We start from the raw sequence: 110865 nt of genomic DNA on the forward strand, positions 1-110865 counted from the left end.
CCCAAATCGACCGACGCGATGAACCGCTTCGACGGCCAGCTTGCTGCCATCCTCGACATCGTCCGCAGCGAACACGACGTTGCGATCCACCGCCATGGCGGCGTGACCCGCCCGCCCAAGCCCGTCGACGAAAAGGCGCAGAGGCTGTTCGATCTCGTCAAGGCCTGTGGCGCCGAGCTGGGCCAGCAGATCGGCTGGAAAAGCACCGGCGGCGTGTGCGACGGCAACAACATTGCCGCCACCGGCGTGCCCGTGGTCGATACGATGGGCGTGCGCGGCGGCGCCATCCATTCGCCGGACGAGTTCATGATCGTCCCGAGCCTCCGCGAGCGCGCGGCGCTGTCAGCGCTGGTACTCGCCAAGCTTTCCACCGGAGACCACTTGTGACCTTCCGCCTGCGCGCGGCGCATATCGCCGATCTCGAACAGCTCTACGAAATGGCCAAGCTCACAGGGGGAGGCTTCACCAACCTTCCCGCGGATCGCGCTGCGCTGACCCGCAAGCTCGAACGCGCCGAGGAGGCCTTCGGCCGCACATACGACGAGTTGGGCGACGACCAGTTCACGCTGGTGCTGGAGAATACCGAAACCGGCCAGGTGCGCGGCACCTGCCAGCTGTTCAGCCAGGTCGGCCAGCAATGGCCCTTCTACAGTTACCGTCTCAACACGCTCACGCAGCACAGCCAGGAACTCGATCGCACGGTGCGTGCCGAACTGCTCAGCCTGGTAACCGATCTCGAAGGCTGTTCGGAAGTCGGCGGGCTGTTCCTCCACCCCGCCGAGCGCGCGGGCGGTTTCGGCCTGCTGCTGGCGCGCAGCCGCTATCTCTTCATCGCAATGCACCGCGCGCGCTTCGCCGACCGGATCCTCGCCGAATTGCGCGGGGTAATCGACGATCGCGGGGGATCGCCCTTCTGGGATGGTGTCGCCGGACGGTTTTTCGGCATGACCTTCCAGGAAGCCGACTATTTCAACGCGATCAATGGCAACCAGTTCATTGCCGATCTGATGCCCAAGCACCCGGTCTATGTCGCCATGCTCAACGAGGAGGCGAAAAAGGTGATCGGCGTGCCGCACCCGACCGGGCGCGCGGCGATGCGCATGCTCGAGAACGAAGGTTTCGCGGCCGAGGGCTATGTCGATATCTTCGACGGTGGTCCCACGATGACCGCCCGCACCGACCAAGTTCGCAGCGTGCGCAAGTCGGTGCCGGCAAAGATTGCATCGACCGAACTCGACATCGGCGAGCGGGCGCTCATCGCGACCGGCACGCTCGACAGTTTCCGCAGCGCCTATGGCATGCGCGAGATCGGTCCCGACGGTTCGATCGCTATCGATGCATTGTGCGCGCGGACGCTCGAAGTCGGCGAGGGCGATGAAGTGTGGAGCGTGGCGCGCTGAGCGCGGCACCGGCGGACGGACAGGATATGCTTCAGGAAATCAATTTCGACGGGATCGTCGGCCCCAGCCACAATTACGCCGGGCTGAGCCTAGGCAATATTGCCAGTGCCAGCCACCGCGGCGATGCGTCCTTCCCGCGTGCCGCCGCGCTGCAAGGCATCGCCAAGATGCGCGGCAATATGGAACGCGGGCTGGCGCAGGGCTTCCTGCTGCCGCTGCCCCGCCCCAACCGCGGCCTGTTGCACGATCTCGCCGCTGGCCCCGACAGCGACCGTGCGCTGATCGCCGCGGCATGGTCGGCCAGTTCGATGTGGACCGCCAATGCGGCCACTGTCAGCCCTGCACCCGACACCGCCGATGGTCGCTGTCACCTAACCCCCGCCAATCTCGTCACCATGCTCCACCGCGGGCAGGAATGGCGTGATACACAGGCGCAACTGCGTATCGCATTCGGCGATACGCGCCATTTCGCGATCCATGATGCGGTCCCGCCGAGCTTCGGCGATGAAGGTGCGGCCAATCACATGCGGTTTTGCGAAGGCCACGATGCGCCGGGCGTAGAAGTATTCGTCTATGGCCGCCCGGGCGGGCGTTTCCCTGCGCGCCAGCATGAACAGGCCAGCCGCGCCGTCGCGCGCCTGCACGGCCTCGACCCCGCGCGCTGCGTCTTCATCGAACAGAACCCGGTCGCGATCGAATCGGGCGCCTTCCACAACGACGTGGTGGCAGTGGCGAACGAGACCGTGCTGTTCACGCATGAACAGGCCTTCGCCGAGCGCAAGAATGCCTATGAAGCGATCCGCGCGGTGTTCCCGCAGCTGCATGTCGTCGAAGTGCCGGCCAGTGCGGTCAGCCTCGAAGAGGCGATACGCACCTATCTGTTCAACGCGCAATTGGTGACGCTGCCGACCGGCGAGATGGCGCTGATCGTTCCCGGCGAATGCCAGGAAAGCGCCAGCGTCTGGGCGTGGTGCGAACACATGCTCGCCTCCAACGGTCCGATCCGCAAGGTCATTCCCGTCGACGTGCGCCAGTCGATGGCGAATGGCGGCGGCCCAGCCTGCCTGCGCCTGCGCGTGGTTGCCGATCCGGCGACCGTCGATGCACGCTTCCTGCTCGACGAGGCGAAAGCCCAGCGTATCGAGTCGGTCATTGCCGAAATGTGGCCAGAACGGATCGAGCCGCAAGAGATCGGCACCGATCGCCTGGCCGTCCAGGTCATCGAGGCGCGCGAGGCCTTGCTCTCGGCGCTGTCGCTCGACGAGCTCGCCTGAATTCGCCACCCGGTTAACGCGCTGGACCGCCCTGTCGGGCCGCTTTACATCCCGGCAGGAATTAACCATCGTGATCCGCAGGAACCCTGTGCTGGCACGGGAATTGCTATCCTATTGGTTAAGGGCGGAGACCAGAAGAAGCGTGCTCGCAAAATTGAAACGACTGTTCGTGATCAAGACGCGGTTCGAAGCGTATCTGATCATTTTCGCGCTCGCTCTGGGCGCGATGACGCGCGGCGCGCAATACACGCTGCAATACCCCGGTGTCGGTGGCTATTTGCTGTTCGCCGCGACCGCGGGCGCGGTGTTCCTCGGCGGAGCGAAGATCCTCGATGCGCTGCGCTACGAACGCGAGGCGCGCGAAGCCGGCGAGAAAACTGCGGACAGTCCCGCGGTATCGCCTGCCGAACCGAAGTAGATGAAAGAGAAGGTGGGGGTTTCTGTTGCTAGCTACCCCCGGAGCCCCGGAATCCGCTTCTGTTGCCCGGTGGGTCCAACCGCGCTTTAGCTTTGTAAATTCAGGCCGTTAGGCCATAAAATTACGCTGCGAGAGCGAGTGCTTCGTTATCGTTGGCACTTGTGTGTTGTGAACATTTTTACGGGATACTCAGCCCGGACGAAAACACTGTCTTTCAGCACACGTCGATCCTAGTTCGGCCCCGTCAGAACCCGCGCAACGGCGCGGATTGTGGTGGAGCCGCCGGGTACTGCCCCCGGGTCCGTTGTACCTATTGCACAGCGCAGTTTATCGCCATAGCCCGCAAAAAACGGGCAGGTCCCATATAGGCCCTGCCCGCTTAATGTGAAGTGTATGCGGGCACCGGCCCGCGCAATTTACTTCTTCAGCGCGTCGCGAATCTCGGTCAGCAGCTCGATCTCGGTCGGGCCGGAAGGCGCCGCCGCTTCTTCCTTTTCCTCGAATTCGGCCATCACCTTCTTGGCGTAGCGGACCAGCAGGAAGATGATGAAGGCGAGGATCACGAAATTGATGATCGCGGTGATGAATGCGCCGTAACCGATCATCGCGGCACCTGCCTCCTTCAGTTCGGCGTAGTCCGTAAGCGAACCTTCATAGCCTTCGGGCGTGCTCAAGAGAATGAAATAGCTGGAGAAGTCGGCTCCACCGAATAGTGCCCCGACAACCGGCATGATGATTTCATCGGTCAGCGAGGCGACGATCGCCCCGAATGCGCCCGCGATGATGACCGCAACCGCCAGATCGATGACATTGCCCTTGGCGATAAAATCCTTGAAATCTTTGAGCACGCGATACCCCCTTAACTGTGAAAACCGGTGTCACCCCTGCCATTGCGCGACACAGCCGACAAGTACGGTAAATCTTGTATAGCCGCGCAGGTGTGCTATCTAGGCAAGACACATTTTACCGAAGAGGGAATTCGCATGAACCGCCTGGTTGCTTTCCGGACCTCCATAGTCGCTGCCGCCGCGCTGATGCTGTCGGCATGCGGGATCAATTCGGTCCCTGCGGCCGAAGAAACCGCCAAGGCCAAATGGGCCGATGTGGAGGCCGCGTTCCAGGAACGCGCCAATCTCGTGCCCAATCTCGAGCAGATCGTCATGAGTTCGGCAGAGCAGGAACGCGCCACGCTTGAAGCCGTGGTGCAGGCGCGCGCGTCGGCAACGCGCCCCGAAATCCAGCTCGACGGTGACGATCTCGGCGATCCCGACAAGATGGCGCAGTATCAGGAAGCCCAGAACACTTTCGGCGGTGCGCTGTCGCGCCTGATGGCGAATGTCGAAGCCTATCCCGAACTGCGCAGCCAGGACAATTTCGGCCGCTTCATGACGCAGATCGAAGGTCAGGAGAACCGCATTCGCGTCGCCATTCGCGACTACAACGAAGCGGTGCGCCAGTATAACACCACGATCCGCACCTTCCCCGACACGATCGGCGCGAACATCATTCACGGTGCCGAACCGATGGTGCCGTATGAAGCGGTGACCCAGGGCGCCGAAGTCGCGCCCGAGCTGAACATGCGCTCGGATAGCGACGCCGCCAACTGAGCTGCGCTGCAATGCGCTTCATCACTCGCATGATCCTGCCGCTGGCGGCGGTACTGGGCCTCGCCCTGCCCGCCGCCGCGCAGGAGTTTCCCGAACGCGGAACGGCGCCGGTCGTCGATGCCGCCAACATCATCGACGACGCCACCGAAGCCGCGCTGACGCAGAAGCTCGACCAGTTCGAGGAAGCCAACCAGCGCCAGTTCGTGATCGCCACGATACCCGATCTGCAGGGCTACGATATCGCCGATTACGGCTATCGGCTCGGGCGCGAATGGGCGCTGGGCGATGCCGAACGCAATGACGGCATCCTGCTGATCGTCGCCCCCAACGAACGCAAGATGCGCGTCGAAGTGGGGTACGGTCTCGAAGGCGTGATCCCCGACGGGCTGGCCTTCGAATATGTCGAGGGCATGAAGCCCTTCTTTCGCCAAGGCGACTATTCGGGCGGTATCGCCTGGGGCGCGGACCAGATCATCACCCAGCTCGAGCTGCCGCCAGAAGAAGCGGCGCGTGTCGCGCAGGAACGCACCGCCGCGCGTGAAAGCGACGGCGGCTTCCCGATCGGCGCGCTGATCTGGCTGGGCTTCATCTTCTTCTTTTTCATCATGCCGATGTTCGGTCGCGGTCGGCGTTATCGCCGCGGCGGCGTGGGCGGTGTCGTCGGCGACATCATCCTGTGGGAAGCCGGCAAGGCCGTCGCGCGTGGTCTGACCGATGACGACTGGGGTGGCGGCGGCGGCTTCGGCGGGGGTGGCTTCGGCGGCGGAGGCGGCTTCGGCGGCTTCTCCGGCGGCGGCGGCAGTTTCGGGGGCGGCGGCGCCTCCGGGGGGTGGTAATGGGCTATCTTTCGCAAGACGATCACACGCTCGTTTCGGATGCCGTCGCGCGTGCCGAAATGACCACGAGCGGCGAGATCGTGACCGTGCTCGCCGACCGCAGCGACAGCTATGCCGATGTTGCCTTGGTCTGGGCGGCGGGCCTGTCCTTCACCGCGATGAGCCTGTTCGCGATGCTGCCGCAGCCCTTCCTCGATCTGTGGGACGGGCTTATCGGCGGCTGGTCGCACGAATGGACGACGGGCGAGCTGGCCAGCATGACGATTGGTCTGGGGCTGATCGCTTTCGTGCTCGGCTGGCTTGCGGCAAGCTGGGATCCGCTGCGCTTCGCGCTCACGCCGGGCCCGGTAAAGACCGCACGCACGCATGCCCGCGCGATCAAGCATTTCAAGGTCGGCGCAGAACGCCGCACGCATGGTCGCACCGGCGTGCTGCTGTACCTGTCGATGCGCGAACACCGCGCCGAGATTGTTGCCGACGAACCGATCGCCGCGATCGTCCCTGCGGAAGTATGGGGCGAGGCGATGGCCGACATGCTGGGAGAGATCAGGCAGGGTCGGGTTGCCGAGGGTCTCGCGGTCGGCGTGCGCGATGTCGGCAAGGTGTTGTCCCAGCATTTCCCGCGTGCGGACGATGACGAAAACGAACTGCCCGATCGCCTGATCGAGGTCTGATCGTGCCCGTCCCCGATCACGATGCGGACGAGCGGATCGTCTGGCAGGGCGACTATATCACCGCCAAGACCCGCGGCCGCTGGGAATATGTCGGCCGGCCGCGCAATATCCGCGCTGCGGTGATCCTCGCCGTGGATGCGCAGGACCACGTGCTGCTGGTCGAACAATATCGCGTTCCTTTGGGCAAATACTGTATCGAGCTGCCCGCGGGCCTGATCGGCGACGAAGCCGAATTCGATGGTGAAGATCCGCTGGCCGCCGCCGGGCGCGAACTGGAAGAGGAAACCGGCTACCGGGCAGCGGTGCTCGAAGACCTCGGCTGTTTCTGGTCGTCGCCCGGCATGGTCAGCGAAAGCTTCACTCTCGTCCGCGCGCGCGAACTGACCCGTGTCGGCGATGGCGGCGGGATCGGTGACGAGAACATCATCGTCCACCGCGTGCCGCTGTCCGACATCCGCAGCTTTATCGACGGCAAGCGCGCCGACGGTTGCGGGATCGATGTGCGCATGCTCTTGCTGCTGGGACAGAACATACTGGCAGGAGAGTGAGAGATGGCAGGACGGTGTGCGGGCAAACTGGCACTGGTAACGGGCGCGGCGCAGGGACTGGGACGCGCGCATGCGACACGTCTCGCCGAAGAAGGCGCGCGGGTACTGTGTACCGACATCAATGGCGACGGCGCGGCCGAAACGGCGAAACTGATCGACGACGCGCTCAGCGCCGGCACGGCTTTCTCGATCGCGCATGACGTGACCGACCCGCAGGCGTGGGAAGCCGCGGTTGATGCCGCGCGCGACAAGCTGGGCGGGCTCAACGTGCTGGTCAACAATGCCGGGATCGGCGTTGGTGGCAATATCGAGACCTGCGACTTCGACGACTGGAAGCGCTGCTTCGCGATCAATGTCGATTCGATCTTTCACGGCTGCCAGAAGGCGCTGCCGCTGATGCGCGAACATGCGCCGGGATCGATCGTCAACATCTCGAGCATCGCCGGGCTGATCGCCAGCGACACCATGCCCGCCTACAACGCCAGCAAGGCGTCGGTGTGGATGCTGTCCAAGTCGATCGCGCTGCATTGTGCGAAGAACAACATGCAGATCCGCTGCAATTCGGTTCATCCGACTTTCGTCGATACGCCGATCCTCGATGGCACGGCGAAGAACCACAATATCGAAAAGGGCGTGCTGATGGATAAGCTGGCACGCCAGATCCCGCTCAAATTCGTCGGCGAGCCGAACGATATCGCCAATGCGGTGGTCTATCTGGCCAGCGACGAAAGCCGCTTCATGACCGGTGCGGAGCTCAAGCTCGACGGCGGCATATCGGCGATGTAGCGGCAAACGGAGGCCGGAATCGAAAGAGGGGCCCAGCGGCCCCTCCCGGTTTTCCTGAAATGTGAGCCACGGCCGGCACAAAACCGGGACGGTTGGTGTGGGCCGTGGTCAGTCTGCGATCAGAGCGATCGCGAGGTAGATCAGGATGAAGCTGCCGAAACCGAGCAGCGTTCCTGCGACGAACCCGAGGCGGACCCAGGTGGCGTCGATGCCGAAGTAGCGGGCGACACCGGAGCATACGCCCATCAGCTTGCCGTTGCTGCGGTCGAGCGCGAAGCTCTTGGCGGGGCGGACGGCGTGGTCGTCTTCGCGAAACTTCAGATCGTTCATGCGATCAGTCCGTTGGGCGAAGCGGGGATGATGGCCGTGGCGAAGAAGGCCGCCGAAATGGCCAGCGAGAAGGCAGCTGCGAAGAGCTTCGTGCCGTTTTCGTGAGAGAACATAAATCCTTTCCTTTGCGTATTCGAGTGTGGGTTGGCGGCGATCAGGCGATCAGGCCGGCGGGGCTTGCGGGGACGATGGCGGCAGCCATGAACAGGGCCGAGACACCGAAAGCGAAGACAGCGGCGAGAGCGCGATTGCTGGCGTTTTCATAAGCAGACATTGGGTAACTCCTTGATCCTTGGTTTGTTTTTCCCGGTCATCCGGGATGCCCAATACATTGCAATGGGCGTGCCAAACTCGACAAACCGCAGGATTCCGCCATTTCTTCACATAGGTAGATCGAAGCCTCTGTTCATCATTCCGAAAGGTTGGGAAATTTTCCCAAATGTTGGAATTGGTGTTTCGAGTGGCGGTGCTGCAAGGCGCACGCTATCGCGCTGACGACCCATGGCGCTCGACCGCATCTCGCTCACCGACTTCCGCAATCATGCCGCGACAGAGCTTGGCGCGACCGCGCGCTTCAACCTGCTGGTGGGAGACAATGGCGCGGGCAAGACGAACGTCCTCGAGGCACTTTCGCTGCTCGCGCCGGGGCGCGGCCTGCGCCGCGCCGCCTTGTCCGACATCGCCCGCGCAGGCAGTGAACGCGGCTTTGGCGTCGGCGCCAGCCTCGCCCAGAACGACGATGAGCCGGTACGCCTGGCGACCTATTCGGAAAGCGCACATCCCAATCGCCGCCGGGTGCGCATCAACGGCGCCGATTCGAGCGCGGCCCGATTGGGCGAATGGATCGCGGTTACCTGGTTGACCCCCGCCATGGATGGCCTCTTCACCGGCCCCGCAGGTGACCGGCGACGCTATATGGACCGGCTGGCGCTCGCCCTCGATCCCGCGCATGCGAGCCATGCCGCACGCTATGAAGCCGCCTTGCGCGAACGCAATCGGCTGCTGTCAGACCTGCGTGAACCCGAAAGCGGCTGGCTCGACGCAATCGAAGCGCAAATGGTGCAACATGGCACCGCGCTGATGCAGGGCCGCGCCCGGCTGGTCGAAACGCTCGCGGTGCGGCTGGCCGAAATGCCCGCCGAGCCGTTTGCCCGCCCCGCCCTGAGCTATGTGCCCGCGGCCCCCGACCATGCCGATGGCCTGTCGCAGGCACTGTTCGATAATCGCCGGCGCGACCGCGCGGCGCAGCGCACGTTGGAGGGTCCCCATCGCGACGAGCTCGACGTGGTCCATGCTGCCAAGCGCGTACCCGCCGCGCACAGCTCGACCGGCGAACAGAAAGCGATGCTGGTCGCAATGACCCTGGCGCATGCCGGTCTTGCCGCGCAAGGCCGCGCGAGCCTGCTGCTTCTCGATGAAGTCGCCGCGCATCTTGATCCCGTGCGCCGCGCCGCGCTGTTCGAACAATTGCGGGGCAGCGGCGCGCAGGTCTGGATGACCGGTACGGAACTTGCGCCCTTCAGTGCCATCGCGGGCGAGGCGGCGGTGTGGCGGGTCAGCGCCGGCGCGGTCGAACGGGACTAGCCTTCCGCCGGCAGCGCCTGCTGCACATCGTCCAGCGTATCACCCACCAGAATGCCCACCCCCTCGGCGGTCGGATGGATGCGATCCTCGAGGAAGAGGCTCGGGTCTTCGAAAATGCTTTCGAGCCAGAACGGCACCAGCCTGGCGCCATATTCGCGCGCGAGCTCGCCATAGAGCGCATCGAAACGCTGCTGGTATTCGGCCCCGTAATTGGGCGGCGCGCGCATGCCCATCAGCAGGACAGGTATGTCGCGCTCTTGCAGCTCGTCGAGCATGGCGGCGAAATTGGCGCGGGTCTGCTCGGGCTGGATGCCGCGCAGCATGTCATTGCCGCCCAGTTCGAGCAGCACGAGATCGGGCTTGGTATCCTGCGCGTCGAGCGTGAAGGCCAACCGTTGTCGCCCCGCGGCGCTGGTGTCGCCCGAGACACCGGCATCGATCACCCGGGCATTGATCCCGCCCTGGCGCAGCGCATCTTCGAGCTGTTCGGGATAGCCCTCTTCCTCTTCCAGCCCGTAGCCCGCGAACAGGCTGTCGCCAAAGGCGAGGATGCGCCTTTCGGGCCCTGCGACCGCGATATCTGCGACCGGCGCGGCTTCGCTCGGCGCGCTTTCGGGAGGCACGGTGTCGTCCTGCGCACCGCCGCAGGCGGCCAGTACGAGAACCGCTGCAGTGATCGACAAATGGCGCAAACGCATCGGCGAGATTCCTTGTGCAAGCTGAGGCTGCATGCCATCGCAGCCATGTGACCAACTCTCAAGCCGCGATTTCCGCCCGCAATCTCACCCTCACTCTCGGCACCAGCGAAGCGCCGGTCGATATCCTGCGCGGGATCGATCTCGATATCGCTCGCGGATCGACCGTGGCGCTGCTTGGCCCCTCGGGCTCGGGCAAGAGTTCGCTCATGGCAGTGCTTTCGGGGCTCGAACGCGCCACGGGCGGCAGCCTGCAGGTTGCCGGTGCCGACTTCGCGACCATGGACGAGGATGCGCTGGCGCATGCGCGGCGCGGCCGGATCGGGATCGTGCTGCAGGCCTTTCACTTGCTGCCGACGATGACTGCGCTCGAAAACGTTGCCACGCCGATGGAACTGGCTGGCGCAAGCGATGCGCAGGCACGCGCGAAGGCCGAACTCGAAGCGGTCGGGCTCGGGCACCGGCTCGATCACTATCCGCAGCAATTGTCGGGGGGCGAACAGCAGCGCGTGGCCATCGCACGCGCGATCGCACCGCGCCCCGACCTGATCTTTGCCGACGAACCGACGGGCAATCTCGACGCCGCAACCGGGCACGAGATCGTCGAACTGCTGTTTACGCGGCGCGCCGAAACGGGCGCGACACTGCTCGTCATCACGCATGACCCCGAGTTGGCCGAGCATTGCGAGCGCGTGCTGACGCTGGGCGACGGCCGTATCGCCACCGATACCGCGGCATGAGCTGGGCCACTGCCTGGCGCATCGCACGGCGCGATCTCAACGCCCGTTTCAAGGGCCTGCGACTGCTGTTGGTGTGCCTGTTCCTCGGCACTGGCGCGCTGGCGGCGATCGGTTCACTAACCGCTGCAATCGAAAGCGAGATCGAGGCCAATGGTCGCGAATACCTCGGCGGCGACCTGCAGATCGAACTCTGGCAGCGCGGGCTGGACACGGAAGAACGTGCGGCGCTGGAGGAACTGGGCGATGTCTCGGTGGGCACGCGGCTGCAGGCGATGGCGCGGCGCGGGGATCAAGCCGCTCCGATCGAACTCAAGGCGATCGACGCCTCCTATCCGCTCTACGGCGAACTCACGCTGGAAGACGGCCGCTCGGTCGGCGCCCCGGCCCCGGACGCAGCATGGCTTTCACAAGGCGCTGCCGACCGGCTCGGAGTGAACCCGGGCGACGCCATCCAGATCGGCACCGAGACACTGGACGTGGGCGGCATCATCGCGGTCGAGCCCGACCGGCTCGGCGAAGGCTTCCAGCTCGGCCCGACGGTAATCGTTGCCGAAGACCTGCCCATGCGCGCGGGACTGATCGCCCCGGGGTCGATGTACCAGTCGAAGACCCGCGTCCGGTTCGATCAGGAACGCGACCTCGAAGCGGTCGAGGAACAGCTCGAGGACCGCTTCCCCGAGGCCGGCTTCGACATCGACACAGCCGACCGCGCCGCTCCCGGTACCGACCGTTTCGTCGACCGGATGAGCGAGTTTCTGACGCTGGTCGGCCTCGCCGCACTGGTGATCGCGGGGATTGGCATCGGCGGCGGGGTGACGTCCTATCTCGATGCGCGGCGGCAGGGTATCGCGACGCTCAAGATTCTCGGCGCGAGCAGCAGCGATATCGCGCGCATCTATGCATTGCAGATCGTTGCCGCCTCGCTGGCGGGAAGCCTCGCGGGGATCGCCGTCGGCGTCGCGCTGGTACCTTTGCTGGGCATGGCGCTGCAGGGCTTGCTCCCCGTATCGAGCGGCGTGATCGTCGATCCGGGCGCGATCCTGCTGGCGCTGTCCTATGGCATGCTCGTCGCGCTGGTCTTCGCCGCGCCGCCTTTGTTGCGCGCAAGGCACTTTCCCGCAATGGCACTGATGCGCTCACGCGTGGCACCGTTGGCGCGTGACCCGAAGGCCCTGCTGCTGGTCGGCGGCGGTCTGGCTGCCATCGTCGCACTGGCGCTGCTGACATCGGCCAATCCGCTGCTGTCGGCGGGCTTCCTTGCGGGTGCAGCGGGCGTGCTCGCCCTGCTGGCGCTGATCGGCCTCGGCATTCGCAAGCTCGCCGGGGCCCTGCCCCGTCCCGCCAGCCCGGTCGCGCGAAACGCGCTGGCCAACCTCCATCGTCCCGGCTCGTCCACCGGCGCGCTGGTCACCGCACTGGGCTTCGGCCTGGCCGCCTTCGTCCTCCTTGCCTCCGTGCAGAGCGCAATCGACGGGAACATCGCCAAGCGCGTGCCCGATCGCGCCCCAGACTATTTCGTGCTCGACATTCCGCGCGAACAGGTGACCGAATTCGAGGATCTCGTGCGCACGGCCGATCCGCAGGCGAATTGGCGGACCGTGCCAGCCCTCCGCGGTGCGGTACTGGCGTTCGGAACCGACGAGGCGATGACCCGCACCGCCGAGCTCGAAGAAATACCCGACGGCGCCTGGGCGCTGCGCGGCGAGCGCGGGTTGACCTATGCGGACGATCTGCCAGTCGGCAACGAACTGACCGAAGGCGAATGGTGGGGCCCGTTCTACGACGGTGAACCGCTGGTCTCGCTCGACGAGGATTTCGCCGAAGCAGCCGGGCTCGAAATCGGCGACCGAATGACCTTTGGTTTGCTCGGTGTCGAACGGACCGTCCGCGTCGCCAACTTCCGCCGGATCGACTGGGAAAGCCTCGGTTTCAACTACGTCTTCGTGTTCAGTCCCAATGCGTTGCGCGATGCGCCGCACAATCTTGCGGCCACCATCGAGCTGAGCCCCGGCACCCCCACCGGACCGCTGCTGCAGGCACTGGTAGCGGCGTTGCCCTCGACCTCTGTCATCGAGGTCGGCGGCGTGCTCGAACAGGCGCGCACGATCCTCGAACAGGTCGGAATTGCCACGCTGGCCGCGGCCAGTGTCGCGGTGCTGGCCGGTCTCGCAGTGTTGCTCGGCGCCATTGCCGCCGCACGCGCTGCGCGCACATACGACACGGTGGTGCTGCGCGTCCTCGGGGCCGACCGGCGCCAGATCCTGATCATGCAACTGATCGAATATGTTGCCTTGGCCGGGGCGCTGGCGTTCGTCGCGCTGGGTATAGGCAGCCTTGCCGCCTGGCTGGTCGTCACGCAGCTGTTCGAATTCGACTGGCTGCCCGACTGGGGCGAAGTTCTCGCCGTGCTCGGTCTTGGCATCGGCGTTGTGCTGGCCTTCGCGCTGGGCGCCTCGCTCCCGCTGCTGCGCGCCAAGCCCGCCCAGGCGCTGCGCGCGCTTTAGCAGCTTCCTTCAAGAGGCCATGTATCGCAGCACAATGCTGCGCGCCGAGCCGCTGCATGAAGCGGGCCGCCCCTGTTCGATAATAGGGCATCCCAATCTCGCACACCGAGGCTCCATTCGCTTGCAGACGGGCCGATAATGTCGGCGCGCCGCTGCCGATGCCCATGTGCCATGAGCACCTGCCGACACGGTACTATATCCGGCAGAGTGCCCAACGCCGCGATCAGGCAAAGAAAAAGGGGAGCCGAAGCCCCCCTTCCCCTTTTCGCTATGTCGCTGCCGATCAGAAGCGGAAGCGCGCGGCCACGCCGTAGGTGCGCGGCTGGTTCGGGTAACCCGAGATCGCCTGGCCCTGCGCCACGGCCGGGAAGACCGTGGTGAGGTAACGGTCGTCGAGCAGGTTGCGTGCCCAGACGCTGAGTTCCAGACCCATGTCGAAGGCATAGGTGAACGACGCGTTGAGGTTGTTCACTTCACGCTTGTAGGCAGCCGCCGCAGCGCGCGCCGGGCCGAAGTCGCGAGCGCCGGTTGCCGGATCGACCACGATGAAGTTGGTCAGGCCGTTCACCATCTGCACGGGCGACGAATAGGCGAAATCGCCGCGCAGGATGATGCGATCGCCCCGCGAATTGATTTCCTTGTTGTACTGCGCGCCGAGCACCGCCGACAGTTCGGGGACGCCGGCAACCGGTTCGCCCGAAAGGTCGCCGACCGGCGATGCGACGAAGCTGTCGTACTGGGCATCGAGATAGGTCATCGCGACGCTCAGCGTCAGCGAATCGCTGGCGTAGAACTGGCCGTCGAACTCGACCCCGAAGGTTTCCTGCTTGCCGGCATTCGACAGGATGAACGAGGTACCGGTGAAGGTGTTCGCCTGGAAATCCTCGATCGACTGCTGGAAGAAGGTCAGATTGGCAGCCGCACGGCTCCAATTGCCCTTGATCCCGACTTCGTAGACTTCCGAGTTCTCTGCATTGGCGAAGCGGGTACCGGGGCGCAGGTTGGTGACTGCAAGTCCCTGCGCCTGCAGCGCGGCGAAGTCGGCCGGAAGCGGACGGCTGTCGCGCGACAGGTTGAAGCTCGGGGCCTTGTAGCCGGTCGCCCAGCTCGCATAGACGTTGAGCGTCGGCGTGACTTCATAGGCCAGACGGACGTTCCAGCTCCAGTCGTCGTCGTCGGTCGAGCAGTCTTCCACCGCGTTCGGGCAGTTCTGCAGCGGCGGCAGGAACTGGAACGGGGTGAGCGCGAGCAGCGAGTTGACCGCCGGATCGGTGTCGTTGGCGTCGGCGAAGGCCTGAACGCCTGCCGAAACCTGTGCGAAGGCTGCCGGGTTGGCACCGGCGAAGGCGCCGATTTCAGCCTGCGTGGCGGGACGACCAAGGCTGAGCAGCGAACCGACCTGCGTGGCGAGGCCCTGCGCGAAGATCGCGGTGTTGCCCGAAGCGACCAGATCGATGTTCGAGAACACGTCGGTGCTCGTCGAGTTGGTCACGATCTGCTTCTTGTCCTTGGTGTAGTTGGCACCAAGCGTGAGGACGAGGCGATCGGTGATCTCGAAATCGACGTTACCGAAGATCGAGAAGGCTTCGTTGTCCTGCACGATGTTGTTGAAGAAGCCCTGGCCGGCAGCGAAGAACTGACCGGTGTAGTCGGTGCCGTTGAGCGCCGAGAGCGTGGCTTCGAGCGTGTCGACGGTCTGCGTGCCGCCGGTCGCGCCCTGCAGCAGCAGGTTGGCGAAGGGGCGGAAGCCGTTGCCGTAGACGATCTGGTCCGACGTATCGACTTGCTCGTCGAAGTAGTAGCCGCCGACGAGGAAGTTGAGCGGGCCGTCGAAGTCCGAAGCGATCCGCAGTTCCTGCGTGAAGGTGTCGATGTCGGCATCGCCGATGTTCGCACCGCTCACCGCGTCGAGGCTGGTGAAGTCGACGTCCTGGTCGGCCGCCAGCTTGGTCTTGCGATAGGCAGTGATCGAGGTCAGCGTCAGCGCGCCGAATTCGTAGTCGATCTGGCCCGAGATGCCGTAGTTCTCGACTTCGTTGATCGGGTCGACATCGGTGAAGACCACGTCGCCGTCAGGGTTGTTGCGGAAGTCGTTGACCTGGCCGCCGAGCAGCTGGATTGCACCGATTTCGGCCGAGGGCGCCACGTTGAGAACGCCGCAGCAACGCTCTTCGATCTTGTCGTAATCGCCGATCACGCGGACGCGCAGCGGGCCGCCATTGTCGAACAGCAGCTGGCCACGGGTGAACCAGCGATCGCGGTCGTTGATATCTTCGCCATTGGCGCCGTTGGTCAGGAAGCCGTCACGCTTGTTGATGCCGCCGCCGGCGCTGAAAGCGACCGAATCGCTGATCGGGCCGGTGACGAAGCCCTTGACGACCATCGCGTCGTAATTGCCGTAGCTGGCTTCGACCATGCCGCCGAAGTCGAACTGCGGTTCCTTGGTCACGATCGAGATCACGCCCGCACTGGCGTTCTTGCCGAACAGAGTCGACTGCGGACCGCGCAGGACTTCGACGCGCTGGATGTCGGGCAGATCGGAGATCTGCGATACCGCACGGCTGCGGTAGACGCCATCGACGAACATCGCGACCGACGGTTCGAGACCGATGTTGTTGCCGTCGGTGCCGAAGCCGCGGACCGAATAGCTGGTCGCGAACGAGCTCTGGTTCTGGCTCACCTGCAGCGAGGGAACGACGGTGGCGAGGTCGGAGACGTCGCGGATCTGCGCCTGTTCGATCGTTTCCGCGCTGGTCACGCTGACTGCCACAGGGGTTTCCTGCAGCGTCTGTTCGCGCTTGGTCGCGGTCACGACGATGACATTGCTGTTGACCGGTGCCTCGACGCCGGCGCCTTCGTCGTCGAAGTCGGCATCGGTGTCCTGCGCCTGCGCGGCGGCAGGCAGGGCCAGTGCAGCAGCACCGGCAAGCAGGCTCGTACGAACGGTCGCAGCGCGGCCGAAAGTATTGAATTTCATGAAAGGTCCTCTTCTCTCAAGACGGTTTTTGGTCTGGTCTGCTGCGCAGTCCCCAAAAACACGCAAGCTGCGGCCCGATACCAGAGTTGCCGCACCTCTCAAGGGTTTAGCTCAGTAGTTTCCCGCTCTCGCGGCGACTGTGCCTTTCGCGTTACACCGCAACATCTTGCCGCAATGCACCATCTGAGCTAGGGGCGCGCCCGAAACGCGTCGGGCCCCCATGCGTTGACGCTACGGCCCCCTAATCGAAAGCACATTCCATGTCCCGCGACCTGCGCAACGTGGCGATCATCGCCCACGTCGACCACGGCAAGACCACTCTCGTCGACCAGCTATTCCGCCAATCGGGCACCTTCCGCGAAAACCAGCGCGTCGAAGAGCGCGCGATGGATTCGAACGACCTGGAAAAGGAGCGCGGAATCACGATTCTCGCCAAGTGCACCAGCGTCGAATGGAACGGCACGCGCATCAACATCGTCGACACGCCGGGCCACGCCGACTTCGGCGCCGAGGTCGAGCGGATCCTCAGCATGGTCGACGGCGTCATCCTGCTGGTCGACAGCGCCGAAGGCCCGATGCCGCAGACCAAGTTCGTCACCGGCAAGGCGCTGGCGCTGGGCCTGCGCCCGATCGTGGTGGTCAACAAGATCGACCGCGGCGATGCCCGCCCGCAGGCAGTGCTCGACGAAGTGTTCGACCTGTTCGCCAGCCTCGATGCGAATGACGACCAGCTCGATTTCCCGAGCCTGTGGGCGTCCGGCCGCGACGGTTATGCCAGCGACGACGAGCACGCGCGCGAGGGCAACCTCGAACCGCTGTTCAAGCTGATCGTGGATCACGTCCCCGCCCCCGGGCTCGACACCGAGGCGCCGTTCAGCTTCCTCGCCACGCTGCTCGATCGCGACAATTTCATGGGCCGCGTGCTCACCGGACGCGTCCAGTCGGGCAAGCTCAACGTCAACGACCCGATCCATGCACTCGACGCGGACGGCAATGTCATCGAAGTCGGTCGTGCGACCAAGCTGCTGTCGTTCGACGGGCTCGACCGCGTACCGGTCGATAACGCCGAAGCGGGCGACATCATCGCGCTAGCGGGCCTCGAGAAGGCGACCGTGTCCAACACCATCGCCGATCCGGCGGTAAAGACGCCGATCGAAGCGCAGCCGATCGATCCGCCGACGCTGGCCATGCAGTTCTCGGTCAACGACAGCCCGCTTGCCGGGCGCGAAGGTTCCAAGGTCACCAGCCGCATGATCCGCGATCGCCTGTATCGCGAAGCTGAAACCAATGTCGCGATCCGCATCACCGAAAGCGCCGACAAGGACAGCTTCGAAGTCGCCGGTCGCGGCGAGTTGCAGCTCGGCGTGCTCATCGAGACGATGCGCCGCGAAGGCTTCGAACTGGGCATCAGCCGCCCGCGCGTGCTGTTCCGCACCGAAGACGGCCAGAAGATGGAGCCGTTCGAGACCGTCGTCATCGACGTCGACGACGAACATTCGGGTACGGTCGTCGAGAAGATGCAGCGCCGCAAGGCCGAGCTGACCGAAATGCGCCCCTCGGGCCAGGGCAAGACCCGCATCACCTTCTCCGCACCCTCGCGCGGGCTGATCGGTTATCACGGCGAATTCCTGTCGGATACGCGCGGCACCGGGATTATGAACCGCCTGTTCGAGAAATACGACACCTATCGCGGGCCGATCGAAGGGCGCCAGAACGGCGTGCTGATCTCGATGGTCCCGGGTGAAGCGGTACCCTATGCGCTCAATGCGCTGGAGGAACGCGGAGAGCTGTTCATCCGTGGTGGTGCCAAGATCTACGAAGGTATGATCATCGGCGAGAACGCCAAGCCCGACGACCTCGAAGTCAATCCGATGAAGTCGAAGCAGCTGACCAACTTCCGCTCGACCGGCAAGGATGACGCCATCCGCTTAACCCCGCCGCGGGTCATGACGCTGGAACAGGCGATCGCCTATATCGACGATGACGAAATGGTCGAGGTGACGCCCGAGAACATTCGCCTGCGCAAGGCGATCCTCGATCCGCACGAGCGCAAGCGCGCCAAGCGTGCGTCACAGGGCTGATCGGCACCTGACCCTGATACAAGAAGGGCCACCCGCGAGGGTGGCCCTTTTCGTTTGGCTAGCGCCGCCGCTCAAAAGCGGAAGTTGAGCGTCGTGCGGACCGAGTGGATGTCGAGGTTCGGATCCGAGGGACGCAGGCGCGTTTCACCCGAGTCGAGCAGGAACGGATTGGTCGCCGGGGCGGTGCCGGCACCGACCAGCACATAGGCATCGTCGTCGTCGTAGCGCGAGTAGAGATATTCGAGGCCGAGCGAGATGTTGTCGGTCAGGTAGAGTTCGCCGCCCGCACCGATCTGGCCGCCAAGCTGCCAGTCGTCATCGTCAGTCATGGTGAAGGAATTGGCGGTGTTGGTGGTGACGAAATCATGGTCGATATCGGCATAGGCGACGCCGCCCGTCACGTAGAGCAGCCCGCGTCCGCTACCCGGCGAGACACCGAGACGGCCACGCAGCGCGACCGATTTGTCGATGCCGCGAACGAAGGTGTAGCTGGCCGGGGTGGTGCTGAAGCCGGTCGAATATTCTTCCGATTCCGACAGCGCGCCCTCGACCAGCAGGCCGGCGACGATCGGGCCATCGCCGATGCGCTGGTCGAAACCGATGCGCGCGCCATAACCGAAGCGCGACTTGTCGTCGCTGCAGCCGGCATTCGCCTGTGCGCCATTCGCAATACCGTTACAATATCCCGGGCCGAATGCATCTGCGCCTGTGGTGGTGGCGACCACGTCGCCATATTCGCCATCGCCATCGGTGTCGAAGACGATGCCTTCGCCCGCGCTGTCGTCGATTCCGTCGAGCCCGAAGTGCCCGCCGACATAGAAGCCGTCAAAGAACTCGGGTTCGGCATCCTGCGCAAAAGCAGGCTGAGCGAGAGCGCCCGCGAGAATCGCGGTTGCCAGATATGTCGATTTTTTCATTGGAAATCCTGTGACTTGCGTTGACCCTGTTGCGGGGTATGACGCTTGGCGAAGCAAGCCGTTCCACCGGGGCCACACGAAACGCCAAAACTGTCGCAAGTTTGTCACAGGCGGGGCGGTGGCAGGTTTGCAGACCAGGGTGCGGCGGTGCGTTCGGGGGCCGCGGTGGCCAGAGCAACATGCATCTGTTAGGGGCACGGCCATGCAGACGGGAACACTGATTTCACTCGCCTTGTACTTCATTCTGATGATCGGGATCGGCTTGTGGGCGTGGAAGCGCTCGACCGATACCAGCGAAGGCTATCTCCTTGCCGGGCGTAACCTGCCTCCATCGGTTGCCGCGCTGAGCGCGGGCGCTTCGGACATGAGCGGCTGGCTGCTGCTCGGCTTGCCGGGCGCGCTTTATGCCAGCGGGCTGGTCGAGGCCTGGATCGGTATCGGCCTGTTCCTCGGTGCGCTGGCCAACTGGTTCATCGTCGCGCCGCGTCTGCGCGCGCAGACCGAAAGCTACGGGAATGCGCTGACGATCCCCGAATTCCTTGCCAACCGCTTCCCCGACAAGGCCGTCGCGCTGCGCGTCGTGTCGGCGCTGATCGTGGTGGTGTTCTTCGCGGTCTACACCGCCGCGGGCCTCGTGGGCGGCGGCAAACTGTTCGAAACGAGCTTCGCCAGCCTGTTCGGCGACGTCGGGATGAGCGACTATATGCTCGGCATCTGGATCACCGCGCTGGTGGTGCTCGCCTATACGATGGTGGGCGGCTTCCTCGCGGTCAGCCTGACCGATTTCGTCCAGGGCCTGATCATGGCCGTCGCGCTGGTCGTCATGCCGCTGGTGGTGATGTTCGGCGAAGGCGGGAGCGCGGGCGGTTCGCTGACCGATGTTCCCGTCGACGGTTTTCTCAGCCTGACCAACGGACTCACGCTTCTTGGCTTCATCAGCGCCGTCACCTGGGGGCTTGGCTATTTCGGCCAGCCGCACATCATCGTGCGCTTCATGGCGATCGACACGGTCGAGAAGGTGCGCCCGGCGCGCAATATCGGCATGACCTGGATGGGCGTCGCCCTGCTCGGTTCGATCGGCATCGGCATCGCCGGGCGCGCTTATGCGCAGCGCAACGGCATCGTGGTGGAAGATCCCGAGACGATCTTCATCGTGCTTGCCAACCTGCTGTTCCACCCGCTGATCACGGGCTTCCTGCTGGCCGCGCTGCTCGCCGCGATCATGTCGACCATCAGTTCGCAATTGCTGGTGGCATCGAGCTCGCTCACCGAGGATTTCTACAAGCTGTTCTTCCGCCGCAACGCTTCCGAGCGCGAGAGCGTCAATGTCGGCCGGATTTGCGTGGCACTCGTGGCCTTTGCTGCCATCGTCATCGCCAGCGATCCCGAAAGCCAGGTGCTGGGCCTCGTCTCCAACGCCTGGGCGGGCTTCGGCGCCGCCTTCGGTCCGCTCATCATCCTCTCGCTGACTTGGGACCGCATGACCGGCGCCGGCGCGGTGGCGGGTCTTGTCACGGGTGCCGCCGTGGTGATGGCGTGGATCGCGCTGGGCTGGAATTCGGCGCTGCCGGGCATGGAGCAGGGCCTGTATGAAATCGTCCCCGGTTTCATCGCTGCCTGGCTGGCTATCGTGTTGGTCAGCAAGGCAACTGCCGGAACCAGCGAGCGCCCCTTGCCAGCCTGACGCGCATTCGTCACACCGTCTCACACATTCAGGAGACGGACATGCGAGCATTCATGGCGGGCGTTGCAGCCCTCGCCCTCACTGCCACCCCGGCCAGCGCGCAGGAGGCGGCGGAGCAGCCCTCGGTCGAGGCGCAGATCGGGGGCGGCGGCCGGCCGGTCGGCGCGAACTGGGCGCGCAGCCCGGTAATCGCGCAGCATGGCATGGCCGCGACCGCGCATCCCCTCGCGACGCAGATCGCGCTCGACGTGCTCAAGGATGGCGGCAATGCGGTGGACGCGGCGATTGCCGCCAATGCCGCGCTGGGCCTGATGGAGCCGACCGGCAACGGCATCGGCGGCGACCTGTTCGCCATCATCTACGATCCCGCGACGGGCGAATTGCACGGCATCAACGGATCGGGGCGCTCGCCCGCGAACCAGACGCTCGATCAATTACTCGAGAAACTCGACGGCGCCGAGGCGTTGCCACCCTATGGTGCGCTGCCGATCACGGTGCCCGGAACGGTCGATGCGTGGTTCGCCATGCACGAACGCTTCGGCAAGCGCAGCATGGCCGACAACCTCGCCCCGACCGTGCGCTATGCCCGCGAAGGCCATCCGATCGCACCGGTCATCGGCATGTATCTGGCGCGCGCGCTCAGGGCCTATTCGGCGCGCGAGGACGAATTCGACTTCAGCAATGCCCGCAAGGTCTGGTTCGCCGATGGAGCGGCGCCCGAAGTTGGGGAGATATTCACCAATCCGGACCTCGCCGATACGCTCGAGACGATCGGGCGCGACGGCCGCGACGCCTTCTACGACGGCGCGATGACCGATAGCATGGTCGATTACCTGCAGGCAAAGGGCAGCGCCTTCACGCGCGCAGATTTTGCCGCTCACCGCAGCGAATGGGTCGAGCCCGCCTGTGTGGGCTACAAGGATGGCTATGAACTGTGCGAGCTGCCGCCAAATTCGCAGGGTTTTGCAGCGCTGCAAATGGTCAACATCCTCAAGAATGTCGACCTGTCGCAATGGCAGCGCGGTAGCGCGGAAGCCCTGCACTACATGGTCGAAGCGAAACGCCTCGCCTATGCCGACGTCGCGCGATTCTATGCCGATCCCGCTTTCGCCGCTCTGCCCGAGGAACTTCTGACCGACGCCTATGGCGCGGACCGTTTCGAACTGATCGATCCCGCCAAGGCCACGCCCGAGTTCGCACCGGGCCAAATCGAGATTGCGCCTGAGCTGGAGGGTGAAGGCGACACCACCTATCTTACCGTGGTCGATGGCGACGGCATGATGGTTAGCCTGATCCAGTCGAACTATCGTGGCATGGGTGGCGGGCTGGTCGCGCCGGGAACGGGCTTCATGTTCCAGGACCGCGGCGAACTGTTCAGCCTCGATCCGGCGCATCCCAATGCTTACGAACCCGCCAAGCGGCCCTTCCACACCATCATTCCGGCCTTCGTGAAGAAGGACGGCAAGCCGTTCATGACGCTGGGCCTGATGGGCGGCGGCATGCAGCCGCAGGGCCATGTGCAGGTGCTGGTCAACATCGTCGATTACGGCATGAACCTGCAGGAAGCTGGCGATGCCGCGCGCTTCAACCACGATGGCGGACGCCAACCCACCGAGGCACTCGAAGGACCTGCGGCAGATCCGCTCGGCACGCTCTACGTCGAACCGGGCATCTCAGAAGCAACGATCGAGCAATTGCGCACGATGGGGCACAAGGTCGAAGTGGTCGACAACGGCATCATGTTCGGCGGCTACCAGGCGATTACGCGCGATCCGGATACGGGCGTCCTCACCGGCGCGACCGAGATGCGCAAGGATGGACAGGCAGCAGGTTATTGAGGGTCGCCTGACAAGGAGAGCGACATGGCGAAGGTAACCGGACTAGGAGGGGTCTTCTACGTGGTGAAGGACCCCGCCGCGACACGCGCGTGGTATCGCGATGTGCTGGGATTGGACGGCGAGTACGGACCGCAATTGAACTGGTCGGAAGAGACCGGCGACAAGCCCTATTCGCTTATCAGCCACTTCGCCGATGACGAATATGTCAAACCGGGACGCGGGGGTTTCATGATCAATTTGCGCGTCGACGATTGCGACGCGATGGTCGCGGCGTTGAAGGCCAAGGGGGTCGAGGTGCTCGGCCATGTCGATGAAGGCTACGGCAAGTTCGCCTGGATCCTCGATCCCGACGGGGTGAAGATCGAGCTGTGGGAACAGCGCGAATCGCCCGACTGACCGTCGGCGCGCATCGTTAGCGCCCTGTTAACCACACCGCTGCATAGTGGCGGTCATGCGACCGCATCCCGCCACCACTCTCCTCCTCCTGATGCTGGCGGGATGCGGCGTAGTACCCGGCTCGCAACCGGCAGAGCGCGGTGTGAGGCAAGCGGGTTCCCCCGCCGTCAGCGCGACGAGGCCCGAAGCGCGGCAATGCCATGCGCAATTGGGCCAATCGGGCTCCCGCTTCGCTCCCCTGCCCGACAAATTCTATGGCGCCGGCTGTTCGACTGTGAACAGCGTGCGGATCGAGGGCCTCGGCGGAGACCGCGGCGAATTCGCCGTTTCCAATCTGGGCGCAGTCGCGTGCCCGCTGGCCACCAGCTTCGCCGATTGGGCGCGTTATGGCGTCGACCGCGCCGCACGCCAGATCCTCGGCAGCCCGCTGCAGAAGATCGAGACGATGGGCAGTTATTCCTGCCGCAATGTCGCGGGCACGGCGCGGCGCAGCGCGCATTCGCGCGGCGAGGCGATCGATGTCGCAGCCTTCGTGCTGTCTGACGGGCGGCGAATTTCGGTGCTGTCGGACTGGAACGCATCACCCAGGGAACGCGAATTCCTGCGTGTCATCCATAAGAGCGCGTGCAAGCGTTTCGGGACGGTCCTCGGCCCCGATTACAACCGCGCGCATCACGATCATTTCCATCTCGAATACGGCAAGGGCAGCTACTGCCGCTAGCCTGGCGCTGGTGCCGCTCGTTCAGCGATCCAATTCGGACAACACCGCGGCGACCGCTTCATTGGTCAGCACAAAACCCATGTGCGAACAGCGCAGCGGCACTGCCCGGTCGCGTTCGTCGGGCCGACCACAGGCGGCGCGCGGGTGCACCACGCCATCGCGCGGGCTCCAGAAGGCCACGGTCTCCACCGGCGGCTTCTCGTGCAGCACGGTGTCGATCTCGGGCTCGTCGACGCGGTGGCCCGCGATCGCCTGATAGGCTCGCCAGCCATTGTTGGCACGCGGGCTGTAGGAAAAGGGCGAACCCATGGTGATCACCTTGGCGACCTTGTCGGGATGCTTCTTCGCCAGTTCGCGAGCCATGACCCCGCCCAGGCTCCACCCAACCAGATGGATCGGCTCGCCCGAGCGGCGGTAAAGATCGACCAACCGTTCTTCCACCCGACGGAAGCGCGCCTCGGTTGCTCCGAGATTGTAGCCAAGGCCCCATTTCTTGGTGACGTGACCGGCCTTCTCGAGCTTGCGCGCCATCCAGCGCATGCGGATCGGGTGCGCGCCGAACCCCGGCAACAGCATCACCGTCTTGGGGCGCGCGGCCTGCGCGATCTCGAGCGGCTTGCCCAGCGCCCGGCGAACCGGTTCGAGCGGCCACAGAAATTCACGCAGCAGCAATTGCCAGCGAGGGCCGCGGGCATCGTCGGAGCACGGCTCGGCCGCCAGCGCCCAGCGCCGGGCCAGTTCCTCGCGATCGATGAGTGCGGTGTCTTTAAAAGGTAACGTTGCCATCACGGTGTAATAATGCACCGCGGACGATTTAGCTCCCCTCAAAGCGCCTCGGTCTTCTAAGCGTCACAGTCGCCGATGCGTTCCTGCGAGCTGTTCATCGTCATCGTCATGGTCTGCCCGCCGGGGGCCTCGGCATCCATCGTCATGGTCATTTCCGACGACGTTTCGCCGCCCCGGCCCTTCATGGTCATCCGTGCGGCGCCCTGCCCTTCGACTTCGCAATTCATGATCGCATCGATCTGCCCGCCCGCAGCGTCGAACTTCTCGAAGCTGCAATCGTCGCCGTCTTCCTGCGCCTGCCGCGCCATTTCCTCGAAGCCCTTCTCGGCCTCTTCGGCGGTGAGGCAGTATTCATGCGTCTGCGGGCCCTGGTCGAGCATCCCGCGCATCATGTCCTGCACCTGCTGCGGCGCGCCCGGCAGTTCGACATCGACGAATTCGACCGTGGCGCGATACTGGCCGGGAAGCGGGCGAACCATGTCTGCGGTCTGCGCAGCGGCTTCTTCCATGCTGATCTCGCCATCGCCGTCGGCATCGGCGGTCCCGCCTCCGCAAGCGGCGAGTGTGAAGCTGGCGGCAGCGGCGAACACGATATGGCGCATGGAAAATCCCTCCTACTGGTCGGCCGCGAAGCTAGCAGCCGGACCGCGCGAGGCAAGCACCGTTGCACCCGTCACCCGCGTTCCCCATATGTGCGCGCATGAGCGAACTCGTTATCCGCCGCGGCCTCGAAGAACCCGATACCACTGGCGAGTTCGTCCCGCACAAGCCCGCCCGGCCCGAAAAATCGATGCCGGGAAAGAAGTTCAAGCTGGTCAGCGAATACACGCCATCGGGCGACCAGCCGACCGCCATCGCCGAACTCACCGCAGGTGCGCGCGACGACGAACAGACGCAGGTACTGCTGGGCGTGACCGGCTCGGGCAAGACCTTCACCATGGCCAAGGTGATCGAGGAACTGCAGCGCCCGGCGCTGATCCTCGCCCCCAACAAGATCCTCGCCGCGCAGCTCTATGGCGAATTCAAGAGCTTCTTCCCCGAGAACGCCGTCGAATATTTCGTCAGCTACTACGACTATTACCAGCCCGAGGCCTACGTCCCGCGGTCCGACACCTATATCGAGAAGGAAAGCTCGGTGAACGAGGCGATCGACCGGATGCGCCACTCGGCCACGCGCGCGCTGCTCGAACGCGACGACGTGATCATCGTCGCTTCGGTATCCTGCCTCTACGGTATCGGCTCGGTCGAAACCTATTCGGCGATGATCTTCGACATCAAGAAGGATACCGCCGTCGACCAGCGCGAGCTGATCCGCAAGCTCGTGGCATTGCAATACAAGCGCAACGATGCCGCCTTCGCGCGAGGCAACTTCCGCGTCCGCGGCGACAATCTGGAGATCTTCCCCAGCCACTATGAAGACATGGCGTGGCGAGTCAGCTTCTTTGGTGACGAGATCGAGGAAATCAGCGAATTCGACCCGCTGACTGGCAAGAAGGGCGCCAGCCTCGACAAGGTGCGCGTCTACGCCAATTCGCACTACGTCACGCCCGGCCCGACGATGAAACAGGCGAGCGAGGCGATCAAGTTCGAGTTGCAGGAGCGGCTCAAGGAACTGCACGAGGAAGGCCGCCTGCTCGAAGCGCAGCGGCTTGAGCAGCGGACCAATTTCGATCTCGAGATGATCGCCGCGACCGGATCCTGCGCGGGAATCGAGAATTACAGCCGCTTCCTCACCGGTCGGCTGCCGGGCGAGCCACCGCCGACGCTGTTCGAATATCTGCCCGAGAACGCGCTGCTGTTCGTCGACGAGAGCCACCAGACAGTGCCGCAGATCGGCGCGATGGCGCGCGGCGACCACCGTCGCAAGATCACGCTGGCCGAATACGGTTTCCGCCTGCCCAGCTGCATCGACAACCGCCCGTTGCGCTTCAACGAATGGGACGCGATGCGTCCGCAGACCTTCGCGGTCTCGGCCACGCCGGGCACGTGGGAAATGGAACAGACCGGCGGCGTCTTTGCCGAACAGGTCATCCGCCCCACCGGGCTGATCGACCCGCCGGTGGAGATCAAGCCGGTCGAGGACCAGGTCCAGGACTGCATCGAGGAATGCAAGGCCACCGCCGCCAAGGGTTATCGCACGCTGGTTACCACGCTGACCAAGCGGATGGCCGAAGACCTCACCGAATTCATGCACGAAGCTGGCGTGAAGGTCCGCTACATGCACTCCGACGTGGAGACGCTGGAGCGTATCGAGCTTATCCGCGACCTGCGGCTGGGCGTGTATGACGTGCTGATCGGGATCAACCTGCTGCGCGAGGGGCTCGATATTCCCGAGTGCGGACTGGTGTGCATCCTCGATGCCGACAAGGAAGGCTTCCTGCGCAGCGAAACCAGCCTGATCCAGACGATCGGGCGCGCGGCGCGCAACGTCGATGGCCGCGTGATACTCTATGCCGACCGCATGACGGGTTCGATGGAGCGCGCGATCGCCGAAACCGATCGCCGCCGCGAGAAGCAGCAGGCCTATAACGAGGAACACGGCATCACGCCGCAGACGATCCGCCGCCAGATCGCCGACATCGTCGCCGACACCGCGAGCCAGGATGGCGTCACCGTCGATACGGGCGACGACGAGCGCAACAATCTCGTCGGCCACAATCTGCGCGCCTATATCGAGGATCTCGAGAAACGCATGCGCGCCGCCGCTGCCGATCTCGAATTCGAGGAAGCCGGCCGCCTGCGTGACGAGATCCGTCGGCTCGAGAATGACGAACTCGGCCTGGGCGAGGAAGAGAAGAAGGCACCCAGGGTCGGTCGCAGCGATGCGGGGCGGCCGGGCACGCGCAAGACCCGCTATGGCAAGACGCGGTACAAGCGGATGGGCGGCAAACCCTGATCGACGGACGTATTTGACGCCCCGCGTACGGCACGGTCATACAGGGCGCCAAAGGGGACCGAAGATCATGAAAACCAGCCGAATTCTCACCGGCCTTCTGGCTACGGGCGCGATGCTGATGCTGCCGCAGCCAGCCGCTGCACAGGACGATACAGATGCGAAGGCTCAGCCAGCCGCCGTGGAGATCGAATCGCAGGTACGCAGTCGCGACATGGTGGGCACCTTCGGTGGACAGCGCGTTTCCTATCGCGCGACGATCGCGGAAACCGTGCTGGAATCGGACGACGGCAAGCCCGAAGCGGTCGTGGTCACCACCAGTTACGTCAAGCAGCCGCGCGATGCCACGCGTCCGGTTTTCTTCCTGTTCAATGGCGGGCCGGGTTCGGGTTCGGTCTGGCTGCAGATGGGTGCGTTCGGGCCCAAGCGTGTCGCGATCCCCTCCGACGCGCGCGACGACGGCGCCCCGCCCTATCCGCTGCTCGATAATCCCGACAGCCTGCTCGATGTCGCCGACCTCGTCTTCATCGACCCGCCGGGCACCGGCTTCAGCTATCTGACCAAGGGCACCGATCCCAAGAAATACTACGGGCTGGAGCAGGATGCCGAAGCCGTGGCCAAGGTCATTCGCCTGTGGCTTAACGACAACGGCCGCTGGAACAGCCCCAAGTACCTTGGGGGCGAAAGCTATGGCACGACGCGCACCGCCATGGTCGCGCGCGAGCTCGAAGGCGGGACCTATAACGACGTGGGCCTCAACGGGCTGATCCTGATCTCGACGATCCTCGACTTCGCCGGACGCGAACCCACGCCCGGCAACGAGATGGCCTATGTCGTCACGCTGCCCAACATGGCGGCGGCGGCCTATTATCACGGCAAGGTGCAGGCTCCGTCGGTCGCGGCGATCGTCGAGGAAGCGCGGCAGTTTGCCATCGGCCCCTTCATCACCGCCTTGCTCAAGGGGCAGGATCTGCCCGACGCCGAACGCGCCGCGGTGCGCGCCGAAATGGCACGGCTGACCGGCCTCTCCGAACGCTATCTCGACCAAGCCGACCTGCGCGTAACATCGCAGCGTTTCTACAAGGAACTGTTGCGCGATCGCGGGCTGACCATCGGGCGGCTCGACGCGCGCTACACCGGGCGCGATTTCGACAATGCGGGCGAATATCCCGACAACGATCCCAGCTTCTACGGTATCGACGCGGGCTACACGGCGGCGATCAACAGCTGGGCGCGCGAAACGCTGGGCTTCGAGACGCCGCGCGAATACCAGTCGATCGGGCGCGAGCCGGGTCGCCACTGGCAATGGTCCACCGGTCAGGGCCGCGGCGCCTATCTCAACGTAGCGCCTTATATCGGACAGGCGATGCGGCAAAACTCGCAGTTGCGCGTGTTCAACGCGCAGGGGTATTACGATTTTGCCACGCCCTTCTTCGGCGCGGAATATTCGCTCAATCGCATGGGCATCCCGCAGGACCGTGTGGAGCTGCATTATTACGATGCGGGCCACATGATGTATGTCCGCGACGAAGACCGCGCCAAGCTTTCGCGCGATATCCGAGCCTTTATCCGCAACCGTTGAGGATTGTCGCATCGCGCGCGCTTGAATGGCGTCACACCTGTGTCATAGCGCGCGCATGCGTCGCGTCCTCGCTCTCCTCCCATTGCTTGCCATCGCGGCCTGCAAGCCGCCGGCATCGGACGACTATATCGAGCGGACGCGGATCGAAGCGCCTGCCGAAGGACCTTCCGAACCGATCGATTCACCCGATACGCAGGACGCGATCTGGGCGCCGGCAAGCGAGAACACCCGCCTGCTCTACGGCGTGCCGGGCGAACGCCCATTGTTCGCGGTCGAGTGCCTGAGTGAGGGCGGCGAACCTATGCTTGGCTATACGCGGTTCGCGCGTGCGGATGCGCATGCCAAGGCGGTTCTGGCGCTGATCGGCAACGGCCATGTCGCGCGGCTCAAGATCGATGCGGCACAGGTCGGCGACGTGTGGCGCTGGGAAGGCGCGATCGAAGCCGCAGACGAGCGGCTCGACGTGCTGACCGGCAATCGCGAGGTCGAAGCGACCGTGCCCGGTGCGGGCAGCGTCATTCTCAATCCCAGTGCATTGCCCGGAGAACTGGTCGAACGCTGCCGCGCGCTTGGTGAGCCGCTCGGCGGAGAACCCGCTATGGCTCCGACGCCCGCGCCTTCCGCACCAGCAGATCCGGCGTAAGCACCTGCGGCAACTGCTCGGCCTCGCCGCCGGGCGCGTACCACAGATAGAGCGGTACGCCCGCCGCCCCCTGCCGCGTCAGCATGCGGCTGATTTCCTCGTTGGGCTGCGTCCAGTCGCCGCGCAAGGCGACGACACCCGCTTCGGCGAAGGCGGCGCGGGTCGTCTCGCGTTCGATCGCCACGCTTTCATTGACCTTGCAGGTGACGCACCAGTCCGCGGTAAACCAGACGAACACGGGGCGTCCCGTGGCGCGTGCTTCCGCCAGCGCTGTCTCGCTGTATTCGCCCGGGTCGAGCAGGCTCGCCTGCCCGCTCATGGCTTGCGCCTGCGGCTGCGGCAGCAAGGCCATGCCCAGCCCCACCACGGCGATCAGCGCGCCGAAGATGACAAGTGCCCCGCCTCTCCCGCGGCGCTGGAACAGGCCGAGCAGCGCCAGCCCGAACAGCGCCAGTCCGCCGAGCGCGAGGACGAGCACAAGGAATTGCCCGCCGCCGATCCGCCAGACGAGCCAGCCCAGCGCCAGCGCGGTCAACCCCATCGGCAGCGCCATCCAGCGGCGGAAGCGTTCCATCCATGCGCCCGGCCTCGGCAGCAGCCGCCGGATTGCGGGGACGAAGCCGACCAACAGGAAGGGCAGCGCCAGCCCCGCCCCGAGCGCAACGAAGACCAATAGTCCATGCAGCGGTTCGATGACCAGCGCCGCGCCCAGCGCCAGCGCCATGAATGGTCCGGTACAGGGCGTTGCCACGAATGCGGCGAGCAAGCCGGTGCCGAAGGACCCGCCACGCGAGGGCGATCCACCCGAGATCGCGAAGCCCGGTATCTCGAACAGGCCGAGGAAATTGGCAGTGATCGCCAGCGCCAGCACGAACAGGCCGACCACCACCAGCGGCTCCTGCAACTGAAAGGCCCATCCCACCTGCTCACCCGCCGCGCGCAGCAGCAGGATCGCCCCGCCCAGCGCCGCGCAGGCAAGCACAACGCCCGCAGTATAGGCGAGCGCATCGATGCGCGCTGCACGTGCATCACCGCCCGCCTTGGCAAGCGAGAGCGCCTTGAGGCTTAGGATGGGAAAGACGCAGGGCATGATGTTGAGCACCAGCCCCCCGGCCAGCGCGGCGAGGAGCAATTGCCACAAGACCGGTTCACCGCCGCCCGATAGCGGCGCCGCTCCTTCGAGCGGAACGTCACCGGGTTGCGCGACGAAGCGCAGCCCGCGCCCTTCGCCGAGGTCGAGTATACCCTCGACGGTCTCTGGACGGGGCGGGACATCGCTTTGCACGCCGGGTGGCAGCGCGATCCGTTCGAGCGGAATTTCGGCGACCAGCAAATCGCCATCACGGCGGAAGGTCTGCGTCGCGGTGTAAAGCGGCTTGTCACTGCCCCCCAATTCCGCCGTGCCGAGAAACAGATGCGGCGAGCCGAGGCGGACTGCAGCGGGCAGCGGGATGCCGATCCGCAGCCGATCGCCGGCGAATTCGAACTGCGCTTCGCTGTCGAGCGGCGGCACCACCGCGGCGCGCCAGCCATCGAAGCGAGGGTCTGCCTGCGCATCTCCGAGCTCGAGTACCAGCCGCGCCTGCTGCGGGACGCAGATCGCATCGGTGCAAGCGAGGTAGTTCGCCACTACCCCGATCCGCTGGGCGTCCTCGGCATCGACGCCCGCAGGCACGCTGACCGGCACGAGCACTGCATAGGCGCCTTCGTAGACATGGTTCATCAGCCCGCCGATGACCAGCCGCTGCGGCAACGGATAAAGCGGGTCTCCCGCGCTCCAGCCCGCGGGCAGGTCCCACACGAGCTGCATGCCAAGCCCCGCATCGCCCGGGTTCGACCAATAGCCGTGCCATTCGGGGGTGGAGGGCCGGAAATGCAGCGCGAGCATCCAGCGCTCTCCGGATTGCGGCGCGCCCTCGGCGACCAGTTCGACCGGCATCCGCTCGCTGCCCGGCCCCTGCGCGGAAAGCGGCGCAGCCACAGGTCCGGCAAAGGCCAGTACCAGCAGCGCCAGCAAAGCGGCGAAGCGTTCCATTATCCTTGCCTCGGTCACGCCGCAGGCTCTAGGGATTGGCCCCATGACAGACAAGCGAGACCTGCTGATCCTGGGCGGCGGCCTGGTGGGCATGACCTTGGCGCTGGCAGCGGCGAAGAAGGGGCTTTCGAGCCATCTCGTCGACCGTGCCGATCCCGCCAGCCTGACCGCGGACGGCTTCGACGGCCGCGCATCGGCGATCTCGACCGCGAGCTGGCGCCTGTTCCGCCATGTCGGGCTCGAAGAAACGCTCGAACCGCATGGGTGCGACATCGCTGCGATCGCCGTGCTCGACCAGATGAAGCGCGGGCGGCTCGATTTCCGGCCCGAACCGCATGAGGGCACGCTGGGGCGGATGTTCGCCAATCGCCAGCTACGGCTTGCGCTGCACGAAGCGGCAAAGAAGGAACCGCTGATCAGCTGGCACGCGCCGGTAGAGGTATTGTCGCGCGACCGCAGCGAGTTCGGCGTTTCGGCAACGCTGGGCGATGGCACTGTGCTCGAGGCCGCGCTGATGATCGGCGCGGAAGGGCGCGGTTCGCCCAGCCGCGAGGAAGCCGGGTTCAAGATGGCCAGCTGGGATTACAGCCACCGCGCAATGATCACGGGGCTCGACCACAGCAAGTCGCACGAAAACATCGCCTGGGAAATCTTCTATCCCGACGGCCCCTTCGCGCTGCTGCCGATGCTCGATGGTCCCGATGGCCAGCATCGCAGCGCGCTGGTGTGGACGGTCGACGAAAAGGACGCGGCGGGTGTGCTCAAGCTTTCCGATCGCGCCTTCCTTGCCGAAGTGCACAAGCGCATGGGCGACCTGCTCGGCGAATTGACGCTCAACAGCAGCCGTTCGTCCTACCCGCTCAGCTTCCAGCATACCGCAAAGATCGTCGAACACCGGCTTGCGCTGGTCGGCGACAGCGCGCACGGCATGCACCCGATCGCGGGTCAGGGCCTCAACCTCGGGCTACGCGACGTCGGCGCGCTGGTCGAAGTCCTCGACGAGGCGCTGCGGCTCGGGCTGGATCTGGGCGACGCGCAGGTGCTCGCCAAATACGAGAAATGGCGTGCGCTCGATTCGCTGATGGTGATGGGCGCGACCGACAGCCTGACGCGCATCTTCGGCATTCCGGGCAAGACCGCCAGCGCCGTGCGCCGGCTGGGCATGGCGGGCATCCAGCGCACAAGCTGGCTCAAGGCATTCTTCATGAACGAGGCCCGCGGCGTCTCGGGCGACCTGCCCGAACTGCTCAAGGCCTGAGGATCAGCTTTCCTCGGCCGGGCTCGGCTGTTCGATGCGATTGCCCGCGCCATCGCGCAGGCGACGCGGTTCGAGCACCGCCGCGGTTTCGATGAGGTCCAGCGCACGCTGCGCGGCGGCGTAGCGTTCGGCATCGCGCAGCCATCCCTCCGCCCGGTCGGCGCCGGGCAGGTTGCGCACTTCGGCGATTGCCGAATCCGTGCGTCCGCTCTCGAGGAACAGCCGCGCCCGGTCGAGCCGGCGCTGCGGCTGCGGCGAGGGTGCGCTTTCGCGGCGGACCACGAACAATTGCGACAGTTCTTCGGTGAAGCGGGCGAAACCGTCCTGTTCGCTGGCCTTCGCCAGCCGCGGCGAAAGCCCTTCGAGCCGCGCGATCAGCTGGTCGAGCGTGATCGGATCGCGGCTGGTGCGGATGATCGTATCGACCGCATTGGGCATGGCGTCGCCGAACCGCAACCGCAACTGGTCCGCAAGATAGCCGAGTTCGGCCCCCTTTTCGAGCGCGCGGCGCGTGGCGAAAGCGATCAGCAGGCCCTCGGCCCGCGCGGTGTTGCCCGCTGCCGCCTGCGCCTGAAGGTCGAGCCGCGCGAGCCGCTGCTCCGCCGCCGCCAGCCGCGTGTCGAGCCCGCCCTGCTGTTCGGCGACCCGCTCGACCGCATCGCGCGCCGCCTGGCTGGCGGTCGCACTGGGTGTCGGCGAAGGATCTGCCGTGGGGCTCGCCAGCGAGACCGGATCCTCGTCCGCCGGGGCTGCAACCGGTTCGGCCCCCTCCGACAGCGTGTAGACCGCATAGCCGGCGACCGCGCCGCCGAGCAGGAAACTCGCCAGCACCGCGATCAACATTGGTCTTGCCGAAGGCGTCTTGCGCCTTGTGCTGGAATAAGTGTTCATCGATTTCTTTCCGCGACCCAATGACCCGTCATGCGGGTCCCGCCTATCCCTCGGGATCGGTTTTACACAAAGCCTGCGCCAATGCCAGTAGCTCGCTGTCGCCCGGGGCGTCGGCAGTGTGGACCGCCCCCCAGCCCTCGCCCGCCATCTCAGCCACCCGCGGGCCGATCACGGCCAGGTCGACACGCGCGCGATCCAGCCCGTGCCGGTCGAACTCGACCTTGACCCGCTCGGCAGCGGCTCCGGAATGCAGCGCCACGACCCCGCCCCGTGCGAGCAGCGCGCAATCCTCCTTACGCAGCCCGTCGGGTACCGCCCGGTAAAGGATGCGCGTGTCGACGCGGATACCGTCGGGCAGCCGCAGAGTAACGCGATCCTCGCCCGCCAGCCGCAGGAGGTGCAATTCGCGCCCGTCGAGATCGTCGAGCAGGTTCTGCAAACCGCCGCGGCCCGTCCGCCCGACCAGGAACCCCGCTCGGCGCGCTGCGTCGGCGGTTGCCTCGCCCACCGCGTGGATGGGCAGCTTGGTCAGCTTATCCAGCTTCTTGCCGCCGTGGCGGAAGACATTGGCGCTGCCCACGAGAATGCCGTCGTAATCCGTTGGCGAAGGCGCATCCCATGGCACCGGCTCGATCGTGAACAGCGGCGAGCCATGGACGTCTAGCCCCATCGCGCGCGCGGTTTGCGCGCTGACCGACCAGCCCGGTTCGGGGCGGAACAGGAACAGAGGTTTCAACTCGTGTATCCGAAGTGCTCGGTCACCGCCGCGGGCGCGCGGGCGAGCAGATCACGGGCCAGTTCGAGCGGCGCGATACGGTCGCCCGCGGTAAATTCGCTTTCGCCGCCGATGCGGACCTTTCCATCGGGGCTGAAGATCGCGGCGGTCAGTCTGATCCGGTCGCCCTGCGTAAGTGTAAGCGCGGCGATTGGACTGCTGCACGATCCGCCCAGCCCTTCGAGCAGGCGGCGTTCGGCGGCTACTTCGGCGTGGCTGGGCGCATCGTCGATCGCGGCGAGGATGTCGCGCACGCGTGTGTCGGCGCTGCGGCACTCGATCCCGATCGCGGCCTGCGCCGGTGCGGGCAGCCATTCCGCCGGATCCAACCGGATCCCGATGTCGTCTTCGCCCAGCCGGTCGAGCCCGGCCGCGGCGAGGAAGGTGGCATCGGCCTCGCCCGCGGCGAGCTTTCCCATCCGCGTGGCGACATTCCCGCGAATGCCGACAACTTCGAGATCGGAACGGGCATGCAGCAGTTGCGCGGCACGCCGCGGGGCGCTGGTGCCGACGCGCGCGCCTGCAGGAATAGCCGCGATCGTGTCTGCACCAAGCAGCCGGTCCGCCTTGTCCGCACGCGGCAGGATCGCCGCAATCGCAATTTCCTCGGGCCGCAGCGTTTCGACATCCTTCATCGAATGCACCGCGGCATCGATACGATCTTCCAGGAGCCACTGATCGAGCTCGCGGGTCCACAATGCCTTGCCGCCGATCTCCGCCAGCGGGCGGTCCTGGATGCGGTCGCCGCTGGCGACCACGGGAACCAGTTCGACCGCCGATTCGTCCCAGCCATGCGCTGCGCACAACCGCGCGCGCGCCTCGTGCGCCTGCGCCATGGCAAGCGGGGAGCGACGGGTTCCGAGGCGAATGAGGGGCGTGTCGGGCATAGGGTCGGCTTGCCCTAGCGAGCCATGGCGCTAAGGGAAAGCCGGATGGCACTGGTTCTCGGAATTGAAAGCTCCTGCGATGAAACCGCGGTCGCGCTGGTCGACAGCGAACGGCGCATCATGGCGCAACGCATCGCGTCGCAGGATGCCGAACACGCGCCCTTCGGCGGGGTGGTACCCGAGATCGCCGCCCGCGCGCATGCCGAGCGGCTCGCCCCCATGATCGAGGGCGTGCTGGCCGATGCGAATATCGGCCTTGCCGATTGCGACGCGATCGCCGTGACAGCCGGGCCGGGTCTTATCGGCGGGGTCATGGTCGGCTTGGTGAGCGCCAAGGCGCTGGCCATGGCGACCGATACACCCCTGATCGCGATCAACCACCTCGAGGGCCACGCGCTGAGCCCGCGCCTGGCCGACGAGACCATAAAGTTTCCCTATGCTCTCCTGCTGGTATCGGGCGGACATTGCCAGATCCTGCGGGTCGATGGCGTCGGCGACTACCGCCGCCTCGCGACCACTATCGACGATGCGCTGGGCGAGGCTTTCGACAAGACTGCCAAGATCCTCGGGCTCGGCTTTCCCGGCGGGCCCGCCGTGGAACGCACGGCAAAGGATGGCGATGCCGCCGCCGTCCCGCTGCCGCGCCCCATGGTCGGCAGCGGCGAACCGCATTTCTCCTTCGCGGGTCTCAAGAGCGCGGTGCTGCGCGCATATGACAGCGGCAAATACGAAACCGCCGATATCGCCGCCAGCTTCCAGCAGGCGGCAGTCGACTGCGTAACCGACCGGCTGCGTATCGCGCTCGCGAACATGACCGATGTCGATACGCTGGTGGTGGCGGGCGGTGTCGCGGCCAACGCCACGGTGCGCGGCGCGCTCGAGGCGCTTGCCGCCGATCACGCCATGCGTTTTGCCGCGCCGCCCCCGCGCCTGTGCACCGACAATGCCGCGATGATCGCGTGGGCGGGGATCGAACGGCTTGGCCAGGATGATCCGCTCGACATTTCCGCCCGGCCACGCTGGCCGCTCGATCCGCAGGCGGAACCCGTTCGTGGTGCAGGAGTGAAGGCATGAGCGTCGGTGTAATCGGAGCGGGAGCATGGGGTACGGCGCTAGCGCAGATGCTCGCCAGCGACGGGCGTGACGTGCTGATCTGGGCGCGCGAGGCGGAACTGGTCGCAGAGATCAATTCGGCACGGACAAACTCGCTTTTCCTGCCTTCGGCGACGCTTTCCGATACAATCCGTGCAACCGGCGACCTCGGCGAAATGGCGGGGCTCGACGCGCTGCTCGTCGTCACCCCGGCGCAGCACATGGGTAGCGTACTGGCCGCCATACCCGAACACCCGCGCGATCTCGTGCTGTGCTCCAAGGGCATCGAAGCCGGCACCGGCCGCCTGATGAACCACGTCGCCAAGGACGCCGCGCCGGGCAGCGCAATTGCGGTCCTGTCGGGTCCCACCTTCGCACATGAAGTCGCCGCCGGCCTGCCCACTGCCGTCACGCTTGCCTGTGCCGAAGGCGAAGAGCAGTGGGACCGCATCGCTCCGCTCGTCGCACGACAGGCGTTCCGGCCATACTTCTCGGACGACGTCACCGGTGCCGAGATCGGAGGTTCGGTCAAGAACGTGCTCGCCATTGCCTGCGGTGTGGTCGACGGGCTCGGGCTCGGCCAGAATGCCCGCGCCGCGCTGATCGCGCGCGGCTATGCCGAAATGCTACGCTTCGGTGAGGCTCTGGGCGCGCGTGCCGAGACGCTCGCCGGTCTGTGCGGCCTCGGCGATCTGGTGCTGACCTGCTCTTCCACCTCGAGCCGCAATTTCTCGCTCGGCAAGGCGCTGGGCGAAGGCCGGAAGGCCGATGAACTGATGGCCGATCGCAAGACCGTGGCCGAAGGCGCGCATACCGCGCCGGTGCTCGTCGAACTGGCCGCGCGCCACGCGATCGTCATGCCGATCGTCACGGCGGTCTACGATCTGCTCAAGGGCGACGAGCCGCGCGCCGTGGTGTCCGCGCTGCTGTCGCGGCCGCTGCGCGCCGAACAGGGCAGCGCCGAGTGACCGACGAAAAACCCGACGAGGACCTGTCCGCGCTGGCCAAGGGCGGACGGCAGAATTTCTTCGGCTTCATTCTGCGGCTGGTTGCGCGGCTACCCTTCCTCTTCATTGCCGGCCGCCTCTACGGCCCTGACGCTCTGGGCCGCTTCGCCTCGGCACTGGTGGTGGTCGAACTGGTAGCGCTGGTGTGCGCCATGGGCGAGAAGCGCGGGCTGGCGCAGCGACTGTCCGAAGGCGAGGACACGCATCCCGCCAACCTCGTCTATGACGGCATGTTGCTGGCCCTGCTGTTCTCGGCGCTCGCCGCAGCCTTCTTCTGGTTCGTCCCCGCACCGCTGTTCCCCAGCGGCGAATACACCGAGCTCGACCGTTTCATCGTGCTGGCCATTCCCGGCTATGCGCTGACCGAGATCGTGCTCGCCGCGCAAGCCTACAAATACGATATCGCCACCACCGTACGCGCGCGCGCAGTGGTCGAGCCGTGGACGATCTCGATCATGGCGGGCGTGTTCTATTTCCTGCCTTCGGTCAGCGAATCCGGGCTGGCAATGGCCTATCTCGCCTCGATCTACGCGGGGCTTGCGACCGGGTTGTGGAGCTTTCTGCGCAGCTATGGCCGCCCGCTTAGCTGGCGGCCGCACCCGGTCTACATGGGCCGGATGACGATGCGCGCACTGCCGCTGGCCACTGCCGACGCGATCGAATGGGGCACGCGTCGCGTCGACATCTTCATCCTCGGTCTGTTCGCCGCTCCGGCCGCGGTGGGCGTCTATTACATCGCGCAGCAGGTTGCGAGCCTGCCACAGAAACTGAAGACCAGTTTCGAACCGATCCTCGGTCCGGTCATCACCAAGAACCTGAAGACCAGGAACTACGAGGCGATCGCGAAACAGATCTGCCAGGTGGGGTTCTGGATCGTGGCGACGCAGGCGGGCATCGCGCTGGCGCTGGGCGTGCCGGGCGAGGCGGTGATGGGGCTGGTGGGCCCCGAATTCGTGGGCGGCACCGGCGCGCTTGCCTTCCTGCTCGTGGCCGAAGTGGTCGCCGCGACCGCGGTCGTTTCCGAAGCGGTGCTGGTCTATGTCGCGCGCGTGCGCAATCTGTGGATCTCGATCGGCACGATCGCGCTGCAGGCGGTGCTGACCGTGGTGCTGATAAAGGCCATGGTCGCGGGCGGTTATGGCGAACCCTACAAGGCGGCCGCGGCGGCGATCGCGCTGATGCTTGCGCTGGGCACCGCCAGCTTCGTCAAGGCGGTGTTGCTCTCGCGCATTCTCGGCCAGTCCATCAACACTTTCCGCTGGCCGCTGATCTGGGCGGTCGCCCCCGCCGTTCTGGTCGGTTGGGCGGCGACGCAACTGCCCGAATGGGCCGAGCTGATCGTCGGCATTCCGGCGATCCTCGGCGTTTATGGCCTGATTATCTGGAAGCGCGGCTTCGGTCCCGAGGACCGCGTGCTGTTCCGCCGCAATCTCGACAAAGAAGAGCCGGAGCGCATCTGAGCGGTTCGTCGCGCACATGCCACGTTCAGTAGGTATTCACCCCGGGAGCGGGTAGCTTGGAGCACTCGCAAGGAAGGGGAGGACTGCCCATGCGTTTCGCAAGATTTACCGTCACTTGTGCAGCGGCCGCACTGATCGCGGGCTGCGCCGCGCAGCAGGATGGCGACACCATAATCGCCACCGCGTCGAAGGCCGATCAAACCCGCGAAGCAGGTGCTGTACCGCCACCGCCGCCCCCGCCTCCTCCCCCTCCCCCGCCGCCACCGTCCTTGCATATGGCGAGCCCGGTCATGGTCACCGGAGCACGCGTCAGCGCGGATGCAGCGGTCACCGATCCGGTCGATTCCGCCGTAATCGAGCGCGACTATCGCTATTTTCCGCCCGTCTTCGTGCCCTCACCGCCGAGCCGCGACCAGTATGACGGCGAAGAGGTTTCGCCGGTCAAGCTGGTGGGCAGCGAACCGGTTTCCACCTTCTCGGTCGATGTCGATACCGGCGCCTATACCAATGCCCGCCGGTTCATTTCCGAAGGCCAGCTGCCGCCCCGCGGCGCGGTGCGGACCGAGGAATTCATCAATTACTTCCGCTACGATTACGACCGCCCCGACAGCGCGGCGCAGCCCTTTACCGTCAACACCGATGTCGCGGTCAGCCCGTGGAATGCCGATGCGCGCCTCGTGCGTATCGGCCTCGCCGGATACGAGATGCCCGAACAGGAGCGGCCTGCGGCGAACCTCGTCTTCCTGCTCGATGTCTCGGGTTCGATGCACAGCCGCGACAAGCTGCCGCTGGTCAAGACCGCGATGCGCCAGCTCGCCGGAATGCTGACCGAACGCGACCGCGTATCTATCGTGGTCTATGCGGGCGCGGCGGGGCTGGTGCTCGAGCCCACCAATGACGAACGCCGGATCAGGGACGCGCTCGACCAGCTCGAAGCCGGCGGTTCGACCGCGGGTGGCGCAGGCATCGAGCTCGCCTATCGCGTGGCCGAAGGCAGTCGCATCGAGGGCGGCGTAAACCGCGTGATCCTGGCCACCGATGGCGATTTCAACGTCGGCACCGCGGATCGCGAGGCGCTGGTGGAACTGATCGAGCAGAAGCGCGAAACCGGCGTTACGCTGTCGGTGCTGGGCTTTGGCCGCGGCAATCTCAACGATGCGATGATGGAACAGGTCGCCAACAACGGGAACGGCAATTATTCCTACATCGACAGCGCGCTGGAGGCGCGCAAGGTGCTCGGCGACGAGGTCGGCGCGACGCTGTTCACAATCGCCAAGGATGTGAAGATCCAGGTCGAGTTCAATCCCGCGGTGGTCAGCCAGTACCGCCTGCTCGGCTATGAGAACCGCGCGCTGCGTGAAGAGGATTTCGACAATGACGCGGTCGATGCGGGCGACATCGGCGCGGGCCACCAGGTCACCGCGATCTACGAGGTGATCCCCGCCGGTGCGAAGGGCTGGATCCCCGCGCGGCGCTATGAAGATGCAGTCGACGCGCGCGCGCGCGAACTGGCCACCGAAGCCGCCTTCGTGAAACTGCGCTACAAGCAACCCGGTGGCGATACCTCGCAATTGCTCACTTACACGCTGCCTGCCGCCGCGCTTGCCACGCAGCGCGTGCCGCAGGGCGATTTCGCCTTCGCCAGCGCGGTCGCCGCGTTCGGGCAGAAATTGCGCGGCGATGCGCTGCTCGACGGGTTTACCTATCCGCAGCTCGTGTCCCTGGCGGGGCCGCAGACCGATTTCTGGCGCCAGGAATTCCTCCAGCTGGTGAAGACCGCGGTCGGGTTGGAATAAGCCGCCTCGCAGCGCTTGGCAGGCGGGGCGGCAGGCGGCTAAGAGCCGTGACATGCCGATCCGCCCGTCTTTCGCGATCCTCGCCGGTGCCGTCGTGTGCGTCGCCAGCGCCTATGCGCTGGCCGAACGCGCCGCGCCGGGCTTCGTCGAGCGGCTCGAGACGCAGTCCGACGCAGCGATTGCCGATGCCGGAGGCGAAGGCGTGTCCGCGCGCTTCGTCAATATCAACGGTTCGCCCACGCGCCATCCGGTGCTCGAAGGCGGGGGAGTGTTGAACGAGGCTACCCGTGCCCGCGTGGCCCGCGCGGTCTACGACGTTCCCGGCGTGGGCGGCGTGGTGTGGAGCGACGGCACGCTGCGCGCCGAAAGCGACGAGCCCACTTACCAGCCGCTGCACTGCCAGGAGGATGTCGAGGGGCTGCTGCGCACGCGTTCGATCCGCTTCGAGGAAGCGAGCAGCGCGCTGTTGCCCGCGAGCCGCATCCTGCTCGACGAGGTCGCCGAGGCGCTGCGCCCCTGCCTCGGTTCGATCATCGCGATAACGGGCCACACCGACAAGGCGGGCACCGAACCGGGCAATCTGGCGCTCAGCATGGAACGTGCGCGCGTTGTCCGCGAAGCGCTGGTCCGCCGCGGGATCCCGCGCGATGGCCTGCGCGCCAGCGGCGTCGGCTCGAGCCGGCCGGTCGAAGGCCTCGCGCCCAGCGATCCGGCCAACCGCCGGATCGAATTCTCGGTCATCCGTACCGAACCGCTGCGCCCCACCCCTGTCGACACGCCCGGAGCCCGCTGATGCCGCTGTGGTTCGAACTGGCTTCGCTGATGCTCGCTGCCTATGGTGCCGGGATCGGCATCGGCTGGGCGCTGTGGGGCCGCCAAGACCAACATGAGGAATAGACCATGAGCGAATTGCTTCAGACCTATTGGCCGCTGATCGTCGCCGCGCTGCTGCTCGGCCTGGTGATCGCCTGGTATCTGTTCAGCGCCTCGCGCAAGACGCGCGTTAGTGGCACGAGTGGCGACGTGCTCGACGAAGGCGCCGCTCCCGCTCAGCGCAACAAGGCGCTGATCGACAGCGCGCCCGCCGCCACGCCGATGCAACCCGCTGCAGGCATTCCGGCCGAACCCGCCGCCCCTGCCGCAGCCACCGCCCCGGCCGCCGTCACCCCCGCCCCGGAAAAGCCGGCAGCCCCGCCCGCTGCCAGCGGCGCGGACGACCTTACCCGCATCAAGGGCGTCGGCCCCAAGCTCAGCAGTACGCTGAACGCGATGGGGGTCACCTCCTTCGCGCAGATCGCAGCTTGGGACGAGGCCGAGATCGACCGGATCGATGCGCAGCTCGGCCGCTTCCAGGGCCGTATCCGCCGCGACGACTGGGTCGGCCAGGCAAGCCTGCTGGCCGCGGGTGACGACAGCGGCTTCGCCCAGCGCTACGGCAAGCTGTCCTGACTTCCAGACTGAATTCCGGAACGATTCCTCTCCTGCGGTATTTTCCTACTTGGGTCGCATACGAGGAGAGCCAGGATGGGACAGCAATTGCGAGTACTCGTTGCCGAGGATGAACCGATCGTCGGTTTCGACCTGTGCGACACGGTGGCCGAAGCCGGTTACATGGTCGAAGGTCCGTTCGACGAAATTTCGTCCGCCATGCTGTCCTTCCAGAAATGCAAGCCTGACATCGCCATCCTCGACGTCCAGCTGGGTGATGGCATCGTCTATCCGCTGGCCGAACAGATGATGGCGGAGAACGTCCCCGTCATTTTCCATTCGGGCCGGCTGTCCCCCGATGAGGTTGCGCTCCGGTTCCCGCGTGCGCAGGCGCTGTCCAAGCCCTGCCCGCCAGCCGAAATGATCGACTCGATCCAGCGCGCCGCCGCAAAGGCCTGACCCCGAAGACCAGCCGGAACCACTGCGGCTTGCGATCCATTGCTTGGGCATACAACCGCCCAACAAAGGAATTCGCCAATGTCGCTTCCCACTATGATCGCCGCCCACCCGCAGGTGGAAAACGAGACCGAGGAACTGGTCACCGCTGCACGGCACGCCATGCTGTGTTCGCTGTTCTGCACCAGCTGCGCCGATGCCTGCGTGGCCGAGGACATGGACATGGCGCAGTGCGTCCGCAACTGCCTCGACTGCGCCGATGTCTGCGCCGCGACCGCGCGACTGGCCGTCCGCCGGACCGCGCAGAATATCGATGTCCTGCGCGCGCAGCTCGAAGCCTGCATAACCGCCTGCGAAACCTGCGCCGCCGAGTGCGAGAGCCATGACAATCCGCACTGCTCGCTCTGCGCCAAGATGTGCCGCGAATGCGCGGAAGATTGCCGCAAGGCGCTGCCGCTGGTGAAGTGAGCCTTCGCGGCCCGCGCGGGTCTTGCCCCGCGCGGGCAACCCTGCCAGTGGCTGGGTTGGAAAAGAGGAGACCACATGGCCGGAATGGTGCCTTTCGCCTGGGACGATCCGTTCAATCTCGACGCGGAACTGACCGAGGAAGAGCGGATGATCCGCGACGCTGCCCACGCCTTTGCGCAGGGTGAATTGCAACCGCGGGTGATCGAGAACTTCAGCAAGGAAGTCGACGATCCCGAGCTGTTCCCGATGATGGGCGAAGCCGGCCTTCTCGGCGCCACCGTGCCCGAGGAATATGGCGGCGCGGGTGCCAGCTATGTGGCCTACGGACTTATCGCGCGCGAGATCGAGCGGGTCGACAGCGGCTATCGTTCGATGGCGTCGGTCCAGTCGAGCCTCGTGATGTATCCGATCCATGCCTACGGCTCGGAAGAACAGCGAAAGAAATACCTGCCCGGCCTCGCCAGCGGGAAGCTGATCGGCTGCTTCGGCCTGACCGAGCCCGACGCGGGCAGCGATCCGGGCGGGATGAAGACCACGGCCAAGAAGGTCGATGGCGGCTATGTCATTTCCGGATCCAAGACCTGGATTTCGAACGCTCCCTTCGCCGATGTCTTCGTCGTCTGGGCGAAGAGCGAAGCGCATGGCGGCGGTATTCGCGGCTTCGTGCTCGAAAAAGGCATGAAGGGCCTCTCCGCCCCCAAAATCGAAGGCAAGCTGAGCCTGCGCGCGTCGACCACCGGTATGATCGTGATGGACGAAGTCGAGGTCGGCGAAGATGCGCTGCTGCCCGAAGTGCAAGGTCTGAAAGGTCCGTTCGGCTGTCTCAACCGCGCACGCTACGGCATCAGCTGGGGCGCGATGGGTGCGGCCGAGTTCTGTCTCCACGCCGCGCGCCAGTACGGGCTCGACCGGCACCAATTCGGCGTCCCGCTGGCAAGCAAGCAGCTCTACCAGCTCAAACTCGCCGACATGGTCACCGAGATTTCGCTGGGCTTGCAATCCTCGTTGCGCGTCGGACGGCTGATGGACGAAGGCAAGTTCGCGCCCGAGATGATCAGCATCGTCAAGCGGAACAATGTCGGCAAGGCGCTCGATATCGCGCGCAAATCGCGCGACATGCACGGCGGCAACGGCATTTCGGAAGAATACCAGGTGATCCGCCACATGGTGAACCTCGAGACGGTCAACACCTATGAGGGCACGCATGATGTCCATGCGCTGATCCTCGGCCGGGCAATCACGGGGATCGCCGCGTTTTGACCCAACCGGCTCGGGCTGACCTGTCCTACAATGCGGCCTTGTGCCACAAGCTGGTCATGCCCCGTTCCCGCACTCGTACCGCTTGCGCCCGCAATCTGCCGCGCGTGCGGGCGGCGGGTTTTTTCCGCTTGTACCGTGTAACACCCGGTCCATGTCGTAGAAGCACCCAGAGCCATTCCAACACTCGCGCAAGATCGGGAGTCGCAGCATGATCCGTCTTCACGGCTACTATCGCAGCTCGACCAGCTATCGCCTGCGCATCGCGCTTGAGCTGAAGGGGCTAGCTTACGAATACGTCCCGGTAAACTTGCTCGAAAGCGAACAGAAAGGTGACGCTTTCACCAGCCGCAACCCGTTCGGTTCGGTCCCGCTGCTCGAGGTCGATGGCAAGGATTACGTCCAGTCGATGGCGCAGCTCGAATGGCTCGACGAGGCCTATCGCGACAAGCCCTTGCTGCCTGCGGATCTCGAGCATCGCTACGTTGCGCGCGAACTGGCTTATGCCATCGCGACCGAACTGCACGCGCCGCTCAACCTGCCCGTTCTCAAGTATCTCGCCAATGAATACGGCAAGTCGCAGGACGAAATCGGCGTGTGGTACCGGCACTGGCTGGCGCGCACGCTCGATCCGCTCGAGGCGCGGCTCGCGCAGCTGGGTACGGGCGACTTCCTGTTCGCCGAACCGGGCTTCTTCGAAGTGTGCCTGCTGCCGCAGGTCTACAATGCCCGCCGCTTCGGCTTCGACTTCTCCGACAAACCCCACACCACCCGGATCGAACAGGCCTGCCTGGAGCTGCCCCCCTTCCAGCGCGCGCATCCGGACAACCAACCAGACAATCCCGAGAGGAAACAAGAGCTATGAAACTCGCCACGCTCAAGGACGGCACTCGCGACGGCAAGCTCGTGGTCGTGTCCAAGGACCTCACGCGCTACTGCGCGGCGGACAACATCGCGCCGACGCTGCAGCATGCGCTCGACAATTGGGCGGAGATCGCCCCGCGGCTCGAGGCGCTCTATACCGATGTGCAGCACGAAGCCGTGCCGTGCGAACGCTTCCACGAGCGCGAGGCGCATTCGCCGCTGCCGCGCGCCTATCAATGGGCCGACGGCTCGGCCTACATCAACCACGTCGAACTGGTCCGCAAGGCGCGCGGCGCCGAAGTGCCCGAGAGCTTCTACCACGACCCGTTGATGTACCAGGGCGGCAGCGACAGCTTCCTTGCCCCGCGCGACGACATTCCGCTGGGCGACACCAAGTGGGGCTGCGACATGGAAGGCGAGATCGCGGTCATCACCGACGACGTGCCCATGGGCGTGTCCAAGGACGACGCGGCCGATCACATCAAGCTGGTGATGCTGGTCAACGACGTCAGCCTGCGCGGCCTGATCCCGGGCGAACTGGCGAAAGGCTTCGGCTTCTTCCAGTCCAAGCCGGCCAGTGCGTTCTCACCCGTGGCGGTGACGCCCGACGAACTGGGCGATGCATGGTCGGGCAGCGTCATCCATCTGCCGCTGATGGTCGATTACAACGGCCAGCCCTTCGGCCGCGCCAATGCCGGCGTCGATGCCACCTTCAGTCTCGCCGATCTCGTTGCGCATGCCGCGAAGACGCGCACGCTGTCCGCAGGCACGATCATCGGCTCGGGCACGGTCTCGAACCAAGGTCCCGATGGCGATCCGGGCAAGCCGGTGGCCGAGGGCGGGCTGGGTTATAGCTGCATCGCCGAAATCCGCATGATCGAAACCATCGCCAAGGGCGAGGCGAGCACGCGCTTCATGGTGCCGGGCGACACGGTCCGCGTCGAGATGAAGGACAAGGAAGGCCATTCGATCTTCGGCGCGATCGAGCAGACGGTGGTCGAAGCCTGACGCCACCGCTTCTTTCGGAAGTTTCACCATGTCCCGGACACCGCAACGCGTGCGTCGCTGGAAGCTGGCGCTCGGCCTGATCGCCGCTGCAACGCTGGCGCTCGTGCTGCTGGTCACGAGCAGCCAGCCATGGGTGGCGGAATCGCGGCACGCAAGCGCCGAGCAGGTCGCGGCTGCGCGGGCACTGGCGAACGAGGCACGCAAGAGCCGCAAGAGCCGCGAGCCGGTGGCGATCGAAGTCGATGCTGCCGAACTCGATGCGATCTCGGCCATGGTAACGCAGGGTTTCGCGCCCAATCGCTTCGAGGCGGCGGTCGAGGACGGCATACTCACGCTGACCGGTAGCCGCCCGTTCCTCTTCCGCTGGATCAACATCCGCGCCGAAGCGAGCGGTAAGAGCACGGGCATTCCCGAATTCGACGTGCGCATCGGCGCCGTCCCGCTGCCGCGCTGGCTGTCCGACTGGGCACTCGCGCGGATCCAGCAGCGCATGGCGGACCAGGGCGGAACGCTGCCGCCGGTGGACACCATCGTGCGCTCCATGACGATCGGGGAAGACGGGCTTACCGCGCGCGTGCTGGTGCCGCAGGGTAGCCTCCTCGCGCACGCCCGCGCGACCGGGACGCCGCCGATCGACGAGGATGCGGTCGCGGCGGTGTACTGCCGTCTCGCGCGGACGGACGAAGCGCAGCCCGAGCCGCTGCTGGCGCGTCAGCTGGGCCGGGCACTGGCGGCCACCGAACCGACCAGCGAAGGGCACGGTGCCGCGCTCGTCGCACTGGCGCTGTTCACTGCGGGACCCGAAGCCCGCGAACTTGCAGGCGATCGCGTCGCGCTGGGCAATTGCAGCGGTCCTCCCGCGCGCCTCACGCTGCAGGGGCGCGAGGACTGGGCCAAGCACTGGGCGTTGTCCGCCGCGCTCGAAACCGCCGCGGGCAGCCGGATCAGCACCGCGATCGGTGAATGGAAGGAACTTGCCGATACGCTGGCCAAGGGGCCGCTGCTGGCACCCAGGGATCCCAGCGGTTTCTCCTTCGTCGACTTAGCTGCCGATCGTTCGGGCATCATGACCGCGCAGGCACTGCTCGATCCCGCGCGGCTCGAAGACGCCCGTGCCCGGCTGTTGCGGGCCGGCGAAGCCGACCTCCTGCCCGCCGCCACGCTCGAGCTGAGCGATGGCTTGACCGATGCCCAGTTCGCGCGACGCTATGGGGCAACCGACGATCCGCGTTTCGCCGAGAAGGTGAAACAAATCGACGCGATGCTGCGGCAGGGCGGGATCGGCAAATAACGCCACCCCGCCCTGCGCGCGATCCGCTTACATCGAGCGGGCGATGACCATCTTCATCACTTCGTTCGATCCGCCGAAGATGCGGGTGATGCGGCTGTCACGGTACATCCGCGCGATCGGGTAATCGTTGATGAAGCCCGCGCCGCCGTGGAACTGCAGGCACTTGTCGACCACTTCGCCCTGCAGTTCGGTGACCATGTACTTGGCCATGCAGGCGGTCGGCACGTCGAGCTCGCCCTTGAGGTGCTTGGCGATGCAATCGTTGACGAATACGCGCGCCGCCGTGCCGCGCGCGTTGAGATCGGCCAGCACGAATTGCGTGTTCTGGAAATCCCAAATCGTCTGGCCGAACGCCTTGCGGTTCTTGACGAACTCCATCGTGACCTCGAGCGCCTTCTCGATCCCGGTCATCGCGCCCATCGCGATGATCAGGCGTTCCTGCGGCAGCTCGCCCATCAGCTGGTAGAAGCCCTTGCCTTCTTCGCCGCCCAGCACGTTTTCAGCGGGCACGAAGACATCGTCGAAGAACAGCTCGGAGGTGTCCGCGGCGTCCATCCCGACCTTGTCGAGCTTCTTGCCGCGCTGAAAGCCTTCGGCGCCCTCGGTCTCGAGCAACATCAAAGAGATGCCCTTGGCGCGCTCGTTTGGATCGGTCTTGGCGACGACGATGATGAAATCCGCCGTCTGGCCGTTCGAGATATAGGTCTTGGCCCCGTTGATACGGTAGCCATTGCCATCCTTAAGTGCGGTGGTGGTGATGCTCTGCAGGTCCGAGCCGACCCCAGGCTCGGTCATCGCGATCGCGCTGACCAGTTCGCCCGTCACCAGCTTGGGCAGATACTTCTTCTTCTGCTCCTCGGTGCCATGACGCACGAGATAGGGGAGAATGACCGTGTTGTGCAGGCTGGCGGCGAAGCCTTCGACGCCATGCTTCGCTTGCTGGTCGATCACCACCATGTCGTGGCGGAAGTCGCCGCCATGGCCGCCGTATTCCTCGGGCACGGAGACGCCCAACAGACCGGCTTCGCCAGCCTCGTTCCAGAATTCGCGTTCGACCTGGCCATCCTCGCGCCATTTGAGCACACGCTTCTCGGGCGCATGCTGCTGGTAGAACTTGCCCACCGCATCGGCGAAGATGGCAATTTCCTCGTCATCCATGAATTCGGGCTGGGGTACGTTGATCGCTGGCATCTTTCGGGTCCTCTCGAATGTCTTTCTGCGGGCCGCAGGGTCTTACTTGCCCTTCCAGTTCGGCGCGCGTTTCTCGGCAAAGGCGGCTGCGCCTTCGCGGGCGTCCTCGGAAACGAAGACGGGGGCGATAAGCTGGGTCTGGCGCTTGTAGCGTTCGTCCATCGGCCAGCCGCGCGATTGCTTGATCACCTGCTTCGACACGCGAACGGCGAGCGGCCCGTTGGCAACGATGCTCTTGGCCAGTTCCTTGGCCCCGGCGAGCGCATCACCTTCGGTCACGCGATTGATCAGGCCGAGTTCGTAGGCGCGCGCTGCGTCGATGAAATCGCCCGTCAGCGCCAGTTCCATCGCGATCCGTTCTGGGATCTGGTCGGGCAGCATCATCACCCCGCCCGCAGCGGCAACAAGGCCGCGCTTCACTTCGGGAATGCCGAACTTGGCCTTGGCATTCGCGACGACGAGGTCGCAGGCGATCATCAGCTCGAGCCCACCGGCGAGAGCATAGCCTTCGACAGCGGCGATGAGCGGCTTCTCAGGCGGCTGCTGCACCACGCCGCCGAAGCCGCGCCCTTCGACGCTGGGCGACTCGCCGCGCAGGAAGCCCTTGAGGTCCATCCCCGAACAGAAGGTTCCGCCCGCGCCGGTCAGGACGCCGACGCGCAGGCTGTCGTCATTGTCGAGCCGGTCCATCGCCGCGGCAATCGCTTCGGCGGCGGCCTTGGTCATCGCGTTCTTCGCGTCGGGCCGGTTGATCGTGACAATGAGGATGCCGTCCTCTTCGCTGGTCAGGACTTCATCGGTCATAACTGCTCTCTCCCATTTCAAATCGAAACTTGTCTTGCGCCCTTGCTGCGCGACGTTTACGCAAACGTCAACCGGCATTCGCCGCATGAAAAGACAAATCGAGAGGAGTCCGAAGCCATGGCCGAAGCCTATATCATCGACGCTGTCCGCACCCCACGCGGGATCGGCAAACAGGGCAAGGGCGCCCTCGCCCACATGCACCCGCAACACCTTGCATCGACCTGCCTCAAGGCGATCAAGGACCGTAATGATCTCGACACGGCGACGGTCGACGACGTGATCTGGTCGGTCAGCACGCAGGACGGGATGCAGGCAGGCGACCTGGGTCGCATGGCCGCGCTCGACGCCGGCTATGATGTTACCTCTTCGGGCACCACGCTCGACCGGTTCTGTGGCGGCGGCATCACCAGCGTCGCGCTTGCCGCGGCACAGGTCATGAGCGGCATGGAAGATTGCGTCGTCGCTGGCGGGACAGAGATGATGAGCCTCACCGCGCAAATGTCGAAAGACAAGATGGCCGCCGGGCTCAAGCCGCCGATGATGGGCAGCTACAACGAGCGCCTGCAGCGCCTGCACCCGCAGAGCCACCAGGGCGTCTGCGGCGATGCGATCGCGACCATCGAAGGCTTCACCCGCGAAGAGCTAGACGAAGTCGGCTATCGCAGCCAGCAGCGCGCCGCGCAGGCCATTGCCGAAGGCCGCTTCGACAAGTCGGTCGTCCCCGTGAAGGACGACGACGGCAATGTCGTGCTCGACGAGGAAGAATATCCGCGCCCGCAAACCACGCGCGAGGGACTGGCCGAACTCGAACCCGCTTTCACCAAGATCGCCAATGTCCCGCTGGACAAGTCCGGCACCACATTCGCCGGATTGGTCAATGCGAAATATCCCGACGTCGAGATCAAGCATTTCCACCACGCGGGCAATAGCTCGGGCGTCGTCGATGGTGCCGCAGCGGTGCTGGTGGCGAGCAAGGATTACGCGGAAAAGCACGGCCTCAAGCCGCGCGCACGCATCGTCGCCACCGCGAACATGGGTGATGACCCCACGCTGATGCTCAACGCGCCCGTCCCTGCGGCCAAGAAGGTGCTCGAGAAGGCCGGTCTGACCAAGGACGACATCGACCTTTACGAAATCAACGAGGCTTTCGCCGTCGTCGCTGCCAAATTCGTCCGCGATCTCGATCTCGACTGGGACAAGGTCAACGTCAATGGCGGCTCGATTGCGCTGGGGCATCCGATCGGCGCGACCGGCTCGATCCTGATCGGCACGATGGTCGACGAACTCGAACGCCAGAACAAGCGTTACGGCCTCGTCACCATGTGCGCTGCGGGCGGGATGGCCCCCGCGATCATCGTCGAGCGGGTGGACGATTTCGTCGACTGATACGCCATAAGCATGCGCGCCCTCGCCTATGTCCGCGAAAGCGGCTAGAGGGCGCGCCATGCATTTTCTCGACCAAGCCAAGATCTACCTCAAGTCCGGCGCGGGCGGCCCCGGCGCCGTCAGCTTCCGGCGCGAGAAATATATCGAATACGGCGGCCCCGACGGCGGCAATGGCGGCAAGGGCGGCGACATCGTGTTCGAAGCCGTCCAGGGCCTCAACACGCTGATCGACTTCCGCTACGCCCAGCACTTCAAGGCCAAGCGCGGCAATCACGGCCAGGGCAAGGACCAGACCGGTGCCGGTGCGCCCGACCTCATCATCGAAGTCCCCGTCGGAACCCAGATCCTGAGCGAGGACAAGGAGGAGGTCCTGGCCGACTTCACCGAAGTAGGCCAGCGCATCGTCTTCCTCGAAGGCGGCATGGGTGGCCGCGGTAATGCCAGCTACAAGACCAGCACCAACCGCGCGCCGCGCCAGCATCAGCCGGGAGAACCGGGTGAGGAAATGTGGGTCTGGCTGCGGCTCAAGCTGCTTGCCGATGTCGGCCTGCTCGGCCTGCCCAATGCGGGCAAGAGTACGTTCATCAATCAAGTTTCGAACGCCAAGGCCAAGGTCGGCCACTACGCCTTCACAACGCTAATCCCGAAGCTGGGCGTGGTCACACACAAGGGGCGCGAATTCGTGCTCGCGGATATTCCGGGGCTGATCGAAGGCGCCGCCGATGGCGCGGGGATCGGTGACCGGTTCCTCGGCCATATCGAACGGTGCCGCGTGTTGATCCACCTGATCGACATTTCGGGCGACGACCCGGCGGATGCCTATCGCACGGTCAATGACGAGCTGGCGGCCTATGGCAGCGGGCTGGCCGACAAACCGCAGGTGGTCGCACTCAACAAGCTCGATCTTGCCGACGAAGAGCTCGGCGAGGCTTTCGCCGAAGAACTGCTGGCGGCGGGTGCCGACAAGGTGTTCCCCATTTCGGGGGCGACGGGTGCGGGCATTCCCGAGATGCTCGACGCGCTGCTCGGTTACCTGCCCGATCGCACTGCGACCGAGACCAATGCAGCCGAAGTCGAGGACGCACCCGAAGACGGCGGGGAATGGTCGCCGATCTGAAGGCCGCGGCGCCGGGCCGGTCCCGACTTGCAAAAGCGATAGCCATGACGGCTTTCGCGCGCTCGCGGGTTTGGATAGGGCTGGCCCTGTGAAACCGATCGCATCACTAGCCGACCTGCCGCGCGCCAATCGCCTTGTTATCAAGGTCGGTTCGGCCTTGCTGGTGGAACAGGGGCGACCGCGCAGCGCATGGCTGGCCACGCTGGCGACGGAAATCGCCGCGCTGCGGCAGTCGACCCAGATTATCCTCGTATCCTCGGGGGCGATCGCGCTGGGTGCAGCGAAGCTCGGCCTACCGCATGGCGGCCGCGGCAGCCTCGCCGATGCGCAGGCGGCGGCCTCGGTCGGGCAGGTCGAACTGGCGCGGCTGTGGTCCGAAGCGCTGGATGCCCATGCAATCACCGCGGCGCAAATGCTGGTGACCCTTGGCGACCTCGAAGACCGCCGGCGCTATCTCAACGCCTCGGCCACGCTGGGCCGCCTGCTCGAAGCGGGCGCCCTCCCCGTGGTCAATGAGAATGATAGCGTCGCGACCGAGGAAATCCGCTTCGGGGACAACGACCGCCTCGCCGCGCGCGTCGCACAGGCGGCAGGCGCCGATGCGGTGCTGCTGCTGTCCGATGTCGATGGCCTGTATGATCGCGACCCGCGCGAATCCGGCGCCGAACTCATCCCATGCGTCGAAGGCGTCACGCCCGAGATCATCGCCATGGCGAGCGGAAACTCGGGATCGGGGCTCGGTTCAGGTGGAATGCGCGCAAAGCTGCAGGCGGCTCGTATCGCCGAACGCGCGGGCATCGCGCTGGCGATCGGGAACGGGACGCATCGCTCGCCTATCGCCCGCGTCTTCGAAAAGGGCATCGGCACGCTGTTCCTTCCCCAGCGCGACGCCAGCGCACGCGAGGCCTGGCTGGGTGGTAGGCTCGCCCCCGCGGGCGTGATCACCGTCGACGCCGGTTGCGCTGCCGCGCTCGAGAACGGCGCCAGCGTGCTAGCAGCGGGAATTGCAGAGATCGAGGGCGAGTTCGGTCGCGGCGACCTCGTTGCAATCCATGGCCCGAATGGCGCGCGGTTCGGCCAGGGACTGATCGAATACACGGCCGGTGAATGCCGCGCGATCCTCGGCCTGCGCGAAGACCAACAAGCCGCGAAGCTCGGCTACGCCCCCCGCGCCGCCGTGATCCACCGAGACCACATGGTGCGAACATGACGATCGCGCTGACCGGAGCCACCGGCTTCGTCGGGCAGGCGGTGCTCGACGAAGCCCAGCGGCGTGGCGTGACCCTGCGCGCGCTGACCCGCCGCGAACAAGTTGCACGCGAAGGCGTGCAATGGGTCACTGGTACACTCGCCGACGACGGGGCGCTCGCTCATCTGGTCGAGAGCGCCCAGGCGGTGATCCATGTCGCCGGGCTTACCAACAGCCCCGACCCGGCCGATTTCCACGAGGCCAATGTCGTGGGCACGCAAAAGCTGCTCGAGGCGTGCAAGGCGGCTCGAGCCAGGCGGTTCGTCTTCGTCTCCTCGCTGTCGGCACGCGAACCACGGCTGTCGCAATACGGCCATTCGAAGGCGGAGGCGGAAGCAATCGTGCAGTCCAGCGGGCTCGACTGGACGATCGTCCGCCCGCCGGGTGTCTACGGCCCGCGCGACATCGATTACTTCGAGATGTTCCGCAGCGCTCGGCTCGGCCTGGTGCCGCTGCCCCCGCGCGGGGCAAGTTCGATCATCCATGTCGATGATCTTGCAGGACTGTTGCTCGATCTCGTCAACGCCCCACCCGCACTGGTGCGGCGCAAGACCTTCGAACCCGATGACGGGCGCGAGGGCGGCTGGTCTCACAGCGAATTGGCGCAAGCGATCGGCACTGCAGTCGGACGCCGGGTGTTCGCACCGCACCTGCCGCGCTCGGTGCTTTCCGCAGCCGCGCGCGCCGATCGCTTGTTGCGCGGCGATAAGGCACGGCTAACCGCCGACCGCGTCGGCTACATGACGCATCCCAACTGGGTCGCGCGTTCGGCGATGAAAGTCCCGGAGACGGTGTGGGCTCCGCGTATCCATGGCGAGGAAGGGCTCGCCGCGACCGCACGGTGGTATCGCGCACAAGGGTGGCTCTGAATCGCTGGACATTCGCGCGCGTTTTCGCGAAAGGCGCGATTGGTCACGGGCCGGCTTAGCTCAGTTGGTAGAGCACCTGATTTGTAATCAGGGGGCCGCGGGTTCGAATCCTGCAGCCGGCACCATTCCCCTTACAGCAAGGACCTAATGTAGTTCCTCTTAGAGGAAGGGTTCCTCGCCGGGCTTGTGGATGCCGCATTCGACCTTGTCCCAACCCGACCAGCGGCCCGCGCGGGGATCCTCGCCCTCGCCGACCTGGCGGGTGCAGGGTGAACAGCCGATGCTGGGAAAGCCGCGATCGACCAGCGGGTGGCGCGGCAGATCGTGGGTTTCGAAATAGGCCGCGATGTCGTCTGCAGACCAGTCGATCAGCGGATTGATTTTGAGCCGGCCCTGCGAATCCGCGGTATCGACCTCGAAGCGCGGCAGATTGGCCCGGGTGGCCGATTGGAAAGCCTTGCGACCGGTGAAGCTTGCATCGAATCCCGCAAGCGCTTTTTCGAGCGGCTTGACCTTGCGCAGCTCGCAGCAACCATCCGGGTCGTAGGACCAGCGCAGCCCCGTCTCGTCGCGCGACTGCAGATCCGCGATCTCGGGATAAAGATCGACCCGGTTGAGCCCGAGCCGATCGGTCAGCTCGTCGCGATAGGCCAGCGTTTCGGAAAAATGCTTGCCGGTATCGAGAAACAGCACCGGAACCGTAGGATCGACCTGCGCGATCAGGTGCAGCAGCACAGCGCTTTCCGCCCCGAAGCTGGACACCACCGCCATATCGCCCACGAGGCTGCCCTCGATCACCGCGCGCAGCCATTCCTCCGTCTCGGTCCCGCGGAACATGCGGTTGAGGCGGATGGCGTCCTGCTCGGTGAAGCGGGGCCCCGTGTCGATACGGTCGATGGCGCGCACCTCGTTCATGCGTGCCGCTTGGTCCAGATCGGCGTGCGATCGTCGGCCGCGTCCTGATAGACTTCGGGCCAGCGATCGAACGCCGCCTGGACATCGTCCTTGTCGAGCTGCTGGTCGGGTTCGAATGCATCGAAGCCGCAGCGCCGCATATAGGCGAGCTGGTCGACCAGCACGTCGCCCACCGCACGCAGTTCGCCTTCGTAGCCGGCTTCGCGCAGGATGCGCGCGGAAGAATAGCCGCGTCCGTCACCGAAGGCGGGGAAGTTCACTTCCACCAGCGACAGGCGGCCGAGGTGCGGAAGCAGTTCGCGCGCGTCGTCGCCCGGTTCGATGCGGACGGCGGCGGCATTGGACTGGTCGAGGAAAGCGTCGACCGTAACTGCGGGATGATCGACCGGTTGGTCGTCGCGATAGCGCAGCGTCTCAGCCATAGAGCGCCTCCTTGAAGGGGTTCATGCCGATCCGGCGATAGGTGTCGAGGAAACGTTCGCCGTCCTGGCGCTCGTTCTCATAGACATTGGTCACGGTCTCGACCGCATCGACGATGCCATTCTCGTCGAAGCCGGGACCGGTTATCTTGGCGAGACTGACGTCTTCTGCCTCGCTGCCGCCGAGCAGCAGTTGGTAATTCTCGACGCCCTTACGATCGACGCCGAGGATACCGATGTGGCCGGCGTGGTGATGGCCGCAGGCGTTGATGCAACCTGAGATCTTGAGCTTGAGTTCGCCCAGCGTCCCGGTCTTGCCATTGGCCGCGAAGCGTTCTGAAATGCGCTGTGCGATCGGGATCGATCGCGCGTTTGCGAGGCTGCAGTAGTCGAGCCCCGGGCAGGCGATGATGTCTTCGACCGTGTCGAGATTGGGACTGCCCAGCCCGGCCTCGTCGAGCGCGGTCCACAGTGCATGCAAATCGGCCTTGCGGACATGCGGCAACACGATGTTCTGCGTGTGCATCACGCGCAGCTCATCGAAGCTGTAGTCCTTCGCCAGATCCGCCATCAGCCGCATCTGTTCCGCGGTTGCGTCGCCGGGGATCCCGCCGACCGGCTTAAGGCTGATAACGGCCGAAACGTAACCGGCTTCCTTGTGCGCCACGGTGTTGCGATCGACCCAGACGGCGAAATCCGGATCGCTGCGATCGACTTCCTCTGGCGCCCCCGCTTCGAACAGCGGGTCTTCGAAATAGGTGCGGATCCGCTCGAGCTCCGCGAAGGGCGGCTCGACGCCTTCTTCGAGCAGATGCGCATATTCGGCCTCGACCTGGCGGGTGTATTCCTCCGCGCCCATCTCGTGGACCAGGATCTTGATCCGCGCCTTGTACTTGTTGTCGCGGCGCCCGTGGCGATTGTAGACCCTGAGGCAGGCCTCGGCATAGGTGACCAACCGGTCGAGCGGGACGAACGCGTTGATGCAGGGGGCCACCATCGGCGTGCGGCCCATGCCGCCACCGACATAGAACGCGGCGCCCAGCTCGCCCGCATCGTTCTTCACGATCTGGATGCCGATGTCGTGCAACCGCATGGCTGCACGATCGGTGTCGCTGGCGATCACCGCGATCTTGAACTTGCGCGGCAGATAACTGAATTCCGGATGGAAGCTCGACCACTGGCGCAGCAGTTCGGCATAGGGCCGCGGATCGACGATTTCGTCTGCGGCGGCACCTGCGAAATGGTCCGAACTGATGTTGCGGATGCAATTGCCGCTGGTCTGGATGGCGTGCATTTCGACCTTGGCGAGATCGGCCAGGATATCGCCTGCATCTTCAAGCTTGATCCAGTTGTACTGGATGTTCTGGCGCGTAGTGAAGTGGCCGTAACCGCGGTCGTACTTGTCCGCGATATCGGCGAGCGCGTGCATCTGCTGGCTGTTCAGCGTGCCATAGGGGATTGCAACGCGCAGCATGTAGGCGTGCAACTGAAGGTACAACCCGTTCATCAGCCGCAGTGGCTTGAACTGGTCTTCGGTCAGCTTGCCTTCGAGGCGGCGGCGGGCCTGGTCGCGGAATTCCTCGACGCGGGCATCGACCATCGCCTGGTCATATTGATCATATTTGTACATCAGATCACCCAGTTGCCGATTTCGGGATCGGCGGGCTTGAGGGTCAGGTCGGGGCGGACGGTCGGGCCGAGGGCGCGCACGCGTTCCTTGATGTGCGCGGGCCGCGGGCTGCCCTCGTGCAGTTCGGCGTCGACGGCATAGGGCGAATTGACCCGTCGCGAAGCCTCTTCGCGGCGGGCGATTTCGTCCTCGTTTCCAGTGACATCGGCAGCATCTTCGACATGGATCGACCAATCGCTGCCGGTCCACCAGGTGACCGCGCCGGTCTTCAAGTCATTTCCGGTCAGCAGTCTCATCGTGCGGCCTCCCATGCCGTCGCCGCCAGCGCGACATCATCGCGTGCGGTCACTTCGCCGATCACGATCAGTGCGGGGCTCACCACCTGCTCGTTTTCGACAAGACCGGGCAGGCCGGCCAGCAGGCCACGCAGCACACGCATTTCGGGCCGCGTACCGTTTTCGATGACCGCCACCGGCATGTCGGGCGAAAGCCCGTCTTCCATCAGCTTCTCGGCAATCAGCGGCGCGGTCTTCACGCCCATGTAGATTACCAGCGTTCGGCCCTTGCCTGCGAGCCCGGCCCAATCCTGATCCCTGAGCCCCTTGCACTGTCCCGCGACGAAACTGACGATGCTCGATGCGTCACGGTGCGTCAGTGCGATTTGTGCCGCGGCCGCCGCGCCATTGGCGGCGCTGATACCCGGGACCACTTCGACCGGAACACCCGCGGCGCGGGCAACTTCGGCTTCCTCGCCGCCGCGCCCGAAAATGAACGGGTCGCCGCCCTTGAGACGCACGACATCTTCGCCCGAACGCGCGATCCGCACGAGCAAATCACTGATGTCTTCCTGCGGAAGCGTATGATGCGAACGGCGCTTGGCCACCGAGATCAATTCGGCATCCTTGCGGGCGAGCGCCATGATCGCGGGGTCGACGAGCCCGTCGTGCACGATGGTGCGCGCTCGCTCAATCAGCCGCGCGGCGCGGATCGTCAGGAGGTCGGGATCGCCCGGCCCCGCACCGACGAGATAAATGGTTCCGGTCTTTGCCATGCGTGCAAGATGCGGGGACGCAGCCGCTGGCGCCAATCAGAATGCGTGTCCGACAAGGAAGGCGAGATTTTGAAACCGCCGCTGTGCGCGCGGAAAACTAATCTTTCGCGCCCGATCGCGGCTCGCGGCGCTCGGCAAGCAGTTCGACCAGCCGTTCGAGCTGGTCGCTTCCGCGCAGGTGGATGTCACGCTGCGGAAAGGGAATTTCGATCCCGTTGTCCTTGAACAGCCACCACAGCTTCTTGAGCACGGCGCTGCGTACGTTGCCGACGCCTTCTTCGGGATCCTTGATCCAGCAGTGGATCACGAAATTGACCGAATTGTCGCCATATTCGCTCATCCACACGGTCGGCGGCGGGGCGCTGAGCACACGGTCGGAACTGCGCGCGGCTTCGAGCATCAGTTCCTCGGCAAGTTTCATGTCGGCCTCGTAGCTGACGCCGACGGGCACCTGCATGCGCACGTTTTTCGATGAATAGGACCAGTTCTCGACCTGGTTGATCATCAGGTTTTCGTTCGGGATCAGATATTCGCGCTGGTCGCGCGTGGTCACCGAAACCGCCCGGATGCCGATCTTGCGGATCTGGCCGAAGCTTTCGTTGCCCGCGAGATCGGCGACCGCAATGACGTCGCCCGGCTTGATCGAGCGGTCCATGAGCAGGATGATCCCCGCGATCAGATTGCCGAAAGTCTTCTGCAGACCGAAACCGATCGCCAGGCCGAATGCACCCGAGAACACCGCCAGCGCGGTCAGGTCGATCCCCAGCAGGTCGATGCCGATGAAGAAGGCCGCGGCCCACACGATGATCGTGACGATCTTCTCGACGAGCAATTGTTGCGCATCGTCGAGCCGGGTCATGCGCTTGACCAGCCGGCGTGCCATGCGGCTGGCGAACCACGCGAATACGAGAACCCCGATGATCACCGCACTGACGATCAGCACGTCGAACAACGAAATGCGGAAATCGCCCAGCGAAAGCGCCACCTTGTCGACCGTATCGATGACCGAGCCGACGGTTTCACTCTGCGAACTGAGCGCTTCCTTGGCCCCTTCCGCCGCCGCCACCGAGCTCTCTTCCTCGACCGGTTCTGCAAGGCTCCACGCCGGTTCGACGGGCGCTGCCTCGGTGGTCGGCTCTGCGGTCGGGGGTGTCGGGCCCTGCACGTTCATCCTTCGTTGAATGCCGCGAACCCGCGCTCGAGGTCGGCGATCAGATCGTCCTTGTCTTCCAGTCCGATCGATAGCCGGATGGCATGGCGATCCTCAACCCCCCAGTCCGGTTTGGGCCAAGCCATCTGGCTGCGCACCGGTTCGACATCGAAAGGCAGCGCGAGGCTTTCGAACCCGCCCCAACTGTACCCGATGCCGAACAGGTCCAGTCGGTCGACCAGTCGACAGCGTGCCGCGTCGTCCCCGCCGCGCAACACGAAGCTGAACAGGCCGGAGCCGCCGTTGAAATCCCGCTGCCAGAGGGCGTGGCCGGGCGTTCCGGGGAGCAGCGGCGACAGGACATGCGCAACCTCCTCGCGCTCGGCCAACCAGCCGGCGATGGCGAGCGCGCTTGCGGTCTCGCGTTCGAGCCGGACGCCCATGGTGCGCAGTCCGCGCAGGACGAGCGCGGCATCATCGGGCGAAACGACATGACCAAGTTGCTGCGCGCCCAGACGCAGACGGCGATACCAGCGCTCGCCCGCGCTCGCCGCGCCCATCATCACGTCCGAATGCCCGCCGACGTGCTTGGTCAGCGCGGTGATGGCGATGTCACAGCCGCGTTCCAGTGCCGGAAAGCCAAGCGCCGTGGCCCAGGTGTTGTCGACGAGGCTGACAGCGCCTTTCTCGCGCGCGATCCGCGCCAGAGCCGGGATGTCGCACACTTCCATGGTGAGACTGCCGGGCACCTCGAGCATGACCGCGCGGGTCCTGTCGCAGAAGGCAGCCTCATAGGCTTCGAGATCTAGCGGATCGAAGAAGCGATGCTCTATGCCGAACCCCTTGAGCAGGCCCGTGGCGACGCTACGCGTAGGATCGTAGGCATTGTCGGCGACGAGCAGGACATCGCCGCTACGCAGCACCGCCAGCAACGCGGCCGACAATGCGGCAAGTCCGCTGGGATAGAGCACGGTGCCCGCAGCCCCTGGTTCGAGCGCGGTCAGCGCCTCGCTCAGCGCCCATTGGGTGGGCGCCCCGCGGCGACCGTAGAAGAATTGCCCGTCGCGGTTGTCCGCCTTGCGTTCGCGCAATTCGGCGCAGCTGGCATAGAGATGCGTGCTCGCGCGCCAGACGGGCGGATTGACCACCGCTTCGGCAAAAGCGCCCGAGCGTCCGCTGGTCACCAGACGGGTATCGCTTCGGAGGGTTGGATCGTCCTTGCCGGCCATTGCTACCCTGCCATCCCCCGTTGCTTGGGCGTATCCGGATCGCTGCTCCACTCGAGCCAGCTGCCATCGTAGAGCGCAACATCGTCGCGACCTGCCAGATGGAGGGCGAAGGCAAGGACTGCGGCGGTCATGCCGCTGTTGCAGCTCGTGACCACCGGCCTTCCGGCATCGACCCCGCTTTCCGCGAAGATGGCCGCGATGTCCTGCGGCGCGAGATAGGTTCCGTCATCGGCGAAAAGGCGCGCGAAATGGACGCTTCTGGCACCGGGGATATGCCCCTGTGAGCCGCTGCCTTCCTCGCCTGCGAAGCGTGCGGCATCGCGCGCGTCCACCACTTGCTCGCGCCCGCTGGTGCAATTGACGAGCATCTGCTGCTTGGATCGAACCACGCCGGCGGGGCCGGTGACGGGGAAATCGGCCGGGCTGGCATTCGCGCCCCCGCTGGCCAGAGGACGATCCTCCGCCTTCCACTTGCCCAGCCCGCCATCGAGGATCGCAACTTGGGCAAAACCGTAAAGGCGGAAGATGAACCAGGCGCGCGCCGCGCTTCTGATCTGGCTGTCGTCATACAGGACCACCCGGCTGTCCGCCCCGATCCCCAGCTGCCCCAGCCGGGCGGCGAAATGTTCCGCCGTGGGCAAGGCCTTGGGAACGGGTGAAGCCGTATCGACGAAGCTCGCCAAGTCGAGAAACCGCGCACCCGGGATATGCGCCTCGGCAAATTCCTGCGCCGATTTGCGCGGACTGTCCGGCAGATGCAGCGAGGCATCGAGCACGACCAGATCATCGGCAGCGAGCGCATCGGCAAGCCATTGGGTCGAAACGAGACTGTCCATCCCGCTTCGGTTAGCGGGCCGGTCGGGTGAAGTCGAGCTAAGCGATCTCGCGCTGCGCGATGGGAGCGTAGCTGCGCGGTCCCTCGTCCAGCCGGAAAGGCTGCAGGCGCCCGCCCTCCGGCGTCCCCTGTCCGACCACATAGGTCTTCACCACCGCATCGCTCTCGGCACGATCGATCCGCAGGCGAAGCAGCGGCACCAGCAGCGGAAAACGGCCCTGGCGGATGACATGCGCTGTCGCCAGCGGCATCTGTACCTGCCCAGTCAGCGTCATGCTCTGGCGCGGCGAGAGGCGCGCGACATCGTGCCGCTGCTCGAGCACGCTTTGCAGCGTTGCGACCTGATCTTCCATCGGCGCCTCTGCATGCGCCGATACCAGATCGAGCCCGATTGCGAGTTCGGTCAAAGCAGCATCGGTGCGGTTGATCAGCGTGACGCTGTATTTGAGCGTGGCATAGGCCGCGCTGCGAATAAGCTTCTCGTTCTCCACCCGGATCTGAACCACCTCGGCCAGCGGCAGTGCCTGCGCGGGGCCAGCACCGGCCACCACCGGGCGTTCTATCTCGGGCACCACGACGCTCCGCCGCCGGCGCCATAGCAGGAGGCCCGCACCCGAAAGGGCAAGCAACGCCGCCGCACCCGCCAGCCAGGGCCATCGCACGGGAGCAACTGCGCTCTCGTCCGAACCCGGGCCCGCAGCGTCGCTCGCGGGGACAGCGGGATCGGGCTGCGCCACGGATGGCACGGACGTATCGCCCGGCTGTGCTTGCGACGGCGTCGGCGAAGGCACTGGCGGCGATACGGGGGCGGTCTCGATCGCGCGCGGCGTTACCGTCGGCAACGGAACCGCGCGGGGTTCGGGCTGCACCGACCGTGGTTCAGGACGCAGCGAATCGGCAGTTGGCGTCGGGGTCGGGGTCGGCGTATTGGCGGTCGATGGAGTGGGTGCAGGCGTGTTTACCGCTCGCGGCCTGATCTCGATCCCGCTGCGCGTATCGGCAGGCCCCTGCGCCTGCGGCGTCGCGCTTGGTGTGGGCGCGGGCTCGAGCGAGAAATCATTGACCGACTGCGCCAGTGCCGCGGCGGGCAGGAGCGCCGTCACGGCGGCCGGGAAGATACGGAAAGCAAAGGACATTGCGGGTCGTTTCGTGGGCAGTGCACCGCCACAGTGCGGAGCGGCGCTGAATAGGTACTGAAGCGTGCGCTTTAAAGCCCCGGCTTGCGCCGCGCGACGCTTCGCGGCAGGAGCGCGGCATGAGCGACACACCTGCCCCCAAGTTTCTCGGCGCCAATACCGCGCTGCCCGCTTCACCCGAAGAAGCCGAGCTCGACTATGTGCCCAACCCACGCGCAGAGCAGCTCTATATGGTGCGCTTCGCCGCACCCGAATTCACGTCGCTCTGCCCCGTTACCGGGCAGCCCGATTTCGCGCATGTGGTCATCGACTACGCACCCGGCGAAACCATCGTCGAATCGAAAAGCCTCAAGCTGTTCCTTGGCTCTTTCCGCAATCATTGCGGCTTCCATGAGGATGTAACAGTGGGAATCGGCCAGCGACTGTTCGACGAGATGAAGCCCCGCTGGCTGCGAATCGGCGGTTATTGGTATCCGCGCGGCGGGATCCCGATCGACGTGTTCTGGCAGAGCGGCCCCCCCCCCGAAGGCCTGTGGCTGCCCGATCAGGGCGTCGCTTCCTATCGCGGTCGCGGGTAAGCGACGCTGCGGTCGCGAGTATCCGGCCGCCCACCAGTTCCGTTCACAGCGAATGTGCGATTGCCGACGCGCGGGCGCTCCGGCTGAAAGCTTGCGCCAAACGTAGCGTTAGGTTTCGTTTTGCAAGTCAATATTTGCCTGCGCCATCAGTGTCGCACGACCACGTTCACACCCAGACGCATGACGCCAACGAAATTTCCTCCTCCCGTATAATCGCGTTATATCTGTCACTTAACCGGTAGAGCGAACCGTATCCTCGAACCGGAACGAAGTCTCTCGATCCAACTTGCATTGACGAACCCACTACGTGTGGCTACCTCGGGATCACAGCAGTGGAAGACTGCGACTGGAGGGAGATCGGAATGACTTGGGCATCGAAATGCAGCACTCTCGCATTGGTGGCCGCGATGGCAGCAGCCAGCCCCGCGCAAGCGCAGGATGCGGAGGGTGACGAGAGCGCCGCTTCGCAAAACAACGAAAACCAGCTGACGACAATTGTCGTCACCGCGCAACGCCGCGAGGCATCGGTCCAGGATACTTCGGCCGCGATCTCGGCCTTTTCGGGTGATGCGCTGGAGGAAAACCGGACACTCTCGTTCGAGGATCTCGCAGGGCAGGCAACCTCGCTGTCCTTTACCGCGCTGTCGCCGCTCGACCAGGAATTCAATATTCGCGGGATCACCAATACCCGCCTCGACTCGCCCTCTGCCGACCAATCGGTCGGGATTTTCGTCGATGACGTCTACGTGGGGCGTTCGGGCCTGTTCAATTTCGACCTGTTCGATGTCGACCGCGTCGAAGTGATCCGCGGTCCGCAAGGCGTGCTGCTGGGCAAGAACGTGGTCGGCGGCGCGATTAGCATCTACAGCGCGCGTCCCGAATTTTCCTATGGCGGCAGCCTGACCGCTTCCTATGGCAATTACGACGAAAAGCTGGTGCGCGGCCATGTGACCGGGCCGCTGTCCGAAGCGGTCGCCGCCCGCCTTGCATTTCAGGTGCGCAACCGCGACGGCTTCAATCAGGACATCGTGCACGATGTCGATCTCGACAATGTCGACAGCATCCAGCTGCGCGGACAGGTGTCCTTCGAGCCGCTCGATTCCGACTTCGCCGCGGTCGTCATCGCCGATTACACCAATGACGATTCCAACGGGTTCCACTCGGTCGTGTTCGACGGTCCTGCCGCCGGCGCCGGTCCGTGGAGCACCGCACGGGCCCAGGTTGCAGCACTGCGTCCCGAGGGTCTCGACGTGCGAGAAAGCCTGCCCGATTACCAGACCTACAAGGGCGACGTGGCGCCGACCCCGCAGCAGCTTCACCGCGAAGCCTTCGGGCTCGCGCTCAACATGTCCTACGATTACGGCTTCGCCACGCTGACGAGCGTGACCGGCTATCGCGAGGGCGAAGCGTACAGCGTCTACGACCAGACCGGGATCGGGCCGAGCAATCCCTTTGGCATTACCCTCCCGCTGCTGTTCCGTTCGCCGGTGCGCGAGCGCGAGGAAATCAACCAGTTTACGCAGGAACTGCGGTTGGTCTCGTCCGAACAGGATGAACGCGGCTTCGACTTCATCATCGGCGGCTATTACCAGCACGACGAAGTGAGCAAGGACGACATTATCTCGTTCGAGATCGCCGTCCCCGCGATCCCCACGCTGAACGGCCAGTCCGCATGGTTCAACGAGGGCACCAACGAGGCTTTCGCCATCTTTGGCCAGCTCGGCTATCGCTTCAGCGAGAAATTCCGCGTGGTCGGTGGGGTCCGTTACTCACGTGACGAGAAGAGCGGCGTCGTTCGCGGGCTGGCGCTCGAGACGGGCGATCGCTTCACGCCGAACGATCCGGTTCCGTCTTCGCCGCTGTCGCCGACCTATCCCGAAGGCGGCGGCTACACCACGTCCTATTCGGACAGCTGGGAAGAACTGACCCCGCAGATCACCGCGGAGTTCAAGCCGAATGACAACATCCTGCTCTACGGGACTTTCTCGACCGGCTTCAAGGGCGGCGGTTTCGAGGACGATCCGGCCAACCCGCTCGCCGCGCAGAGCAGCTACGACCCCGAAACGGTCGACAACATCGAGATTGGCGGCAAGTTCGAACTGTTCAACCGCGCCGCGCGGCTGAACATCGCCGGCTTCTCCATGCGCTACAAGGATCTGCAGGTCACGCAGACCTCGGATGTCTGCCTGTGCAACATCACCGACAATGCTGCCGATGCGAAGATCAAGGGCATCGAGGCGGAGTTGCAGGTGCTGCCCTTCTCCGGCCTGCTGCTGAGCGGTGGCCTGACATTGCTGGACACCGAATATATCGAGTTCACCGACTCGGTGGGCAACGTCAATGACGGCAAGTTCCTCCAGCGCACGCCCGATTACCAGTTCAACGTCTCGGCACGTTACACCACCGATCTGGGCAGTTGGACCGACGGCTTCTCGGCCAATCTCAGCTACAGCGAACAGGGTGGCATGAGCTGGAACCCCGAAGGCTCCGCGAACGAAGACGGCTACGGCCTGCTCGACGGTCGCATCTCGATCAGCCCCAACCCCGATCTCACCTTCTCGATCTGGGGCCGGAACCTGACCGACAAGCTCTACCGCACGAATGCGATCGCCTTCTTCGGCGATGAAACCTCGCGCCTCGGCGCACCGCGCACCTATGGTGCGGAGATTTCGATCAACTTCTGACCGTCGGTTACCCCAAGGCGCGGGCAATCCTCTTCATGCCCGCGCCACCCCATAGAAAAGGGCCCGTAGTCGCGACGACTGCGGGCCCTTTTCCCATTAGGCGTAACCGGGTGATCAGCCGCGCTGATATGTCAGATCTTCGGGTGCCTTGCGACCCATCACCATATCCGGATGCGCGGTATCGAATGCGCCGAGGCACCAGGTCTCGGATGCCGGCGCGTCGCGGTTCCAGTCGAACACGGCACGCCGATGCGCGATCCGCCATTCACCCTCGCGCCGCTCGAACCGGTCGAATGCGCGTGCGCCCGTCAGCGTGTCGAACTCCACCCCGTCTTTGGGAAAGCGCGCGAAAGTGAGGATGTAGGTTTCGACAAAGGCGGTGTCCGACCCGTCGAATTCGATGTGCACATTGCCGATGAAGTGCTGCATCACCGGCTGGTTCTGGCGCATCCGGCCGGCCGCTTCTTTCAGATACGGCACCGCCGGTCCATTATAGGCGGGGCCATGCACTTCGATGGCATCCTCCCAATAGCAACTCAGAAGCAGCGCCTCGTCACCCCGGTCGATCCCGCGCGCATAACGCATGATACAATCCGAAATATCCTGGCGAGCGAGCATCGTCTCGATCGTATTGGCGTGGGCCATGTCAGCGCCTCCCGTCGGGATTGCGCAGCCCGGCGGCCATCGAGGCCTTGAGCGTGGCCGGGTCGCGCGCGAGGAAAGCGCGTACCGAGACCGCATGCGGATCGGTGTCGTGTTCCTCGATATTGTGCTCGACCGCCACGATGCCCGCCTTGCCAATGTCGCGCGGGGTCGATTTTTCGACCCAGGTGACATGCGCGGCCATGCGTGTGTCGACCGACCCGACGATCAGCGAATGCAGCGTGGTCCCCTGCAGCGCCAGTTCGGGCCGAAGGCAATCGCCCGCCGCACGCATGGCGAATTTCGACGGGCTGTATCCGCCCATCGACGGTACCGGCACGATGCCGCCTGCCGAAAGGACGTTGACTACCGCCCCGCCGCCATTGGCCTTCAGTACCGGCGCAAAGGCGCGGATCATCCGCACGGGCCCGAGATAGTTGACCTCCATGGTCTGAAGGATGTCGGCTTCGTCTTCCGCAGTCAGCAGCGTGTTGCCTAAATTGAATGCCCCGGCATTGTTCACGAGCAGCGTGAGGTCGGTGCATTGCCCCGCGGCCGCCGCGACCTGTTCGGGACTGGTGACATCGAGTTCGATCGGCACAAGCCGGTCATCCGCCGCAGCCGCGGCTTCGGCATCGGCCATGCGTCGCGCGGCGACATAGACCTTGCTTGCGCCATGCGCGAGCAGCTCCTGCACGAAGCCTTCGCCGATTCCCCGGTTCCCCCCGGTGACCAGCGCAACACAATTTTCGACCTTCATCCTACTCTCCCGTGATATCCTGATAGAAATCGGCAAAGGCGGCCTCGCCACCTTGATATCCGCGTGGTTCCGGCATTGCGGCGAGCGCGGAGGGAGCGTCGGGCGAGAAACGCATGGTCGCGCTTTCCATCGCCCGCGCGGCACGCACATGCCCGGCGCCTGCGACCCAGATTTCGCCCGAGCGATCGCATTCCGCGCTCGCCAGCCAGGCACACGCTTCTGCGGCGCCTTCGGGTACGAGCAAGGGATCCGGCTCCTGGCCCGGTTGGGCCGTCATTTTCGTGGCGGCGTATGGCGCAATGACATTCACGCCGATCGCATCGCGCCGCAATTCGGCAGCGAGGCTCAGCGCATAGCCGTTGAGCGCGCCTTTCGAAGCTGCATAGGCACTGCGCCCGCGCACGCCGTGCAGCCCGCCGGTCGACGAAACGAACACGATCCGTCCCGCAGGCGACCGGCGCAGGTGGGGCAGTGCGGCTTCGACAAGGCGATGGTTGGCGGTAAGATTGATCGCCAGCACCTGCTCGAGCTGCGTGTCGCCAGCGCCGACCTTGACCGCGGGGCCGCTGATGCCAGCGTTGAGCACCAGCGCGTCGAGCCGCCCCCAGCGATCGATCGCGGAAGCCACGATACGCTCGGCCGCCCCGGGGGCATCTACCGCATTCCCGTCGGTCATGGCCGTGCCGCCCGCATCAGCGATCCGGCGCACCACTTCATCGGGCGTGAACGGACGATCCGCGTGCCGGCGGTTGTTGACCACAACCGCGATACCCTTGGCCGCCAGCGCCTCCGCAAAGGCGGCCCCCAGGCCGTTGCCGGCTCCCGTCACTATTGCAATTCTGCCTGTCATACCGACAAGGCTAGACGGGTAGGTTCGATAATGAAAGCTTAAATCAGGCAGCGCCCTCATCGAGTTCGAAGGTCACGTCCTGCGGCCTGATCGGTTCGTGACAGCACGAGCACACGACCTGCGGATCGAGTGCCTTGCCGCAGCTCTTGTGGAAGAGCACGACCGGGGCGCCCTCGGGCGAGGCATAATAGCGATCGCCCCAGATCATCAGCATCAGCAGCACCGGGTAATATTCCACGCCCTTGCGCGTCAGCCGGTATTGCGAACGCGAAGGTGCCTCGGGATCCGCCTGCTGGCGAATGACCCCGATCGATTCCAGCCAGCGCAACCGTTCTGCGAGGATATTCGTCGCCATGGCGGTGTCCTGGCGGATCTCGTCGAAATGGTTGAGATTGGTGAAGATCGACCGCATGATCAGGCTCGCCCAGCGGTCGCCCATCAGCTGCGCCGCCTCGTCCATCAGCGACGTGGCCGGTTCGGACGATGCGCGCTGCTGACGCCGGCGGCTGTACACCGGCGCCATCAGGCCCAAGCCGGGCCCTTCGCGCCACTCGACGTCGAACGCGCTGATCGTCGCGCCGCAGCTGCCGCAGACGGGTTCGGGGGTAAACACCTTGCCGCAGGTCTTGTGCGTCAGCTTGACCGAGATCTTGCCCGACTTCGCCCACTCGGTTTCCCAGCGCAGCATCATCAGCGAGGTCCAGTAGACATCGCGCCCCTTCTCGGTGAGCACATATTCCGAGCGCGGCGGGGCGTCGCTGTACTGGCGGGTCTTCATGAGCCCGGCCGCAACCAGCTTCTTGAGCCGCGAGCTGAGCAGCGCCTTGAGCAGCCCCGTGCGCTGGCGAAAGCCCTCGAAGCGCCGTTCCCCGAACCAGCTGGCTTCGAGAATAAGCAGCGTCGGGGTGTCGCCGACTACTTCGAGGCTACGCCATATCGAACAGGTTCGAATCAGATTTGGAGCATTCATTGGGACCGTGGGTTAGCATGTCTTGCCGCCACGAAGAACAACGCAGCACCAATTGCATAGCCGAACGGTGCGACAATCGCCATTGCATTGCGAATACCATCCCCACCTGCGAAGAATGCATCGGCGAGCGCTGCGGTTACGCTTGGCCCCAGCCCGATGCCCACGGCATTGATGACGAAGACATAGGCCGCGGCAATCGTCGCGCGCATGCCCGCGGGGGCAATCTCCTGCAGCACGCTGGGCGCGGCGCTCACCACGGCGGCAGCGGCAGTAAAAAAGGCGACGAACAACAGGCCAGCTAGCCAGATATCAGGCACCAGCGGGAACGCCATAGCAGGGATGGCCGCCAGCCCGACGGCCATTGCGCAGAAGCGCAGCCGCGCGGAAGGGACCCCGCCTCCGATGCGATCCATCACCGCCCCGCCCCCGACCATGCCCAGCACGCCGCCGGCGATCAGCATCGCTCCCGCAATATAGCCCGTCGTCGAAAGATCGGTCCCGAAACCACGCATATACATGGCAGGCAGCCAGTTCACCGTGCCGAGCACCGACAGGTTGACCGCGGCAACTCCGCCAAACACCGACCAGTAGAAGCGCGACTTGCTACGCAGCTCGGCGCGCACCGCCGACCATGGCAGCGCCTCCGCCTTGGACACGGGCTGTCCGGTGTGCTGCTGTTCGAGCGGGCGCGGATCCGGAATGAAGAGGAAAGCCAGCGCAATCAGCAATCCGGGCAGGCCGGCGATGATGAAAGCGAATTGCCACGGGCGGACCTCGCCGAACAGCGGCAGCACCATCGTGTCCGCTTGTGCCACCAGCGCGACCACCGCCCCGCCGATCATGAAGGCAAGCCCGGCGCCGGTGGCGCTGCCGAGGCCGAATATGCCCATCGCCAGCCCCAGTCGGCGTCGTGGAAAACTGTCGGCGATGATCGAATAGGCCGCGGGCGATAGCACCGCCTCGCCGACGCCGACGCCCATGCGCGCGATGAACAGGCCGATGAAGCTCGACGCTTGTCCGCAGGCAACCGTTGCCAGACTCCAGGCGGTTATTCCGGCCGCAACCGCCTTGGTGCGATGCACCCGGTCTATCAGCCGCCCGATCGGGATCGAGGCGAGCGTGAAGAAGATCGCGAAGCTGAGCCCCTGAATGAGGCTGACCTGCGTATCGGTAATGTCGAGGTCGGCCTTGATCTGGTCGACCAGCAGGCCAACGATCATTCGGTCGATGAACGAGCAGATATAGGCGACGAAAAGAGCGGCGAGCGTGAGCCACGAGGCGAGCGGCGTCCGGATCGCGCGGGACGCCGGAAGCGCGATGTCAGAAATCGCCTTCGACCCCCATGGCCTCGAGCAATTCGGCGCGGTCGTAATATTCGCGCCACTCGGCGACCTTGTCGCCCTCGATCACCAGCACGCCGACCACCGGTACCTTACCGGCATGGCCCTTGAAGACGAACTCATCCTCGCGCTCGATGAAGACGGTGTTGCCGGTCACCGCCCAATTGCGCACGTTGAGTTTCATCTCGCTGGCGTTGTCGACAAGGAAAGCCATGCGCGGGCGGATCGCCTCGCGCCCATTGATGGGATCGATCATCACGGAATGGAGTACGCCGTCCTCGGTAAACATCTCCGCGATCGCATCTGCGTCGCGCTCCTCCCAGGCGGCAATCATCTGTTTTACCACAGCGATGTTGTGTTCGGTCGAATTTTCCACGGTGCCCTCCCTCTGGTCGGCGTGGACCGCGGGTTCGACAGCACCGACCGCCGTTGCCGGCAGCATGGCGAGACCGAAAAGGATAAGCCCCTTGCGCATATTCCACTCCCTTGGGTTTGTTTATGCAAGCAACGTTGGACGCCGATCTCTGCGCAGTCAAGAGCGCGTGGACCCGCTACTCCATTAAACTTGCAAATTAATACCTAAGCACCGTATGGTCGGTGCCGAGCCGGGATGGAGAGAGCCCGGCAGTCCTGTTGCAAGACAAAGCGAGACATTGATGCGCGTCGATAAATTGCCACCGGTCAAGACGAGCCTGAAGCCGTCCAACCACCCTTATCTGAGCGGCCCGTGGACGCCGCAGCACGAAGAGGTGGACGCCTTCGAACTGGAGGTGCTGGAAGGTTCGATCCCCACCGACATCGATGGTATCTACCTGCGCAACACCGAGAACCCGGCGCACCAGCCGCTGGGACGGCACCATCCGTTCGACGGCGACGGGATGATCCACCAGATCGCGTTCAGCGGCGGCAAGGCGACCTACCGCAACCGTTTCATCCGGACCCGCGGATTCGAAGCCGAACAGATCGCCGGCGAATCGCTGTGGGGCGGCCTGGCCGACCCGCCGGGCGTGTCCAAGCGGCCGGGCTTCGGCGCGCATGGCGGTCTGAAGGACACCGCATCCACCGATGTCGTGGTACACAACGGCAAGGCCATCGCCACCTTCTACCAGTGCGGCGAGGGTTACGTCCTGGACCCCGAGACGCTCGAGAACCAGGGCATCGCACCCTGGGTTCCGCTCGACGGCATATCGGCGCACCCCAAGGTCGACGAAGCGACCGGCGAGCTGATGTTCTTCAACTACAGCAAGCACCCGCCCTACATGCATTACGGCGTGGTCGATGCCGACGGGAAGCTGGTCACCTACGTGCCGATCGAGCTGCCCGGCCCGCGATTGCCGCACGACATGTGTTTCTCCGAGAACTGGTCGATCCTGAATGATCTGCCGGTATTCTGGGACGCGGAACTGATGAAACATCGCAATCTGCACGCAGTGCGACTGCATGAAGGCGTCCCGTCACGCTTTGCGCTGATTCCGCGCCACGGCACGGCGGAAGACGTCCGTTGGTTCGAAGCCGAGCCGACTTACGTCCTGCACTGGCTCAACGCCTATGAAGAAGGCGACGAGGTCGTCCTCGACGGCTACTTCCAGGACAATCCGACACCCAAGCCCGAAGGGTTCGAGCAATATGGCGAGCACGCGCATATGATGGCGTATCTCGACCAGCACTCGCTGGGATCGCGGCTGCATCGCTGGCGGTTCAACCTAAAGGACGGCACCACCACCGAGGAACGGCTCGATGATCGCATCGTCGAATTCGGCATGATCAACCAGCAATTCGCCGGCCGCAAGTATCGCTATGTCTACTCGACCATGGCGAAGCCCGACTGGTTCCTGTTCGAAGGGTTCGTAAAACACGATCTCGAGACAGGCGAGGCAATCGAACTCAAGCTCGAACCCGGGCGCTACGCGTCCGAAGCCCCCTTCGCCCCGCGCATCGGCGCCAGCGATGAAGACGACGGCTATCTGGTGAGCTTCATCATCGACGAGAACCAGGGCACGTCCGAATGCCTGCTGATCGACTGCAAGCGCTTCGAGGAAGGCCCGGTTTGCCGCATCGCCCTGCCGCACAAGCTGTCGAGCGGAACGCATGCGACCTGGGTGGACCGAGTGCTGCTCGACCAAGCGAAAGACCGCCGGCGGGCCGCGGCAGCCTGAACTCGCGTTCCTGATAATCCCGGCCGGAGCGTCCGGCCGGGATTATCAGCCCGGCAGCTGGCCGATGACGGTTTCGCGCAATTCGTTGCGCATCACCTTGTTCATCGGATTGCGCGGCAGGCTTTCGACCAGCACCAGCATTTCAGGCCGCTTGTAGATCGCCACATCGCGCTCAGCGAGCCACTCGGTGACATCTTCCAGTTCCGGCGCACAGCCATCCTTTGCCACCAGCGCGACCGCGATGCGTTCGCCCAGCCGGTCATCGGGCACACCCACCGTGGCGGCTTCCACCGCCACCGGGAGCCCCGCCAGCAAATCGTCGATCTCGGCCGGGGAAATATTGATCCCGCCGCGGACGATGATTTCCTTCGATCGTCCGACGAAGCGATAGAAACGCTCGTCTTCCGCGATTTCGAACAGGTCTCCGGTGCGGAAATGGCCCTGCTCGTCGAACGCGGCCTTGGTCAGTTCCGGCGATTGCCAATAACCGCTGAAAATGCTCGCGCCGCCAAGGCGCAACTCGCCCGGTTTTCCGGGTTCGACGATCTCGGCACCGGTTTCGGGATCGACCAGCCTCGATGTCGAAACCTCGTGGCTTCGCGCACGCCATTGCTGGCCCGTTGCACCGAACCGCGGGAAAAAGCGTGCCCTGTTGCCATAGTCGGGAACGCTGTCCGCACTCGAGAACAGGCCCGCGCCCTCGTTCGAACCGAACACATTGGTGATCTCGATCCCGCGCTTCGCCCAGCCTTCTATCAGCCAAGGCGACAACGGTGCCGAGCCCGAAGAGACCGTGTGCAGCGTCGATATGTCCACGCCGTCGAGGATTTCGGGCTGTTTGAGCAAGGCGGTCAGCACGGCGGGCGGCGCGATCGTGTAGCTGACGTCCTCATTCTCGATCTGCTTCAGGAAGACGCCGAGATCGAACGGATGGTGCAGGACCAGCTTGGTAGCAAGCAGGAGCCAGGGCATCACCAGCCCCCCTATCGAGCCGATGTTCACCAGCGGGAAGGGATTGAGCAGGATATCGCCGTCGCGCGCGCCAGTGCCATCCGCCACGACTTCGCCATTGAGAATCCAGTGATTGTGATCGCGTGGCACGCCCTTGGGCCGCGACTCGGTTCCACTGGTCCAGCAGACCGTCAGCACCTCGCCGCCGGCCACCGGATTTGCGGCCGCGTGGCCCCATGTCCGCGCGGGTTCGGCGGTCGCCGCGCGTTCGTAAAGCCCGTCCGCCCCTTCGGCGAACAGCAACAGTTGGGGGCCGCCGGGCGTTGCTGCTATCGCACGGCCCTGCTCCGCATGGTCGAACCCGGCGAAGGCCGCGACCGTCACGAAGAAGCGTGGCGCAAGCTTGTCGACGATGAATTCCAGCTCATGCGCGCGATAGGGCATCGCGACCGGGGACAGCACGGCGCCCAGTCGTGCGCAGGCGAGGAAAAGCAGCACCGCGTCGATCGTATTGGGCAGTTGCGCAAGCACGATATCGTCCTTGCGCAAGCCTTCGGACAACAGAACGCTGGCTAGCCGGTCAACCCGCTCGTCCAGCGCTTCCCAAGTGAGCCTTTCGGGATCGCGGCCATCCAGCGATTTGCGGTTGAACGGATCCACCAGCGCTTCTGAGCTACCACCCTGCGAGACGGCCCGCTGGGTCAGGGCATCGACACTCTCGCCTCGCCACCAGTCGCGTTCCTCGAACTCTCGTACCCGATCTGCCGGGGTCAGGAACATGCGCGAATCCTCTCTGTTTTCAACTTTCATAAATATACTGACATATCCCGCACGATTGTCTAGGCATGGCTCGACTTGGGGAGAAATCGAACATGCGGGTAATCCAGTGGGCGACCGGATCTATGGGCCGCACGGCCCTGCGCAGGATCATCGACGCACGGGAACTGACGCTCGCCGGGACCTATGTTTACGGCAGCGGCAAAGCGGGGATTGACGCGGGAACGCTCGCCCGCCGCGCGGACACGGGGGTGCTGGCGACCGATGATCGCGCGGCCATCCTCGCGCTCGACGCCGATGTCGTGGTGCACTGTCCGCGCATAACGCTGCCCTACGATGCCTTGGTCGAAGACGTCGCCGCGCTGCTCGAATCCGGCAAGAACGTGGTTTCGATCGCCGGCTTCCACTGGCCCGACGCGCATGGGGACGAATATGCAAGCCGCCTTAGGGACGCGGCGCTGCGCGGGGGCGCGACGCTCGCCGGGGTGGGCGTGAACCCGGGATCGGTGGTCGAACGGATCGCGTTGGCAGCAACCGCGATGAGCCACGACCTCACCCGCCTCTCGGTCTTCGAGACCGTCGATGCCTCTGCCATGGAAAGCCCCGAATTCGTGTTCGGCCTCATGGGCCTCAACAGCGACCCGCAGGAAAGCGATATTCGTGAAGGGCCGCTGGGCGATCTTTATGGCGCGCTGTTTTCCGAGGTGCTTCATTTCTTCGCCGCCGAACTGGGCGGGACGGTCGAGCGCATCGTACCCGACCATCGGCTGACACTTGCCGAACACCCCATCGCGACCGCTGCTGGGACCATTGCGGTGGGCCGGGTTGCCGCGACCGAATGGCGCTGGACCGCGGTGACCGATCTCGGCCCCGAACTGCTGCTTTCGATCCTGTGGACCGCCGATCCCGCGTTGCACGGCGACGAACGGCAGGGGCACTGGACGATCCGCATCGACGGCCGTCCGAATATTCGAATGTCGCTCGACATCGAGGAACCCGACCCGGGCAAGCCACCCAGCCGCGCACTGACCGATGCGACGGTCGCGGTCGCGATCAACGCCATCCCCCACGTGGTTGCCGCACCGCCGGGACTGTTCGCATTTCACCCGCCGGCAGCATGGAGGCAAGCATGAGTGTATTTATCCGCGATGCGGTCCGCACCCCGCGCGGCAAGGCGCGGCCCGATGGCGGCCTCGCCGCGCTGCAACCACACGAACTGGTCACCGGGCTGGTCGACGGTCTCGAAGCCCGCGGGGCCGATCCGCGCAGCGTCGACCAGTTCACGCTGGGCGCGGTCGGGCAGATCGGCGAGCAGGGCGGCCACCCGGCCATGGTCGCGAAGATGTACGCCGGACTGGGCGACGGATGCGTGGTCCACTCGCTCAACAACTTCTGCGCCTCGGGTCTTTCGGCAATCGGGCTCGCCGCCAATGCGATCGCGGCAGGGCAGGCACGTGAAGCGCTCGCAGGCGGGGTCGAGATGATGAGCCGCGTGCCCTTCATGGCGGATCGCGCCGACTATTATACGGCTGCCGACCTCCCACCGCTGCGCCGCTATATTCCCGTAGGTCTGGCGGCCGATCTTCTAGCCGAAGACGAACGTGTTGCCCGCGAGGCCATGGACAGTGCCGCGGAACGTTCGCAGCGTTTGGCCGCCTCCGCAGAGGCGCATCCCTCCTTAAATGCCAGCCGGATCGCATTGAACGGGCTGGACCGCGACGAGGCCGTGCGCCCGACGACGATCGAGAAGCTCGCTGCGCTACCGCCCGCATTCGGCGAGTGGGGCCGCGAATATGCCGATGCGCTGCAACGCACCGCGGTGCATTCGCACACGGTCGCGCATGCACCGCCGATGGTCGATGGCGCTGCACTGGCCCTCTTGTCGAGCGATCCACACAATGCGCGCGCACGGATCGTGGGTTTTGCCGAAGCCGGAGGCGATCCGCGGGCATCGCTGACCGCAGGCTTCACTGCGATGGAAAAGGCACTCGAACGCGCAGGCCTAACGCTGTCCGACATGGACCGCATCGAATTCATGGAAGCTTTCGCGGTCACGATTGCCAAGTTCCTGCGTGATTACCCGGTCGATCCCGAACGGGTTAACGTGTCGGGTGGGCACCTCGCCAAGGGCCACCCGATGGGCGCTACCGGCGCAATCCTTACCTCGACCTTGCTCGACGTTCTCGACGCGGCACAGGGGCGTTACGGACTGGTCGTCAGTACCGGCGCACAGGGCGTGGGCGCGGCCATGGTGGTGGAGCGCCTCGCGTGAGCCGCGCCGACTTGCGCAAGCTGCGCCTCCCGGTGATGGCAGCGCCGATGTTCCTCGTCAGCGGTCCCGATATGGTGATCGCCGCCGCGCGCTCGGGGATCGCGGGTGCCTTCCCCACCCCCAATTGCCGCACCGCCGACGAGCTCGACCGCTGGATGGAGCAGATTGCGCAGGAAACGGCCGATGCGCCGGGCACCTGGGCGGCCAATCTGGTGACCCATTCATCGAACGCGCGACTGGCCGACGACCTCGCGCTGGTGGCCAAGCACAAGCCACCGATCGTCATCACCGCGCTTGGCAGCCCTGCCCCGGCGATCGACCTAGTCCACGATTACGGCGGCATCGTTCTCGCCGATGTGGTAGACGAAAGGCTCGGCCGCAAAGCCGCTGCTGCCGGCGCGGACGGCCTGGTGGCCGTGGCCAGCGGGGCCGGTGGTCATACCGGCTCGCTCTCGCCCTTCGCCTTCATATCCTCGCTACGGCAGTTCTTCGACGGGGTGATCTGCGTCGGCGGAGCGATTGCCGATGGTGCGGGCGTGGCCGGTGCCGTCGCGGCGGGAGCCGATCTCGTCTATCTCGGCACACGGTTCATCGCCGCCGAGGAAAGCCTCGCCGATCCTGCCTACAAGCAGATGGTGGTCGATGCGCGCGCGGCCGACCTCGTCGTCAGCGCGGCGATTACCGGCACACCCGCGAGCTGGCTGAAGGCCTCGCTTGCCAGCGCCGGGTACGATCCCGACGATCTCGGCAAGTCGGCCACGCGCGATTACGGCGGCGATCCCGCAAAGAAATGGCGCGATCTGTGGGCGGCCGGGCAAGGCCTGCATGCGGTCAGCGAAATCGCCCCGCTGGCCCGTATCGTAGACGAACTCGAAACGGGGTGGACAGCCGCGTGCCGCCGCCTTGCAGCATTTGGAGACAAGAATGACACCTAAGGAAATCGAACAGTTTGCCACCCATTTCGTCGACACCGTGCAGCGCGGCGATGCCGAAGCGATGCGCGCCTGCTACGCGACCGACGGCGTGATCTGGCACAACACCGACGGCAAGGAGCAGTCGGTCGACGAGAATATCGCCGTTCTCAAATGGTTCGTCGAAACGCTGCCTGACCGCACGTATACCGTGCAGCGCCGCGAAGTGATCCCCAACGGCTTCGTCCAGCAACATGTGCTCTCGGCGACGCTGCCCGATGGCAAGAAATGGGCAATGGATGCCTGCGTCGTCGTCACGATGGAAGGCGGCAAGATCAAGCGGCTCGACGAGTATCTCGACAGTGCCAAGGGAGCGCAGTTGCGCGAATTCGGACGCTGACCCGAACGCCTCGAAGGCGAAGCAAAACGCCCCGGCCGCGCTTGAGCGACCGGGGCGTTTTCTTTGGCTGCTGCAAGGCGGTCAGGCGCGTTTGTGGAACCACGGGACGAAGCCCGATGTGCGCGCGACATAATCCGCATAGCCCGGCTTGGTTCGCGTCATCTTGCCTTCGATGGTTGGCGCGCCAGACCACTTTGCCAGGGTCCAGGTCAGCAGCATCGGCCCGACGACACTCCACAGGCCGGTCGATGTTTCGGCGGCGACCAGCCAGATGCCCCACCATGCACAGGCATCACCGAAGTAATTGGGGTGACGGGTGTAGCGCCACAGCCCGCGATCCATCACTTGCCCCTGGTTCTCCGGATTGCGCTTGAACCGTACGAGCTGCAGGTCGCCGACCGTCTCGAACAACGTCCCGAACAGGCTGAGGCAAGCACCGGCTACGGCCAGCGCCCCAAGCGGCGGGGCTGCATCGACCTGTCCGAGCTGTGCGGGCAGGCAGACCACGAAGAGCAGCGGCGCCTGTGTTGCGAAGACCAGCAGCATGCTTGCCTTGGCAAAGGACCAGCCGCGCCGTTCCTGCGCCTTGCCCAGCATCGCGACATAGCGCCGATCGGACCCGTGATCGCGCCACCGCCAGAGCATGTAGCTGCCGAGCCGCACGCCCCAGATCGACGCGAGGACGAGGATCAGAAGCTTGCGGTCGGGATGGCCGGTGGCGAGCAGATAGCTGGTCACCGCCACTACCACCATGCCGAAGCCCCAGAAGCTGTCGACCGAAGTTACGTCTCGTGTTCGCAGGCAGATGGCCCACAGCGTCAGAAAGCACGTGACAAGCACGGCCGCATTAATTGCCAAAAGGCTCCAGACCGACATCGATTCCCCCGAAATGATTCAGATTGCCCGCACACTCGCGGGCGGTTCGTCGGCGAACAATGCGTCCACCTGTGATTTGCGGTTGTCGAGCACCGCACGCCGATTGATCGTCCCCTTGTCGGAGATTTCGTTGGCATCGGCGGTGGGAGGCGTCTCGAGCAGGGTCACGCGCCTGATCTTGGCGGATCCGCCTCGCTGACCCTCGTTGAATTCCGCCAGCTTGGCAGCGATCGCGTCGAGCGAGGTACCGGGCTTCGGCCATGCGAGGAGACCGAGAAACGGAGCACCATCATCCGCAAGGACGATCTCCGCCAGTTCTTCGTTCAGCGCCTTGAGCAATTTGTCGCGCATCTGGCCGCCATAGACCCAGGTGCCGTTCGACAGCTTGAACTCCTCCGCCATGCGCCCGGCGAAGGCAAGGCCTTGCGCGGGATCGTCGCGATCGTGGAACACCACCAGATCGCCCGTGCGATAATACCCTTCCTCGTCGAAGGCGGCGGCGGTCTTCTCGGGCTCGTCCAGATAGCCCTGCATCAGCATCGGCCCGCGCAACCGCGCTTCGTAGCGTTCGCCGGTCGGCACCAGTTTCATTTCGACCCCGGGCCCCGGCAGGCCGATCCCGACCTTGTCGGTTTCGAAATGGATGGCGCAGCACCCCGATACGGTCTCGGTCATGCCATAGCCCGTCGTCATATGAATGCGGTGGCCCGTTGCCGCGACCGCGTGTTGCTGCAGCCGATCGTAGACGTGCTGCGGCAAACCTGCCCCGCCATAGAGCATCAGGCGCATGTCCCTGAAGAATGTGTCGCGCAATTGCGGGTCGCCCTCCATCGCCTCGACCAGCATCGCATAGCCCAGCGGAACGTTGTTGAAATAGGGCACGCTCTTGTCGCGCAGATTGGCGATGCTTTTCTCGAACAGGCCCGGCGCCGGCTTGCCCGCATCGATATGCAGCGTGCCGCCGAGGATAAAGCCAGCCCGCAGCACGCTGGCACCCGCTGCGTGGTGCCAAGGCAACCAATCGAGCATGATGTCGTCCCAGCCCGCTGCGCGGCCGATCAGTCCGACGCCTTGCGCCGTGTTCGCGGCGAGCGCGTCGAGCGACTGGACCACCACCTTGGGCAACCCGGTCGAGCCGGAAGTCATCATATATTGCGCGGGTACCGAGGGATCGATGTCCTCGATCGCCTGGTCGACTGCGGGGGTAGTCTCGGTAGCGAAGAGCGTGTCGAGCGCGGTCGCGTCACCCCCGAACACTTCCGGCTCTTGCGCAATGATCGCGACATCGCCGCCGACAGCCTCGAGGGCAGCGGCATAGGGTTTCAGCGAATCGCAATAGATCGCCGCTGGATCGACCTTGGCGAAAACATGGTTCAACCGGGCATGATCGCCACCCGCGAGGCCGTAGGCAGGGCTGACAGGGCACAGGATCGTGCCGGTCGCAAAGGCAGCATAGCTGAGTGCTGCGACTGCAATGCTGTTCTCCGCCATTACAACCAGCACCGATCCGCGCGGCAGATTGTCGAGCATCCATTGCGCAGCCGAGCGAACATGGGAGGCCATGTCGGAAAAGGAAGCATAGTTCCATTCGCCATCGGCACCACGTTCGGCCAGCGCGGGCGCGTCCTGCAATTTCGCCGCCGTGGCAAGAAACGCTCGCGCCAGATTGCCGTCGATCATGTCCAGTTTCTGGCGTGTCTTCAGCCGGATAACCCCGGCCTCATCCTCAGATATATCGAGGTCGACGGGGAGGAATTCGGCGTGGCGGAAGGGCGCATCGCGCCAGTTCGCGGGTGCCGCGATGATATCGTCCCGGGTCACTGCGCGGGCCGCCCGACCAGTTCGCGGACATGTTCTGGCCAGCCTTCCCCGGCCTTCTGACGATCGATCGTTCCCCGGTCGACATAGTCGCGCCAGCCGCTGATCTTGTCGCCGCGGAACTCGATCACGCCCGCATAGGGGGCTGCGATGTCGATTCCGTCGAGGCTGGTATAGTCATCCACCCCTTCAACGAACAGGCGGTCGGCGGTTTCCGAATGGTGGAAGATGCGCCAACGCACTTCGCTGATATTGGCACCGAAGGCTTCGATGAAGGCGCGGGCTTCGGCCTTGCCGCGGGCAGGCGGTGCGATCGCGGCGGCGTAGTGCCAGACCACGTCGTCGGTCATTGCGCCGAGCACGGCCTTGATATCCTTGCGTTTCCAGGCATCGATAACCGACTGGAATTGCTGCATGCGTGTCATGGGGCGGCTCCTTGCAAGTGCCGGAAGGGGAACGGAAAGTAGTGCGAGAGCGGCAAGAAGACCGCGGCGCGCGATCATGCGGCTTGCGCGTTTTCGACCACGAAGCTCGCTGTGGTCGTGGTCGAACCGCCGATGTTGAGCGTCTGGACGCGTTTGGCCCCCTCGACCTGGTAATCGCCAGCGGTGCCCGTGACCTGCTTGTGCGCGTCGAGCAGCATGCGCACCCCGGTCGCGCCGACCGGGTGCCCGAGCCCGATAAGACCGCCCGAGGCGTTGATCGGCAGGCGCCCGCCGATCTCGATGACGCCTTCCTCGATCGCCTTCCAGCTTTCACCGGGCGCGGTCAGGCCAAGGTGGTCGATCGCCATATATTCGGTCATCGCGAAACAATCGTGGGTTTCGATCGCGTCGATCTGTGCAAGATCGATCCCCGCACGCTCGCGCGCCTCCAGTATGGCGCGCCGGACTTGCGGAAAAACATAGGTCTCGTCCGCGCTGGCCTTGAGCTTCGAACGATAGGAAAGCGGTGCCGAACGGTGTCCCCAGCCAGCGATCCGCGACAGGCTTTCGACCGAGCGCCCCTGCTTGCGCGCCCATTCGGCCGCCCACTCATCGGAGGCGAGGAAGATCACCGCCGCACCATCGGTTACCTGCCCGCAATCCATCTTGCGCGTGCGTCCCTCCACGACAGGGTTCGCCTCGTCGCAGGCGGTGAAGCTCTTGTCGGTGAACTGCCAGCCGCGTGTCTGCGCGTTGGGATTGCGCCGGCCATTGGCGAAATTGACCTGCGAAATCTGCATCAGATGCGCATAGTCCAGCCCGTATCGCTTCTCGTATTCCTCGGCGAGATCGCTGAACGCGCGCGGCCAGGGGAACACCGCGTCCTGCAGTTCGTGCCCTTGCCAGATCGCCGCGCCCAGGTTCTCCGCGGCCTGCTGTCCGGGGACATTGCGCATCAGTTCGATGCCCAGCACGCAGGCGGTGTCGTAACGCCCGGCCTCGATCTCGGCAGAGGCAGCGAGAACCGCCATCGAGCCGCTGGCGCAAGCTGCCTCGTGACGCGAGGTCGGCAGGCCGTCGAGTTCGGGGTGAACCTGCGCGAACAGTCCGCCAAGCAGGCCTTGCTTGGCGAACATATCGGCGACGAAATTGCCCACATGTCCGGTCTGGATATCGGAAGGCTCGAGCCCGGTTTCTTCCAGCCCGCGCGCCAGCGCCTCGGCGAAGCCGTCGGCAATCTCATTGCCTTCCCTCGCCCAATTACGCGAAAAATCGCTCTGCCAGCCGCCGATAATCGTGACCATGAACCTCATCCTCTCCTGTTGGACAAAGGCTAGGTTCGATTATGAAAGTTGTCGAGTCCTTTTATGCAACGCATGACAAAAGCGGAGACGCCGCGCGGTCTTCCGCGCGACAAGGGTCGAACATACCCATGCCGCCATTCAGGCAAAACGCGAATGGTCCCGCCCACTGCCTACGCATGTCAGGTGGATCAAAAGTCTGAGGAAAGGCCCGTGGCGGAGAGGGTGGGATTCGAACCCACGATACGGTTGCCCGTATACCGCATTTCGAGTGCGGCGCATTCGACCTCTCTGCCACCTCTCCGCATTGTCGGGTGCGCTTGCGGGCCTGGGGCCCCGGTCGAAGCGAGCGCGCCGATTAGCCGAGCGCCTGCAGCTTGCCAAGCCCCTTTTCGAGAGAATTCGGGGGATCGATCCCGCGCGGCCATTGTAAGCGCGCGCGCAGCCACCATATCATCGCTACTCATGGAACGAGCACAATATTTCTCCGCCCAGGCCGGTCGCACCATCGATGTCCCCCGCCGCGTGAAAAGCCGCTTCGCCATTGGCGATGTGGTGAAACACCGCGTGTTCGATTTTCGCGGCGTGATCTTCGATATCGACCCCGTTTTCGCCAATAGCGACGAATGGTACGAGGCGATCCCAGAAGACATCCGGCCCGATCGCAATCAACCGTTCTACCACCTGCTCGCCGAGAGCGAGGACAGCGACTACGTTGCCTATGTCAGCCAGCAGAACCTGATCGGCGATTCGATTTCGGGCCCGGTTTCGCACCCGGACGTGCACCAGTATTTCGAGCAGTTCGAGAACGGGCGCTACCGGATGCGGCAGAGCCTGACGCACTGATGGCGCCCGCTTTGCGGCGTGCAGGGCTCAGTTCTTGATCTTCCAGCCCGACTTCAGCAGCCGATAGGTACCCAGCGCCAGCAGCGCATTGAGTGCGAGCAGACCAAGTGCTGCCATCGCGACGGCGCCGGCATCGCCGATATCGCTGCGCCCAAGGAAACCGTAGCGAAAGCCGGAGATCACGTAGAAGAACGGATTGGCGCGGCTCACCGCCTGGAATGCGGGCGCCAGCCGGTCGATCACGTAGAAGGTGCCGGATAACATCGCCAGCGGGGCAATCACGAAATTGGTCACCGCGGCATTGTGGTCGAATTTCTCCGCCCAGATCGAGGCGAGCAGGCCTAGCAGCGAGAGCATCACCGCGCCCATCAGCCCGAACCACAGCACTGCCCAGGGATGCGCCATGGCCAGGCTGACGCCGGGATAGAGCATCATCGCACCCGCCACCACGAAGCCCACCGCGATCGCACGCGTGATGGCCGCCCCCAGAAGGCCCGCCATCAGCTCGCCCTCGGACAGGGGTGGCATCAGCAAATCGATGATGGTGCCCTGGATCTTTCCGGACAGCAGCGAGAAGGAGGAATTGGCGAAGGCATTCTGCATCATCGCCATGGCGATCAACCCGGGTGCGACGAAGGTCGGGAAGCCGACTCCGAGCACTTCGCGCCCGCCACGCCCCAGCGCGACCGAGAAGATGACCAGAAAAAGCAGCGTAGTGATCGCTGGGGCCCAGATTGTCTGCGTCTGGACCTTGAGAAACCGGCGGACCTCCTTCATATAGAGGCTCCACAGGCCGATCCCGTTGACACCGCGGATCACCGGTTGCCCTCGCGGCGGAAACCGGCCCTCCCCTCCGGTATTATCCTCCACGAAGGAGGCGTCCGGGAAATCGCTTTCCGGCGATACGGGCGGGGCTTGTTCGACCATGAGGGCGCGACTAGGCCCAAGCGTCACGGCATGCAAGCCGCGGCGTCGAGACACGAAATACAGGACTGCGCAATGAGCTGGACCGACGAACGGATCGCAACGCTTAAGAAGATGTGGGAAGGCGGCTCGACTGCCAGCCAGATCGCCGATGAACTCGGCGGGGTGAGCCGCAATGCGGTGATCGGCAAGGCGCATCGCCTCGGCCTCAAGTCGCGCCCCTCGCCGGTCAAGGCAAATGAAAAGAAAAAGGCCGCACCGGCCAAGCCGAAGCCGGCGCCCAAGCCCGCAGCGAAGAAGGCCGCGCCCAAGCCGGCTGCGCCCAAGCCCGCTGCACCGGCTGCGCCTGTGCAGCCGACAACGCCACCCGCATCGCGCCAGGATGCATCGCCTTCGCAGCCGATGCCGAACAAGAATTCGGACCTGCCCAAAATCGTTTCGGTCGGTCCCGGCGGCTTCCTGCGCCAGGGCCCTGGCGACCAGCAGGCACCAATCCCGCCCGCGCCGCCGCGCCGCCTTGTTCCGGCCAAGCCCAGTCCCGAGATCGCCGACAAGACCAGCTTGCTCGACCTGTCGGACAAGGTCTGCCGCTGGCCGATGGGCCATCCCGGCGAGCCCGACTTCCATTTCTGCGGTGAAGCCGTGAATCCCGGTTTCCCTTACTGCGTCGAACATTGCGGCCGGGCCTATCAGGCCCAGCTTCCGCGTGGCGCGCGCCGTCCCCCTCCGCCGCTTCCGTTCGGCGGACCGCGGGTACGCTAACCCGATCACTCGGGTCGCTTCTCGCCTGACCCCCAACGGGTAGGCGCACATTCGCATATGCAAGACGGCTTCCACCGACAGGTGGGAGCCTGTTTTGGTGCAAGCCGTTGGGAGGCAGGCAATGGATTGGGGGAGCGTCGGGCTCGGCGCGTTCTTGGGGATCGCGCTGACCGTTGGGTTGCTGGCTCTGGCGGTTTATCCGCTGGTGCGACGCAGCTTCCTGCTTTGGGCGGCATTTCGAGCGCTTTGTTTTGCGATCATGAGCATCGCCTTGTTTCCCATAGCATTGCCCGGTTCGGTACCGGCGGGCGACTTCAGGGTCGATATCGGGGAGATCGCACTGTCGCTCGCGATCGGCAGCACGGGGCCGTTTCTCGGCGCCTATATCGAAAACCAGCCGCGCTTTGCGCGAGTCCGCTACTGGCTGGGTACGCTCTTCATCGTCGGGGTGGTCGGGGCAATCGCCACGGCACTGGCACCACTTTGGTCTGGCTTCGACCTTGTCCATGACCTGCTGCTGCTTGCGATGATCTTCGGCATGACGGCCGGTCTCACGATAGCGGTCCGGTCCGGCAGCCGTTTCGCGCAATATCAGGCGGTCGGATACGCGCCATTGATCATCCTCGGCCTGCTCGTGCTCAGCTACGAACTGAGTACCGGTGCGCCCGTACCGTATTGGCCTGTGGCCGCACTGTTGGCCGTGCTGGTCGATTTCATCGTCACCTCCGGCGGGGTGATCAATGGTTATATAACGGTCAAACGCGAACGCGACGCCGCCTGGGCTGATGTCAGCGAAGCGCGTATTGCGGTTGCCACCGATCCGCTCACTGATATCGCCAACCGGAGAGGCCTCGCACTGCGCTTCCGTGATCCAGCCTTCGGGCGACCAACCGCGCTGGCGGTCATCGACTGCGACAATTTCAAGCGGATCAACGACATGTTCGGCCACGACACCGGTGACGAGGTTCTCATCGCGGTTGCCGAGGGCCTGAAGCAGGAGAACGTATTCCCCGCAAGGCAGGGCGGAGAAGAGTTCGTCGTGCTGATCTATGGCGAGGACTATCAGAGAATGGCAGAGACCGTGCGCCGGCAAATTACCCTGTCGGTGCTCGAGAAGGTCCCCGAGGTCCCCTTCCCCGTAACCGCGAGTGCGGGGCTTACCGAAGTGCGGCCGAACGACACGCTCGACAGCGCGGTCAAGCGCGGGGACGAGGCGCTGTACGCCGCCAAGGATGCGGGCCGGGACGTGCTGCTGACGTGGCAGGACGGCCAGCACCGGCAACCCCGCATTCTTCGCGGCGTCTGATCCGATCGGGACTGGCATCAAGCGCGATCTAGCCTATGGTCGCGCGCAAATCAGGAGAGGAAACCCATGCCGTTATCGCTTCACGCCGCCTATGTCCCCAGCGCCCTTCAGATGCTGGGCACCGCGCGCCACCTCGTCGATACCGCCGAAAAGTGGTGCGCCGAGAACGACTGCGGACACGATGAATTCATCGGCGCGCGCATCTTCGACGACATGCTTCCCTGGGCCTACCAGGTCAAATGCGTCGCCGAGCACACCCAGGGTTCGATCGAAGGTGTCCGAGCCGGACTTTACACGCCCGACCTCAATCCGCCGCCGATGACGTTCGATGCCCTGCGCCACAAGCTCGCGACGGCAGTCGCTACGCTCGAAGCGCTGACCGAAGAGGACATGGAAGCCTTCATCGGCCAGCCGATGCGGTTCGAATTCAAGGACCGGGGCATGGATTTCACCGCAGAGGAATTCCTGCTGAGCTTCAGCCAGCCGAACTTCTATTTCCACTGCTCCACAGCCTACAATATCCTGCGAATGAAGGGCGTCCCCGTCGGCAAGATGGATTTCATGGGCCGCATCCGTATCAAGCGTTAGGCTGAACGCTTTCGGGCGAACCAGATCGTGTGGCGCGGCCCCTTGTTGTTGGGTCGCGCCCGCACTTCGCGCACTTCGACATCGAAGCCGCTTTCCTTCAGCCGCATGGTGAACTTGTGGTCGGGCGCCGCCGACCATACCGCCAGAATTCCGCCCGGCCGCAGCGCGTCGCGCGCCTTGCCGAGACCGGTCTTTGAATAGATGCGGAAATTGGCATCGCGCACAATGCCGTCAGGCCCGTTGTCGACATCGAGCAGAATAGCATCGTACTTGGCGGTGGTGCCGTCATTGGCATCGTCGATCAGCGCCGCAACGTCGCAGATCACCACCTCGCCGCGCGGATCGGACAGGCAATCGCCGGTCAGATGCGCCAGCGGCCCTGCCGCCCATTCGAGGATGTCGGGCACGATCTCGGCCACGGTCACCGAGCCGCCTTCGGGCAGTTGCTCAAGCGCGGCGCGATAGGTGAAGCCCATGCCGTAGCCGCCGATCAGCACGCGCGGTTTGCGGGTATCGAGCTCCGCCAGCGTCAGCACGGCGAGCTGTTCTTCGGAGAACTGCATGCGCGTGCCCATCAGCTCGTCGCGGCCGAGCATGATAATGAAGTCGCGGCCGTGGCTGACCAGCGTCAGGGTTTCCCCGTCGGGGACCTCGGCGGTGGCAAGCGTTTCGCGGGGTAGCATCGTTAAATCTCCATAGCAAAGGGGGCCGCGGGCGGACCCGCGACCCCCTGTAATGCCTAGCGAAGGATCAGTCCTTCAGGAAGTCGGGCACGTGGGCTTCACCGCCCCCGTCCTTGTTCCCGCCGCCATCACGGTCGCGGCGCGGGCCACCCCGGCCACCGCGACGATCGCCGCCACGGCCACCACCGCCGCCACGCGGGCCACGGTCACCGCGCGGTTCGCGCGCGGGACGGGTGTCTTCCAGCTCTTCGCCCGTTTCCTGGTCGACCACGCGCATCGACAGGCGGACCTTGCCGCGCTGGTCGATCTCGAGGACCTTGACCTTCACTTCCTGGCCTTCCGACACGACGTCGGTCGGCTTCTCGACGCGCTCGTTCTTCATTTCGCTGACATGGACGAGACCGTCCTTGCCGCCCATGAAGTTCACGAAGGCACCGAAGTCGACGATGTTGACGACCTTGCCATTGTAGATCTTGCCGACTTCCGCCTCTTCGACGATGCCTTCGATCCACTTGCGTGCGGCTTCGATCTCGTCGGCGTTGGAGGAGCTGATCTTGATCACGCCCTCGTCGTCGATGTCGACCTTGGCACCGGTTTCGGCGACGATCTCGCGGATCACCTTGCCGCCCGTACCGATCACGTCTCGGATCTTCGACTTGTCGATCTGCATGGTCTCGATGCGCGGAGCGTGCTTGGACACGCCCGTACGAGCGGTCGACAGCGCCTTGTTCATTTCGCCGAGGATGTGCGCGCGGCCAGCCTTTGCCTGCTCCAGCGCGGTCTTCATGATTTCCTGCGTGATGCCGGCAACCTTGATGTCCATCTGCAGCGACGTGATGCCGCTTTCCGAACCGGCGACCTTGAAGTCCATGTCGCCAAGGTGATCTTCGTCACCGAGGATGTCCGACAGGACCGCGAACTCGTCGCCTTCGAGGATCAGGCCCATGGCGATGCCCGAGACCGGACGCTCGATCGGAACGCCTGCGTCCATCATTGACAGACAGCCACCGCAGACGGTCGCCATCGAGGACGAGCCGTTGGACTCGGTGATGTCCGACAGGATGCGGATGGTGTAGGGGAAATCTTCATGCGCGGGCAGCACCGGGTGCAGCGCGCGCCATGCGAGCTTGCCGTGACCGGTTTCGCGGCGGCTGGTGAAGCCGAAACGACCCACTTCGCCGACCGAATAGGGCGGGAAGTTGTAGTGCAGCATGAAGTGATTGTACGACAGGCCTTCGAGACCGTCGATCATCTGCTCGGCATCCTTCGTGCCCAGCGTGGTGGTGCAGATTGCCTGCGTTTCACCGCGCGTGAACAGCGCCGAACCGTGGGTCCGCGGCAGCAGGCCGACCATCGCCTCGATTGGGCGAACCTGGTCGAGCTTGCGGCCGTCGATACGCTGGCCGTCCTTGATGATGGCGCCGCGCACGATTTCCGCCTCGAGCTTCTTGACCGCCTTGTTGGCGACCATCTGCGTCTGCGGTTCTTCCTCGGCGAAAGCTTCCTTCGCCTTGTCGCGGGCCGCGCTCAGCGCGTCCGAACGGGCCGACTTGTCGGTCAGCTTGTAGGCTGCGGCGATGTCGTCGCCGACGATGCCACGCAGCTTTTCCTTGATCGCCGAAGTGTCGTCCGAAGTGTCGATTTCCCACGGATCCTTGGCGGCCTGTTCGGCCAGGTCGACGATCGCGCCGATGACCTTGCGGCTTTCCTCATGCGCGAACATGACGGCGCCGAGCATTTCCTCTTCGGTCAGCTCCTTGGCTTCGGATTCGACCATCATCACCGCGTCCTGCGTGGCAGCGACGACGAGGTCGAGGCGACCATCTTCGCCGAGCGCATCTTCGAGGCTCGGGTTGAGGACGTATTCGCCGTTCTTGAAACCGACGCGCGCGGCGCCGATCGGGCCCATGAAAGGCACGCCCGAAATGGTCAGCGCGGCCGAAGCGGCGATCATCGCAACGATATCGGGCTCGGTCTCGCCGTCATACGAGAGCACCTGCGCGATGACGTTGATTTCGTTGTAGAAGCCCTCGGGGAAGAGCGGCCGCACCGGGCGGTCGATCAGGCGCGAGGTCAGCGTTTCCTTCTCCGTGGCGCGGCCTTCGCGCTTGAAGAAGCCACCCGGGATACGACCCGCGGCGGAGAATTTTTCCTGGTAGTGCACGGTGAGCGGGAAGAAGTCCTGCCCTTCGCGGACACTCTTGGCAGCGGTGACTGCGCACAGCACCACGGTTTCGCCATAGGTGGCGAGGACCGCGCCGTCGGCCTGACGGGCGATGCGGCCGGTTTCCAGAGTGAGGGTCTTTCCGCCCCACTCCAGCGATACGGTTTTCGTGTCGAACATGTATTTTCCTTTTGACCCGCGAGCCACATTGCATCGCGGGGCCTACTGATGCCGGGGATACCGTCCCGGTCCGGTCCGAGGCTCTTCGCCTCCAATTCCCGACCCCGTGCCGAATTGCATGGTGGCCGGATAAACAAAGGGGCGGCCTGAGCCACCCCTTCGAGAAACTCTTATTTGCGAAGACCCAGCTTCTGGATCAGCGCGTTGTACCGCTCGACATCTGTCTTCTTGAGATAGGCGAGCAGGTTGCGACGCTTGTTGACCATCATGAGCAGGCCGCGACGCGAGTGGTTGTCCTTGTGGTTGGACTTGAAGTGCTCGGTCAGGTTGCGGATGCGCTCGGTCAGGATGGCGACCTGGACTTCGGGCGAACCGGTGTCGCCCTTGGCCTGCGCGTTGTCCTTGATGATCTCAGCTTTCTTTTCGGCGGTAACCGACATGTATTCTACTCCGCGACATCCGGGATATTGAACCCCCGCACGACCTTGGCCGTACCTCCGCTGAGTTCCATCAAGGCCACGGGCACGTCGTGCAGCGTGGCAAGGTGGAGCCCGTCGGCCCATTCTGCTTGAACGGGGGGCAGTTCCGACAGTACCCGGCCCTGGCGGACCGCCTGCGCGCTGTCGGGATCGAGGGGAAGGACCGGGATGTCGTCCAGTCCCGCCTCAAGCGGCAGGAGAAGGTTTTCGATGGGCGCGCCCTTAGCGATTTCCTCCAGCTTGTCCAGCGAAATCGCCTGTTCCTCGAGGAACGGCCCGGCCTTGATACGCCGCAGATAGGTGACATGGCCGACCGTGCCTAGCGCATGCGCGATATCCCTTGCCAACGAACGGATATACGTACCCTTGGAGACATGCGCGACGAGCGTGACGCTGTCGGCGAGCTCCAGCGGCGCTTGCGGATCGTAGGGATCCGGCCGCCCGGCAGTGGTGGCGAAGGCGGACCGCAATTCCGCATCCTCGCGCCCACCCGCAATTTCGAGCGAATGGATCGTCACCGCGCGCGTCTTCATCTCGACCGCTTCGCCCGCGCGCGCGCGATCGTAAGCCCGTTTCCCGTCGATCTTGACCGCCGAATAGGCCGGCGGGACCTGTTCGATCGGCCCGGTGAAATGGTCGAGCACGCCGGCAATCGCCGCCATCGGCGGACGACGATCGCTGCGCTCGACGATTTCGCCTTCGGTATCGAGCGTGTCGGTCTGCTCGCCGAACTGGATGGTGAAGGCGTAGATCTTGTCGCTATCCAGCATGCGCCCGGCCAGCTTGGTCGCTTCGCCCAGCGCGATCGGCAGCACGCCTTCGGCGAGCGGATCGAGCGTGCCGCCATGCCCGACCTTGGTCTTGGCATGGCCGCCCTGCCGCAGCACGCGCTTGACCGCCGACACCGCCTGCGTCGAACCGAGCCCACGCGGCTTGTCGAGGATCAGCCACCCGTGCGGTGCGGCCTTTTTCTCGCTCATCCCGCGATCCCCCGTGCGATCCATTCGGCGATCGCGAAATAGCGTTCCTGCAGCCACAGGACCGGTGGCAAGACCGTATTCTCGATCAGGCCGCTGTCGGGAAAGGCCCATGTCGCCGCGATCAGCACGATAAAGAACAGCAAGCCCAGCGACTGGAGCTTCTGCCAGTTGCCCGCCCATTCGCGCGGCAGCAGGCCGCCAACAATGTGCGACCCGTCGAAAGGCGGTATCGGCAGGAGATTGAACAGCGCGAGAAAGACGTTGATCAGGATGAACATGCTGCCCGCGGTTATCAGCCATTCGGGCGGCATCCCGCCACCGGCGACGATCGCTCCCGATATCGCGCCGAACAGCAACGCGCCCACCAGTGCGAGCACCAGGTTCGTGCCCGGACCTGCAGCGGCCACGGCGACCATGCCGAAGCGTGGATCGCGCAGCCGGTCTCCGCGCACGGGAACCGGCTTCGCCCAACCGAAAATCGGCCCGCCGAACAGCGCGAGAGCGCCCGGCACCAGCAGCGTGCCGACGGGATCGACATGGCGGATGGGGTTGAGCGAGAGACGACGCTGCTCTTTCGCGGTCGGATCGCCAAGCGCGAGCGCGGTCCAGCCATGCGCCACCTCGTGGAACACGATAGCGACGATCAGGCACGGTATCAGGATCGCGGCGAGAAGAAGCGTTTCGGTCATGCAGGCTAGATAGGGAGCGCGGCCTCAGCCCGCCAGCGCTTCGCAAAAGTGCTTGCGGCACATGGCGACATAGCGGTCGTTCCCGCCGATCTCGGTCTGTGCGCCTTCGCGCACCGCCCTGCCCTGTGCATCGACGCGCAGGTTCATCGTCGCCTTGCGGCCGCAATCGCAGACCGCCTTCAGTTCGACCAGCGCATCGGCAATGCCGAGCAACGCGGCCGAACCAGGAAAGAGCGCGCCCTGGAAATCGGTGCGCAAGCCATAGCAGAGCACCGGAATACCCGCATCATCAGCCAGCCGCGCGCATTGCCAGACCTGCGCTTTGGTCAGGAACTGCGCTTCGTCGACCAGCACGCAGGCGATCGGTTGCTCACCATGGTCCGCAAGAACACGGCTCTCGATATCGGTATCGGCCTCGTAGCGATGCGCATCGCTGGACAGGCCGATCCGGCTCGAGATCGCGCCGAAGCCGGGACGATTGTCGAGCGCAGCGGTCCACAACGACACGCGCATGCCGCGTTCGCCGTAATTGAATGCGGTTTGCAGCAATGTGCTGCTCTTGCCTGCATTCATGCTGGCGAAGTAGAAATAGAGCTTGGCCATGCACTGGCCCTAGCCCCCGGCGGCGTGACTGTTAAGAATGGCGTCATATGCGATCGGGGATGATCGCTTCGACGAACGATTATAAGATACCAGGGAACTTCGATGGCTGAGGCGACGACGGCGGAAAACACCCAGACCGGAATTCTGGGCTGGGTCGAGCGAACGGGCAACAAACTGCCCGATCCGGTGTTCATCTTTTTCTACCTGATCATCGCGCTGGTGGTGGTTTCGATCGTCGCGTCGCTCTCTAGCGTGTCGGCCTTGCACCCCACCGCTATCGACGAATCGACCGGTTCCGCGCTGCGGATCGACGCGGTCAGCCTGCTCTCGCCCGAGAACATCCAGCGCCTGTGGGTCGAAATGCCCGCGACGTTCACGCACTTCCACCCGCTGGGCTACGTTCTCGTCGTGATGCTCGGCGCGGGAGTGGCGGAACGTTCGGGCTTCTTTGCAGCCGGCATGTCGAAAGCGGTCAAGAGCGCGCCCAAATCGCTGCTCACCCCCGTGGTCGCCCTGGTGGCGATGCTCGGCAACCATGCCGCCGATGCGGGCTATGTCGTGCTGATCCCGCTTGCCGGCATCCTGTTCGCTGCCGCGGGGCGCCATCCGCTGGCCGGGATCGCCGCCGCATTTGCCGGCGTCTCGGGCGGTTTCTCGGCCAATATTTCGCCCGGCCAGCTCGATGCGCTGCTGTTCGGGATCACCGAAGAAGCAGTGGGCGCGAGCGCGCTCGACCCGTTGTGGACCGCCAATATCGCGGGCAACTGGTTCTTCATCAGCGTGATGACCTTCCTGTACCTGCCGATCATCTGGTACGTTACCGACAAGATCGTCGAGCCACGGCTTGGCCCGTGGAAGGGCGGCGCGACCGCCGGCGCGCAGGCCGACGACATGAGCCCCGATCCCACCGAGGAAAGCGGCGCGCTGGCGGCCAAGGGGCTGCGGCATGCCGGCTATGCCGCCCTGTTCGTGATCGCGCTCTGGCTGCTGATGGTTTTCGCGCCGGGCACGCCGCTGGTCGACGAGGCCGCTTGCGAAGCGGTGCCTGCGGCCGATTGTTCGATCCATACGCAGCTCGCACCGCTCTATCGCAGCCTCGTCGCCGCCTTCTTCCTGCTCTTCCTGCTGACCGGCTGGGCCTATGGCCGCGCGACCGGCAAGATCGCGTCGCACCGTGACCTGGTCGAGATGATGGCCGAGAGCATGAAGGACATGGGCTATTACCTCGTGCTGGCCTTCGCCGCCGCGCATTTCGTGGCGATGTTCGGCTGGTCGAACCTCGGCCTTATCAGCGCGGTGCATGGCGCCGCGGCAATCCAGTCGACCGGCCTTCCGCTGCCGCTGGTGCTCGGCCTGATGGTGCTGTTCACCGGGTTGCTCAACCTGTTCGTGGGCTCGGCAAGCGCCAAGTGGGCTTTGCTGGCGCCGATCCTCGTGCCGATGCTCATGCTGCTGGGTATCAGCCCGGAGGGCGCGACCGCCGCATACCGCGTCGGAGACAGCGCAACCAATATCATCACGCCGCTGATGGTCTATTTCCCGCTGATCCTGGTCTTCGCACAACGCTGGCAGAAGGACTTCGGCCTGGGCAGCCTGACCGCGATGATGATTCCCTATTCGGTCTGGCTGCTGATCTCGGGCACGGTGCTGATCGTACTGTGGTTCTATCTCGGGGTCCCGCTCGGCCCGGATGCGCCGGTCGGCTACACGCTGCCGGAGGTCGCCGCACCCACAGCGCCGCCGATCATGAACTGATCCATGCGTTCGTCATTCCCGAGTGCGGGAGTGGCGAACCGCAGGCGCAACACGCGCGTGCGATGTCAGTCTAGTCGTCGGTGTCGTCAAGATCGCGCGCCACCATGGGATCGGACAGCAATTTCTCGATCCGGTCGGCTTCGTCGAAGCTCTCGTCAGGCTGGAAATTGAGCCGGGGCGCGAACTTGAGACCCAGACGCTGTGCGACCTCCTTCTGGAAAAAGGCGGTGTTGGTCCGCAGCGCCTTGAGCACCACGCTTTCGTCCTCGCCCAGCAGCGGTTTCACATAGGCCTTGGCGTTGCGCAGGTCGGGCGTCATGCGCACTTCGGTGACGGCAATGTTCGATGCGGACAGCACTTCGTCATGCGCTTCGCCGCGTGCCAGCAGTTCGGACAGGATATGCCGGACTCGCTCGCCCACCTTTAGGACGCGGACCGATTGCTGCTCGGGAGTGGACTGGTTGCGGGCCATCAGGCGAAATCTTCCATCTTTGCGAGAATGCGTTTGAGCGAGGTCATGTTGCGTGCCGTGCCCCGGCAACCGAGGCGCTTTTCGATGAAGCGACCTGTGATATCGGAAACACCGACACCGTGCACATAGTCCAGATAGAGCACGCGGTCACCCAAAGCGAGCCGCTCCGCCCCGCGATCCCGATGCGCCTGACGCAGGGCTTCGAACCCGCCGGCGACGGGTTGCCGTGCCAGGAAGATGGTGTGCACCATCTTGTCCGAGCCTTCCCCGTGAAACGGATTGTCCTCGATAGCCGAGCGAACCTCGTCGACCGAGCGAACCACCACGAAGCCGGTAATGCCGAATTCTGCCTCGACGAATGCTGCAAGGTCATCGGCAAGCGTCTGCTCGTCTTCGTCGCTCGACATGATCACATTGCCGCTCGCGGCGACCGTTTCGACCGCGCCGAAGCCACGCGCGCTCAGTTTCTCACGCAAATCCGCCATCTTGATGCGGTTGCCGCCGATATTGATGCTGCCGAGCAGGGCCAGGCGTGTCGTCATTCCCCGCTGCCGGCCCCACTGCCGGGTCGCGGCGTCGGGATCGCAGTGCTTGTCGACCGCGCGAGCAGCTTGCCCGATTCGTCGAACAATTCTCCCTCGAGGAAGATGACCTTGCGCCCGCGGCGTACCACCCGGCCCTTGCCGATGACCGGACCGGCCATCACCGGCTTGAGCAGGCTCATCGATATCTCGAGATTGAGCGGGGCTTCGGCCTGGTCGGTCGCATAGACATGCGCCCAGCCCATCACCTCGTCGAGGAAACCGGCAACCAATCCGCCCTGCACGCTGCCGCGCGGGGTGATGAAACTGTCGGGCGCGCGAAACCGCAGGGTGATCTCCTCGCGATCCTTGTCGAAATGTTCGAACTCGACACCCATCAGGTGCGCGTGCGGAGCGCTGAGGATCGCATTGTCCGACATCAATCGCCTTTCTCGGGCAGTGGCGTGGGAATGGCGCTCGAGGTCGCGCGCGCCAGCAGATTGCCATCCATGTCGAACAACTCGCCCTCGAGGAAAGCGACCCGCTTACCCAGCTTGAGCACCCGCCCCTTCGCGGTGACGGTTTCCATCGGAACCATGCGCAAATAGGTGAGGTTCATGTCGAGATTGAGCGGGAGACGCTGCTCGGACGCACCGAAGCGTGCTTCGGTAACGGCCAGCAGTGCCCCGCCCATGACTTCGTCGAGGAAGCCGGCGATCAGCCCGCCCTGCACCGCGCCGCGCGGGCTCGCGAAGCTCGGCGGCGGGGTATAACGCGTGGTCAGTTCGCCCCGGTCGGCGTCGAAAGAGACGAAGTCGCTCGCCATCAGTTCGGATGATGGCGAACGCCTGCGTTCGTGGATTTTCGCCATGCGTCCTCAGCCCCCGGTCAAAGCGTGCGTTCGCGCTCCTCGACCTCGAAGACTTCGAGCTGATCACCCGCCTTGATGTCGTTCGTATCGGCCAGGACCACACCGCATTCGAGGCCCGCACGGACTTCGTCGACATCGTCCTTGAAGCGGCGCAGCGAGGCGATGGTCGTCGCCGAAACGATGACATCGTCGCGCGTGAGACGAGCGTGCAGACCCTTGCGGATGACGCCTTCCTCGACCAGCAGACCGGCGGCCTTGTCCTTCTTGCCCGAACGGAACACTTCCTTAACCGCGGCACGACCAACGACGTTCTCGATCCGCTCCGGACCCAGTTCGCCCGCCATCTCCTTGGCGATCTCTTCGGTCAGGTGGTAGATGACGTCGTAATACTTCATCTCCACGCCGTCGCGCTTCACCAGTTCGCGCGCCTTCGCATTCGGACGCACGTTGAAGCCGATGATCGGGGCGTTCGAAGCCGACGCCAGCGTGACATCGCTTTCGGTGATCGCACCCACGCCTGCATGCAGCACGCGAACCTTGATCTCGTCGTTCGAGAGGTTGTGCAGCGCCGTGTTGATCGCTTCGACCGAGCCCTGCACGTCGGCTTTCACCAGTACCGGGAATTCGATCACGTTCGACGCGAGATTGTTGAACATCGTGTCGAAGCTGGTCGGGGCGAGCGCAGTGCGCTTTTCGGTTGCCTTTTCCTGACGATATTCGGCAACTTCGCGGGCACGCTGTTCGTTCTCGACCACGGTGAGCACGTCGCCCGCCGAAGGGACGCCGCCCAGACCGAGGACCTCGACCGGCATCGAAGGGCCGGCTTTCTTGATCTGCTTGCCCTGATCGTTGACGATCGCACGGACACGGCCGCTCTGCGTACCGGCAACAAAGGTGTTGCCGCGCTCGAGCGTACCACGCGTGACGAGCACGGTTGCCACCGGACCGCGGCCCTTGTCGAGCTGCGCCTCGATGACCGTCGCTTCCGCCATGCGGTCGGGATTGGCCTTCAGTTCGAGCAGTTCGGCCTGCAGGCTGATCGCGTTGAGCAGTTCGTCGAGACCGGTCTTCTCCTTGGCCGAGATTTCGACATCCTGCACGTCGCCCGACATCTTCTCGACGATGACTTCATGCTCGAGCAGGCGGTTGCGGATGTTGTCCGGGTTGGCTTCGGGCTTGTCCATCTTGTTGATCGCCACGATCATCGGGACGCCCGCAGCCTTGGTGTGATTGATGGCCTCGATCGTCTGCGGCATGATGCCGTCATCGGCGGCCACCACCAGCACGACGATGTCGGTGATGTTGGCGCCGCGCTGGCGCATCTGCGTGAAGGCAGCGTGGCCCGGCGTGTCGAGGAAGGTGACGAGATCGCCGCTCTTGGTCTTCACCTGGTAGCTGCCAATGTGCTGGGTGATACCGCCGGCTTCGCCCTTCACCACATTCGCCCCGCGCAGGGCGTCGAGCAGGCTGGTCTTGCCGTGGTCGACATGGCCCATGATGGTGACGACCGGGGGACGCGGCTTGAGCGTTTCCTCGGGATCGACATCGCCTTCGTTCTGGATATCGACATCGGCTTCGGAAACTTTCTCGATCCGGTGGCCGAACTGTTCGACGAGCAGTTCCGCCGTGTCCTGGTCGATCGTCTGGTTGACGGTCACCATCATGTCGAGATTGAACAGTTCCTTGACGAGATCGGCCCCCTTCTCGCCCATCCGCTTGGCCAGTTCGCCAACCGTGATCGCCTCGGGAACGACGACGTCGCGCACCTGCTTCTCACGCGGTTTGCTCGAACCGCCACCCTGCATGCGGCGTTCCTTCTCGCGCGCCCGCTTGAGCGCAGCGAGACTGCGGGCACGACGGCCCTCGTCCTCGTTGAGCGCCTTCTTGACGGACAGCTTGCCACCGCGGCGCTTGTCGACCTTCTCGGCCGCACGCGCGGGCTTTTCTTCCTTCTTCTTGCGCTCGGGCTTCTTGGGCTCGGGGCGCGCGACCGGGGTGAAGCGGCGCGGCGCCGGCGCGGGCGTAGCGCTCGACGTGGCGGGCGTTTCCGCAGCTTCGTCGGCCGCCTTGGCGGTCTCGGCTTCGGCCGGCGCTTCAGCCGGCTTCTTCGCGTCTTCGGCAGCCTGCTTGGCCGCTTCCTGCTCGGCCTGGCGCTTTTCTTCCGCGCGGCGCTTCTCGTCCTCGGCAGCCTGCTTGGCCTGCTGCTCTTCGCGCTTGCGCGCTTCTTCGGCCAGCCGCAGCCGTTCCTCTTCGGCTTCGCGCTGCAGGCGCGCCACGCGCTCCTGCGGGGTTTCCCCGGCGGGGGCGGCGCTCTTCTTGGGCGCCGGCTTCTCGGCCACGGGAGCGGGTGCCGGTGCCGGAGCAGGGGCAGGTGCCGGCGGCGGGGGCGGCGGTGCGGCTTCCCCGGGCTTCACGAGCTTGCGGCGGCGCTTCACCTCGACCGCCACCTTATTGGTGCGGCCGTGGCTGAAGGTCTGCTTGACCTCGCCCGGCTGCGCACCCTTGAGGCTCAGCGGCTTGCGGGCTGGTTTCTTGTCGTCGTCGCTCATTCTTGCTCGTTTCTCTTCTTCGTATCGTTCAATTCGTCATTCGGCGCGCGCGGAAGCGCGCCCATCCGCGGCGGGCAGGTCATGCCCCAGATAGTGCATGAGACGCGTGAGGGGTTTCAGTACCCTCGCGGCTGCAGCATCATCGGCCAGCGCCAGATGGACGACGTTGTCGCGGCCCAATGCCACAGACAAAGCGTTCCGGTCCAGAGGCAGTTCAAGTCCGCGCTCACCCGAACCTTCCGCCTCGCGTCCCACACGCCACGCCTGATCGAGCTTCTTGCGCCCGTCTTCGCTGGCGTCACTGGCGTGCAGCAGCAGCGCCACCGCACCGCCACGCGCCGCCTCGGCGATGCGTTGGGTACCCAAGATAAGCGCTCCGACGCGCATTTCGAGCCCCAGCCGGTCAAGAAAGACACGCGTCAGCGCATCCTCGACCATTTGCGGCAGCGTATCGGGCAGATCCAAATCGCCCGTCTTGAAGGCGCGCGACAGCGCCCCTTTCAATTTCCCCGAGGCAAGCGCCTCCTCGAGCCCGGCCCGCGAGGCACCGATCCAGGCGCCCCGCCCGGGGGCCTTTTCCTGTGCATCGGGCAGCACGAGACCCGCAGGCGAGACGGCGAGCCGCACGAGCGATTCGCGCGGCCCGGTCTCACCCGAAAGAATGCAGCGCCGCTCGGGCTCGGAAGCTTTCCGTGCCTTGGGCGTACCAGCGATGTCGGACGTCAGGCGCTCATTGGGTGGAGTCCGCATCGGCGGCCTCCTGCGTGTCGGCAGCCGCGGCAACGGCCGGGGCTTCCTTTTCGTCGTCGAACCAGTGTGCGCGGGCAGCCATGATGATCTCGTTGCCCTGCTCTTCGCTCAGCCCGTACTCGCCCAGCACGCCGCCCTTGTCCTGCTCGCGGACCGAGGGGCGCCGCATCGGCGGGCCATCGGCATTGTTGCGGCGGCGCGGGGCTTCGCGCTTCTTCTGGATGAGTTCGTCGGTTGCGAGATCGGCCAGATCGTCGAGCGTCTTGATGCCCGCCTTGCCCAGCGTGACCAGCATGGCCTCGGTGAGGTGCGGCAATTCGGCAAGGTCGTCCTCGACGCCGAGTTCGCGGCGCGCTTCGCGATGCGCGGCTTCCTGCCGGTCGATCGCTTCCTGGGCACGGCTCTGAAGCTCTTCCGCCAGTTCCTCGTCGAAGCCTTCGATGGCAGCAAGCTCTTCGAGCTCGACATAGGCGACTTCCTCGAGCTCGGCGAAGCCTTCGGCGACCAGCAACTGCGACAGCGTTTCGTCGACGTCGAGCTCTTCCTCGAACATCTTGGAGCGCTCGGCGAATTCCTTCTGGCGCTTCTCCGAGGCTTCTTCCTCGGTCATAATGTCGATCTGGTTGCCGGTAAGCTGGCTCGCGAGGCGCACGTTCTGGCCGCGGCGGCCGATGGCAAGCGAGAGCTGGTCGTCGGGAACGACCACTTCGATCCGGCCTTCTTCCTCGTCGAGCACGACGCGCGCGACAGTGGCCGGCTGGAGGGCGTTCACGATGAAGGTCGCGCCGTCATCCGACCAGGGAATGATGTCGATCTTCTCGCCCTGCAGTTCCTGCACGACCGCCTGGACACGGCTGCCCTTCATGCCGACGCAGGCGCCGACGGGATCGATGCTGCTGTCGTGACTGATCACGCCGATCTTGGCGCGGCTGCCCGGATCGCGGGCGGCGGCCTTGATCTCGATGATGCCATCGTAGATTTCGGGCACTTCCTGCGCAAACAGCTTCTTCATGAAATCGGGATGCGCGCGGCTGAGGAAGATCTGCGGACCACGGTTGTTGCGTTCGACCTTGGTGATCAGCGCACGGACGCGCTCGCCGACACGCGCGGCTTCGCGCGGGATCTGCTGGTCGCGGCGGATAACGCCTTCGGCGCGGCCGAGATTGACGATCACATGGCCGAATTCGACCGACTTGATCACGCCGGTGATGACTTCGCCCGCGCGATCCTTGAACTCCTCGTACTGACGCTCGCGTTCGGCATCGCGGACTTTCTGGAAGATCACCTGCTTCGCGCTCTGAGCGTCGATGCGGCCGAGGTCGACCGGCGGCAGCGGATCGACGATGAAGTCGCCGATCTTGGCGTCGTCCTGGAGTTTCTGCGCGGCCTTAAGATCGACCTGCTTGAAATAGTCCTCGACCTCCTCGACGACCTCGACCACGCGCCACAGGCGCAGGTCGCCGGTCTGCGGGTCCAGCTTGGCGCGGATGTCGTTTTCCGCACCGTAACGGTTGCGGGCAGATTTCTGGATCGCTTCTTCCATCGCTTCGATGACGATCGCCTTGTCGATCATCTTTTCCGAAGCGACCGAGTTGGCGATCGCGAGGAGTTCAGCCTTGTTGGCGGAAATGGCACTGGCCATCAGTCGTCTGCCTTTTCTTCGTCAGGAATGTCGGGAGTTTCGACGATTTCGTCGGCGCCACTCGTATCGAGCGGCTGGGTGGCGGCAATCAGCTCGTCGGTCAAGACGAGCTTCGCCGAATGGATCTGGTCGCGCGGGACGGTTACATCGCCCGCCTTGCGATCCTCGATGGTCACCGCATCGCCTTCGATACCCTTCAGGATACCACGCAAATTGCGCTGGCCATCATAGCCCTTGGCCATCGAGACCTTGGCTTCGTGCCCCGCCCAGTCGGCGAAATCCTTCGCGCGGGTCAGCGGACGATCGATGCCCGGGCTGGACACTTCGAGGTGATAGGCGCCGTCGATCAGCACTTCGCCCTGCTCCTCGAGCGCGTCCATGCGGTCGGACACGCGGCGGCTGAGCGCGGCACATTGTTCGATCACGAGCTGACCGGTGGCGGGATCCTCGGCCATGATCTGCAGCGCCTCGCCACCGTCGCCGGCTTCGGAAGGCATCATCTTGACGCGCACAAGCTCGAAGCCGAGCGCCTTCGCCTCGGGTTCGATCACTTCGGTCAAGCGGTCCAGATCGGCCATTCAATCTCCAAATACACATCCGATGCGACAATGCGGTGGCTGCAGGCGTTTGCGGCCGGCCCCTCGCGGCGCCAGCCCCTTCAGTGTCGCGACAATGTCGGGATGCAGGGCAGATAGGCGCGAGTCCCGCAAAAAGCAAGCGCGAAGCGAGGCGATGCGCAGGCGCGGTCGTAACCGCCCGCGCGCCGCTCAATCGCCGTCGGTCAGCCCGTGTTTCTTGATACAGTGTCGCAGCTGGTCGTAGCTCAGCCCCAGCGCCTTGGCGGTCTGGCGCTGGTTCCAGCGGTGCTTGCCCAAGGCATGCTCGACGATCGCCCGTTCATGCGCGTCCACGGCCGACCGCAGATCGTCCACAGTTTCGAAATCGGGTGTCGTGGCCGGTTGCGCCTGCCTTGGCTCGGCGGCCTTCGGGCTGGGCTTCACCGGATCGAGCGGTTTCCACGGACTGTCGAAAGGATCGAAAACGACATGGCCGATCGGCTGGCCCCAGTCGTCCCAGCGGTAGATAGCGCGTTCGACCACATTGCGCAGCTCGCGCACATTCCCCGGCCAGGGGTGCGTTTCGAGTTCCTGCGCGACATGGCCGGCGAAGCCCGGCCAGCCTTCCCAGCCGAGTTCGGCGGCCATCCGGCGCCCGAAATAATCCGCCAGCACACCGATATCACCCTCGCGCACGCGCAAGGGCGGCAGCGTGATGACCTCGAAACTGAGCCGGTCGAGCAGGTCGGCGCGAAACTCGCCGCGCTCCGCCTTGCCGGGCAGGTCCTCATTGGTCGCGGCAACGATCCGGACATCGACCCGCACGGGCCTGCTCGAACCGATCCGGGTAATCTCGCCATATTCGACCGCGCGCAGCAGTCGTTCCTGCGCGCCCATCGACAATGTGCCCAGTTCGTCGAGAAATAGCGTACCCTTGTCGGCTTCCTCGAACCGCCCGACGCGCGCCTTAGTAGCACCGGTGAAGGCACCCGCTTCGTGGCCGAACAGCTCCGCTTCGATCAGCGTCTCCGGCAGCGCGGCGCAGTTCATCACGACCAGCGGCTCGTCCCAACGGGTGGAAAGGCGATGCAGACGTTCGGCAATCAGTTCCTTGCCCGTTCCGCGCTCGCCGATGACCAGCACGGGACGCCGCATCGGCGCCGCCCGACTGGCCCGCTCGACCGCGTCGAGGAAAGCGCCCGACTGGCCGATAAACTGATTTTCCCGCTCCATTGCCAAGAGATAGGAATTTTTCCCGATACTTGGCAAGAAAAACCAACGCGTGGACGGGCAGAATGTGAGGAAGCGACGGTTTTCCGCGGTTTCGAAGGTTTGGCACACCGCTTGCTAAACAGGGGACAACAGCAATCGGCCATCCGGCCCAAGGGAGGTAACCCAGATGTACAACCGCAGTTTCTTCCGCAGCCAGCTCGGACAGGCTGCCATCGCCAGCATCGCGGCCATGGCCACTTTCGTCCTGCTGAGCTCGCAGATCGCGGTTACCGCCCCCACGCCGGTAATGGCCGCATACGAACAGGTCGAGATCGTATGACCCTGCCTCCCGACCACGACCCCCTAGGGCCGGAGCGCAACTCCCCCGACAGTCCCCGCGGCAGCAATGCCGACGACGCTTCGGCCCGCCCCCGCTTGTCGCGGATCGAGGAGGAGGTAGAACGGCTGCGCCGTTCGCCGACTCCCACCCGCGATGGCGGGCGGCCCAAGGGATCGGACTTTTTTTCCAGTGGAGCACCGTTAATGGGCATTTTCAGCCGTACCCGCGATATCATTGCCGCCAATTTCAACGACATGCTCGACAAGGCGGACGACCCCCAGAAGATGATCCGCATGATCATCCTCGAAATGGAGGAAACGCTGGTCGAGGTCCGCGCCAGTGCCGCGCGCACCATCGCCGACCAGAAGGAAATGCATCGTCATACGGTCAAGCTCGACAAGCTCCAGGCGGACTGGAACGAGAAGGCACAGCTCGCCATCTCCAAGGACCGCGAGGATCTTGCCCGCGCGGCGCTCGTCGAAAAGAAGAAAGCGGCCGACATGAGCGACCAGCTCAAGCAGGAAATCGCCGTACTCGACGATGCGCTGCGGGCTTACGAGCAGGACATCCAGAAGCTGCAGAACCGCCTGCGCGAAGCGCGCAGCCGCCAGACCGCGATCGCCGCGCGCCTCGAAAGCGCCGAGAATCGCGTCAAGCTGCGCAGCTTGATGACCAATGAACGCGTCGACGACGCGCTGAGCCGCTTCGACCAGCTCGAACGCCGGGTCGATTACGCCGAAGGCCGCGCCGACTCGCTGAGCATCGCCGACCAGTCGGACAAGCCGAGCCTCGCCGACGAGATCGCCGCGCTCGAAGGCGCCGATGCGATCGACGACGAACTCGAACAGATGAAGAAGGCGCTCGGCAAGGGCAGCGCCGGCAAGGAGGACTGAGAACCATGGAAGAGATTATCATCATTCCCGCGATCTTCATCGGGCTTCCGTGGCTGATCCTTCACTACATCACCAAATGGAAGACCTCCGCCACCATCACCACCGACGATGAAGCCCTGCTGGAAGAGCTTTACAGCCTCGCCAAGCGGCTCGACGACCGGATGGATACGGTGGAGCGCCTGGTCGCCAGCGACAATCCCGAATTCCGTCCCGCACGCCTCGTCCACGACAGCGAACAGGACAATCAGCAGCTGCGCGAACTCGAACAGCTGATCGCCGAGAAGAAAGGAACCGCCCAGTGAACAGTCCCCGCACCACGCTTTACCGCGACAAGCAGAACGCGAAGCTGATGGGCGTCTGCTCGGGCATCGCGGACTACACCGGCGTCAACGTCTTCTGGGTCCGCCTCGGCATGCTCGGCCTGACCTTCATGTCCGGCGGCTCGACCATCCCCTTCTACTTCATTGCCGGCCTGCTGCTGAACAAGAAGCCCGCGCATCTCTATGTCGACCACGAAGAACAGACATATTGGCAGCGCGTACGGCAGAATCCCAAGCGCACCGCGCGTGAAATCCGCGCCCGTATGAAGGATGTGGATCGTCGCCTTGCCGAGGTCGAGACCTTCTACGTCAGCAGCAACCCGCGGCTGACCGCAGAAATCGAACGCCTGCGCTAAGGCCACCACGAGGGGGAGTGATCATGGAAAGTGTCGGCGTCTTCATCCCGATCATCGCACTGATGATCCCGATCGTGGCGATCTGGACCAAGCACCAGCAGAAGCTGGCCGAAATGAACGTCCAGACCACCGCGCAGGCGACCGCTGAGAAGGCTGCCCAATACGCCAGCAAGGTCCAGGATCTCGAAGACCGGGTCCGGGTGCTCGAACGCATCGTCACCGACAGGGGTTACGACGTCGCCACGCAGATCGAAGCGCTGCGCGACCAACGCAGCGTCGAGGCCCGCGACAGCGGTGTGCCGCTCGACATAAAACAGGGAGAACATACGTCATGAATTGGGGAGGCCCCGAATTCGTCATAGCCATCATCGCGCTGAGCACCGGTGGCTGGCTGATCAACAACTGGATCCGCGCCAAACACGGCTATTCGCTCGAAGATGAATGGGGCGGCAAGACCGAACGCAGCGACACTGCGGAAACCAAGGCGCTGAAGGCCGAGAACCGGCAGTTGCACGACAAGCTCGATGCCATGCAGGATCGCATGGTGGTGCTGGAAAAGATCGTCACCGACCGCGGCTATTCGCTGCATGACGAGATCGAGGCGCTGCGCGACAAGCCCAGCGCAAGCGATGCGGGCGTGCCGCTGAACCTCAAGCGCGGGGAGACGGCGTGATGGAATTCTTTACCGAAACCGCGATCATTTCGGGCGTCGCGATCATGACCGTGGGCTGGGTCGCGACGACCTGGCTGCGCATCAAGAACGGCTACCCGCTCGAGAACAGCTGGGGCAAGTCGGTCTATCCCAAGAACGACCAGGCGGTCGAACGGGTCAAACTGCTGACGCAGGAAAATGCCGAACTGCGCGCCGAACTCGGCTCGCTCAAGGACCGGCTCGGCAATGTCGAACGGATCGTGACCGACAGCGGCTATCACCTGACGCACGAGATCGATCGCCTGCGCGACACGAAGGATGCCAACTGATGGATGGTGATCTCGCCCTCATCTTCGGCTTCATCCTCGCCATCGTGATGCTGGTGCTGCCCTTCGCCTATTTCATCAACCAGCGCGTGCAGGAGCACGAAGAACGCAAGCTGGAGCTGAAAGCGCGGGCGGAGGAAGCCAAGGCCGAACAGCTGCGGTTCTCCAATGGGGACTACAGCAGGATGGAAGAGCGCGTTCGCGTCCTCGAACGGATCGCCACCGACAGCAACCATGCGCTGGCCTCGCAGATCGAGGAATTGCGCGACCTGCGCGAGATCGAGGACCACACCGCGCCGCAGGAGCGCGCACGATGAGCGGCTGGGCGATCGTGGCGATCATCGGGATCCTCGTATGGGGTGTTACCCAGTGGAACCGCGCCAAGCATGGCATCGTGACCGATGAATACGGCAACGAAAGCCGCGCGATTTCCGACGATCCGGAAACCCGCCGCGAGATCGAGGAATTGCGCGAGCGGATCAAGGTGCTCGAACGGATCGCCACCGACAGCAATTCGCTCGACGCACGCAAGACGAAAAGCATCGCCGCGGAAATAGAAGCGTTGCGCGACAAACAGGCCGATTGAGGAAGGCCGGGTTCAAGGAGGACATGCGACTATGTTCGAACCGACAGTGATAATCGCCGGAGCCGCCCTGGTCGGATTGACCATCGTCGCCAGCGCCCTGCTGCGGGCATGGCACGGCTGGCTCGCTCTCAAACGAGAGGAACTCGAGCGGGTCAAGGATACGCATGACAGCGACAGCGGATCGTCGATCGGCGCTGCGCGGATCGAGCTGGCCGACCTCAAGGAACGGATCAAGAAACTCGAGGCAATCGCCAGCGGGGTGGACCTGTGAGCGTGGCGCGCACCGACGCCGCACGTGCGGGGATCGGGCTTGGCAGCGCCATCGCGGTTGCTATCAGCTGGAGCCTGCACCAGTCCATCGTCTGGGCCGCGATCCACGGTTTCTTCGGCTGGTTCTATGTTGCCTATTTCGCGCTCACCCGCCCAGGCGGCCTGTCCGGCTGAGTCCGATGGACGCCCGCGACCCCGCCCGCTAAGGGCGCGGCATGCGTACATTGTCAGACATTGCCGAAGAATATGAATTCCTCGAAGGCGACGAACGCTATCGCCTGCTGATCGAACTGGGCCGCGAGCTCGAGCCCATGCCCGATGCGCTGAAAACCGATGCCACGCTGGTCCGCGGCTGTTCGGCGCAAGTCTGGGTCTATCCCACTGGCGAAACCGACCGGCTGCATTTCCTCGCCGACAGCAACGCCGCGATCACCAAGGGCATCGTCGCGCTCGTGATTGCGGCGGTCCAGGACCGCCCCGCTGGTGAAGTCGCCGCGATGGATGTCGCCGAGGCGCTCGCCCCCTTCGATCTCAAGAACCAGCTGTCGAGCAATCGAACACAGGGCGTGCCCAACATGATTGCGCTGGTGCGCGAACATGCGGCGCGGATCGCTGCGGGGTGACGTGAGGCGCCCGCTTTACAAGGGCCTCGGCTTCGTGGCGCTCGGCCTCGGCGCGATCGGTGCCGCCCTGCCAATCATGCCGACCGTCCCCTTTCTGCTTCTGGCAGTCTATTTCTTTGCCCGGTCGAGCCCCGAACTGGAACAGAGGATCCTCGACCATCCGCATTGGGGACCGCATGTGAAGGACTGGCGCGAGCGACGCGCAATCAGCCGACGTTCGAAGACCATGGCAATCGGGGCGATGGCGACCGGTGCGGTGTTCACCTGGTTCACGCTCGGCCACCCCTGGTACTGGATTTCGGTGGCGGTGCTGGTCGTCTGCGGGAGCTGGATCGCAACGCGTAACAAGTGATCCGTCGGAACCGCCGCCCTGTCACTCCGTTGATCGGTCATACCGCGGGAGGGAAGACGAAAGGACATTTCGCATGGCAATTCTGATTCTTATCGCGACCATTCTCATTCCGCCGCTCGGCGTCGCCGCCAAACATGGGCTGGGCGGCACTGCGCTGCTCAATCTCGTGCTCACGCTGCTCGGTTACATCCCCGGGCTGATCCACGGATTGTATGTGAACTACGCCAAATAGGCTAATCGCCAGCTAGAATGGCATGCCCGAGGCCGGGACCGTTTCTGCGGTCTCGGCCTCTTCGCGTTCGGCGACACCTTCCTCGCGATGCATTTCGAACGTCCCGTTCATATCCGCGAGGCTCCACATGCCGGCGACGGTCATGCCGTCTCGCGACATTTGCCCCACGTAATCGACGGGATTCTCATACCCGGGAGGCGGGTCGAGGTAGATCTTGGTGAAATCTACGGATCGTGCGGCCCTGTGGCCGGAAATTCTGGCGCCGATGGTCTGCATGGGACGAAACAGGTTCGGCTCGATCAATTCCCCACTGAAACTGCCGCCGGTCTCGACAATACGAAGGTGAAAAGGTGTAACGGCCCTGCCGCCGGGATAGCTGTAACTGCCGTCCCAGTCGCCTGTTAGGTCGCAAGCATCCGCTATCGGATCAGGCCCCGGCGCTTTCGCGAACCTCGGCGATACCCGCTTCGCGCTGGCGTCTGAGTTCCGCTTTCAGCTTGGCGGGATCGCGCGCAAGGACGAAGCCGAAGCTGACGCCGCCCTCCTTGCCGATGGTTGCATGGTGCAGCTTGTGTGCCTGCACCAGACGTTTGGCATATCCGCGCTTCGGCACCCATCTGAAATAGCGCTGGTGGACCAGTCCGTCGTGCACCAGCGTGTAGATGATGCCGTAGAACAGGATCCCCAGCCCGATCCAAGTGCCGGGCCACCAAGCGCCCTCGCCCATGACGAGCGGGCTGCCAATGGCGAACATAGAAATGCTCATTGCTGCGCCGACGATGGCATAGAGATCGTTTTTCTCCAGCAGATTGTCGTGCGGTTCGTGATGGTCGCGATGCCAGCCCCAGCCGAAGCCGTGCATGATGTACTTGTGGCTCGCCCAGGCGACCCATTCCATCGCGATAACGGTCGCGACCACGATCAGCACGGGAACGAGAATATTCATCGTATCGGATATAGGGGCTCGCACGCGGCAGGCAAAGCCCGCAACATGGCTCAGGTCTCGGCGGGCTTGTCCTGCTTGCGGGGGAGGCCGAAGTAGTTTTCCGCCACTTCGCGGCTGATCCGTGCAGGGCGCAGGCTTTCGGCATCGATGCAGCACCACATGCTCTGCACTTCGGCCAGCACGTCCTCGCCGCGGCGAATCACCGTGTTGTAGAAACTGCGTGCGCCGGCAATCTTTTCCAGCACGGTCGTGGCAATCACCTCGTCATCGAGGAATGCGGGGCGACGATAGGTAATCTCATGCTTGAGCGCGACCCACGCCTTGCTCGCCACCTCTTCGGCCGGGGCCAGTTTCTGCCAATGCGCGAGGACGGTGTCCTGCACCCAGTTCAGGTAGCGCGCATTGTTCACGTGCCCCATGAAATCGATATCGTCCGGCAGGACCTTGATCGGAAATGTGAATGGCTTTGCTGACATTCATGTCAGTAGAGCAGGGAAAGGTTAAGTTTGGAAGACTCTTGTTTTGCCTTTTTGCGCGCCCTTCCATCCTGCCGCACATTCCCCGCCCATGGCCAGCACACCGCGCACGCTCTACGAGAAGATCTGGGACCAGCACGTCGTCGAACAACGCGATGACGGCACATGCCTGCTCTATATCGACCGGCATCTCGTTCACGAGGTCACCAGTCCGCAAGCCTTCGAAGCGCTGCGGCTGACGGGGCGCAGCGTACGCCGTCCCGACCTGACGCTGGCGGTGCCCGATCACAATCTGCCCACGACACCGCGCCTCGCGGCAGACGGGTCGCGTCTGCCGATCGCGGATGCGCAAAGCGCTGCGCAGCTGGCCGCGCTCGAACGCAATGCCCCTGCTTTCGGAATCGACTACATTGATGCAGTCGCAGCCGAACAGGGCATCGTGCACGTCGTCGGCCCCGAACAGGGTTTCTCGCTGCCCGGTGCCACGATCGTATGCGGTGACAGCCACACCGCCGCGCATGGCGGCGTTGGCGCGCTCGCTTTCGGGATCGGCACCAGCGAGGTCGAGCATGTGCTCGCCACTCAGACGCTCCAACTGCGGCGCTCCAAATCGATGGAAGTGCGGGTCGATGGCGATCTCGGGCCCGGCGTCACACCGAAAGATTTGATCCTCCATATCATCGGGGTCATCGGAACCGCCGGCGGTACTGGCTATGTGATCGAATACCGCGGCAAGGTTTTCGAACAGATGAGCGTCGAGGGTCGCCTCACGGTCTGCAATATGAGTATCGAGGGCGGAGCGCGCGCCGGACTGATCGCCCCCGACGACACGGTCTTCGCCTATCTCAAGGGTCGCCCCTACGCCCCGCAGGGCGAAGATTGGGAACGGGCGGTAACATGGTGGCGTTCGCTCGCCACCGATGAAGGCGCACGATTCGACAAATCGGTCGCGATCGACGCGGCGGGTGTCGAACCCACGGTAAGTTGGGGCACCAGCCCCGAAGACGTTGTGGCGGTCGGCGGCGTGGTGCCCGCGCCCGACAGCTTCGCGGATCCCTCGAAGCAGGAAGCGGTGCGCAAGAGTCTGGAATATATGGGTCTTGAACCGGGCACTCCGATCGAGGACATCGCGGTAGAGAACATCTTCATCGGCAGTTGCACCAACAGCCGGATCGAAGATCTGCGCGCTGCGGCGGAAGTGCTCAAGGGACGCACCAAGGCCGCGAATGTGCGCTGGGCGATCGCAGTGCCGGGCTCGGGGCTCGTCAAACGCCAGGCCGAGGCTGAAGGGCTCGACCAAATTTTCACCGATGCCGGATTCGAATGGCGCGAGCCGGGGTGCTCTGCGTGTCTTGCCATGAATCCGGACAAGGTTCCGCCG

The 110865-nt window shown here is 64.6% G+C and carries 118 protein-coding genes, 2 tRNA genes and 1 other RNA gene (2 of these 121 running past the window's edge); 65 read left to right on the plus strand and 56 right to left on the minus strand.

Features of this window, described 5'->3' with window-relative positions:
- The 4 genes from FHS69_RS12630 to FHS69_RS12645 all read left to right on the plus strand — a co-directional run.
- Positions 1 to 387: the 3' end of a hydrolase gene (locus FHS69_RS12630; protein WP_166777995.1), read on the plus strand. It extends 822 nt beyond the left edge of the window; only the last 387 of its 1209 coding nucleotides appear in the window; the start codon falls outside the window, past its left edge; the stop codon is at positions 385 to 387.
- Positions 384 to 1400 carry an arginine N-succinyltransferase gene (locus FHS69_RS12635; protein ID WP_166777996.1) on the plus strand — a complete coding sequence of 339 codons (1017 nt, stop codon included), beginning with the start codon at positions 384 to 386 and terminating at the stop codon, positions 1398 to 1400. The genes FHS69_RS12630 and FHS69_RS12635 overlap by 4 nt, the downstream gene beginning before the upstream one ends.
- A gap of 26 nt (positions 1401 to 1426) precedes the next feature.
- A complete protein-coding gene (locus FHS69_RS12640; protein ID WP_166777997.1) occupies positions 1427 to 2674 on the plus strand; it encodes an N-succinylarginine dihydrolase in 1248 nt (415 codons plus the stop codon).
- Positions 2675 to 2843: 169 nt separating this feature from the next.
- Entirely contained in the window at positions 2844 to 3092 is a 249-nt protein-coding gene (locus tag FHS69_RS12645) for a hypothetical protein (RefSeq protein ID WP_404817831.1), read from the plus strand.
- A gap of 48 nt (positions 3093 to 3140) precedes the next feature.
- Here FHS69_RS12645 and ssrA read toward each other — a convergent pair.
- Both ssrA and mscL read right to left on the minus strand, forming a co-directional pair.
- Positions 3141 to 3485: a transfer-messenger RNA gene (gene ssrA / locus FHS69_RS12650) on the minus strand.
- A gap of 23 nt (positions 3486 to 3508) precedes the next feature.
- Positions 3509 to 3940: a large conductance mechanosensitive channel protein MscL gene (gene mscL / locus FHS69_RS12655; RefSeq protein WP_067463956.1), complete on the minus strand. Its 432-nt coding sequence runs from the start codon at positions 3938 to 3940 to the stop codon at positions 3509 to 3511.
- A 135-nt stretch (positions 3941 to 4075) separates the two neighbouring features.
- On the opposite strand from mscL, the gene FHS69_RS12660 reads away from it, so the two are divergent.
- Genes FHS69_RS12660 through FHS69_RS12680 form a run of 5 tightly spaced genes read left to right on the plus strand, consistent with a single transcriptional unit; the run spans position 4076 to position 7543 of the window.
- Positions 4076 to 4699, plus strand: a complete 624-nt coding sequence (locus tag FHS69_RS12660) for a LemA family protein (protein ID WP_067463944.1) — start codon at positions 4076 to 4078, stop codon at positions 4697 to 4699.
- 11 nt (positions 4700 to 4710) lie between these two features.
- Positions 4711 to 5535, plus strand: a complete 825-nt coding sequence (locus FHS69_RS12665) for a TPM domain-containing protein (protein ID WP_067667968.1) — start codon at positions 4711 to 4713, stop codon at positions 5533 to 5535.
- A complete protein-coding gene (locus tag FHS69_RS12670) occupies positions 5535 to 6209 on the plus strand; it encodes a TPM domain-containing protein (protein ID WP_067463938.1) in 675 nt (224 codons plus the stop codon). The genes FHS69_RS12665 and FHS69_RS12670 overlap by 1 nt, the downstream gene beginning before the upstream one ends.
- A gap of 2 nt (positions 6210 to 6211) precedes the next feature.
- Positions 6212 to 6757: an NUDIX hydrolase gene (locus FHS69_RS12675; protein ID WP_130586966.1), complete on the plus strand. Its 546-nt coding sequence runs from the start codon at positions 6212 to 6214 to the stop codon at positions 6755 to 6757.
- A 3-nt stretch (positions 6758 to 6760) separates the two neighbouring features.
- Positions 6761 to 7543, plus strand: a complete 783-nt coding sequence (locus tag FHS69_RS12680; protein ID WP_166777999.1) for an SDR family oxidoreductase — start codon at positions 6761 to 6763, stop codon at positions 7541 to 7543.
- A gap of 108 nt (positions 7544 to 7651) precedes the next feature.
- Here the strand turns inward: FHS69_RS12680 and FHS69_RS12685 are convergent, their stop codons facing one another.
- The 3 genes from FHS69_RS12685 to FHS69_RS12690 are packed head-to-tail and all read right to left on the minus strand — an operon-like array spanning position 7652 to position 8147.
- Positions 7652 to 7873: a PspC domain-containing protein gene (locus FHS69_RS12685; protein ID WP_166778000.1), complete on the minus strand. Its 222-nt coding sequence runs from the start codon at positions 7871 to 7873 to the stop codon at positions 7652 to 7654.
- Complete coding sequence (locus FHS69_RS13795; protein WP_192796910.1) at positions 7870 to 7986, minus strand: recombination protein F; 117 nt, start codon at positions 7984 to 7986, stop codon at positions 7870 to 7872. The genes FHS69_RS12685 and FHS69_RS13795 overlap by 4 nt, the downstream gene beginning before the upstream one ends.
- Before the next feature lie 41 nt (positions 7987 to 8027).
- Positions 8028 to 8147 carry a recombination protein F gene (locus tag FHS69_RS12690; RefSeq protein ID WP_166778001.1) on the minus strand — a complete coding sequence of 40 codons (120 nt, stop codon included), beginning with the start codon at positions 8145 to 8147 and terminating at the stop codon, positions 8028 to 8030.
- 227 nt (positions 8148 to 8374) lie between these two features.
- On the opposite strand from FHS69_RS12690, the gene recF reads away from it, so the two are divergent.
- Positions 8375 to 9457, plus strand: a complete 1083-nt coding sequence (recF, locus tag FHS69_RS12695; protein WP_166778002.1) for a DNA replication/repair protein RecF — start codon at positions 8375 to 8377, stop codon at positions 9455 to 9457.
- On the opposite strand, the gene FHS69_RS12700 is transcribed toward recF, so the two are convergent.
- Positions 9454 to 10155: an arylesterase gene (locus FHS69_RS12700; RefSeq protein ID WP_166778003.1), complete on the minus strand. Its 702-nt coding sequence runs from the start codon at positions 10153 to 10155 to the stop codon at positions 9454 to 9456. The two genes, recF and FHS69_RS12700, sit on opposite strands and share 4 nt — an antisense overlap.
- A 47-nt stretch (positions 10156 to 10202) precedes the next feature.
- On the opposite strand from FHS69_RS12700, the gene FHS69_RS12705 reads away from it, so the two are divergent.
- Together FHS69_RS12705 and FHS69_RS12710 are read left to right on the plus strand one after the other, a co-directional pair.
- Positions 10203 to 10892, plus strand: coding sequence for an ATP-binding cassette domain-containing protein (locus FHS69_RS12705; protein WP_166778004.1), 690 nt, complete (start codon positions 10203 to 10205; stop codon positions 10890 to 10892).
- Positions 10889 to 13396, plus strand: coding sequence for an ABC transporter permease (locus FHS69_RS12710; protein ID WP_166778005.1), 2508 nt, complete (start codon positions 10889 to 10891; stop codon positions 13394 to 13396). Before FHS69_RS12705 ends, FHS69_RS12710 begins: the two co-directional genes overlap by 4 nt.
- Positions 13397 to 13679: 283 nt before the next feature.
- Here FHS69_RS12710 and FHS69_RS12715 read toward each other — a convergent pair whose 3' ends face one another.
- A complete protein-coding gene (locus FHS69_RS12715) occupies positions 13680 to 16373 on the minus strand; it encodes a TonB-dependent receptor (RefSeq protein ID WP_166778006.1) in 2694 nt (897 codons plus the stop codon).
- Between the two features lie 260 nt (positions 16374 to 16633).
- On the opposite strand from FHS69_RS12715, the gene typA reads away from it, so the two are divergent.
- Positions 16634 to 18454 (plus strand): translational GTPase TypA, encoded by a 1821-nt coding sequence (typA, locus tag FHS69_RS12720; protein ID WP_166778007.1) that lies wholly within the window; start codon positions 16634 to 16636, stop codon positions 18452 to 18454.
- Positions 18455 to 18525: 71 nt separating this feature from the next.
- Here the strand turns inward: typA and FHS69_RS12725 are convergent, their stop codons facing one another.
- Positions 18526 to 19371 carry an outer membrane protein gene (locus FHS69_RS12725; RefSeq protein WP_166778008.1) on the minus strand — a complete coding sequence of 282 codons (846 nt, stop codon included), beginning with the start codon at positions 19369 to 19371 and terminating at the stop codon, positions 18526 to 18528.
- A gap of 202 nt (positions 19372 to 19573) precedes the next feature.
- Between FHS69_RS12725 and putP the strand changes: the two genes are divergently transcribed.
- The 4 genes from putP (at position 19574) to FHS69_RS12745 (ending at position 24010) form a co-directional block, all read left to right on the plus strand.
- Complete coding sequence (gene putP / locus FHS69_RS12730) at positions 19574 to 21055, plus strand: sodium/proline symporter PutP (protein ID WP_166778009.1); 1482 nt, start codon at positions 19574 to 19576, stop codon at positions 21053 to 21055.
- Positions 21056 to 21096: 41 nt separating this feature from the next.
- A complete protein-coding gene (ggt, locus tag FHS69_RS12735) occupies positions 21097 to 22893 on the plus strand; it encodes a gamma-glutamyltransferase (RefSeq protein WP_166778010.1) in 1797 nt (598 codons plus the stop codon).
- Between the two features lie 24 nt (positions 22894 to 22917).
- Positions 22918 to 23289 (plus strand): VOC family protein, encoded by a 372-nt coding sequence (locus FHS69_RS12740; protein WP_166778011.1) that lies wholly within the window; start codon positions 22918 to 22920, stop codon positions 23287 to 23289.
- Positions 23290 to 23380: 91 nt separating this feature from the next.
- On the plus strand, positions 23381 to 24010 hold the full coding sequence (locus tag FHS69_RS12745; protein WP_341801799.1) for an extensin family protein: 630 nt from the start codon (positions 23381 to 23383) through the stop codon (positions 24008 to 24010).
- A gap of 21 nt (positions 24011 to 24031) precedes the next feature.
- Here the strand turns inward: FHS69_RS12745 and FHS69_RS12750 are convergent, their stop codons facing one another.
- The gene (locus tag FHS69_RS12750; RefSeq protein ID WP_166778013.1) at positions 24032 to 24796 is read right to left on the minus strand and encodes an esterase/lipase family protein; all 765 of its coding nucleotides are present in this window, start codon (positions 24794 to 24796) and stop codon (positions 24032 to 24034) included.
- A 56-nt stretch (positions 24797 to 24852) separates the two neighbouring features.
- Positions 24853 to 25398, minus strand: coding sequence for a DUF3617 domain-containing protein (locus FHS69_RS12755; RefSeq protein ID WP_063506403.1), 546 nt, complete (start codon positions 25396 to 25398; stop codon positions 24853 to 24855).
- A 98-nt stretch (positions 25399 to 25496) separates the two neighbouring features.
- On the opposite strand from FHS69_RS12755, the gene uvrB reads away from it, so the two are divergent.
- The 3 genes from uvrB (at position 25497) to FHS69_RS12770 (ending at position 29914) form a co-directional block, all read left to right on the plus strand.
- Positions 25497 to 27692 (plus strand): excinuclease ABC subunit UvrB, encoded by a 2196-nt coding sequence (gene uvrB, locus FHS69_RS12760; protein WP_067463899.1) that lies wholly within the window; start codon positions 25497 to 25499, stop codon positions 27690 to 27692.
- 67 nt (positions 27693 to 27759) lie between these two features.
- The gene (locus FHS69_RS12765) at positions 27760 to 29271 is read left to right on the plus strand and encodes a S10 family peptidase (RefSeq protein WP_425128229.1); all 1512 of its coding nucleotides are present in this window, start codon (positions 27760 to 27762) and stop codon (positions 29269 to 29271) included.
- 55 nt (positions 29272 to 29326) lie between these two features.
- Positions 29327 to 29914: a hypothetical protein gene (locus tag FHS69_RS12770; protein WP_166778014.1), complete on the plus strand. Its 588-nt coding sequence runs from the start codon at positions 29327 to 29329 to the stop codon at positions 29912 to 29914.
- On the opposite strand, the gene FHS69_RS12775 is transcribed toward FHS69_RS12770, so the two are convergent.
- Positions 29868 to 31967 (minus strand): protein-disulfide reductase DsbD family protein, encoded by a 2100-nt coding sequence (locus FHS69_RS12775; protein WP_341801792.1) that lies wholly within the window; start codon positions 31965 to 31967, stop codon positions 29868 to 29870. The two genes, FHS69_RS12770 and FHS69_RS12775, sit on opposite strands and share 47 nt — an antisense overlap.
- A gap of 25 nt (positions 31968 to 31992) precedes the next feature.
- Here FHS69_RS12775 and FHS69_RS12780 point away from each other — a divergent pair, with 25 nt between their 5' ends.
- Positions 31993 to 33207: an FAD-dependent monooxygenase gene (locus FHS69_RS12780; RefSeq protein WP_166778015.1), complete on the plus strand. Its 1215-nt coding sequence runs from the start codon at positions 31993 to 31995 to the stop codon at positions 33205 to 33207.
- 3 nt (positions 33208 to 33210) lie between these two features.
- Here the strand turns inward: FHS69_RS12780 and FHS69_RS12785 are convergent, their stop codons facing one another.
- Genes FHS69_RS12785 through hemC form a run of 3 tightly spaced genes read right to left on the minus strand, consistent with a single transcriptional unit; the run spans position 33211 to position 35760 of the window.
- Complete coding sequence (locus FHS69_RS12785; protein ID WP_067463884.1) at positions 33211 to 34098, minus strand: MICOS complex subunit MIC60; 888 nt, start codon at positions 34096 to 34098, stop codon at positions 33211 to 33213.
- Between the two features lie 43 nt (positions 34099 to 34141).
- A complete protein-coding gene (locus FHS69_RS12790; RefSeq protein ID WP_243844660.1) occupies positions 34142 to 34834 on the minus strand; it encodes a uroporphyrinogen-III synthase in 693 nt (230 codons plus the stop codon).
- Positions 34831 to 35760, minus strand: a complete 930-nt coding sequence (gene hemC, locus FHS69_RS12795) for a hydroxymethylbilane synthase (protein ID WP_166778016.1) — start codon at positions 35758 to 35760, stop codon at positions 34831 to 34833. Before hemC ends, FHS69_RS12790 begins: the two co-directional genes overlap by 4 nt.
- 45 nt (positions 35761 to 35805) lie before the next feature.
- Between hemC and tsaD the strand changes: the two genes are divergently transcribed.
- From tsaD to FHS69_RS12855, 12 genes are all read left to right on the plus strand, one after another.
- Positions 35806 to 36834, plus strand: coding sequence for a tRNA (adenosine(37)-N6)-threonylcarbamoyltransferase complex transferase subunit TsaD (tsaD, locus tag FHS69_RS12800; protein ID WP_166778017.1), 1029 nt, complete (start codon positions 35806 to 35808; stop codon positions 36832 to 36834).
- Positions 36831 to 37820, plus strand: a complete 990-nt coding sequence (locus FHS69_RS12805; protein WP_166778018.1) for an NAD(P)H-dependent glycerol-3-phosphate dehydrogenase — start codon at positions 36831 to 36833, stop codon at positions 37818 to 37820. The genes tsaD and FHS69_RS12805 overlap by 4 nt, the downstream gene beginning before the upstream one ends.
- Positions 37817 to 39319 (plus strand): oligosaccharide flippase family protein, encoded by a 1503-nt coding sequence (locus FHS69_RS12810; RefSeq protein WP_166778019.1) that lies wholly within the window; start codon positions 37817 to 37819, stop codon positions 39317 to 39319. Before FHS69_RS12805 ends, FHS69_RS12810 begins: the two co-directional genes overlap by 4 nt.
- Before the next feature lie 89 nt (positions 39320 to 39408).
- Positions 39409 to 41115, plus strand: coding sequence for a vWA domain-containing protein (locus tag FHS69_RS12815; protein ID WP_166778020.1), 1707 nt, complete (start codon positions 39409 to 39411; stop codon positions 41113 to 41115).
- 52 nt (positions 41116 to 41167) lie between these two features.
- Entirely contained in the window at positions 41168 to 41908 is a 741-nt protein-coding gene (locus FHS69_RS12820) for an OmpA family protein (protein WP_166778021.1), read from the plus strand.
- A 107-nt stretch (positions 41909 to 42015) separates the two neighbouring features.
- On the plus strand, positions 42016 to 42564 hold the full coding sequence (locus FHS69_RS12825; RefSeq protein WP_166778022.1) for a hypothetical protein: 549 nt from the start codon (positions 42016 to 42018) through the stop codon (positions 42562 to 42564).
- A 75-nt stretch (positions 42565 to 42639) separates the two neighbouring features.
- Positions 42640 to 43002 carry a response regulator gene (locus FHS69_RS12830; RefSeq protein ID WP_067467990.1) on the plus strand — a complete coding sequence of 121 codons (363 nt, stop codon included), beginning with the start codon at positions 42640 to 42642 and terminating at the stop codon, positions 43000 to 43002.
- A gap of 78 nt (positions 43003 to 43080) precedes the next feature.
- Complete coding sequence (locus FHS69_RS12835; RefSeq protein WP_094062710.1) at positions 43081 to 43467, plus strand: four-helix bundle copper-binding protein; 387 nt, start codon at positions 43081 to 43083, stop codon at positions 43465 to 43467.
- A gap of 84 nt (positions 43468 to 43551) precedes the next feature.
- Positions 43552 to 44727, plus strand: a complete 1176-nt coding sequence (locus FHS69_RS12840; protein ID WP_166778137.1) for an acyl-CoA dehydrogenase — start codon at positions 43552 to 43554, stop codon at positions 44725 to 44727.
- A gap of 211 nt (positions 44728 to 44938) precedes the next feature.
- A complete protein-coding gene (gene maiA, locus FHS69_RS12845; protein ID WP_166778138.1) occupies positions 44939 to 45589 on the plus strand; it encodes a maleylacetoacetate isomerase in 651 nt (216 codons plus the stop codon).
- The gene (locus FHS69_RS12850) at positions 45586 to 46596 is read left to right on the plus strand and encodes a fumarylacetoacetate hydrolase family protein (protein ID WP_067467996.1); all 1011 of its coding nucleotides are present in this window, start codon (positions 45586 to 45588) and stop codon (positions 46594 to 46596) included. Before maiA ends, FHS69_RS12850 begins: the two co-directional genes overlap by 4 nt.
- A gap of 28 nt (positions 46597 to 46624) precedes the next feature.
- A complete protein-coding gene (locus FHS69_RS12855; protein ID WP_166778023.1) occupies positions 46625 to 47887 on the plus strand; it encodes a hypothetical protein in 1263 nt (420 codons plus the stop codon).
- A gap of 27 nt (positions 47888 to 47914) precedes the next feature.
- Here FHS69_RS12855 and FHS69_RS12860 read toward each other — a convergent pair whose 3' ends face one another.
- Together FHS69_RS12860 and FHS69_RS12865 are read right to left on the minus strand one after the other, a co-directional pair.
- Positions 47915 to 49078, minus strand: a complete 1164-nt coding sequence (locus tag FHS69_RS12860; RefSeq protein WP_067467999.1) for an acyl-CoA dehydrogenase family protein — start codon at positions 49076 to 49078, stop codon at positions 47915 to 47917.
- 42 nt (positions 49079 to 49120) lie between these two features.
- Positions 49121 to 49882, minus strand: coding sequence for a crotonase/enoyl-CoA hydratase family protein (locus FHS69_RS12865; RefSeq protein ID WP_166778024.1), 762 nt, complete (start codon positions 49880 to 49882; stop codon positions 49121 to 49123).
- 117 nt (positions 49883 to 49999) lie between these two features.
- Between FHS69_RS12865 and FHS69_RS12870 the strand changes: the two genes are divergently transcribed.
- The 5 genes from FHS69_RS12870 to FHS69_RS12890 all read left to right on the plus strand — a co-directional run bounded on the left by FHS69_RS12870 (position 50000) and on the right by FHS69_RS12890 (position 54628).
- Positions 50000 to 51268: an acetyl-CoA C-acetyltransferase gene (locus tag FHS69_RS12870; RefSeq protein ID WP_166778025.1), complete on the plus strand. Its 1269-nt coding sequence runs from the start codon at positions 50000 to 50002 to the stop codon at positions 51266 to 51268.
- Positions 51269 to 51326: 58 nt separating this feature from the next.
- Positions 51327 to 52385, plus strand: a complete 1059-nt coding sequence (gene obgE / locus FHS69_RS12875) for a GTPase ObgE (RefSeq protein WP_067468005.1) — start codon at positions 51327 to 51329, stop codon at positions 52383 to 52385.
- 88 nt (positions 52386 to 52473) lie between these two features.
- Positions 52474 to 53595 (plus strand): glutamate 5-kinase, encoded by a 1122-nt coding sequence (gene proB, locus FHS69_RS12880; RefSeq protein WP_425128230.1) that lies wholly within the window; start codon positions 52474 to 52476, stop codon positions 53593 to 53595.
- On the plus strand, positions 53592 to 54503 hold the full coding sequence (locus FHS69_RS12885; protein ID WP_166778027.1) for an NAD-dependent epimerase/dehydratase family protein: 912 nt from the start codon (positions 53592 to 53594) through the stop codon (positions 54501 to 54503). Before proB ends, FHS69_RS12885 begins: the two co-directional genes overlap by 4 nt.
- A 49-nt stretch (positions 54504 to 54552) precedes the next feature.
- Positions 54553 to 54628, plus strand: a tRNA-Thr gene (locus tag FHS69_RS12890).
- Positions 54629 to 54662: 34 nt separating this feature from the next.
- On the opposite strand, the gene FHS69_RS12895 is transcribed toward FHS69_RS12890, so the two are convergent.
- From FHS69_RS12895 to FHS69_RS12935, 9 genes are all read right to left on the minus strand, one after another.
- Positions 54663 to 55418: a phosphoadenylyl-sulfate reductase gene (locus FHS69_RS12895; RefSeq protein ID WP_166778028.1), complete on the minus strand. Its 756-nt coding sequence runs from the start codon at positions 55416 to 55418 to the stop codon at positions 54663 to 54665.
- Positions 55415 to 55840 carry a DUF934 domain-containing protein gene (locus tag FHS69_RS12900; protein ID WP_067500778.1) on the minus strand — a complete coding sequence of 142 codons (426 nt, stop codon included), beginning with the start codon at positions 55838 to 55840 and terminating at the stop codon, positions 55415 to 55417. Before FHS69_RS12900 ends, FHS69_RS12895 begins: the two co-directional genes overlap by 4 nt.
- On the minus strand, positions 55833 to 57467 hold the full coding sequence (locus FHS69_RS12905; RefSeq protein ID WP_166778029.1) for a nitrite/sulfite reductase: 1635 nt from the start codon (positions 57465 to 57467) through the stop codon (positions 55833 to 55835). Before FHS69_RS12905 ends, FHS69_RS12900 begins: the two co-directional genes overlap by 8 nt.
- Positions 57467 to 57763: a DUF2849 domain-containing protein gene (locus tag FHS69_RS12910; RefSeq protein ID WP_067468020.1), complete on the minus strand. Its 297-nt coding sequence runs from the start codon at positions 57761 to 57763 to the stop codon at positions 57467 to 57469. The genes FHS69_RS12905 and FHS69_RS12910 overlap by 1 nt, the downstream gene beginning before the upstream one ends.
- On the minus strand, positions 57760 to 58518 hold the full coding sequence (cobA, locus tag FHS69_RS12915; protein WP_166778030.1) for a uroporphyrinogen-III C-methyltransferase: 759 nt from the start codon (positions 58516 to 58518) through the stop codon (positions 57760 to 57762). The genes FHS69_RS12910 and cobA overlap by 4 nt, the downstream gene beginning before the upstream one ends.
- A gap of 97 nt (positions 58519 to 58615) precedes the next feature.
- Positions 58616 to 59689 carry a mechanosensitive ion channel family protein gene (locus FHS69_RS12920; protein WP_166778031.1) on the minus strand — a complete coding sequence of 358 codons (1074 nt, stop codon included), beginning with the start codon at positions 59687 to 59689 and terminating at the stop codon, positions 58616 to 58618.
- A complete protein-coding gene (gene metC / locus FHS69_RS12925; RefSeq protein ID WP_166778032.1) occupies positions 59686 to 60897 on the minus strand; it encodes a cystathionine beta-lyase in 1212 nt (403 codons plus the stop codon). Before metC ends, FHS69_RS12920 begins: the two co-directional genes overlap by 4 nt.
- Before the next feature lie 2 nt (positions 60898 to 60899).
- Positions 60900 to 61733 (minus strand): sulfurtransferase, encoded by an 834-nt coding sequence (locus FHS69_RS12930; RefSeq protein ID WP_166778033.1) that lies wholly within the window; start codon positions 61731 to 61733, stop codon positions 60900 to 60902.
- Between the two features lie 37 nt (positions 61734 to 61770).
- A complete protein-coding gene (locus tag FHS69_RS12935; protein ID WP_166778034.1) occupies positions 61771 to 62835 on the minus strand; it encodes a hypothetical protein in 1065 nt (354 codons plus the stop codon).
- Positions 62836 to 62987: 152 nt separating this feature from the next.
- Here FHS69_RS12935 and queF point away from each other — a divergent pair, with 152 nt between their 5' ends.
- Positions 62988 to 63446 carry a preQ(1) synthase gene (queF, locus tag FHS69_RS12940; protein ID WP_067500809.1) on the plus strand — a complete coding sequence of 153 codons (459 nt, stop codon included), beginning with the start codon at positions 62988 to 62990 and terminating at the stop codon, positions 63444 to 63446.
- A gap of 362 nt (positions 63447 to 63808) precedes the next feature.
- Positions 63809 to 66130, plus strand: coding sequence for a TonB-dependent receptor (locus FHS69_RS12945; protein ID WP_166778035.1), 2322 nt, complete (start codon positions 63809 to 63811; stop codon positions 66128 to 66130).
- A 114-nt stretch (positions 66131 to 66244) separates the two neighbouring features.
- On the opposite strand, the gene FHS69_RS12950 is transcribed toward FHS69_RS12945, so the two are convergent.
- From FHS69_RS12950 to FHS69_RS12975, 6 genes are read right to left on the minus strand one after another with little or no spacing between them, the layout of a single operon-like run.
- A complete protein-coding gene (locus FHS69_RS12950; protein WP_166778036.1) occupies positions 66245 to 66775 on the minus strand; it encodes a nuclear transport factor 2 family protein in 531 nt (176 codons plus the stop codon).
- A gap of 1 nt (position 66776) precedes the next feature.
- Positions 66777 to 67532, minus strand: coding sequence for an SDR family NAD(P)-dependent oxidoreductase (locus FHS69_RS12955; protein ID WP_166778037.1), 756 nt, complete (start codon positions 67530 to 67532; stop codon positions 66777 to 66779).
- 1 nt (position 67533) lies between these two features.
- Complete coding sequence (locus FHS69_RS12960; RefSeq protein ID WP_166778038.1) at positions 67534 to 68382, minus strand: SDR family NAD(P)-dependent oxidoreductase; 849 nt, start codon at positions 68380 to 68382, stop codon at positions 67534 to 67536.
- Positions 68383 to 68425: 43 nt separating this feature from the next.
- The gene (locus tag FHS69_RS12965; RefSeq protein WP_166778039.1) at positions 68426 to 69352 is read right to left on the minus strand and encodes a winged helix-turn-helix transcriptional regulator; all 927 of its coding nucleotides are present in this window, start codon (positions 69350 to 69352) and stop codon (positions 68426 to 68428) included.
- Positions 69349 to 70725 (minus strand): MFS transporter, encoded by a 1377-nt coding sequence (locus FHS69_RS12970; protein WP_341801801.1) that lies wholly within the window; start codon positions 70723 to 70725, stop codon positions 69349 to 69351. Before FHS69_RS12970 ends, FHS69_RS12965 begins: the two co-directional genes overlap by 4 nt.
- A complete protein-coding gene (locus FHS69_RS12975) occupies positions 70673 to 71167 on the minus strand; it encodes an SgcJ/EcaC family oxidoreductase (RefSeq protein ID WP_208380354.1) in 495 nt (164 codons plus the stop codon). The genes FHS69_RS12970 and FHS69_RS12975 overlap by 53 nt, the downstream gene beginning before the upstream one ends.
- Positions 71168 to 71348: 181 nt before the next feature.
- Here FHS69_RS12975 and FHS69_RS12980 point away from each other — a divergent pair, with 181 nt between their 5' ends.
- Complete coding sequence (locus tag FHS69_RS12980) at positions 71349 to 72848, plus strand: carotenoid oxygenase family protein (protein WP_166778041.1); 1500 nt, start codon at positions 71349 to 71351, stop codon at positions 72846 to 72848.
- Positions 72849 to 72893: 45 nt separating this feature from the next.
- On the opposite strand, the gene FHS69_RS12985 is transcribed toward FHS69_RS12980, so the two are convergent.
- On the minus strand, positions 72894 to 74579 hold the full coding sequence (locus FHS69_RS12985) for a class I adenylate-forming enzyme family protein (RefSeq protein WP_166778042.1): 1686 nt from the start codon (positions 74577 to 74579) through the stop codon (positions 72894 to 72896).
- A 122-nt stretch (positions 74580 to 74701) separates the two neighbouring features.
- On the opposite strand from FHS69_RS12985, the gene FHS69_RS12990 reads away from it, so the two are divergent.
- The 4 genes from FHS69_RS12990 to FHS69_RS13005 are packed head-to-tail and all read left to right on the plus strand — an operon-like array spanning position 74702 to position 78159.
- Entirely contained in the window at positions 74702 to 75709 is a 1008-nt protein-coding gene (locus FHS69_RS12990; RefSeq protein ID WP_166778043.1) for an NAD(P)H-dependent amine dehydrogenase family protein, read from the plus strand.
- Positions 75706 to 76848: an acetyl-CoA C-acyltransferase gene (locus tag FHS69_RS12995; RefSeq protein WP_166778044.1), complete on the plus strand. Its 1143-nt coding sequence runs from the start codon at positions 75706 to 75708 to the stop codon at positions 76846 to 76848. Before FHS69_RS12990 ends, FHS69_RS12995 begins: the two co-directional genes overlap by 4 nt.
- Positions 76845 to 77783 carry an NAD(P)H-dependent flavin oxidoreductase gene (locus tag FHS69_RS13000; protein ID WP_341801793.1) on the plus strand — a complete coding sequence of 313 codons (939 nt, stop codon included), beginning with the start codon at positions 76845 to 76847 and terminating at the stop codon, positions 77781 to 77783. The genes FHS69_RS12995 and FHS69_RS13000 overlap by 4 nt, the downstream gene beginning before the upstream one ends.
- On the plus strand, positions 77773 to 78159 hold the full coding sequence (locus FHS69_RS13005) for a nuclear transport factor 2 family protein (RefSeq protein ID WP_166778045.1): 387 nt from the start codon (positions 77773 to 77775) through the stop codon (positions 78157 to 78159). The genes FHS69_RS13000 and FHS69_RS13005 overlap by 11 nt, the downstream gene beginning before the upstream one ends.
- Before the next feature lie 81 nt (positions 78160 to 78240).
- Here FHS69_RS13005 and FHS69_RS13010 read toward each other — a convergent pair whose 3' ends face one another.
- The 5 genes from FHS69_RS13010 to FHS69_RS13030 all read right to left on the minus strand — a co-directional run bounded on the left by FHS69_RS13010 (position 78241) and on the right by FHS69_RS13030 (position 82883).
- Positions 78241 to 78999: a DUF1295 domain-containing protein gene (locus FHS69_RS13010; protein ID WP_341801794.1), complete on the minus strand. Its 759-nt coding sequence runs from the start codon at positions 78997 to 78999 to the stop codon at positions 78241 to 78243.
- 54 nt (positions 79000 to 79053) lie between these two features.
- Positions 79054 to 80856, minus strand: coding sequence for an AMP-binding protein (locus FHS69_RS13015; RefSeq protein ID WP_341801795.1), 1803 nt, complete (start codon positions 80854 to 80856; stop codon positions 79054 to 79056).
- Positions 80853 to 81278: a nuclear transport factor 2 family protein gene (locus tag FHS69_RS13020; RefSeq protein WP_166778047.1), complete on the minus strand. Its 426-nt coding sequence runs from the start codon at positions 81276 to 81278 to the stop codon at positions 80853 to 80855. The genes FHS69_RS13015 and FHS69_RS13020 overlap by 4 nt, the downstream gene beginning before the upstream one ends.
- A gap of 74 nt (positions 81279 to 81352) precedes the next feature.
- Positions 81353 to 82582 (minus strand): acetyl-CoA acetyltransferase, encoded by a 1230-nt coding sequence (locus FHS69_RS13025; protein ID WP_166778048.1) that lies wholly within the window; start codon positions 82580 to 82582, stop codon positions 81353 to 81355.
- 211 nt (positions 82583 to 82793) lie between these two features.
- Positions 82794 to 82883 (minus strand) — tRNA-Ser (locus FHS69_RS13030).
- 161 nt (positions 82884 to 83044) lie between these two features.
- Between FHS69_RS13030 and hspQ the strand changes: the two genes are divergently transcribed.
- Positions 83045 to 83425, plus strand: a complete 381-nt coding sequence (gene hspQ / locus FHS69_RS13035; protein ID WP_067468075.1) for a heat shock protein HspQ — start codon at positions 83045 to 83047, stop codon at positions 83423 to 83425.
- 27 nt (positions 83426 to 83452) lie between these two features.
- Here the strand turns inward: hspQ and FHS69_RS13040 are convergent, their stop codons facing one another.
- Positions 83453 to 84352, minus strand: coding sequence for an ABC transporter permease (locus tag FHS69_RS13040; protein ID WP_166778049.1), 900 nt, complete (start codon positions 84350 to 84352; stop codon positions 83453 to 83455).
- Positions 84353 to 84424: 72 nt separating this feature from the next.
- Here FHS69_RS13040 and FHS69_RS13045 point away from each other — a divergent pair, with 72 nt between their 5' ends.
- The 3 genes from FHS69_RS13045 to FHS69_RS13055 all read left to right on the plus strand — a co-directional run bounded on the left by FHS69_RS13045 (position 84425) and on the right by FHS69_RS13055 (position 87005).
- A complete protein-coding gene (locus FHS69_RS13045) occupies positions 84425 to 85111 on the plus strand; it encodes a GcrA family cell cycle regulator (protein WP_166778050.1) in 687 nt (228 codons plus the stop codon).
- A 121-nt stretch (positions 85112 to 85232) separates the two neighbouring features.
- Complete coding sequence (locus FHS69_RS13050) at positions 85233 to 86417, plus strand: GGDEF domain-containing protein (protein WP_166778051.1); 1185 nt, start codon at positions 85233 to 85235, stop codon at positions 86415 to 86417.
- A gap of 66 nt (positions 86418 to 86483) precedes the next feature.
- Entirely contained in the window at positions 86484 to 87005 is a 522-nt protein-coding gene (locus tag FHS69_RS13055) for a DUF1993 domain-containing protein (RefSeq protein ID WP_166778052.1), read from the plus strand.
- On the opposite strand, the gene FHS69_RS13060 is transcribed toward FHS69_RS13055, so the two are convergent.
- The 6 genes from FHS69_RS13060 to FHS69_RS13085 form a co-directional block, all read right to left on the minus strand.
- Positions 87002 to 87688: a spermidine synthase family protein gene (locus FHS69_RS13060; protein ID WP_166778053.1), complete on the minus strand. Its 687-nt coding sequence runs from the start codon at positions 87686 to 87688 to the stop codon at positions 87002 to 87004. The two genes, FHS69_RS13055 and FHS69_RS13060, sit on opposite strands and share 4 nt — an antisense overlap.
- A 67-nt stretch (positions 87689 to 87755) precedes the next feature.
- On the minus strand, positions 87756 to 90032 hold the full coding sequence (gene pnp, locus FHS69_RS13065; RefSeq protein ID WP_166778054.1) for a polyribonucleotide nucleotidyltransferase: 2277 nt from the start codon (positions 90030 to 90032) through the stop codon (positions 87756 to 87758).
- A gap of 170 nt (positions 90033 to 90202) precedes the next feature.
- Positions 90203 to 90472: a 30S ribosomal protein S15 gene (gene rpsO, locus FHS69_RS13070; protein ID WP_067468099.1), complete on the minus strand. Its 270-nt coding sequence runs from the start codon at positions 90470 to 90472 to the stop codon at positions 90203 to 90205.
- Positions 90473 to 90477: 5 nt separating this feature from the next.
- Positions 90478 to 91491, minus strand: a complete 1014-nt coding sequence (gene truB, locus FHS69_RS13075) for a tRNA pseudouridine(55) synthase TruB (protein ID WP_166778142.1) — start codon at positions 91489 to 91491, stop codon at positions 90478 to 90480.
- Positions 91488 to 92180, minus strand: coding sequence for a site-2 protease family protein (locus tag FHS69_RS13080; RefSeq protein WP_166778055.1), 693 nt, complete (start codon positions 92178 to 92180; stop codon positions 91488 to 91490). Before FHS69_RS13080 ends, truB begins: the two co-directional genes overlap by 4 nt.
- A gap of 24 nt (positions 92181 to 92204) precedes the next feature.
- A complete protein-coding gene (locus FHS69_RS13085; protein WP_166778056.1) occupies positions 92205 to 92783 on the minus strand; it encodes a thymidine kinase in 579 nt (192 codons plus the stop codon).
- A gap of 102 nt (positions 92784 to 92885) precedes the next feature.
- Between FHS69_RS13085 and FHS69_RS13090 the strand changes: the two genes are divergently transcribed.
- Positions 92886 to 94538 (plus strand): AbgT family transporter, encoded by a 1653-nt coding sequence (locus tag FHS69_RS13090; protein WP_166778057.1) that lies wholly within the window; start codon positions 92886 to 92888, stop codon positions 94536 to 94538.
- Positions 94539 to 94608: 70 nt separating this feature from the next.
- On the opposite strand, the gene rbfA is transcribed toward FHS69_RS13090, so the two are convergent.
- From rbfA to pspF, 9 genes are all read right to left on the minus strand, one after another.
- Positions 94609 to 95010, minus strand: a complete 402-nt coding sequence (gene rbfA / locus FHS69_RS13095; protein WP_067468108.1) for a 30S ribosome-binding factor RbfA — start codon at positions 95008 to 95010, stop codon at positions 94609 to 94611.
- Positions 95010 to 95552 carry a DUF1697 domain-containing protein gene (locus FHS69_RS13100; RefSeq protein WP_166778058.1) on the minus strand — a complete coding sequence of 181 codons (543 nt, stop codon included), beginning with the start codon at positions 95550 to 95552 and terminating at the stop codon, positions 95010 to 95012. Before FHS69_RS13100 ends, rbfA begins: the two co-directional genes overlap by 1 nt.
- A complete protein-coding gene (locus FHS69_RS13105; protein ID WP_225982161.1) occupies positions 95549 to 95971 on the minus strand; it encodes a PaaI family thioesterase in 423 nt (140 codons plus the stop codon). Before FHS69_RS13105 ends, FHS69_RS13100 begins: the two co-directional genes overlap by 4 nt.
- A complete protein-coding gene (locus tag FHS69_RS13110; protein ID WP_166778059.1) occupies positions 95971 to 96402 on the minus strand; it encodes a PaaI family thioesterase in 432 nt (143 codons plus the stop codon). Before FHS69_RS13110 ends, FHS69_RS13105 begins: the two co-directional genes overlap by 1 nt.
- A gap of 17 nt (positions 96403 to 96419) precedes the next feature.
- Entirely contained in the window at positions 96420 to 98951 is a 2532-nt protein-coding gene (gene infB, locus FHS69_RS13115; protein WP_166778060.1) for a translation initiation factor IF-2, read from the minus strand.
- 36 nt (positions 98952 to 98987) lie between these two features.
- Positions 98988 to 99701, minus strand: coding sequence for a DUF448 domain-containing protein (locus tag FHS69_RS13120; protein ID WP_166778061.1), 714 nt, complete (start codon positions 99699 to 99701; stop codon positions 98988 to 98990).
- Positions 99682 to 101343 (minus strand): transcription termination factor NusA, encoded by a 1662-nt coding sequence (gene nusA, locus FHS69_RS13125; RefSeq protein ID WP_166778062.1) that lies wholly within the window; start codon positions 101341 to 101343, stop codon positions 99682 to 99684. The genes FHS69_RS13120 and nusA overlap by 20 nt, the downstream gene beginning before the upstream one ends.
- Complete coding sequence (gene rimP, locus FHS69_RS13130) at positions 101343 to 101921, minus strand: ribosome maturation protein RimP (RefSeq protein ID WP_067468127.1); 579 nt, start codon at positions 101919 to 101921, stop codon at positions 101343 to 101345. The genes nusA and rimP overlap by 1 nt, the downstream gene beginning before the upstream one ends.
- A gap of 189 nt (positions 101922 to 102110) precedes the next feature.
- Positions 102111 to 103133 carry a phage shock protein operon transcriptional activator gene (gene pspF / locus FHS69_RS13135; RefSeq protein ID WP_166778063.1) on the minus strand — a complete coding sequence of 341 codons (1023 nt, stop codon included), beginning with the start codon at positions 103131 to 103133 and terminating at the stop codon, positions 102111 to 102113.
- A gap of 166 nt (positions 103134 to 103299) precedes the next feature.
- On the opposite strand from pspF, the gene FHS69_RS13140 reads away from it, so the two are divergent.
- From FHS69_RS13140 to FHS69_RS13205, 14 genes are all read left to right on the plus strand, one after another.
- Positions 103300 to 103452, plus strand: coding sequence for a hypothetical protein (locus tag FHS69_RS13140; protein WP_166778064.1), 153 nt, complete (start codon positions 103300 to 103302; stop codon positions 103450 to 103452).
- Between the two features lie 95 nt (positions 103453 to 103547).
- On the plus strand, positions 103548 to 104345 hold the full coding sequence (gene pspA / locus FHS69_RS13145; RefSeq protein WP_067500846.1) for a phage shock protein PspA: 798 nt from the start codon (positions 103548 to 103550) through the stop codon (positions 104343 to 104345).
- A 5-nt stretch (positions 104346 to 104350) separates the two neighbouring features.
- Positions 104351 to 104647 carry an envelope stress response membrane protein PspB gene (gene pspB, locus FHS69_RS13150; RefSeq protein ID WP_067500848.1) on the plus strand — a complete coding sequence of 99 codons (297 nt, stop codon included), beginning with the start codon at positions 104351 to 104353 and terminating at the stop codon, positions 104645 to 104647.
- Positions 104644 to 105021: an envelope stress response membrane protein PspC gene (gene pspC / locus FHS69_RS13155; protein ID WP_166778065.1), complete on the plus strand. Its 378-nt coding sequence runs from the start codon at positions 104644 to 104646 to the stop codon at positions 105019 to 105021. Before pspB ends, pspC begins: the two co-directional genes overlap by 4 nt.
- A 23-nt stretch (positions 105022 to 105044) precedes the next feature.
- On the plus strand, positions 105045 to 105356 hold the full coding sequence (locus FHS69_RS13160) for a hypothetical protein (protein WP_166778066.1): 312 nt from the start codon (positions 105045 to 105047) through the stop codon (positions 105354 to 105356).
- The gene (locus FHS69_RS13165) at positions 105353 to 105694 is read left to right on the plus strand and encodes a hypothetical protein (RefSeq protein ID WP_067468138.1); all 342 of its coding nucleotides are present in this window, start codon (positions 105353 to 105355) and stop codon (positions 105692 to 105694) included. Before FHS69_RS13160 ends, FHS69_RS13165 begins: the two co-directional genes overlap by 4 nt.
- A complete protein-coding gene (locus tag FHS69_RS13170) occupies positions 105694 to 106002 on the plus strand; it encodes a hypothetical protein (RefSeq protein ID WP_067468140.1) in 309 nt (102 codons plus the stop codon). Before FHS69_RS13165 ends, FHS69_RS13170 begins: the two co-directional genes overlap by 1 nt.
- A complete protein-coding gene (locus tag FHS69_RS13175) occupies positions 106002 to 106316 on the plus strand; it encodes a hypothetical protein (RefSeq protein ID WP_067500851.1) in 315 nt (104 codons plus the stop codon). The genes FHS69_RS13170 and FHS69_RS13175 overlap by 1 nt, the downstream gene beginning before the upstream one ends.
- A complete protein-coding gene (locus FHS69_RS13180; RefSeq protein ID WP_067468146.1) occupies positions 106313 to 106585 on the plus strand; it encodes a hypothetical protein in 273 nt (90 codons plus the stop codon). The genes FHS69_RS13175 and FHS69_RS13180 overlap by 4 nt, the downstream gene beginning before the upstream one ends.
- Before the next feature lie 31 nt (positions 106586 to 106616).
- Positions 106617 to 106856 carry a hypothetical protein gene (locus FHS69_RS13185; protein ID WP_067468149.1) on the plus strand — a complete coding sequence of 80 codons (240 nt, stop codon included), beginning with the start codon at positions 106617 to 106619 and terminating at the stop codon, positions 106854 to 106856.
- Positions 106857 to 106858: 2 nt separating this feature from the next.
- A complete protein-coding gene (locus tag FHS69_RS13190; protein WP_166777955.1) occupies positions 106859 to 107029 on the plus strand; it encodes a hypothetical protein in 171 nt (56 codons plus the stop codon).
- Positions 107030 to 107070: 41 nt separating this feature from the next.
- Entirely contained in the window at positions 107071 to 107478 is a 408-nt protein-coding gene (locus FHS69_RS13195; RefSeq protein WP_067468152.1) for a SufE family protein, read from the plus strand.
- A gap of 1 nt (position 107479) precedes the next feature.
- The gene (locus tag FHS69_RS13200) at positions 107480 to 107830 is read left to right on the plus strand and encodes a DUF454 family protein (RefSeq protein WP_166778067.1); all 351 of its coding nucleotides are present in this window, start codon (positions 107480 to 107482) and stop codon (positions 107828 to 107830) included.
- A 73-nt stretch (positions 107831 to 107903) separates the two neighbouring features.
- Complete coding sequence (locus FHS69_RS13205; RefSeq protein ID WP_067468158.1) at positions 107904 to 108062, plus strand: YqaE/Pmp3 family membrane protein; 159 nt, start codon at positions 107904 to 107906, stop codon at positions 108060 to 108062.
- A 12-nt stretch (positions 108063 to 108074) separates the two neighbouring features.
- On the opposite strand, the gene FHS69_RS13210 is transcribed toward FHS69_RS13205, so the two are convergent.
- From FHS69_RS13210 to FHS69_RS13220, 3 genes are all read right to left on the minus strand, one after another.
- On the minus strand, positions 108075 to 108338 hold the full coding sequence (locus tag FHS69_RS13210; RefSeq protein WP_166778068.1) for a hypothetical protein: 264 nt from the start codon (positions 108336 to 108338) through the stop codon (positions 108075 to 108077).
- A gap of 151 nt (positions 108339 to 108489) precedes the next feature.
- A complete protein-coding gene (locus tag FHS69_RS13215) occupies positions 108490 to 109008 on the minus strand; it encodes a sterol desaturase family protein (protein ID WP_166778069.1) in 519 nt (172 codons plus the stop codon).
- Positions 109009 to 109058: 50 nt separating this feature from the next.
- Positions 109059 to 109484: an acyl-CoA thioesterase gene (locus FHS69_RS13220; protein ID WP_166778070.1), complete on the minus strand. Its 426-nt coding sequence runs from the start codon at positions 109482 to 109484 to the stop codon at positions 109059 to 109061.
- Positions 109485 to 109575: 91 nt separating this feature from the next.
- Here FHS69_RS13220 and leuC point away from each other — a divergent pair, with 91 nt between their 5' ends.
- Positions 109576 to 110865, plus strand: the 5' portion of a protein-coding gene (gene leuC, locus FHS69_RS13225) for a 3-isopropylmalate dehydratase large subunit (RefSeq protein WP_166778071.1). Its footprint extends 162 nt past the window's final position; 1290 of the gene's 1452 nt are visible here — the first part of the coding sequence; the start codon lies at positions 109576 to 109578; the stop codon falls past the right edge of the window.

Origin of the sequence: Qipengyuania flava (genome assembly GCF_011762005.1) — a bacterium.
GTDB lineage: Bacteria > Pseudomonadota > Alphaproteobacteria > Sphingomonadales > Sphingomonadaceae > Qipengyuania > Qipengyuania flava.

Bases quoted from the DNA above. Each gene is read 5' to 3' on its own strand.
- FHS69_RS12700 (WP_166778003.1), bottom strand. From the start codon at position 10,155: ATGCGTTTGCGCCATTTGTCGATCACTGCAGCGGTTCTCGTACTGGCC.
- rimP (WP_067468127.1), bottom strand. From the start codon at position 101,921: ATGGCCGATCTGGACCGCTTGACCGAAGTGATCGAACCCGAGGCGAAG.
- FHS69_RS12860 (WP_067467999.1), bottom strand. From the start codon at position 49,078: ATGCCAGCGATCAACGTACCCCAGCCCGAATTCATGGATGACGAGGAA.
- FHS69_RS12750 (WP_166778013.1), bottom strand. From the start codon at position 24,796: ATGGCAACGTTACCTTTTAAAGACACCGCACTCATCGATCGCGAGGAA.
- putP (WP_166778009.1), top strand. From the start codon at position 19,574: ATGCAGACGGGAACACTGATTTCACTCGCCTTGTACTTCATTCTGATG.
- FHS69_RS13025 (WP_166778048.1), bottom strand. From the start codon at position 82,582: ATGGTCACGATTATCGGCGGCTGGCAGAGCGATTTTTCGCGTAATTGG.
- FHS69_RS13205 (WP_067468158.1), top strand. From the start codon at position 107,904: ATGGCAATTCTGATTCTTATCGCGACCATTCTCATTCCGCCGCTCGGC.
- FHS69_RS12725 (WP_166778008.1), bottom strand. From the start codon at position 19,371: ATGAAAAAATCGACATATCTGGCAACCGCGATTCTCGCGGGCGCTCTC.
- FHS69_RS13020 (WP_166778047.1), bottom strand. From the start codon at position 81,278: ATGACACGCATGCAGCAATTCCAGTCGGTTATCGATGCCTGGAAACGC.
- FHS69_RS12850 (WP_067467996.1), top strand. From the start codon at position 45,586: ATGAAACTCGCCACGCTCAAGGACGGCACTCGCGACGGCAAGCTCGTG.
- FHS69_RS12955 (WP_166778037.1), bottom strand. From the start codon at position 67,532: ATGAAGGTCGAAAATTGTGTTGCGCTGGTCACCGGGGGGAACCGGGGA.
- FHS69_RS12660 (WP_067463944.1), top strand. From the start codon at position 4,076: ATGAACCGCCTGGTTGCTTTCCGGACCTCCATAGTCGCTGCCGCCGCG.
- FHS69_RS12685 (WP_166778000.1), bottom strand. From the start codon at position 7,873: ATGAACGATCTGAAGTTTCGCGAAGACGACCACGCCGTCCGCCCCGCC.
- FHS69_RS12780 (WP_166778015.1), top strand. From the start codon at position 31,993: ATGACAGACAAGCGAGACCTGCTGATCCTGGGCGGCGGCCTGGTGGGC.
- FHS69_RS12740 (WP_166778011.1), top strand. From the start codon at position 22,918: ATGGCGAAGGTAACCGGACTAGGAGGGGTCTTCTACGTGGTGAAGGAC.
- FHS69_RS13140 (WP_166778064.1), top strand. From the start codon at position 103,300: ATGTACAACCGCAGTTTCTTCCGCAGCCAGCTCGGACAGGCTGCCATC.
- FHS69_RS13185 (WP_067468149.1), top strand. From the start codon at position 106,617: ATGTTCGAACCGACAGTGATAATCGCCGGAGCCGCCCTGGTCGGATTG.
- FHS69_RS12920 (WP_166778031.1), bottom strand. From the start codon at position 59,689: ATGAACGTGCAGGGCCCGACACCCCCGACCGCAGAGCCGACCACCGAG.
- FHS69_RS12835 (WP_094062710.1), top strand. From the start codon at position 43,081: ATGTCGCTTCCCACTATGATCGCCGCCCACCCGCAGGTGGAAAACGAG.
- recF (WP_166778002.1), top strand. From the start codon at position 8,375: ATGGCGCTCGACCGCATCTCGCTCACCGACTTCCGCAATCATGCCGCG.
- queF (WP_067500809.1), top strand. From the start codon at position 62,988: ATGAGCGACACACCTGCCCCCAAGTTTCTCGGCGCCAATACCGCGCTG.
- FHS69_RS13080 (WP_166778055.1), bottom strand. From the start codon at position 92,180: ATGACCGAAACGCTTCTTCTCGCCGCGATCCTGATACCGTGCCTGATC.
- pnp (WP_166778054.1), bottom strand. From the start codon at position 90,032: ATGTTCGACACGAAAACCGTATCGCTGGAGTGGGGCGGAAAGACCCTC.
- typA (WP_166778007.1), top strand. From the start codon at position 16,634: ATGTCCCGCGACCTGCGCAACGTGGCGATCATCGCCCACGTCGACCAC.
- FHS69_RS13120 (WP_166778061.1), bottom strand. From the start codon at position 99,701: ATGCGGACTCCACCCAATGAGCGCCTGACGTCCGACATCGCTGGTACG.
- FHS69_RS12670 (WP_067463938.1), top strand. From the start codon at position 5,535: ATGGGCTATCTTTCGCAAGACGATCACACGCTCGTTTCGGATGCCGTC.
- FHS69_RS12770 (WP_166778014.1), top strand. From the start codon at position 29,327: ATGCGTCGCGTCCTCGCTCTCCTCCCATTGCTTGCCATCGCGGCCTGC.
- FHS69_RS13050 (WP_166778051.1), top strand. From the start codon at position 85,233: ATGGATTGGGGGAGCGTCGGGCTCGGCGCGTTCTTGGGGATCGCGCTG.
- FHS69_RS12820 (WP_166778021.1), top strand. From the start codon at position 41,168: ATGCCGATCCGCCCGTCTTTCGCGATCCTCGCCGGTGCCGTCGTGTGC.
- FHS69_RS12905 (WP_166778029.1), bottom strand. From the start codon at position 57,467: ATGTACAAATATGATCAATATGACCAGGCGATGGTCGATGCCCGCGTC.
- FHS69_RS12870 (WP_166778025.1), top strand. From the start codon at position 50,000: ATGGCCGAAGCCTATATCATCGACGCTGTCCGCACCCCACGCGGGATC.
- FHS69_RS13215 (WP_166778069.1), bottom strand. From the start codon at position 109,008: ATGAATATTCTCGTTCCCGTGCTGATCGTGGTCGCGACCGTTATCGCG.
- FHS69_RS13105 (WP_225982161.1), bottom strand. From the start codon at position 95,971: ATGTCGGACAATGCGATCCTCAGCGCTCCGCACGCGCACCTGATGGGT.
- infB (WP_166778060.1), bottom strand. From the start codon at position 98,951: ATGAGCGACGACGACAAGAAACCAGCCCGCAAGCCGCTGAGCCTCAAG.
- ggt (WP_166778010.1), top strand. From the start codon at position 21,097: ATGCGAGCATTCATGGCGGGCGTTGCAGCCCTCGCCCTCACTGCCACC.
- FHS69_RS12825 (WP_166778022.1), top strand. From the start codon at position 42,016: ATGAGCGAATTGCTTCAGACCTATTGGCCGCTGATCGTCGCCGCGCTG.
- FHS69_RS13005 (WP_166778045.1), top strand. From the start codon at position 77,773: ATGACACCTAAGGAAATCGAACAGTTTGCCACCCATTTCGTCGACACC.
- FHS69_RS13220 (WP_166778070.1), bottom strand. From the start codon at position 109,484: ATGTCAGCAAAGCCATTCACATTTCCGATCAAGGTCCTGCCGGACGAT.
- FHS69_RS12885 (WP_166778027.1), top strand. From the start codon at position 53,592: ATGACGATCGCGCTGACCGGAGCCACCGGCTTCGTCGGGCAGGCGGTG.
- FHS69_RS12965 (WP_166778039.1), bottom strand. From the start codon at position 69,352: ATGAATGCTCCAAATCTGATTCGAACCTGTTCGATATGGCGTAGCCTC.
- hemC (WP_166778016.1), bottom strand. From the start codon at position 35,760: ATGCCCGACACGCCCCTCATTCGCCTCGGAACCCGTCGCTCCCCGCTT.
- FHS69_RS13060 (WP_166778053.1), bottom strand. From the start codon at position 87,688: ATGCTACCCCGCGAAACGCTTGCCACCGCCGAGGTCCCCGACGGGGAA.
- FHS69_RS13110 (WP_166778059.1), bottom strand. From the start codon at position 96,402: ATGGCGAAAATCCACGAACGCAGGCGTTCGCCATCATCCGAACTGATG.
- FHS69_RS12930 (WP_166778033.1), bottom strand. From the start codon at position 61,733: ATGGACAGTCTCGTTTCGACCCAATGGCTTGCCGATGCGCTCGCTGCC.
- cobA (WP_166778030.1), bottom strand. From the start codon at position 58,518: ATGGCAAAGACCGGAACCATTTATCTCGTCGGTGCGGGGCCGGGCGAT.
- FHS69_RS13170 (WP_067468140.1), top strand. From the start codon at position 105,694: ATGGAATTCTTTACCGAAACCGCGATCATTTCGGGCGTCGCGATCATG.
- FHS69_RS13195 (WP_067468152.1), top strand. From the start codon at position 107,071: ATGCGTACATTGTCAGACATTGCCGAAGAATATGAATTCCTCGAAGGC.
- FHS69_RS13055 (WP_166778052.1), top strand. From the start codon at position 86,484: ATGCCGTTATCGCTTCACGCCGCCTATGTCCCCAGCGCCCTTCAGATG.
- FHS69_RS12640 (WP_166777997.1), top strand. From the start codon at position 1,427: ATGCTTCAGGAAATCAATTTCGACGGGATCGTCGGCCCCAGCCACAAT.
- FHS69_RS12865 (WP_166778024.1), bottom strand. From the start codon at position 49,882: ATGACCGATGAAGTCCTGACCAGCGAAGAGGACGGCATCCTCATTGTC.
- FHS69_RS12805 (WP_166778018.1), top strand. From the start codon at position 36,831: ATGAGCGTCGGTGTAATCGGAGCGGGAGCATGGGGTACGGCGCTAGCG.
- FHS69_RS12990 (WP_166778043.1), top strand. From the start codon at position 74,702: ATGGGCCGCACGGCCCTGCGCAGGATCATCGACGCACGGGAACTGACG.
- FHS69_RS13795 (WP_192796910.1), bottom strand. From the start codon at position 7,986: ATGTTCTCTCACGAAAACGGCACGAAGCTCTTCGCAGCTGCCTTCTCG.
- rpsO (WP_067468099.1), bottom strand. From the start codon at position 90,472: ATGTCGGTTACCGCCGAAAAGAAAGCTGAGATCATCAAGGACAACGCG.
- FHS69_RS12745 (WP_341801799.1), top strand. From the start codon at position 23,381: ATGCTGGCGGGATGCGGCGTAGTACCCGGCTCGCAACCGGCAGAGCGC.
- FHS69_RS13090 (WP_166778057.1), top strand. From the start codon at position 92,886: ATGGCTGAGGCGACGACGGCGGAAAACACCCAGACCGGAATTCTGGGC.
- uvrB (WP_067463899.1), top strand. From the start codon at position 25,497: ATGAGCGAACTCGTTATCCGCCGCGGCCTCGAAGAACCCGATACCACT.
- FHS69_RS12975 (WP_208380354.1), bottom strand. From the start codon at position 71,167: ATGCGCAAGGGGCTTATCCTTTTCGGTCTCGCCATGCTGCCGGCAACG.
- FHS69_RS12945 (WP_166778035.1), top strand. From the start codon at position 63,809: ATGACTTGGGCATCGAAATGCAGCACTCTCGCATTGGTGGCCGCGATG.
- FHS69_RS12755 (WP_063506403.1), bottom strand. From the start codon at position 25,398: ATGCGCCATATCGTGTTCGCCGCTGCCGCCAGCTTCACACTCGCCGCT.
- FHS69_RS12710 (WP_166778005.1), top strand. From the start codon at position 10,889: ATGAGCTGGGCCACTGCCTGGCGCATCGCACGGCGCGATCTCAACGCC.
- FHS69_RS12855 (WP_166778023.1), top strand. From the start codon at position 46,625: ATGTCCCGGACACCGCAACGCGTGCGTCGCTGGAAGCTGGCGCTCGGC.
- pspB (WP_067500848.1), top strand. From the start codon at position 104,351: ATGGAAGAGATTATCATCATTCCCGCGATCTTCATCGGGCTTCCGTGG.
- FHS69_RS12995 (WP_166778044.1), top strand. From the start codon at position 75,706: ATGAGTGTATTTATCCGCGATGCGGTCCGCACCCCGCGCGGCAAGGCG.
- FHS69_RS12665 (WP_067667968.1), top strand. From the start codon at position 4,711: ATGCGCTTCATCACTCGCATGATCCTGCCGCTGGCGGCGGTACTGGGC.
- FHS69_RS13100 (WP_166778058.1), bottom strand. From the start codon at position 95,552: ATGACGACACGCCTGGCCCTGCTCGGCAGCATCAATATCGGCGGCAAC.
- nusA (WP_166778062.1), bottom strand. From the start codon at position 101,343: ATGGCCAGTGCCATTTCCGCCAACAAGGCTGAACTCCTCGCGATCGCC.
- FHS69_RS12765 (WP_425128229.1), top strand. From the start codon at position 27,760: ATGAAAACCAGCCGAATTCTCACCGGCCTTCTGGCTACGGGCGCGATG.
- pspF (WP_166778063.1), bottom strand. From the start codon at position 103,133: ATGGAGCGGGAAAATCAGTTTATCGGCCAGTCGGGCGCTTTCCTCGAC.
- FHS69_RS12830 (WP_067467990.1), top strand. From the start codon at position 42,640: ATGGGACAGCAATTGCGAGTACTCGTTGCCGAGGATGAACCGATCGTC.
- FHS69_RS12895 (WP_166778028.1), bottom strand. From the start codon at position 55,418: ATGAACGAGGTGCGCGCCATCGACCGTATCGACACGGGGCCCCGCTTC.
- FHS69_RS13040 (WP_166778049.1), bottom strand. From the start codon at position 84,352: ATGGTCGAACAAGCCCCGCCCGTATCGCCGGAAAGCGATTTCCCGGAC.
- FHS69_RS12715 (WP_166778006.1), bottom strand. From the start codon at position 16,373: ATGAAATTCAATACTTTCGGCCGCGCTGCGACCGTTCGTACGAGCCTG.
- FHS69_RS13085 (WP_166778056.1), bottom strand. From the start codon at position 92,783: ATGGCCAAGCTCTATTTCTACTTCGCCAGCATGAATGCAGGCAAGAGC.
- FHS69_RS12910 (WP_067468020.1), bottom strand. From the start codon at position 57,763: ATGAGACTGCTGACCGGAAATGACTTGAAGACCGGCGCGGTCACCTGG.
- FHS69_RS12815 (WP_166778020.1), top strand. From the start codon at position 39,409: ATGCGTTTCGCAAGATTTACCGTCACTTGTGCAGCGGCCGCACTGATC.
- FHS69_RS12900 (WP_067500778.1), bottom strand. From the start codon at position 55,840: ATGGCTGAGACGCTGCGCTATCGCGACGACCAACCGGTCGATCATCCC.
- FHS69_RS13175 (WP_067500851.1), top strand. From the start codon at position 106,002: ATGGATGGTGATCTCGCCCTCATCTTCGGCTTCATCCTCGCCATCGTG.
- FHS69_RS12950 (WP_166778036.1), bottom strand. From the start codon at position 66,775: ATGGCCCACGCCAATACGATCGAGACGATGCTCGCTCGCCAGGATATT.
- FHS69_RS13180 (WP_067468146.1), top strand. From the start codon at position 106,313: ATGAGCGGCTGGGCGATCGTGGCGATCATCGGGATCCTCGTATGGGGT.
- tsaD (WP_166778017.1), top strand. From the start codon at position 35,806: ATGGCACTGGTTCTCGGAATTGAAAGCTCCTGCGATGAAACCGCGGTC.
- rbfA (WP_067468108.1), bottom strand. From the start codon at position 95,010: ATGGCCCGCAACCAGTCCACTCCCGAGCAGCAATCGGTCCGCGTCCTA.
- FHS69_RS12980 (WP_166778041.1), top strand. From the start codon at position 71,349: ATGCGCGTCGATAAATTGCCACCGGTCAAGACGAGCCTGAAGCCGTCC.
- FHS69_RS13045 (WP_166778050.1), top strand. From the start codon at position 84,425: ATGAGCTGGACCGACGAACGGATCGCAACGCTTAAGAAGATGTGGGAA.
- FHS69_RS13160 (WP_166778066.1), top strand. From the start codon at position 105,045: ATGGAAAGTGTCGGCGTCTTCATCCCGATCATCGCACTGATGATCCCG.
- FHS69_RS12960 (WP_166778038.1), bottom strand. From the start codon at position 68,382: ATGACAGGCAGAATTGCAATAGTGACGGGAGCCGGCAACGGCCTGGGG.
- FHS69_RS13210 (WP_166778068.1), bottom strand. From the start codon at position 108,338: ATGCAGACCATCGGCGCCAGAATTTCCGGCCACAGGGCCGCACGATCC.
- FHS69_RS12840 (WP_166778137.1), top strand. From the start codon at position 43,552: ATGGTGCCTTTCGCCTGGGACGATCCGTTCAATCTCGACGCGGAACTG.
- metC (WP_166778032.1), bottom strand. From the start codon at position 60,897: ATGGCCGGCAAGGACGATCCAACCCTCCGAAGCGATACCCGTCTGGTG.
- truB (WP_166778142.1), bottom strand. From the start codon at position 91,491: ATGAGCGAGAAAAAGGCCGCACCGCACGGGTGGCTGATCCTCGACAAG.
- FHS69_RS12680 (WP_166777999.1), top strand. From the start codon at position 6,761: ATGGCAGGACGGTGTGCGGGCAAACTGGCACTGGTAACGGGCGCGGCG.
- FHS69_RS13165 (WP_067468138.1), top strand. From the start codon at position 105,353: ATGAATTGGGGAGGCCCCGAATTCGTCATAGCCATCATCGCGCTGAGC.
- obgE (WP_067468005.1), top strand. From the start codon at position 51,327: ATGCATTTTCTCGACCAAGCCAAGATCTACCTCAAGTCCGGCGCGGGC.
- FHS69_RS12785 (WP_067463884.1), bottom strand. From the start codon at position 34,098: ATGAACACTTATTCCAGCACAAGGCGCAAGACGCCTTCGGCAAGACCA.
- FHS69_RS12690 (WP_166778001.1), bottom strand. From the start codon at position 8,147: ATGTCTGCTTATGAAAACGCCAGCAATCGCGCTCTCGCCGCTGTCTTC.
- FHS69_RS12985 (WP_166778042.1), bottom strand. From the start codon at position 74,579: ATGTTCCTGACCCCGGCAGATCGGGTACGAGAGTTCGAGGAACGCGAC.
- hspQ (WP_067468075.1), top strand. From the start codon at position 83,045: ATGGAACGAGCACAATATTTCTCCGCCCAGGCCGGTCGCACCATCGAT.